General features: G+C 70.7%; 102 protein-coding genes and 1 tRNA gene (1 of these 103 only partly in view). 52 read left to right on the top strand and 51 right to left on the bottom strand.

The window, feature by feature from the left end:
• Positions 1-196, top strand: the end of a protein-coding gene (locus ABWV53_RS19245; RefSeq protein WP_353367750.1) for an NAD(P)H-dependent glycerol-3-phosphate dehydrogenase. The gene continues 818 nt to the left of window position 1, outside the view; the window shows 196 of its 1,014 coding nt (coding positions 819-1,014); its start codon lies off the left edge, out of view; its stop codon occupies positions 194-196.
• 258 nt (positions 197-454) lie between these two features.
• Here the strand turns inward: ABWV53_RS19245 and panC are convergent, their stop codons facing one another.
• The 3 genes from panC to ABWV53_RS19230 all read right to left on the bottom strand — a co-directional run bounded on the left by panC (position 455) and on the right by ABWV53_RS19230 (position 4,133).
• Positions 455-1,312: a pantoate--beta-alanine ligase gene (panC, locus tag ABWV53_RS19240; protein WP_353367749.1), complete on the bottom strand. Its 858-nt coding sequence runs from the start codon at positions 1,310-1,312 to the stop codon at positions 455-457.
• 43 nt (positions 1,313-1,355) lie between these two features.
• Complete coding sequence (panB, locus tag ABWV53_RS19235) at positions 1,356-2,249, bottom strand: 3-methyl-2-oxobutanoate hydroxymethyltransferase (protein ID WP_353367748.1); 894 nt, start codon at positions 2,247-2,249, stop codon at positions 1,356-1,358.
• Positions 2,250-2,342: 93 nt separating this feature from the next.
• Positions 2,343-4,133, bottom strand: a complete 1,791-nt coding sequence (locus ABWV53_RS19230; protein WP_353367747.1) for a diguanylate cyclase domain-containing protein — start codon at positions 4,131-4,133, stop codon at positions 2,343-2,345.
• 200 nt (positions 4,134-4,333) lie between these two features.
• On the opposite strand from ABWV53_RS19230, the gene nadC reads away from it, so the two are divergent.
• The 3 genes from nadC to ABWV53_RS19215 all read left to right on the top strand — a co-directional run bounded on the left by nadC (position 4,334) and on the right by ABWV53_RS19215 (position 8,263).
• Entirely contained in the window at positions 4,334-5,230 is an 897-nt protein-coding gene (gene nadC, locus ABWV53_RS19225; RefSeq protein WP_353367746.1) for a carboxylating nicotinate-nucleotide diphosphorylase, read from the top strand.
• The gene (nadA, locus tag ABWV53_RS19220; RefSeq protein WP_353367745.1) at positions 5,227-6,336 is read left to right on the top strand and encodes a quinolinate synthase NadA; all 1,110 of its coding nucleotides are present in this window, start codon (positions 5,227-5,229) and stop codon (positions 6,334-6,336) included. The genes nadC and nadA overlap by 4 nt, the downstream gene beginning before the upstream one ends.
• A 67-nt stretch (positions 6,337-6,403) precedes the next feature.
• Positions 6,404-8,263 carry a chorismate-binding protein gene (locus tag ABWV53_RS19215; protein WP_502903943.1) on the top strand — a complete coding sequence of 620 codons (1,860 nt, stop codon included), beginning with the start codon at positions 6,404-6,406 and terminating at the stop codon, positions 8,261-8,263.
• Here the strand turns inward: ABWV53_RS19215 and ABWV53_RS19210 are convergent.
• The 12 genes from ABWV53_RS19210 to prpR all read right to left on the bottom strand — a co-directional run bounded on the left by ABWV53_RS19210 (position 8,181) and on the right by prpR (position 18,908).
• The gene (locus ABWV53_RS19210; protein ID WP_502903941.1) at positions 8,181-8,693 is read right to left on the bottom strand and encodes a DTW domain-containing protein; all 513 of its coding nucleotides are present in this window, start codon (positions 8,691-8,693) and stop codon (positions 8,181-8,183) included. The two genes, ABWV53_RS19215 and ABWV53_RS19210, sit on opposite strands and share 83 nt — an antisense overlap.
• Positions 8,694-8,939: 246 nt before the next feature.
• A complete protein-coding gene (locus ABWV53_RS19205; protein ID WP_353367743.1) occupies positions 8,940-9,158 on the bottom strand; it encodes a DTW domain-containing protein in 219 nt (72 codons plus the stop codon).
• Positions 9,159-9,234: 76 nt separating this feature from the next.
• Complete coding sequence (locus tag ABWV53_RS19200; RefSeq protein ID WP_353367742.1) at positions 9,235-9,594, bottom strand: 5-carboxymethyl-2-hydroxymuconate Delta-isomerase; 360 nt, start codon at positions 9,592-9,594, stop codon at positions 9,235-9,237.
• Positions 9,595-9,653: 59 nt separating this feature from the next.
• Complete coding sequence (locus tag ABWV53_RS19195; protein WP_353367741.1) at positions 9,654-10,016, bottom strand: 6-pyruvoyl trahydropterin synthase family protein; 363 nt, start codon at positions 10,014-10,016, stop codon at positions 9,654-9,656.
• Positions 10,017-10,058: 42 nt separating this feature from the next.
• On the bottom strand, positions 10,059-10,697 hold the full coding sequence (gene queE / locus ABWV53_RS19190; RefSeq protein ID WP_353367740.1) for a 7-carboxy-7-deazaguanine synthase: 639 nt from the start codon (positions 10,695-10,697) through the stop codon (positions 10,059-10,061).
• Positions 10,694-11,944 carry an 8-amino-7-oxononanoate synthase gene (bioF, locus tag ABWV53_RS19185; RefSeq protein ID WP_353367739.1) on the bottom strand — a complete coding sequence of 417 codons (1,251 nt, stop codon included), beginning with the start codon at positions 11,942-11,944 and terminating at the stop codon, positions 10,694-10,696. The genes queE and bioF overlap by 4 nt, the downstream gene beginning before the upstream one ends.
• Entirely contained in the window at positions 11,941-12,627 is a 687-nt protein-coding gene (bioD, locus tag ABWV53_RS19180) for a dethiobiotin synthase (protein WP_353367738.1), read from the bottom strand. Before bioD ends, bioF begins: the two co-directional genes overlap by 4 nt.
• Positions 12,624-13,979, bottom strand: coding sequence for an adenosylmethionine--8-amino-7-oxononanoate transaminase (gene bioA, locus ABWV53_RS19175; protein ID WP_353367737.1), 1,356 nt, complete (start codon positions 13,977-13,979; stop codon positions 12,624-12,626). Before bioA ends, bioD begins: the two co-directional genes overlap by 4 nt.
• Before the next feature lie 20 nt (positions 13,980-13,999).
• Positions 14,000-15,604 carry an L-aspartate oxidase gene (gene nadB / locus ABWV53_RS19170; protein ID WP_353367736.1) on the bottom strand — a complete coding sequence of 535 codons (1,605 nt, stop codon included), beginning with the start codon at positions 15,602-15,604 and terminating at the stop codon, positions 14,000-14,002.
• A gap of 138 nt (positions 15,605-15,742) precedes the next feature.
• Entirely contained in the window at positions 15,743-16,540 is a 798-nt protein-coding gene (locus ABWV53_RS19165; protein WP_353367832.1) for a segregation and condensation protein A, read from the bottom strand.
• A gap of 129 nt (positions 16,541-16,669) precedes the next feature.
• Complete coding sequence (locus ABWV53_RS19160) at positions 16,670-16,873, bottom strand: DUF3460 family protein (RefSeq protein ID WP_353367735.1); 204 nt, start codon at positions 16,871-16,873, stop codon at positions 16,670-16,672.
• A gap of 73 nt (positions 16,874-16,946) precedes the next feature.
• On the bottom strand, positions 16,947-18,908 hold the full coding sequence (gene prpR, locus ABWV53_RS19155) for a propionate catabolism operon regulatory protein PrpR (RefSeq protein WP_353367734.1): 1,962 nt from the start codon (positions 18,906-18,908) through the stop codon (positions 16,947-16,949).
• Positions 18,909-19,080: 172 nt separating this feature from the next.
• Here prpR and ABWV53_RS19150 point away from each other — a divergent pair, with 172 nt between their 5' ends.
• The 6 genes from ABWV53_RS19150 to ABWV53_RS19125 all read left to right on the top strand — a co-directional run bounded on the left by ABWV53_RS19150 (position 19,081) and on the right by ABWV53_RS19125 (position 24,694).
• Positions 19,081-20,277 carry a CaiB/BaiF CoA transferase family protein gene (locus ABWV53_RS19150; protein ID WP_353367733.1) on the top strand — a complete coding sequence of 399 codons (1,197 nt, stop codon included), beginning with the start codon at positions 19,081-19,083 and terminating at the stop codon, positions 20,275-20,277.
• Between the two features lie 29 nt (positions 20,278-20,306).
• The gene (locus tag ABWV53_RS19145) at positions 20,307-21,251 is read left to right on the top strand and encodes a hydroxymethylglutaryl-CoA lyase (protein WP_353367732.1); all 945 of its coding nucleotides are present in this window, start codon (positions 20,307-20,309) and stop codon (positions 21,249-21,251) included.
• Between the two features lie 61 nt (positions 21,252-21,312).
• Positions 21,313-22,314: a tripartite tricarboxylate transporter substrate binding protein gene (locus tag ABWV53_RS19140; RefSeq protein ID WP_353367731.1), complete on the top strand. Its 1,002-nt coding sequence runs from the start codon at positions 21,313-21,315 to the stop codon at positions 22,312-22,314.
• An 82-nt stretch (positions 22,315-22,396) separates the two neighbouring features.
• On the top strand, positions 22,397-23,389 hold the full coding sequence (locus ABWV53_RS19135; protein ID WP_353367730.1) for a Bug family tripartite tricarboxylate transporter substrate binding protein: 993 nt from the start codon (positions 22,397-22,399) through the stop codon (positions 23,387-23,389).
• A gap of 71 nt (positions 23,390-23,460) precedes the next feature.
• Positions 23,461-23,958 (top strand): outer membrane protein assembly factor BamE, encoded by a 498-nt coding sequence (locus ABWV53_RS19130; protein WP_502903940.1) that lies wholly within the window; start codon positions 23,461-23,463, stop codon positions 23,956-23,958.
• Between the two features lie 94 nt (positions 23,959-24,052).
• Positions 24,053-24,694 (top strand): DUF6198 family protein, encoded by a 642-nt coding sequence (locus ABWV53_RS19125; RefSeq protein WP_353367729.1) that lies wholly within the window; start codon positions 24,053-24,055, stop codon positions 24,692-24,694.
• 51 nt (positions 24,695-24,745) lie between these two features.
• Here ABWV53_RS19125 and ABWV53_RS19120 read toward each other — a convergent pair whose 3' ends face one another.
• On the bottom strand, positions 24,746-25,000 hold the full coding sequence (locus ABWV53_RS19120) for a hypothetical protein (protein WP_353367830.1): 255 nt from the start codon (positions 24,998-25,000) through the stop codon (positions 24,746-24,748).
• 46 nt (positions 25,001-25,046) lie between these two features.
• Positions 25,047-27,137 carry a methionine--tRNA ligase gene (gene metG, locus ABWV53_RS19115; RefSeq protein WP_353367728.1) on the bottom strand — a complete coding sequence of 697 codons (2,091 nt, stop codon included), beginning with the start codon at positions 27,135-27,137 and terminating at the stop codon, positions 25,047-25,049.
• A 230-nt stretch (positions 27,138-27,367) separates the two neighbouring features.
• On the opposite strand from metG, the gene ABWV53_RS19110 reads away from it, so the two are divergent.
• Positions 27,368-28,078 (top strand): P-loop NTPase family protein, encoded by a 711-nt coding sequence (locus ABWV53_RS19110; RefSeq protein WP_353367727.1) that lies wholly within the window; start codon positions 27,368-27,370, stop codon positions 28,076-28,078.
• 52 nt (positions 28,079-28,130) lie between these two features.
• Here ABWV53_RS19110 and ABWV53_RS19105 read toward each other — a convergent pair whose 3' ends face one another.
• Entirely contained in the window at positions 28,131-28,700 is a 570-nt protein-coding gene (locus ABWV53_RS19105) for a restriction endonuclease (protein ID WP_353367829.1), read from the bottom strand.
• A 135-nt stretch (positions 28,701-28,835) separates the two neighbouring features.
• On the opposite strand from ABWV53_RS19105, the gene apbC reads away from it, so the two are divergent.
• From apbC to ABWV53_RS19010, 19 genes are all read left to right on the top strand, one after another.
• The gene (gene apbC / locus ABWV53_RS19100) at positions 28,836-29,927 is read left to right on the top strand and encodes an iron-sulfur cluster carrier protein ApbC (protein ID WP_353367726.1); all 1,092 of its coding nucleotides are present in this window, start codon (positions 28,836-28,838) and stop codon (positions 29,925-29,927) included.
• An 18-nt stretch (positions 29,928-29,945) separates the two neighbouring features.
• Positions 29,946-30,890: a LysR substrate-binding domain-containing protein gene (locus ABWV53_RS19095; RefSeq protein WP_353367725.1), complete on the top strand. Its 945-nt coding sequence runs from the start codon at positions 29,946-29,948 to the stop codon at positions 30,888-30,890.
• A 196-nt stretch (positions 30,891-31,086) separates the two neighbouring features.
• On the top strand, positions 31,087-32,757 hold the full coding sequence (locus ABWV53_RS19090) for an OFA family MFS transporter (RefSeq protein ID WP_353367724.1): 1,671 nt from the start codon (positions 31,087-31,089) through the stop codon (positions 32,755-32,757).
• Positions 32,758-32,873: 116 nt separating this feature from the next.
• Positions 32,874-35,177 carry an FdhF/YdeP family oxidoreductase gene (locus ABWV53_RS19085; protein ID WP_353367723.1) on the top strand — a complete coding sequence of 768 codons (2,304 nt, stop codon included), beginning with the start codon at positions 32,874-32,876 and terminating at the stop codon, positions 35,175-35,177.
• 326 nt (positions 35,178-35,503) lie between these two features.
• Complete coding sequence (gene fdhD, locus ABWV53_RS19080; RefSeq protein WP_353367828.1) at positions 35,504-36,325, top strand: formate dehydrogenase accessory sulfurtransferase FdhD; 822 nt, start codon at positions 35,504-35,506, stop codon at positions 36,323-36,325.
• 60 nt (positions 36,326-36,385) lie between these two features.
• A complete protein-coding gene (locus ABWV53_RS19075) occupies positions 36,386-36,976 on the top strand; it encodes a DUF3305 domain-containing protein (RefSeq protein WP_353367722.1) in 591 nt (196 codons plus the stop codon).
• Positions 36,966-37,724, top strand: a complete 759-nt coding sequence (locus ABWV53_RS19070) for a DUF3306 domain-containing protein (protein ID WP_353367721.1) — start codon at positions 36,966-36,968, stop codon at positions 37,722-37,724. The genes ABWV53_RS19075 and ABWV53_RS19070 overlap by 11 nt, the downstream gene beginning before the upstream one ends.
• A complete protein-coding gene (locus ABWV53_RS19065; protein WP_353367720.1) occupies positions 37,684-39,750 on the top strand; it encodes a 4Fe-4S binding protein in 2,067 nt (688 codons plus the stop codon). The genes ABWV53_RS19070 and ABWV53_RS19065 overlap by 41 nt, the downstream gene beginning before the upstream one ends.
• A complete protein-coding gene (locus ABWV53_RS19060) occupies positions 39,747-40,379 on the top strand; it encodes a TorD/DmsD family molecular chaperone (protein WP_353367719.1) in 633 nt (210 codons plus the stop codon). Before ABWV53_RS19065 ends, ABWV53_RS19060 begins: the two co-directional genes overlap by 4 nt.
• Positions 40,380-40,500: 121 nt before the next feature.
• A complete protein-coding gene (locus tag ABWV53_RS19055) occupies positions 40,501-40,713 on the top strand; it encodes a formate dehydrogenase (protein WP_353367718.1) in 213 nt (70 codons plus the stop codon).
• A gap of 17 nt (positions 40,714-40,730) precedes the next feature.
• On the top strand, positions 40,731-43,697 hold the full coding sequence (locus ABWV53_RS19050) for a formate dehydrogenase subunit alpha (RefSeq protein ID WP_353367717.1): 2,967 nt from the start codon (positions 40,731-40,733) through the stop codon (positions 43,695-43,697).
• 97 nt (positions 43,698-43,794) lie between these two features.
• Complete coding sequence (gene fdh3B / locus ABWV53_RS19045; RefSeq protein ID WP_353367716.1) at positions 43,795-44,415, top strand: formate dehydrogenase FDH3 subunit beta; 621 nt, start codon at positions 43,795-43,797, stop codon at positions 44,413-44,415.
• On the top strand, positions 44,412-44,645 hold the full coding sequence (locus ABWV53_RS19040; protein WP_353367715.1) for a hypothetical protein: 234 nt from the start codon (positions 44,412-44,414) through the stop codon (positions 44,643-44,645). Before fdh3B ends, ABWV53_RS19040 begins: the two co-directional genes overlap by 4 nt.
• Before the next feature lie 13 nt (positions 44,646-44,658).
• The gene (locus ABWV53_RS19035; RefSeq protein WP_353367714.1) at positions 44,659-45,885 is read left to right on the top strand and encodes a formate dehydrogenase subunit gamma; all 1,227 of its coding nucleotides are present in this window, start codon (positions 44,659-44,661) and stop codon (positions 45,883-45,885) included.
• Positions 45,882-46,271 (top strand): hypothetical protein, encoded by a 390-nt coding sequence (locus ABWV53_RS19030; RefSeq protein WP_353367713.1) that lies wholly within the window; start codon positions 45,882-45,884, stop codon positions 46,269-46,271. Before ABWV53_RS19035 ends, ABWV53_RS19030 begins: the two co-directional genes overlap by 4 nt.
• A gap of 112 nt (positions 46,272-46,383) precedes the next feature.
• Positions 46,384-47,289, top strand: coding sequence for a formate dehydrogenase accessory sulfurtransferase FdhD (locus tag ABWV53_RS19025; protein WP_353367712.1), 906 nt, complete (start codon positions 46,384-46,386; stop codon positions 47,287-47,289).
• A 135-nt stretch (positions 47,290-47,424) separates the two neighbouring features.
• The gene (locus ABWV53_RS19020) at positions 47,425-50,031 is read left to right on the top strand and encodes an ABC transporter permease (protein WP_353367711.1); all 2,607 of its coding nucleotides are present in this window, start codon (positions 47,425-47,427) and stop codon (positions 50,029-50,031) included.
• Between the two features lie 115 nt (positions 50,032-50,146).
• On the top strand, positions 50,147-50,572 hold the full coding sequence (locus ABWV53_RS19015) for a group II truncated hemoglobin (protein WP_353367710.1): 426 nt from the start codon (positions 50,147-50,149) through the stop codon (positions 50,570-50,572).
• Positions 50,573-50,767: 195 nt separating this feature from the next.
• On the top strand, positions 50,768-52,786 hold the full coding sequence (locus ABWV53_RS19010) for a bifunctional 2',3'-cyclic-nucleotide 2'-phosphodiesterase/3'-nucleotidase (RefSeq protein WP_353367827.1): 2,019 nt from the start codon (positions 50,768-50,770) through the stop codon (positions 52,784-52,786).
• Between the two features lie 109 nt (positions 52,787-52,895).
• Here the strand turns inward: ABWV53_RS19010 and ABWV53_RS19005 are convergent, their stop codons facing one another.
• The 6 genes from ABWV53_RS19005 to radC form a co-directional block, all read right to left on the bottom strand.
• The gene (locus ABWV53_RS19005; protein ID WP_353367709.1) at positions 52,896-54,281 is read right to left on the bottom strand and encodes an amidase family protein; all 1,386 of its coding nucleotides are present in this window, start codon (positions 54,279-54,281) and stop codon (positions 52,896-52,898) included.
• Between the two features lie 111 nt (positions 54,282-54,392).
• Positions 54,393-55,061 (bottom strand): Smr/MutS family protein, encoded by a 669-nt coding sequence (locus ABWV53_RS19000; RefSeq protein ID WP_353367708.1) that lies wholly within the window; start codon positions 55,059-55,061, stop codon positions 54,393-54,395.
• A 148-nt stretch (positions 55,062-55,209) separates the two neighbouring features.
• Entirely contained in the window at positions 55,210-55,590 is a 381-nt protein-coding gene (locus ABWV53_RS18995; protein WP_353367707.1) for a cupin domain-containing protein, read from the bottom strand.
• A 99-nt stretch (positions 55,591-55,689) separates the two neighbouring features.
• Positions 55,690-56,541: an AraC family transcriptional regulator gene (locus ABWV53_RS18990; protein WP_353367706.1), complete on the bottom strand. Its 852-nt coding sequence runs from the start codon at positions 56,539-56,541 to the stop codon at positions 55,690-55,692.
• Positions 56,538-57,725: an esterase-like activity of phytase family protein gene (locus tag ABWV53_RS18985; RefSeq protein WP_353367705.1), complete on the bottom strand. Its 1,188-nt coding sequence runs from the start codon at positions 57,723-57,725 to the stop codon at positions 56,538-56,540. The genes ABWV53_RS18990 and ABWV53_RS18985 overlap by 4 nt, the downstream gene beginning before the upstream one ends.
• Before the next feature lie 20 nt (positions 57,726-57,745).
• The gene (gene radC, locus ABWV53_RS18980; protein WP_353367704.1) at positions 57,746-58,444 is read right to left on the bottom strand and encodes a RadC family protein; all 699 of its coding nucleotides are present in this window, start codon (positions 58,442-58,444) and stop codon (positions 57,746-57,748) included.
• 51 nt (positions 58,445-58,495) lie between these two features.
• Here radC and ABWV53_RS18975 point away from each other — a divergent pair, with 51 nt between their 5' ends.
• The 3 genes from ABWV53_RS18975 (at position 58,496) to ABWV53_RS18965 (ending at position 61,522) form a co-directional block, all read left to right on the top strand.
• Positions 58,496-58,969 carry an FKBP-type peptidyl-prolyl cis-trans isomerase gene (locus ABWV53_RS18975; protein WP_353367703.1) on the top strand — a complete coding sequence of 158 codons (474 nt, stop codon included), beginning with the start codon at positions 58,496-58,498 and terminating at the stop codon, positions 58,967-58,969.
• Between the two features lie 4 nt (positions 58,970-58,973).
• Positions 58,974-59,975, top strand: a complete 1,002-nt coding sequence (gene ispH / locus ABWV53_RS18970) for a 4-hydroxy-3-methylbut-2-enyl diphosphate reductase (protein ID WP_353367702.1) — start codon at positions 58,974-58,976, stop codon at positions 59,973-59,975.
• 191 nt (positions 59,976-60,166) lie between these two features.
• Positions 60,167-61,522: a hemolysin family protein gene (locus ABWV53_RS18965; RefSeq protein WP_353367701.1), complete on the top strand. Its 1,356-nt coding sequence runs from the start codon at positions 60,167-60,169 to the stop codon at positions 61,520-61,522.
• A gap of 77 nt (positions 61,523-61,599) precedes the next feature.
• On the opposite strand, the gene ABWV53_RS18960 is transcribed toward ABWV53_RS18965, so the two are convergent.
• Entirely contained in the window at positions 61,600-62,289 is a 690-nt protein-coding gene (locus tag ABWV53_RS18960) for a CBS domain-containing protein (RefSeq protein ID WP_353367700.1), read from the bottom strand.
• Positions 62,290-62,490: 201 nt separating this feature from the next.
• Between ABWV53_RS18960 and ABWV53_RS18955 the strand changes: the two genes are divergently transcribed.
• The 5 genes from ABWV53_RS18955 (at position 62,491) to ABWV53_RS18935 (ending at position 66,370) form a co-directional block, all read left to right on the top strand.
• A complete protein-coding gene (locus tag ABWV53_RS18955; RefSeq protein WP_353367699.1) occupies positions 62,491-63,432 on the top strand; it encodes a threonine/serine dehydratase in 942 nt (313 codons plus the stop codon).
• Positions 63,433-63,550: 118 nt separating this feature from the next.
• Complete coding sequence (serS, locus tag ABWV53_RS18950) at positions 63,551-64,867, top strand: serine--tRNA ligase (protein ID WP_353367698.1); 1,317 nt, start codon at positions 63,551-63,553, stop codon at positions 64,865-64,867.
• 59 nt (positions 64,868-64,926) lie between these two features.
• The gene (locus tag ABWV53_RS18945) at positions 64,927-65,487 is read left to right on the top strand and encodes a class I SAM-dependent methyltransferase (RefSeq protein WP_353367697.1); all 561 of its coding nucleotides are present in this window, start codon (positions 64,927-64,929) and stop codon (positions 65,485-65,487) included.
• Between the two features lie 165 nt (positions 65,488-65,652).
• Positions 65,653-66,069 (top strand): VOC family protein, encoded by a 417-nt coding sequence (locus tag ABWV53_RS18940; RefSeq protein ID WP_353367696.1) that lies wholly within the window; start codon positions 65,653-65,655, stop codon positions 66,067-66,069.
• A gap of 211 nt (positions 66,070-66,280) precedes the next feature.
• Positions 66,281-66,370, top strand: a tRNA-Ser gene (locus tag ABWV53_RS18935).
• 169 nt (positions 66,371-66,539) lie between these two features.
• On the opposite strand, the gene ABWV53_RS18930 is transcribed toward ABWV53_RS18935, so the two are convergent.
• On the bottom strand, positions 66,540-67,865 hold the full coding sequence (locus ABWV53_RS18930) for a M16 family metallopeptidase (protein WP_353367695.1): 1,326 nt from the start codon (positions 67,863-67,865) through the stop codon (positions 66,540-66,542).
• 186 nt (positions 67,866-68,051) lie between these two features.
• Between ABWV53_RS18930 and ABWV53_RS18925 the strand changes: the two genes are divergently transcribed.
• Positions 68,052-68,417 (top strand): barstar family protein, encoded by a 366-nt coding sequence (locus tag ABWV53_RS18925; RefSeq protein WP_353367694.1) that lies wholly within the window; start codon positions 68,052-68,054, stop codon positions 68,415-68,417.
• A gap of 71 nt (positions 68,418-68,488) precedes the next feature.
• Here the strand turns inward: ABWV53_RS18925 and ABWV53_RS18920 are convergent, their stop codons facing one another.
• From ABWV53_RS18920 to ABWV53_RS18910, 3 genes are read right to left on the bottom strand one after another with little or no spacing between them, the layout of a single operon-like run.
• A complete protein-coding gene (locus ABWV53_RS18920) occupies positions 68,489-71,323 on the bottom strand; it encodes an Hsp70 family protein (RefSeq protein ID WP_353367693.1) in 2,835 nt (944 codons plus the stop codon).
• Positions 71,323-73,143 (bottom strand): Hsp70 family protein, encoded by a 1,821-nt coding sequence (locus tag ABWV53_RS18915; RefSeq protein ID WP_353367692.1) that lies wholly within the window; start codon positions 73,141-73,143, stop codon positions 71,323-71,325. Before ABWV53_RS18915 ends, ABWV53_RS18920 begins: the two co-directional genes overlap by 1 nt.
• Positions 73,140-73,742 carry a DUF2760 domain-containing protein gene (locus ABWV53_RS18910; protein WP_353367691.1) on the bottom strand — a complete coding sequence of 201 codons (603 nt, stop codon included), beginning with the start codon at positions 73,740-73,742 and terminating at the stop codon, positions 73,140-73,142. Before ABWV53_RS18910 ends, ABWV53_RS18915 begins: the two co-directional genes overlap by 4 nt.
• 164 nt (positions 73,743-73,906) lie before the next feature.
• On the opposite strand from ABWV53_RS18910, the gene ABWV53_RS18905 reads away from it, so the two are divergent.
• The gene (locus tag ABWV53_RS18905) at positions 73,907-74,332 is read left to right on the top strand and encodes a hypothetical protein (protein ID WP_353367690.1); all 426 of its coding nucleotides are present in this window, start codon (positions 73,907-73,909) and stop codon (positions 74,330-74,332) included.
• Positions 74,333-74,413: 81 nt separating this feature from the next.
• Here ABWV53_RS18905 and ABWV53_RS18900 read toward each other — a convergent pair whose 3' ends face one another.
• Together ABWV53_RS18900 and ABWV53_RS18895 are read right to left on the bottom strand one after the other, a co-directional pair.
• Complete coding sequence (locus ABWV53_RS18900) at positions 74,414-75,667, bottom strand: arsenic transporter (RefSeq protein ID WP_353367689.1); 1,254 nt, start codon at positions 75,665-75,667, stop codon at positions 74,414-74,416.
• Positions 75,607-76,383, bottom strand: coding sequence for a CHASE3 domain-containing protein (locus ABWV53_RS18895; protein WP_353367688.1), 777 nt, complete (start codon positions 76,381-76,383; stop codon positions 75,607-75,609). The genes ABWV53_RS18900 and ABWV53_RS18895 overlap by 61 nt, the downstream gene beginning before the upstream one ends.
• A 316-nt stretch (positions 76,384-76,699) precedes the next feature.
• On the opposite strand from ABWV53_RS18895, the gene ABWV53_RS18890 reads away from it, so the two are divergent.
• Positions 76,700-76,879, top strand: a complete 180-nt coding sequence (locus tag ABWV53_RS18890) for a CsbD family protein (RefSeq protein WP_353367687.1) — start codon at positions 76,700-76,702, stop codon at positions 76,877-76,879.
• Between the two features lie 202 nt (positions 76,880-77,081).
• Here ABWV53_RS18890 and ABWV53_RS18885 read toward each other — a convergent pair whose 3' ends face one another.
• Positions 77,082-77,684 (bottom strand): cysteine hydrolase family protein, encoded by a 603-nt coding sequence (locus ABWV53_RS18885; RefSeq protein ID WP_353367686.1) that lies wholly within the window; start codon positions 77,682-77,684, stop codon positions 77,082-77,084.
• 229 nt (positions 77,685-77,913) lie between these two features.
• Here ABWV53_RS18885 and ABWV53_RS18880 point away from each other — a divergent pair, with 229 nt between their 5' ends.
• The gene (locus ABWV53_RS18880; protein WP_353367685.1) at positions 77,914-78,099 is read left to right on the top strand and encodes a DUF3606 domain-containing protein; all 186 of its coding nucleotides are present in this window, start codon (positions 77,914-77,916) and stop codon (positions 78,097-78,099) included.
• On the top strand, positions 78,096-78,479 hold the full coding sequence (locus tag ABWV53_RS18875) for a hypothetical protein (RefSeq protein ID WP_353367684.1): 384 nt from the start codon (positions 78,096-78,098) through the stop codon (positions 78,477-78,479). The genes ABWV53_RS18880 and ABWV53_RS18875 overlap by 4 nt, the downstream gene beginning before the upstream one ends.
• A 290-nt stretch (positions 78,480-78,769) precedes the next feature.
• Here the strand turns inward: ABWV53_RS18875 and ABWV53_RS18870 are convergent, their stop codons facing one another.
• From ABWV53_RS18870 to ABWV53_RS18840, 7 genes are all read right to left on the bottom strand, one after another.
• Entirely contained in the window at positions 78,770-81,181 is a 2,412-nt protein-coding gene (locus tag ABWV53_RS18870) for a catalase (protein ID WP_353367683.1), read from the bottom strand.
• A gap of 104 nt (positions 81,182-81,285) precedes the next feature.
• On the bottom strand, positions 81,286-82,347 hold the full coding sequence (locus tag ABWV53_RS18865; RefSeq protein ID WP_353367682.1) for an SdiA-regulated domain-containing protein: 1,062 nt from the start codon (positions 82,345-82,347) through the stop codon (positions 81,286-81,288).
• A 156-nt stretch (positions 82,348-82,503) separates the two neighbouring features.
• Complete coding sequence (locus ABWV53_RS18860) at positions 82,504-84,864, bottom strand: CHASE2 domain-containing protein (RefSeq protein WP_353367681.1); 2,361 nt, start codon at positions 84,862-84,864, stop codon at positions 82,504-82,506.
• A 34-nt stretch (positions 84,865-84,898) separates the two neighbouring features.
• Positions 84,899-86,734: a FecR domain-containing protein gene (locus ABWV53_RS18855; protein WP_353367680.1), complete on the bottom strand. Its 1,836-nt coding sequence runs from the start codon at positions 86,732-86,734 to the stop codon at positions 84,899-84,901.
• On the bottom strand, positions 86,731-87,486 hold the full coding sequence (locus ABWV53_RS18850; RefSeq protein ID WP_353367679.1) for a response regulator transcription factor: 756 nt from the start codon (positions 87,484-87,486) through the stop codon (positions 86,731-86,733). The genes ABWV53_RS18855 and ABWV53_RS18850 overlap by 4 nt, the downstream gene beginning before the upstream one ends.
• Positions 87,487-87,769: 283 nt before the next feature.
• Positions 87,770-89,080 (bottom strand): tryptophan--tRNA ligase, encoded by a 1,311-nt coding sequence (locus ABWV53_RS18845; RefSeq protein ID WP_353367678.1) that lies wholly within the window; start codon positions 89,078-89,080, stop codon positions 87,770-87,772.
• 78 nt (positions 89,081-89,158) lie between these two features.
• The gene (locus ABWV53_RS18840) at positions 89,159-89,827 is read right to left on the bottom strand and encodes a site-2 protease family protein (protein ID WP_353367677.1); all 669 of its coding nucleotides are present in this window, start codon (positions 89,825-89,827) and stop codon (positions 89,159-89,161) included.
• Between the two features lie 171 nt (positions 89,828-89,998).
• Here ABWV53_RS18840 and ABWV53_RS18835 point away from each other — a divergent pair, with 171 nt between their 5' ends.
• The gene (locus ABWV53_RS18835) at positions 89,999-91,201 is read left to right on the top strand and encodes a methyl-accepting chemotaxis protein (RefSeq protein WP_353367676.1); all 1,203 of its coding nucleotides are present in this window, start codon (positions 89,999-90,001) and stop codon (positions 91,199-91,201) included.
• 49 nt (positions 91,202-91,250) lie between these two features.
• Here ABWV53_RS18835 and ABWV53_RS18830 read toward each other — a convergent pair whose 3' ends face one another.
• Together ABWV53_RS18830 and ABWV53_RS18825 are read right to left on the bottom strand one after the other, a co-directional pair.
• Positions 91,251-91,886: an L-threonylcarbamoyladenylate synthase gene (locus ABWV53_RS18830; protein ID WP_353367675.1), complete on the bottom strand. Its 636-nt coding sequence runs from the start codon at positions 91,884-91,886 to the stop codon at positions 91,251-91,253.
• An 11-nt stretch (positions 91,887-91,897) separates the two neighbouring features.
• Positions 91,898-92,761, bottom strand: coding sequence for a 3',5'-nucleoside bisphosphate phosphatase (locus ABWV53_RS18825; protein ID WP_353367674.1), 864 nt, complete (start codon positions 92,759-92,761; stop codon positions 91,898-91,900).
• A gap of 262 nt (positions 92,762-93,023) precedes the next feature.
• Between ABWV53_RS18825 and ABWV53_RS18820 the strand changes: the two genes are divergently transcribed.
• A complete protein-coding gene (locus tag ABWV53_RS18820) occupies positions 93,024-94,895 on the top strand; it encodes a methyl-accepting chemotaxis protein (RefSeq protein WP_353367673.1) in 1,872 nt (623 codons plus the stop codon).
• 126 nt (positions 94,896-95,021) lie between these two features.
• Here the strand turns inward: ABWV53_RS18820 and recJ are convergent, their stop codons facing one another.
• Both recJ and ABWV53_RS18810 read right to left on the bottom strand, forming a co-directional pair.
• Positions 95,022-96,737, bottom strand: a complete 1,716-nt coding sequence (gene recJ, locus ABWV53_RS18815; RefSeq protein ID WP_353367672.1) for a single-stranded-DNA-specific exonuclease RecJ — start codon at positions 96,735-96,737, stop codon at positions 95,022-95,024.
• Complete coding sequence (locus tag ABWV53_RS18810; RefSeq protein WP_353367671.1) at positions 96,734-97,696, bottom strand: phosphoglycerate mutase; 963 nt, start codon at positions 97,694-97,696, stop codon at positions 96,734-96,736. Before ABWV53_RS18810 ends, recJ begins: the two co-directional genes overlap by 4 nt.
• A gap of 80 nt (positions 97,697-97,776) precedes the next feature.
• On the opposite strand from ABWV53_RS18810, the gene ABWV53_RS18805 reads away from it, so the two are divergent.
• Together ABWV53_RS18805 and lolD are read left to right on the top strand one after the other, a co-directional pair.
• Entirely contained in the window at positions 97,777-99,030 is a 1,254-nt protein-coding gene (locus tag ABWV53_RS18805; protein ID WP_353367670.1) for a lipoprotein-releasing ABC transporter permease subunit, read from the top strand.
• A complete protein-coding gene (gene lolD / locus ABWV53_RS18800) occupies positions 99,023-99,709 on the top strand; it encodes a lipoprotein-releasing ABC transporter ATP-binding protein LolD (protein WP_353367669.1) in 687 nt (228 codons plus the stop codon). Before ABWV53_RS18805 ends, lolD begins: the two co-directional genes overlap by 8 nt.
• A 93-nt stretch (positions 99,710-99,802) precedes the next feature.
• Here the strand turns inward: lolD and ABWV53_RS18795 are convergent, their stop codons facing one another.
• Positions 99,803-100,081, bottom strand: a complete 279-nt coding sequence (locus tag ABWV53_RS18795; RefSeq protein WP_353367668.1) for a DUF3606 domain-containing protein — start codon at positions 100,079-100,081, stop codon at positions 99,803-99,805.
• 250 nt (positions 100,082-100,331) lie between these two features.
• Here ABWV53_RS18795 and ABWV53_RS18790 point away from each other — a divergent pair, with 250 nt between their 5' ends.
• Positions 100,332-100,796, top strand: a complete 465-nt coding sequence (locus ABWV53_RS18790) for a midcut-by-XrtH protein (RefSeq protein ID WP_353367667.1) — start codon at positions 100,332-100,334, stop codon at positions 100,794-100,796.
• A 226-nt stretch (positions 100,797-101,022) separates the two neighbouring features.
• Here the strand turns inward: ABWV53_RS18790 and ABWV53_RS18785 are convergent, their stop codons facing one another.
• The 7 genes from ABWV53_RS18785 to ABWV53_RS18755 form a co-directional block, all read right to left on the bottom strand.
• Positions 101,023-101,376 (bottom strand): DUF3325 domain-containing protein, encoded by a 354-nt coding sequence (locus tag ABWV53_RS18785; protein ID WP_353367666.1) that lies wholly within the window; start codon positions 101,374-101,376, stop codon positions 101,023-101,025.
• Positions 101,373-103,094, bottom strand: a complete 1,722-nt coding sequence (locus ABWV53_RS18780) for a PepSY-associated TM helix domain-containing protein (RefSeq protein ID WP_353367665.1) — start codon at positions 103,092-103,094, stop codon at positions 101,373-101,375. Before ABWV53_RS18780 ends, ABWV53_RS18785 begins: the two co-directional genes overlap by 4 nt.
• The gene (locus ABWV53_RS18775; protein ID WP_502903938.1) at positions 103,091-103,468 is read right to left on the bottom strand and encodes a DUF3649 domain-containing protein; all 378 of its coding nucleotides are present in this window, start codon (positions 103,466-103,468) and stop codon (positions 103,091-103,093) included. Before ABWV53_RS18775 ends, ABWV53_RS18780 begins: the two co-directional genes overlap by 4 nt.
• Positions 103,469-103,767: 299 nt before the next feature.
• Positions 103,768-104,829: a VWA domain-containing protein gene (locus ABWV53_RS18770; protein ID WP_353367664.1), complete on the bottom strand. Its 1,062-nt coding sequence runs from the start codon at positions 104,827-104,829 to the stop codon at positions 103,768-103,770.
• Positions 104,830-104,874: 45 nt separating this feature from the next.
• Complete coding sequence (locus tag ABWV53_RS18765; protein WP_353367663.1) at positions 104,875-105,936, bottom strand: DUF58 domain-containing protein; 1,062 nt, start codon at positions 105,934-105,936, stop codon at positions 104,875-104,877.
• Entirely contained in the window at positions 105,929-106,987 is a 1,059-nt protein-coding gene (locus ABWV53_RS18760; protein WP_353367662.1) for an AAA family ATPase, read from the bottom strand. The genes ABWV53_RS18765 and ABWV53_RS18760 overlap by 8 nt, the downstream gene beginning before the upstream one ends.
• A gap of 28 nt (positions 106,988-107,015) precedes the next feature.
• Positions 107,016-107,936, bottom strand: a complete 921-nt coding sequence (locus tag ABWV53_RS18755) for a S1C family serine protease (protein ID WP_353367661.1) — start codon at positions 107,934-107,936, stop codon at positions 107,016-107,018.
• A 145-nt stretch (positions 107,937-108,081) separates the two neighbouring features.
• On the opposite strand from ABWV53_RS18755, the gene ABWV53_RS18750 reads away from it, so the two are divergent.
• The 4 genes from ABWV53_RS18750 to ABWV53_RS18735 all read left to right on the top strand — a co-directional run.
• Entirely contained in the window at positions 108,082-108,957 is an 876-nt protein-coding gene (locus tag ABWV53_RS18750; protein ID WP_353367660.1) for a TatD family hydrolase, read from the top strand.
• Positions 108,958-109,063: 106 nt separating this feature from the next.
• Positions 109,064-109,639 carry a DNA-deoxyinosine glycosylase gene (locus ABWV53_RS18745; RefSeq protein ID WP_353367659.1) on the top strand — a complete coding sequence of 192 codons (576 nt, stop codon included), beginning with the start codon at positions 109,064-109,066 and terminating at the stop codon, positions 109,637-109,639.
• Positions 109,636-110,448 (top strand): class I SAM-dependent methyltransferase, encoded by an 813-nt coding sequence (locus ABWV53_RS18740; RefSeq protein ID WP_502903937.1) that lies wholly within the window; start codon positions 109,636-109,638, stop codon positions 110,446-110,448. Before ABWV53_RS18745 ends, ABWV53_RS18740 begins: the two co-directional genes overlap by 4 nt.
• A 41-nt stretch (positions 110,449-110,489) precedes the next feature.
• The coding region (locus ABWV53_RS18735) for a GspE/PulE/PilB domain-containing protein (RefSeq protein WP_502903936.1) at positions 110,490-111,132 on the top strand (643 nt) is incomplete at its 3' end.

Here is a 111,132-nt window from a genome sequence, read left to right as displayed (position 1 = left end):
CGATGAAGTCGTCGCTTCATTGGGCCATGTGGCCGAAGGCGTCTACAGCGCCCGCACCGTGGCGCAGCGCGCAGCGGCACTCGGGGTCGACATGCCGATCACGCAGGCCGTGGTCGCCCTGCTGGACGCAAAAATGCGGCCTGCCGAAGCGGTGGCCGCATTGATGGGAAGAGATCCGGCCGTCGAGCAGCCTTGAGATTTCTCTCCGGATGAGCTGTGCCGTGTTCAGAGCACGCCGAACAGCATGAGCAGCAGCACGACGGACAGTGGGACACCGAGAAGCCAGGCGATGATGGGCATGAGTTACTCCTGATTGAGTGGTTGAGGGATGACTCAACGTTATCGATCCCTCCTGCCCCGGACTGTGCGACGCGGTGCGGGGGTGCTGTAGGCGCGGGCCTATGCGCCCCGTGGGTCGCGCCACCGCCGAGCAGCCCTCCGCGTGCACCTACCTTCAGAACTCCAGGTTGTCGATCAGCCGCGTGCTGCCCAGCCGCGCCGCGCCCAGCGCCACCAGCGGGCCCTCCAGCGCGGCCGCATCGCCCGGCGCCTGCAGGTCGGCGCGCCGGCGCACGGTGAGGTAGTCGGGCTGCCAGCCAAGGTCGCCCAGGTCCTTCAGCGCCCGGGCTTCCAGCGCGGGCAGCGGGTCGGCGCCGGCCGCCCGCACGGCCTGCGCGAGCTGCCCCAGGGCCTGCGACAGCTGCACGGCGCGCTGCCGGTCTTCGGCGCTGAGGTAGCCATTGCGCGAACTCAGGGCCAGGCCGTCGTCCGCGCGGGCCGTGTCGCCCGCCACCACGCCGATGGGCAGGGCGAACTGCTGGACCATGCGCCGGATCACCATGAGCTGCTGGTAGTCCTTCTTGCCGAACACCGCCGTGCCGCCGCCCGCGCCGCTGCCGAAGAACACGGCCGAGAACAGCTTCATCACCACCGTGCACACGCCGGTGAAGAAGCCGGGCCGGAAATGTCCTTCCAGCAGGTCGGCCAGCGCCGGGTCGGGCGCCACCTTGAAGGTCTGCGGCTCGGGGTACAGGTCGGCCTCGCGCGGGGCGAACAGCACGTCGCAGCCGGCGGCCGTCAGCTGCGCGCAGTCGCTGTCCCAGGTGCGCGGATAGCTGTCGAAGTCTTCGTGCGGCAAGAACTGCAGCCGGTTCACGAAGATGCTCGCCACGGTCACGTCGCCCAGCGGCATGGCCTGGCGCACCAGCGCGATGTGGCCGGCGTGCAGGTTGCCCATGGTCGGCACGAAGGCGGGGCGGCCGCGCCCGGCCAGGGCGGCGCGCAGCTCGGGAATGGTGTGGGCGATGATCATGTCGGAGCGCGGGAGAAGGAACGGGGAAGGAAAGGGGCGGCCATCACCAGGCGTGCAGGGCGTCGTCCGGAAAGCGCCCCTGCTTGACCGCCTGCACGTAGGCCTCGATGGCGCCGCGCACGCTGCCCGCCTGGGCCATGAAGTCGTGCACGAACTTCGGGTTCTTGCCCAGGTTCACGCCCAGCATGTCGTGCAGCACCAGCACCTGGCCGGCCGTGCCGCTGCCCGCGCCGATGCCGATGGTGTGGCAGTGCGGCAGCGCCTCGGTCACCTCGCGGGCCAACAGGGCGGGCACCATCTCCAGCACCAGCATGGCGGCGCCGGCGTCCTGCAGCTCGGTGGCCTGGCTGCGCAGTGCGCGGGCCGCCTCGTCGCTGCGGCCCTGCACGCGGTAGCCGCCCAGGGCGTGCACCGTCTGCGGCGTCAGGCCCAGGTGGGCGCAGACCGGCACGCCGCGCTCGACCAAAAAGCGCACGATGGGCGCCGTCCAGCCGCCGCCCTCGAGCTTGACCATGTGCGCGCCCGCCTGCATCAGCGCGCAGGCGCTGCGCATGGCCTGCTCGGGGCCTTCCGAATAGCTGCCGTAGGGCAGGTCGGCGATCAGCCAGGCCGTGCCCTGCACGCGGTGCAGGCCGCGCGCCACGCTGGCCGTGTGGTAGGCCATGGTGTCGAGCGACACGCCCACGGTGCTGGGCAGGCCCTGGCAGACCATGCCGAGCGAGTCGCCCACCAGGATGCATTCCACGCCGGCGGCATCGGCCACGGCGGCGAAGGTGGCGTCGTAGGCCGTCAGCATGGCGATCTTCTCGCCGGCCTCGCGCATCTGCGCCAGGCGCGGCAGGCTGACGGGGCGCCGCTGCGGCAGCGGCGAGGCGGGCGGCAGCGTGCCGTAGGGCGTGGCGGTGGCGGCGGCAGGCGTGGGCGAAGGCGTGGTCATGCAGGCGTTCCTCGGTGCGCGAATGAGCCGCGAGTCTATGCGAGCCGTGCGTGGCCGGGCAGCGGCACCCCTGCGGCCCGCCGCCCATCGTCGTCAGCCCGGGTCGCCGGCGGCCGGGGCACCGCGCTCGCCGTATCGGCGCAGCCGGTGCTTGCCGGCCTGCTTGCCCTGGTACATCGCCTGGTCGGCCTGGGCGACCAGCGCGTCGGCCGTCGCGGCGTCCAGCGGCGCGAGCGCATACCCCACGGTCAGGCCCACGCGCAAGCGGTGCCGGGGCAGCGCGAAGGGCGCGTCGAAGGCCCGCACCAGGGCGTCGCCCAGCGCCCGGGCGTGCTCGGGCCGCTCCAGGCCGCTGGCCAGCACGATGAATTCGTCGCCACCCAGGCGCGCCACGCGGTGCGATGGCCCCGCCACCTCGCCCAGGCGCCGGGCCACGGCCACCAGCAGCTCGTCGCCCACGTCGTGGCCCCGGCGGTCGTTCACGGCCTTGAAGCCGTCCAGGTCCATCAGGTAGACAGCCACCAGGCGGTGGGGAGCGCACTGCGGCAGCGCCGCCTGCAGGTCCAGCAGCAGGCTGCGCCGGTTGGGCAGGCCGGTGAGCGCGTCGGTGTGCGCCAGCGACCGCATGGTGTCGCGCTCCACCAGTGCGGCATGCGTGGCCAGGCGCAGCGCCTGCGAGCGCAGCCCCAGCACGCGCAGGAAGATCAGCATGTCCAGCGTGGCGCCGAACTGGAAGGAATGCAGCGTCCAGAAGTTGGCCGGCACCCAGCCCTGCACCAGGCAGGCCAGCGTGAGCGCAGCGGCGCCGTAGACCGTCCAGCCCACCAGCAGCACGCCGCCCACCGCGTCGCCCTGCCGCATGCGGCGGAACGCGCGCGGCAGGCTGGCCAGCGTGGGGACCATGCCGAAGAGGCTCATGAGCGCAGTGGCGAACCGCACGCTGAGCAGCCCCAGCACGTGGGCGAGGGCGGCGGCGGCCATCAGCGCGGCGCCCGCCCGCATGGCGCGGGCGTAGCGGCCGTGCGGGTCGTCCGGCGCGAGGATGTGGCCCAGGAAGAGGAACGAACCTACCAGCGCCACCAGCCCGGCGAGGATGGCGAAATGCATCTCCATCCACGCATTGCCGGGCCAGACGAACTGCGCCCCGATGCCGAAGAACTGCAGCGAAAACCCTGCGCTGCCCATCACCACCAGGGCGTAGTAGGCAAAGAGCTTCTCGCGCAGGCCGATCCACTGCAGCAGGCTGTAGAGCACCAGGCACAGCGCCAGCCCGTTGAGCAGGCCCTGCAGCATCTGCTCGCGCAGCGCCAGCCGGGCCTGCACGGGCAGCTCGCCCACCGTGATGGGCAGGATCAGCGGGCCGGCGGTGCGCACCCGCACCAGCAGGTCGTGGCGCCCTGCGCCCGCCAGGGCCAGGCGCAGGGCCGGCGTGCGGCTGGCGCGCGACTGCAGGGTCTGCGGCCGCAGGTAGCCCATCGCGGCATGCTGCAGCACCCGGCCGTCCTGCAGCAGGTAGATGTCCACCTCCTGCAGCGAGCTGTAGCCGATCGACAGCACCCAGGCCTCGGCCGGCGGCTGCTCCACGGTCACGGGCAGGTGCAGCCAGACGGCCTCCCGGCGCACGCCGAGCGAGCCGCCCCGGTGCGGCGGCGGCTGGAAGGCGTCCCGGCGCGCCCACACCTCCTCGGCGGTCAGCGTGAGCGAGGCGTCGCCCAGAAGCCCCATCCACGGCCAGGCGTCGAGTGGCTCGGCACTGGCGCGCAGCGGCATCGGGGGTGCGACCGGCGCCGCCGGTGCGGCCAGCGCGCCCAGGCAGGCCGCCAGCAGGGCCAGGGCCAGGCCCAGTTGCCGCCAGCGGCGGGCGATGCCGTGCAGCCGCTTCACGCGCCGGGCCGGTGCGGCGCACGGCTGCCCCCTGGCCCCGGGCGGGCGGGCGGCATCGGGCGGGGAGGACGAAGCGGGCAGGCACTCACGGCGGGCGAGTGTAGAAGATCGCGGCCGCCGGGCCCGTCGCTGCCTGGACGCAGCGCCCACGGAACGCACCGGGCCCTGCGGCGCCCGCATTGCCGCTATGCTCGCCGCCCATGACGAATCCGATCCAGCCAGCCACCGGCGCCGCCGCCGCCAGCGCCGACGTGCAAGCCACCGCCCAGGCCGACGTGGCCCGTGCCCTCGCCGAAGACGTGGGCGCGGGCGACCTCACCGCCGCCCTGATCGACCCCGCCCGGCGCGTGCGCGCCCGCGTGCTGGCCCGCGAGGAGGCCGTGATCTGCGGCGCGCCCTGGGCCGAGGCCGCCCTGCGCGCGCTCGACCCGGGCGTGCGCCTGGCCTGGCAGGTGGCCGAGGGCCAGCGCTGCGCGGCCGACCAGGTGGTGCTGGAGATCGAGGGCCAGGCGCGGGCGCTGCTGAGCGCCGAGCGCACGGCGCTCAACTTCCTGCAGCTGCTCTCGGCCGTGGCCACCAAGACGCGGCGCTACGTGGACGCCGTGGCCGGCACCCGCGCCCAGATCGTCGATACGCGCAAGACCGTGCCGGGCCTGCGCATGGCGCAGAAATACGCCGTGCGAATGGGCGGGGGCACCAACCACCGCATCGGCCTGCACGACGCCGTGCTCATCAAGGAAAACCACATCGCCGCCGCCGGCGGCGTCACGGCCGTGCTGCGGGCCGCGCAGGCCGCTGCCGCTGGCGCGAAGTTCATCGAGATCGAATGCGAGACCCTGGCGCAGCTCGATGAAGCCCTGCAGGCCGGCGCCCGCATGGTGCTGCTGGACAACATGCCGCTTGCCCTGCTGAACGAGGCCGTGCGGCTGAACGCCGCGCACCCGGCCGGCCCGGCGGTGCTGGAGATTTCCGGCGGCGTGACGCTGGAGGGACTGCGCGCGCTGGCCGAGACCGGCGTGGACCGCATCTCCATCGGCACGCTGACCAAGGACGTGAAGGCCATCGATTTTTCGATGCGCGTGCAGGAGCTGGCATGACCACCGTGATCGACGTCGAATACGAGCAGCCCGCAGGCGCCGCCGCCTGTTCCACCCGCCATGCCTGGGCGCGCGTGCCGCCCGAGCCCTCCCTGCCCGAGCGCGCCGCGCTGAAGGACCGCATCCGCCGCCTGCTCAAGGAGCGCAACGCGGTGATGGTGTCGCACTACTACGTGCACCCGGACCTGCAGGACCTGGCCGAGGACACCGGCGGGCTGGTCAGCGATTCGCTGGAGATGGCGCGCTTCGGCCGCGACCATCCGGCGCAGACGCTGGTGGTCTCCGGCGTGCGCTTCATGGGCGAGACGGCCAAGATCCTGTCGCCCGAGAAGACCGTGCTCATGCCCGACCTGGACGCCACCTGCTCGCTCGACCTGGGGTGCCCCATCGACGCCTTCAGCGCCTTCTGCGACCAGCACCCGGACCGCACCGTGGTCGTCTATGCCAACACCAGCGCGGCCGTGAAGGCGCGGGCCGACTGGCTGGTCACCTCCAGCTGCGCGCTGGAGATCGTCGGCGCGCTGCACGCCGCCGGCCACAAGATCCTCTGGGCGCCCGACCGGCACCTGGGCGGCTACATCCAGCAGCAGACCGGCGCCGACATGCTGTTCTGGAACGGCGCCTGCATCGTGCACGACGAGTTCAAGGCACAGGAGCTGCTGGACCTCAAGCGCCGGCACCCGGCCGCCAAGGTGCTGGTGCACCCCGAAAGCCCGGCCGACGTGGTGGCCCTGGCCGACGCGGTGGGCTCCACCAGCGCCATCCTGAAGGCCGCCCGCGAGCTGGATGCGAGCGAATTCATCGTCGCCACCGACAGCGGCATGCTGCACAAGCTGCGCACGCTCAACCCGGGCAAGACCTTCCACGAAGCGCCCACCGCCGGCAACAGTGCCACCTGCAAGAGCTGCGCGCACTGCCCCTGGATGGCGATGAACGGCCTGGCCGACGTGGCGCGGGTGCTGGAGACCGGCGCCAACGCGGTGCAGGTGAGCCCGGATTTGATCCCCCGCGCCCGCCAGCCCATCGACCGCATGCTGGCCTTCACCGCCGCGCGGAAAAGCGGGCAGCCGGCCGGCGCGCTGGTGCCGCACATCGGTGCCGCCTGACCGATTGCTATGAAAATGGTAGCTGGATGCGCTTGATGGACAAGCGCTGGAGCCTGATTTGACCGTGATGGCGCTGCTGGACTTCGCCGACCCGCGGGCGCCGGCCGGAGCGCCCCGCCTGCGCCACGCCTTCACCGCCCCGCCGCGTGCCACGCTGGTGGCGCAGACCCTGGCCGACGTGCCCGCCGTGGTGCGCCAGGTCGATGCCGCGGCACGCGCCGGCGCCTGGTGCGTCGGCGGGCTGTGCTACGAGGCGGCGGCCGCATTCGACGCCGCGCTGCGCACCCACCCGGCGCCAGCCGGCCAGCCGCTGGCCTGGTTCGCCGTGTTCGATGCGCCCACGCCCTGGCCGGCCGAGGCGCCCCCGGTGGCGCACGAACCCACCGTGCACTGGCCTGCCGGGCCGGACCGCGCCAGCTTCGATGCCGCGCTCGCCGCCCTCCACCGGGGCATCGCGGCGGGCGAGTACTACCAGGTCAACTACACCGGCGTGCTGGCGGGCCGCGTGCAGCCGGCGGCCGGGGTGGATGCCGTCGGCACCGCCCATGCGCTCTTCGCCGCGCTGCAGCGCGCCCAGCCGGGCGGCTATGCGCTCTGCCTGGACATGGGTGGCGAGCAGGTGTTGTCGGTCTCGCCCGAGCTGTTCTTCGACTGGCAGGACGGGGGCGAGGACGCAGGGAAGGGCGCGGGCGGTGCCCTGCTCGCCCGCCCCATGAAGGGCACGGCCCCGCGTGGGGCCACGCCGGCCGAGGACGCGGCCCGCGTCGCCGCCCTGCGCGCCAGCCCCAAGGAGCGGGCCGAGAACGTCATGATCGTGGACCTGCTGCGCAACGACCTGTCGCGCATCGCCACGCCGCACAGCGTGCGCGTGCCGGCCCTCTTCGCCACCCAGGCCCTGCCCGCCGTGTGGCAGATGACGTCCGACGTCGAGGCGCGCACGCCCGCCGGCACCACGCTGGAGCGGGTGTTCGCCGCGCTCTTTCCCTGCGGCTCGATCACCGGGGCGCCCAAGGTGCGCGCCATGCAGGCCATCCACGCGCTGGAGCCCGGCCCCCGCGGCTGGTATTGCGGCGCGCTGGGCGTGGTGCGGCCGCGTCCGGGCGGCGGGCTGGCCGCCACCTTCAACGTGCCCATCCGCACGGTGGAGCTGCGCGGAACCGAAGCCCGCTGCGGCATCGGCAGCGGCATCACCCACGATGCGCAGGCCGACGCCGAATGGCAGGAATGGCACCACAAGCGCGCCTTCCTCGTGCGCGCCAGCGAGCCCTTTGACATCCTGGAGACGCTGGCGCTGGTCGATGGCGCCTTCCGCCACCGCGCCGACCACCTGGCGCGCATGGCCGCCTCCGCCGCGCACTTCAACGTGCCATGGGCACCGGAGCGCATCGACGCCTGCCTGCGGGCCCTGGCCGGCGCCCACCCGCAAGGCGCCTGGCGCGTGCGCCTGCTGCTGCGCGCTGATGGCACGCCGCGCGCCGAGGCCTTCGCCCTGGCCGCGCCCGCCCCGGGCGCGGTGCGGCTCGCGCTGGCCGACCGGCCGTTCGCCGACGCGCACGGCGAATTCGTGCGCCACAAGACCACGCGGCGGACGCACTACGCGGCCTTCGCTCCCGCGCCCGGCTCGGGCGTGTTCGATACGCTGCTCTACAACCCGGCGGGCGAGATCACCGAAACTACCTTCGGCAACATCGCCGCGCAGCTGCCGGACGGCCGCTGGATCACGCCGCCGCTCGCCTGCGGCCTGCTGCCCGGCGTGGGCCGGGCCGTCGCCCTGCGCGAGGGGCGGTTGACCGAGGCCGTGCTGCGCCTGCAGGACCTGCCGCAGGTGCGCGCCTGGGCCTTCGTCAACAGTCTGCGGGGCTGGCTGCCGGCGGAACTGGGCCCTGCTGACGCCCCGCCTCCCGCTGCGCCACCTGCCGCGCCATGAAGGCCGCGAACGCCGCCCGCACCGGCGCGTAGCGGTCGCAGTGGCCGCCTTCCAGCTGGGCCAGCGCGGCGCAGGTGGCTTCCAGGGTCGACAGCTGGTGCGGCGCATGGGCCCGGCGCAGGCCGCCGTAGCCCGACGCGGGCAGGCCGGGCGCCAGCGGCAGCCGGGGCAGCGCCTGCAGCAGCGGGTTGGCGTAGAGCATCTTGCGGCTCTTGCGCCAGGTGCCGTCCAGCACGACCAGGCGCAGCGCGGCGGCGTCGCCGGCCAGCCATTCGGGTGGCAGTGGAGGGGGCGCCAGCAACGGCAGGGCGGGGTCGGGCGGCGAGGGCGGGTAGAGCAGCACCGTGTGCGGGCCCGCGCCAGCCGGGGCGCCTGACCACGGGTCGGTCAGCCAGGCCCGCAGGGCGTGGGGGTCGAACGCCTCGCCCACTTCCAGCCGGCTGCGCGGCAGGCACAGGTGAAGCAGGCGGGCCGTGCCCTCAGAACGTGTTGACGATCTCGCAGGGGATCGCGTTGGAGCGCAATCGGGATGAGTGGATGCTCCGGATGCGCCGCATGGACTCATGTCCATGCAAGCAGCCGGGGCGTCCAATCGCCCGATTTCGCTCCAACCCGAAGGGCAGCGGTGTGGGCGGGCGGTCTGCGGCGTTGCGGCGCTTGTGAATAGCCACGCTATTCACTGCGCACCGCGCCTTGCAGCCCACCCGCCCACACCGCTGCGCGACCCCTGGGAGATCGTCAACACGTTCTTAGCATGGTGCACCTCCAGCGGGTGCTGCAGGATCAGCACCTCGGCCCGGTGGGCGACCGGCGCGGCCAGATCGCAGAGGCAGCCCGCGCGGGGCCGCAGGCAGGCCGGGCAGCGCGGGCGGCCGGGCGCGTCGGCTGGGTTCAATTTGCTATGAAAATAATAGCTGTATGCGCTGGATCCATGAGCGCTGGAGCCTGATTTGGCTCTGATCCTGGGTGGGTCAGAGCCGTTCCTTCACATACGAGGGGCGGTCCATGTCCACCATCTCCACGCTCAACTGCACCATCACGCCCTCGGGGCGGGGCGTCAGGCGGCGCAGCACGTCGGCGATGCGGCCCGTCAGGTCCTTCTTGGCCTCGGGCGTGCGGCCGGAGAGCAGGCGCAGCTGGGCGTGGACGAAGGCGCGGCCAGCCGGCGCGCTGCCGATCTCGAAGCTGCCGGTGCGCACGAAGCGGGTCTTGAGATCGGCCTCGTCCAGGATCTCGGGGCTGGCGGTGACGGCGGCGTTCAGCGCCGTGAGCGCTTCGGCCTCAGGAAAGCCGGGCAGGTTGGCGCTGTATTCGATGGTCAGGTGGGGCATGGTGGACTCGGGAAGAAAGGAAAAGGCAAGCAACGAAAGAGGGAGGCGGCGGCCGCTCGTCAAAGATCGAGCACGCAACCGTCGCCCACGCCTTCGCGCCACACGCGCACGCGGCTGGCGGCCGGGCGCAGGTCGGCCAGGGCGTTGGCGATGAAGACGCAGAGGTTTTCCAGCGTGGCCGGCCCCAGGCCCGGTACTTCGTCGAGCAGGTGGTGGTCGAGCTGTTCGCGCAGCGCCTGGCAGCGCGCCCGCAGATGGCCCAGGTCGATCACCATGCCGGTGTGCGGATCGCGCGGGCCGGTGACCGAAACCTCGGCATGGTAGGTGTGGCCGTGGATGCGGCGGCTGCCGGCAGCCTCCACCTCGCGCTGCAGGGTGTGGGCAGCGTCGAAGAAGAAGCGTTGGTGGACGGTGAATGGCATGGGCGGGTGACCAGGGGACCGGAAGGAAACTGGGGGAGCGGGCTATTGGATACCCGTGAGCTTGTGGGTCTGCAGGCTCAGGCGCCACGCCGGGCGCTCCATGCAGGCAGCGATGCACAGGGCGGTGTGGGCGGCCTGGTCAGGTCCGTCCATCGGCTGCAGGAAGCGGTGGGTGAACCGGGTGTGCGTCTCCAGCGCCTCCAGGTCATAGACGGGCTGCGGCCAGACCAGCTTGAGTTCCTGGCCCTCACGCTGGACCCACTTCGAACCGGACTTGGGGCTGATGCAGAGCCAGTCGATGCCCGGCGGTGCCGGCACGGTGCCGTTGCTTTCCACGGCGATGCGGAAGTGCCGCGCATGCAGCGCGTCGATCAGCGGGGCATCGACCTGCAGCAGCGGCTCGCCGCCGGTCAGCACCACCAGGCGGTGCGCCGCGTCGTGCACGGGCCATTGCGCGGCGATCAGGTCGGCCAGTGCGTCGGCGCTGTCGTACTTGCCGCCCAGCGTGCCGTCGGTGCCGACGAAGTCGGTGTCGCAGAACTGGCAGATGGCCTGGGCGCGGTCCTGCTCGCGGCCCGTCCAGAGGTTGCAGCCGGCGAAGCGGCAGAACACCGCGGGCATGCCGGCCTGGCCGCCTTCGCCCTGCAGCGTGTAGAAGATTTCCTTGACGCCGTAGGTCATGCAAAGGCTTTCGGTGCGTGGGTGTGGGTGGCGGGCGCGAGCTCGGCCAGCGCGCCGATGAGCCGGTCGATGTCGGCGGGCGTGTGCGCGGCGGAGAGGGCGATGCGCAGCCGGGCCGTGCCTTCGGGCACAGTGGGCGGGCGGATGGCCGGCACCCAGATGCCGCGCTCGCGCAGTCCTTCCATTACGGCCAGGGCTTCGGCGTTGGCGCCGATCAGCAGCGGCTGGATGGCGGTGCGCGAGGCGCCCAGGCGCCAGTGCGTGCCGCGCAGCACGCGGGCCAGGCCCTCCTGCAGCTGGGCGATGCGCTCCTGCAGCCGGGCGCGCAGCGCGCCGCCGCGCTCGATCTGGTCCAGCCCGGCCTGCATGGCGCGGGCCAGCAGGGCCGGGGCGGCGGTGGCGAAGATGTAGCTGCGGGTCTTCTGCAGCAGCCATTCGATCAGCACCTCGCTGCCGGCGACGAAGCCGCCCGCGCCGCCGGCCGCCTTGCCGAGCGACGCCATGTAGAGCACGCGCGGCGATGCCTGGCGGCCGGCCAGGCCCGCTTCGGCCAGCACGCCGCGCCCCTGCGGCCCGAGGATGCCGAAGCCGTGCGAGTCGTCCAGCAGCAGCAGGGCGTCGAACCGCTCGCACAGCGCCAGCAGCGCCGCCACGTCGGCCACGTCGCCGTCCATGCTGAACACCGCATCGGTCACCACGAGCTTGCGGCGGGCGGTGCTGGCGGCCAGCAGGCCTTCCAGCGCGGCCAGGTCGGCATGGGCAAAGCGATGCACGTCGGCCCGCGACAGGCGTGCGCCGTCGATCAGGCAGGCATGGTTGAGCGCGTCGGAGAAGACGGCGTCGCCCGCGCCGATGAGCGCCGGCACGATGCCGGCGTTGGTGGCGTAGCCGGAATAGAAGTAGAGCGCGCGCGGCAGCTGGGTGAAGTGGGCCAGGTCGGCCTCCAGCGCCGCATTGGCCGCGCTGTGGCCGCTGACCAGGGGCGATGCGCCCGAGCCCACGCCGTATTCGCGCACCGCGTCGCAGGCGGCCAGGGCCAGCGCGGTGTGGCCGGCCAGGCCCAGGTAGTCGTTGCTGCAGAAGGCCAGCATGGGCTGGCCGTCCACATCCAGGTGCGCGCCGCCTAGCGGGCGCACGGCGCGGCGCTGGCGGCGCAGGTGGGCGGCGTCGAGCGCGGCGATGCGCTCGGGCAATTCGTCCAGCCAGGAGCGGCGGGCCTGCTCCGGGATCGGCGAGCGGGAGTTCATGGTCTCGTCCATTCGGTGGGCAATCGGTAGTGCGCGGCCATGGCGCGGGCATCCGGCACGGCCTGGTGGGGCAGGTCGGCCAGCAGGGGCGCGTCCAGGTGCCGGGCGAGCCAGTCGATGTTGTCCTCGGGCGCCAGCATGTGCGGGTCGATGCGGCTCGCCACCCAGCCGGCGAGCACGAGGCCGCGCGCGCGGATGGATTCGGCCGTCAGCGCCGCATGGCTCAGGCAGCCCAGCCGCAGCCCCACCACCAGCACCACGGGCAGGCCCAGGGCCTGTGCCAGGTCGGCGCCGGTGGCGGTGGCCGACAGCGGCACGTGCCAGCCGCCTGCGCCTTCCACCACCACCGCGTCCGCCCGCTCCGCCAGCTGGCGGAAGGCCTGCGCGATGGCGGCGATGTCGATGGCCGTGCCCGCACGCTGCGCCGCAATGTGCGGCGAGAGCGGGTCGGGCAGCAGCACCGGGTTGTCCAGCGCCGGTGGCACGGCAATGGTGGAGGCAGCGCGCAGCGCCACCGCGTCTTCATTCGTGAGCACGCCGCCGATGGGCTCGGCCCCCGCCGCGACGGGCTTCATGCCCACCACGCGGGCGTGGTGGCGGGCCAGCGTATGCAGCAGCGCGGCGCTGGCGAGGCTCTTGCCCACGCCGGTGTCGGTGCCGGTGACGAAACAGGCGAAGGTCATGGCAGCGCGCCTTCCAGCGATGCGGGTGCGGCGGCGTCTTCCTCCTCGGCCAGCGTGGCATCGAGCGCGGCCAGCGCCTGCGTGGCCAGGTGCCGCACCTCGGCCTCGCCCAGGACATAGGGCGGCATGGCGTAGAGCGTCTTGCCGATGGGCCGCAGCAGCAGGCCGCGCGCCATGGCGTGGCGGTGGTAGCGGCGGGCGAAGTCAGGCAGGGCGGTGTGCACGTCCCACGCCCAGATCATGCCCAGCCGGCGCGCATGGCGCACCCGCGGGTGGGCGGCAAGCGGCGCGCAGGCCGCGTCGATGGCGGCGGCCAGGCCCGCGTTGGCGGCCAGTGCGCCGGTCTCGTCGAACAGGTCGAGCGTGGCCAGCGCGGCGCGGCAGGCCAGCGGGTTGCCGGTGTAGGAATGCGAGTGCAGGAAGCCCCGGGCCACGTCGTCGTCGTAGAAGGCCGCGTAGACGGCGTCGGTGGTCAGCACCGCCGACAGCGGCAGCGTGCCGCCGGTCAGGCCCTTGGAGAGGCAGATGAAGTCGGGCCGGATGCCGGCCTGCTGGTGCGCGAACATCGTGCCGGTGCGGCCGAAGCCCACGGCGATCTCGTCGGCCACCAGGTGAACTTCGTAGCGGTCGCACAGGGCGCGCACCCGGCGCAGGTAGTCGGCGTCGTGCATCGCCATGCCGGCGGCGCACTGCACCAGCGGCTCCAGGATCAGCGCGGCGGTGCCGGTGTGGTGCTCGGCCAGCCAGTCGCCCAGCGCGTCGGCGGCGCGGCGGGCCACGTCCTGCGCGCTCTCGCCGGGGCGGGCGCCGCGCGCATCGGGGCTGGGCACCACGTCGCCCAGGCGCACCAGCGGGGCGTAGGCCTCGCGAAAGAGCGGGATGTCGGTGACGGCGAGCGCGCCCACGGTTTCGCCGTGGTAGCCGCCGGCCAGGCCGACGAAGCGGCACTTCTCCGGCCGGCCGTGGTTGCGCCAGTAGTGGGCGCTCATCTTCAGCGCGATCTCGGTGGCGGCGGCGCCGTCGCTGCCGTAGAAGGCGTGGCCCAGGCCGGTGAGCGCGGCCAGGCGTTCGGACAGCTCCACCACCGGCGCGTGGGTGAAGCCCGCGAGCATCACGTGGTCCAGCCGCGCCAGCTGGTCGGCCAGCGCCGCCTGGATGCGCGGGTGGCCGTGGCCGAACAGGTTGACCCACCAGGAGCTGATGCCGTCCAGGTAGCGCCGGCCATCGGCGCCGTACAGCCAGGGCCCCTGCGCCCGGGCGATGGCCACGGGCGGCTCGGCTTCATGGCGCTTCATCTGCGTGCAGGGGTGCCAGACGCTGGCGAGGCTGCGGGCGGCGAGGGTGTCGGTCATGGATGTCGTCCGCCAGGCCGTCAGCGCGCGCCCGGCACCAGGATGGTGGGCGCGGCCGGCGCGGCGGGCTCGGGCCAGTCGCGGCTGTAGTGCAGGCCCCGGCTTTCGTGGCGCATCTGGGCCGAGCGCACGATCAGCTCGGCCACCTGCACCAGGTTGCGCAGCTCCAGCAGGTCGCGCGAGACGTGGAAGTTTGCGTAGAACTCGGCGATCTCGGCCTGCAGCAGCGTGATGCGGTGGGCGGCGCGCTCCAGCCGCTTGTTGGTGCGCACGATGCCCACGTAGTCCCACATGAAGCGGCGCAGCTCGTCCCAGTTGTGCGAGATGACCACGCATTCGTCGGCGTCGGTCACGCGGCTGTCGTCCCAGGCGGGCAGCGCGGGCAGGGCCTGCGGCGGCGCCGAGGCGATGTGCCGGGCGGCGGCGCGGGCGAACACCATGCATTCGACCAGCGAGTTGCTGGCCAGCCGGTTGGCGCCGTGCAGGCCGGTGCACGCCGTCTCGCCGATGGCGTAGAGGCCGGGCAGGTCGGTGCGGCCGGCCAGGTCGGTCAGCACGCCGCCGCAGGTGTAGTGGGCGGCGGGCACCACGGGAATGGGCTCCTTCATGATGTCGATGCCCAGCTCGGCGCAGCGCGCCAGGATGTTGGGGAAGTGCTCCCGCAGGAAGGCCGGGCTCTGGTGCGAGATGTCCAGGTGCACGCAGTCGATGCCGTGCGTCTTCATCTCGAAGTCGATGGCGCGGGCCACGATGTCGCGCGGGGCGAGCTCGGCGCGCTCGTCGTGGCGCGGCATGAAGCGCGTGCCGCCGGCCGCGGGCGGCAGCTTCAGCTGTCCGCCTTCGCCGCGCACGGCCTCGCTGATCAGGAACGACTTGGCGTGCGGGTGGTAGAGGCACGTGGGGTGGAACTGGATGAATTCCAGGTTCGCCACCCGGCAGCCGGCGCGCCAGGCGGCGGCGATGCCGTCGCCCGTGGCCGTGTCGGGGTTGGTGGTGTAGAGGTACACCTTGCCCGCGCCGCCCGTCGCCAGGAGGGTGTGCGGCGCGCGGAAGGTGAGCACCTCGTCGGCGGCCTCGTCCAGCACGTAGGCGCCCAGGCTGCGGTCGGCGGTGCCGGCCGTTTGCAGGCCCAGCTTGCCGGCCGTGATGACGTCCACCAGCGTGTGCTGCTCGAAGAGGGTGATGCCCGGCGTGGCGCGCACGGTCTCGATCAGCGTGCGCTGCACGGCGGCGCCGGTGGCGTCTGTCGCATGCACGATGCGGCGCGCGCCGTGGCCGCCCTCGCGCGTCAGGTGCAGCCCGCCGCCGGCTTCATCGAGCGAGAAGGGCACGCCCAGCTGCTGCAGCCAGCGGATGGCGTCGGGCGCGTTCTCCACCACGAAGCGCGTGGCCGCCAGGTCGCAGAGGCCCGCGCCCGCCACCAGGGTGTCCTGCACGTGGTCGTCCACGCTGTCGCCCTCGGCCAGCACGGCGGCGATGCCGCCCTGCGCCCAGCCGCTGGCGCCGTCGTGCAGCTGGCGCTTGGTGACCACCGCCACGCGGTGCGTGGGTGCTAGGTGCAGCGCGGCGCAAAGGCCCGCGAGGCCGCTGCCGATGATGAGGACGTCGAAGTCGTGTGACTGCATGGATGCTTTCCGTGGCCTGCGATGGGGGCGGGGCCCGATGCCAGGGCCGCCGTGGAACGGGCTTTGCCAGGCCGCCGGTGGCGTCCCCCTGCCGCGTAGCGAGAGAAGGGGAAGGCGCCGGAGGCGGCTCAAGGGGTGCTATGTGGGTCGATAGGCGAGGCGGACATAGATGGGCGCGAAGGCTTCGGCCTGCGTGATCTCGATCAGCGTTTCCTTGGCCAGTTCCAGCAGCGCGATGAAGGTGACGACCAGCACGGTGCTGCCCTGCTCCGGGTCGAACAGGTCTTCGAACTCGATGAAGCGGCGGCCCTGCAGGGCTTTGAGCACATGGCTCATGTATTCCCGCACCGAGAGTTCCTCGCGCGTGATGCGGTGGTGCTGCACCAGCCGGGCGCGGCGGATGATGTCGCGCCACGCCTCCTGCAGATCGACCACGTGCACGTCGGGAAAGCGCGGCACCAGGCTTTGCTCGATATAGACCTGCGCCTTGAGGAAGTCGCGGCCATATTGCGGCAGCTGGCCCAGGCGGGCGGCGGCGAGCTTCATCTGCTCGTATTCGAGCAGCCGGCGCACCAGCTCGGCGCGGGGGTCTTCCGCCTCGGCGCCGTCTTCCTGCTTCTTGGGCGGCAGCAGCATGCGCGACTTGATCTCGATCAGCATGGCCGCCATCAGCAGGTATTCGGCCGCCAGCTCCAGGTTGCGGCTGCGGATCTCGTCCACGTAGGCGAGGTACTGCCGCGTCACGCCCACCATGGGGATGTCGAGGATGTTGAAGTTCTGCTTGCGGATCAGGTAGAGCAGCAGGTCGAGCGGCCCCTCGAACGCTTCGAGGAACACTTCCAGCGCGTCGGGCGGGATGTAGAGGTCCTGCGGCAGCGCGAAGAGCGGCTCGCCGTAGAGGCGCGCCAGGGCCACTTGGTCGACCACCTCCGGCATGCCGCCGGCCGTGGCCAGGCCGGTGCCGGAGTCGTCTTCGTCGTGCGAGCGGGAGTTGGCCATTGCTATTGATTTGATAGCAGCTTGCGCTTGTAAATCAAGCGCTGGCGGCCCATTTGACTATGGATTTCAGGATCGCGTCTGGTACACGTAGGGCTGCTGCGCCATCCGCGCCTCGTCGTATTCCTCCCAGGCGCGGTGGTCGACCTGCTTGTCCCAGAGCAGGGCCCGGCCCTGGCGCTGCTGCACGTCCAGCTCGGGCTTGTCCTTCTTGAGCTGGTTGATGAACTGCGTGGTATCGGACTGGTAGTCGGGGCGGCGGAAAAAGGACATGGCGGATAGGGGGTGCGCTGTGGGAGCCGGCGATTTTAGCGGGCTGCGGGCCGCCGCCGCTGCCGCGCCGCCGTCAGGGCGGCGGCGCGTCCTGGGCGTCGGGGTCGAGGTTCAGCTCCCGCAGCCAGCGCCACAGGGTGGATCGGCTCACGCCCAGCCGCCGGGCGGCACCTGCGCGCTGGCCGCCGGCCTCGCGCAGGGCCTGGCGGATGCGCTCGGGCTGGGGCAGCGGGCTGCCGTCCGCCGCGATGCGGCCGGCGGTGCCGGCGAACAGCTCGGGGCAGTCGTGCGCCAGCGCGGCATGGTCCACCGCTTCGGGGCGGTCGTACTGCAGCAGGAAGACGGCGATGCGCTCGGCGATGTTCTCCAGCTCGCGCACGTTGCCGGGCCAGTCGTAGGCCACCAGCCGGGGCAGCAGCGGCGCCAGCGCCCGCTCGGCGTCGATCTGCGCGCCCTGGCGCGCCAGGCAGCGCGCCACCAGCGGGCCGGCCAGGGCGGCGATGTCTTCCCGGCGCTCGCGCAGCGGCGCGATGGCCAGGCGCAGCGTGTTGATGCGGTAGTAGAGGTCCTGCCGGAAGCGCTGCTGCGCGATCAGCTCGGCCAGCGGCTGGTGCGTGGCGGCGATCACCCGCACGTCGATGGGCACCGGGGCGGTGGCGCCCAGGCGCATCACCTCGCGCTCCTGCAGCACGCGCAGCAGCCGGGTCTGCAGCGGCAGCGGCATGTCGCCGATCTCGTCCAGGAACAGCGTGCCGGTGTGCGCCGCCTCGAAGAGGCCGCGCTTGCCGCCGCGCCGTGAGCCGGTGAAGGCCCCTTCCTCGTAGCCGAAGAGCTCGCTCTCCAGCAGCGATTCGGGAAACGACGCGCAGTTGACCGCCACGAACGGCCGCCCCGCCCGGCGGCTGTCGTTGTGGATGCCCTGGGCGAAGAGTTCCTTGCCCACGCCGCTCTCGCCGGTGATGAGCACGCCCAGGTCGGTGCGGGCGAAGCGCCGGGCGCTGGCGATGGCCCGCTGCAGCGCGGGGCTGGTGCCCACCAGGCTGCCGAAACCGTGGCGCGCGGCGTGCTGCTGGCGGCGCTGCAGCATGCGTAGGCTGGTGTCGGCGGCCTGGATGGCGCCGGCGTCGTACAGCGTGAGCGCCGCGCCCACGATCTCGCCGTGCTCGCGGATGGGGGTGCGGTGCGCCACCCAGTCGCGCTGGGCGAAGCGCTGGGCCACGGCCCGCTCCTGCAGGCCGCTTTGCAGCGTGGCGCGCAGCGACAGCGCGGGCTCCAGCGCGTCCAGCGCCTGGCCCTGCAGCCGCACGCCCGGCCCGCCCAGCAGCTGCTGCATGGGCGGGTTGACGGCGATGATGCGGTCCTGCTGGTCCACGGCCACCACGGCCTCCTGCAGGTTGTGCAGCACGCTGTGCAGCTGCTCGTAGCGGCCCGCCTCCAGCCGGGCGACGCGGGCCAGTTCCAGCGCGTCGTCGAAACCCTTGCGGATGCTGGCGAGCGAATAGGCCAGCAGGCCCGTCAGGCCCGCCTGCTCGGCCAGCTCCACCACCAGGCTGGAGCCGACGATCACCTCGAAGCCGGCGCGGCGCAGCGCTTCGAAGCGCTGGCGTGCGTCGTCGGGCGTCTGGTAGGCGTGCTGGCTGATCTCGATGTTGAGCAGGTCCTTCACGGCCTCCAGCTCGGGAATGGTCTGGCCGTACATCACCACCCCCACGCGCCCGGCGATGCGCCGTGCCTGGATCAGCGCCTGCAGCAGATCGAACCCGCCCAGCTGGATGGTGGCGACCGGCGCCTGCAGGCCCGCCCGCAGGATGCTGGCGTTCGAGCCGGCGCTGACGAAGGCGTCCACGCTGCCGCGCTCCAGCCGGTCCTGGGCGATGGCCAGCGCGCCGCCGAAGGTGCCGTCCACCACCTCGATCTGGGCGCGGCCCGCGTATTCGGCCACCACCGGCATGGCGAACTCGCGGATCTGCCGGTAGCTGAGAAAGCACAGGCGCGGCAGGCCGGCGCTGCCGAAGGTGGAGGCGGATGCGGCCATGGATGTGTCGCTGGTTCGATGGTTGTGTCTCATGAGTGTTGCATGAAACGCAAGAGCGCCGCGCCAAAGATCGGTTCCTGAATGAAATCAACGGCTTGCGAGCGGTCCGCGCGCTGGCACGGCCCCTGCGATACCACGGCACTGTCGACGAACGAACCTGGAGATCACCCCCTTGGCACTCGAACACATCACCGTGCTGGACCTGACCCACATGCTGTCCGGCCCCTACGGCACCATGCTGCTGGCCGACCTGGGCGCCCGCACCATCAAGGTGGAGCCGCCCGGAACCGGCGAGGGCACGCGCCGCCTGCTGGAGAACGACCCCGACTATTCGCGTGGCGGCATGGGCGCGTACTACCTCACGCTCAACCGCAACAAGGAAAGCGTCTGCGTGGACCTGAAGAGCCCCGCCGGCCGGGAGGTCTTCTTGGACCTGGTGCGCCAGGCCGACGTGGTGTTCGACAACTTCAGCGTCGGCGTGACCGAGCGCCTGGGCATCGACTACGCGGCGCTCTCGCAGGTGAATCCGCGCATCGTGACCTGCTCGGTCACCGGCTTCGGCCAGACCGGCCCGCACACGCAGCGGCCGGCGTTCGACCAGGTGGTGCAGGCGATGGGCGGCGGCATGTCCATCACCGGCACCCCCGAGACCGGGCCCACGCGCAGCGGCATCCCGATCGGCGACCTGGGCGGCGGGCTGTTCGGCGCGCTGGGCGTGCTGGCCGCGCTGGTCGAGCGCGACCGCACGGGCCGGGGCCAGCATGTGGACATCTCCATGCTGGACGCGCAGATCTCGCTGCTCAACTACATGGCCACCATGCACTTCATGTCGGGCCACGTGCCCGAGGGCATCGGCAACGGCCACTTCGTGCACGTGCCCTACAACAGCTATCCCACGGCGGACGGCCACATCATCATCGCCTGCATCGGCGACGGCTTCTTCGACCGCTTCGTGGACTTCATCGGCCTCGATGCCCTGCGCAAGCCCGAGTACCGCCAGCAGCCGGTGCGCTTCTCCGCCAAGGCCGAGATCGACGCCATCGTCGCGGACGAGCTGCGCAAGCAGCCTACCGCGCACTGGCTGGAGCGGCTGCGGGAGGCGCGCATCCCCTGCGGCCCGGTGAACGACTTCGCCCAGGCGCTGAGCGACCCGCAGGTGCTGGCGCGCGACATGGTGGTGACCGTGCCGCTGCCGGACGGCGAGCCGCTGCGCATGCCCGGCAACCCGGTCAAGCTGTCGTCCGCGCCGCAGCGCAGCTTTGGCGCGCCACCCCGGCTGGGCGAGCAGACCGCCGCCGTGCTGGGCGGCTGGCTGGGCTACCCGGCCGAGCGGCTGGCCCGGCTGCGCGAAGACGGCGCCATCGCCTGATGCCCGGAGCGAACGCCATGCCGCAAGCCATGACCGACCACCGCATCCACATCACCGACGTGGCGCCCCGCGACGGGCTGCAGAACCAGCAGGTGCCCGTGTCCACCGAATCCAAGCTGGCGCTGATCGGCGTGCTCGAAGCCGCCGGCGTGCGCAGCGTGGAGGCCACGAGCTTCGTGTCGCCCCGGGCCGTGCCGCAGATGGCCGACGCGGGCGAGCTGGTGCCCGCCGTCGCGGCGCGCTGGCCTCGGCTGCGCACCTCGGTGCTGGTGCCCAACCTGAAGGGGCTGGAACGCGCCCATGCCGCCGGGGCGCGGGAAATCGCCGTGGTGCTCTCGGCCACCGAGACCATGAACGCCCGCAACATCAACATGGGGCTTGCGCAGGCCACCGAGGTGAGCGAGCAGACCCTGGCCGCCGCCCACGCCCTGGGCCTGCGCACGCGGGCCTACGTGGCGGTGGCGTTCGACTGCCCGTTCGAGGGCCAAACGCCGCTGCCTGAAGTGCTGCGCCTGGCCGCACGCATGCACTCCGCCGGCGCGGGCGAGGTGGTGATCGCCGACACCATTGGCTCGGCATCGCCCGGCCAGGTCAAGGAGCGCTTCGCCGCGCTGCGCGAGGTGGTGCCCATCGATCGCCTCGCCGTGCACCTGCACGACACGCGCGGCATGGGCGCGGCCAACGCCTGGGCGGCGCTGGAGGCCGGCGTGCGGCGCTTCGACGCCAGCGTGGGCGGCATCGGCGGCTGCCCTTTCGCGCCCGGTGCCGCCGGCAACCTCGCCACCGAGGACCTGGTGCTGCTGGCGGAACGCAGCGGCCTCGCCACCGGCGTGTCGCTGGACGGGCTGCTGGACGCCATCGACTTCGCGCAGACGCTGCTGCAGCGGCCGCTGGGCGGCCGGTCCATCGCGTGGCTGCGGCGCGAGCAGGCAAAAAAACGCACTGCGCAGGCGGCCGAGCCCACCCCCGCCTGACGGCCCGCCGGCCGCAGAGCCCCCCGGTCAGACACATCACAACATTCAGGAGACAAGACCCATGCACCAAGACCCTCACCCATCCTCCGGCCAAAAGGCCATCACCCGCCGCCTGGCCCTGGCCGGCCTGGGCGCCTGGGGCGCCACCGCCCTGGGCGCCGCCCACCCGCAGGACAAGCCCTATCCGGCCAAGCCGGTCACCATCGTCGTGCCGTACTCGGCCGGCGGCGGCACCGACATCGTCGGCCGCCTCATGGCGCAGCGGCTGTCCGAGCTGTGGGGCCAGTCGGTGGTGGTGGACAACCGCACCGGCGCCAACGGCGTGATCGGCTCCGCCCACGTGGCCAAGGCCGCGCCGGACGGCTACACCCTGCTGCTGGTGGTGGGCTCGCACGCCATCAACCCCGTGTTGATGAAAAGCATGCCCTACGACACCATGAAGGCGTTCACGCCGGTGACCAACATCGCCACCTCGCCCATGGTGCTGGTGGTGGCGGCCGACGGCCCCTACAAGCGCCTGCCCGAACTGGTGCAGGCGGCGAAGGCGCAGGAGATTGCGGTGGGCTATTCGGAAGGGCAGACGCGGCTGACGGGCGAGCTGATCCGCCAGTCCGGCCAGCTCAAGACCACCGGCGTGCCCTACAAGGGCGGCGCGCCCATCATGGTGGACATCATCGGCGGCCACCTGCCGGCCGGCGTGACCAGCGTGCTCACGGCCCTGCCGCACATCCATTCGGGCAAGCTGCGGGTGGTGGGCGTGGCCGCGCCGCAGCGCATGGCCCTGTTCCCCGACGCCATGACCTTCGACGAAGCCGGCCTGCGGGGCGTGCAATCGCTCAACTGGTACGGCCTGTTCGGCCCGGCCGGCATGCCGCAGGCGGTGGTCGAGCGCCTGCATGCCGACCTGCGCAAGGTGGCGGCCGACCCGGCCGTGGCCCGGCAGATGCAGGACCAGGGCGCGGACATCGTGCTCACCCCGCCCGCCGAGTTCCGCCGCTTCATCGAGGGCGAAACCCAGAAGTGGGCCCAGGTGGCCGAGCGCGGCGGCATCCGCGCCGAATGAAACGGCGGCCCGGGCGACGCGCCGCAGAGCGCGCGCCCGCTGCGGGCCGGCCCCGCATTCCAGAACGACAAGGAGACGAGACATGACCCCCTTCCAACCGTTGCGGCGCCACCTGACCGCGAGCCTCTCGGCGTTCTGCCTCGCGCTCGCCGCGGGCGGCGCCTCGGCCCAGGCCGACTACCCCAGCAAGCCCATCCGGCTCATCGTGCCCTTCGCCCCGGGCGGCGTGACCGACACCGGCGCCCGGGTGGTGGCCGAGCGCCTGGGCGCCCGCCTGGGCCAGCAGGTGGTGGTGGACAACCGGCCGGGCGCCTCCGGCAACATCGGCACGCAGATGGGCGCCACCGCCGCGCCCGACGGCTACACCCTGGTGGTGGGCTTCGACGGCACCATGGTCATCAACCCGCACGTGTTCGCCAAGGTGCCGTTCGACACGCTCAAGGACTTCGCGCCCGTCAGCAAGATCGGCGACGCGGCGCTGGTCATCGTGACGCACCCGTCGGTGCCGGCGAAGGACTTCGCGTCGCTGGTGGCGCATTCCAAAACGCAGGCTGGCGGTGTCTCGTACGGCAGCGCGGGCACCGGCAGCACGCCGCACCTGGCGGGCGAGCTGCTGCGTGTGCGTACCGGGGCGAACTTCGTGCACGTGCCTTACAAGGGCGGCGGCCACGCGCTGGCCGACGTGGTGGGCGGATCGCTGCCCATGCTGTACACGGCGGTGGCGGGCGCCTATCCGTTCATCCAGCGCGGGCAGGTGCAGGCCATCGCGGTGTCGAGCGCCCAGCGGCTGCCCTCGCTGCCCAACGTGCCGACGGTGGCGGAATCGGGCGTGCCGGGCTTCGAGGTGAATTCGTGGATCGGCATCCTGGCGCCGGCGAAGACCCCGCCGGCCATCGTCGATCGGCTGCAGCGCGAGCTGCACGCCGTGGTGCACTCGCCCGACATCAAGGAGCGGCTGGCGTCCCTGGGCATTCTCGCGTCGGGCAACACGCCGGCGGAGTTCCGCGCCGAGATGGAGGCCGACCTGCGCAAGTACGGCGAGGTCGTCAAGGCCGCGAACACCCGCTCCGACTGACCGCCGGCTCCTCTATAGTGGTTCCCGGCCGCCCAGGGGGGGCGGCACGCATCGGGACAAGGAGAGACGGCATGGCAATGGGACGGTGGGGCGCTGCGGTGGTGGCCGCGCTGGCGGTGGCGAGCCTGGGCGGCTGCGACCTGCAGCGCATCAGCGAATTGCAGGTCGGCACCTCGACCGAGGCCGACGTGCGCTCGCGCTTCGGCGAGCCCGAGCGGGTCTGGGACGAGCCGGGCGGCGCCCGCACCTTCGAATACAACCGCCAGCCGGCCGGTGCGGTCAACTACATGATTACCATCGGCCCCGATGGTCGGCTGAGCGCGCTGCGCCAGGTGCTGACGCCGGCTGAATTCGCGCAGATCACGCCCGGCATGACGGTAAACGAGGTGCGCCGGCGCCTCGGCAAGCCCATGAAGACGATGAGCTTCGCGCTCAAGGGCGAAACGGAATGGGACTGGCGCTGGAACGACGGCGGCACGCGGCCGATGATCTTCACCGCCGTGTTCGGCGGCGACGGGCGGGTGCTGCGCACTGCCAGCGTGGAGGAAATCCCCCAGGGCGGCCGCTGAGCGCCGCGCGCCGGCTGGCGCGGGGCTTGCATGCGCCGGGCCCGCCCTGCCGCCAGCGGCCAGAGGGCGCATTCCTCCTTCTTCGCACCCCACCATGCCTACCGACTCCACGCCCCCGGCGGCGCCCGCGCACCCCGCAGAATCGCTGCGCCACGGCTACTACGAAGACGCCCAGGCGCTCTTCGCCGGCACGCTGTTCGTCGCCATGGCGCTGATGCTGTTCGGCCAGGCCGGGCTGCTCATCGGCAGCACGGCCGGGGTGGCCTTCCTGCTGCACTACCTGACCGACATCTCCTTCGGCAAGCTCTTCTTCGCCATCAACCTGCCGTTCTACTGGTTCGCCTGGACGCGCATGGGTCGGGAATTCACCGTCAAGACCTTCCTCTCGGTCGCGCTGCTGTCGGCGCTGACCGAGATGTTCCCCCATGTCATGCACGTGGACTACCTCAACCCGCTGTTCGCCGCCGTGCTGGGCGGGCTGCTGCTGGGCACCGGTTGCCTGTTCCTGGCACGGCACCGCTCCAGTCTGGGCGGCGCCACCATCCTCTCGCTGTACCTGCAGCAGAGCCGGGGCATCCGGGCCGGCAAGGTGCAGATGGCGATCGACTGCGTGGTGGTGCTGCTGGCGCTCTTCGTGGTGCCGCCCGACCGGGTGGCCTATTCGGTGCTGGCGGTGCTGGTGATGAGCGGATTTCTCTGGATCAGCCACCGCCCCGGGCGCTACGTCGGGCATTGAACGTCGCCGCAGGCACGCGGGTGCGCGGGCACGGAGGGCGCGGCGGGCGGCTCAGGAGCCCGCCGGCCGGATCGATTCACGCACCTGGATGCCGCTCTGGTCATCCCCGCCGCCCATCGCCGCGTCGGCCGCCATGCCCACGCCCTTGCCGACAATCTTCGCCGTACCCACAGCGGCATCGGCCGCCAGTCCGACGGCGCTGGCCGTGACGCTCACAGCCGCGCCGGCCACGGCGACCACCGTGCAGCCGGAGCCCAGCCCGGCCAGGGCCGCCGCCAGGGCGATGCAGGGCAGGCGCTGGCGCATGCGGCGCGGGCCGGGTTGGGAGCGCATGGGGCAGCAGCCCAGGCGGTCAGCGCACGCGCATGCCGGGCGTGGCGCCGGGCAGCGGCTCCAGCACGTAGATGCCCGGCTGGGCCTTCTCGTCGCCGTGGCTGGCGGCCAGCACCATGCCTTCGCTCACGCCGAACTTCATCTTGCGCGGCGCCAGGTTGGCGACCATCACCGTGTGCTTGCCGATCAGGTCGGCCGGCTGGTAGGCGCTGGCGATGCCGCTGAAGACGTTGCGTGTCTTGCCTTCGCCCACGTCCAGCGTCAGGCGCAGAAGCTTGGTGGAGCCTTCGACCGGCTCGCAGTTCACGATCCGCGCGATGCGCAGGTCGATCTTGGCGAAGTCGTCGATGCCGATGGTGGGCGCGAGCGCCTCGCCGCCGGGTTCTGCTATGGTTTCAGTAGCTGCAGGCGCAGGCGTGGCGGGCGCTGGAGGCTCGAAAAGGGCTTCGAGCTGCTCCGGCGTGACCCGCTGCATCAGGTGCTGGTAGGGGGCGATGGCCTGCACGTCGCCGGCGACGCTCCACTGCTGCATGCTCTGGCCGACGAATTTCTCCACCGCCAGCGACAGGCCCGGCAGCACCGGCGCCAGGTAGCGCGTCAGCGCCGCGAAGGCGTTCACCAGCACCGAGCAGACCTGATGCAGCGCCAGGTTGTTGGCCGGGTCCTTGGCCAGGTCCCAGGGCTTGTTCTGGTCCACGTAGGCGTTGACCCGGTCGGCCAGCAGCATGATCTCGCGGGTGGCGCGGCCGTATTCGCGCGCCTCGTACATCTGCGCGATGGCATCGCCCGCGCCCCGCACGTCGGCCAGCAGGGCGCTGCCTGCGGCGCCGAAGTCGCTGGTCAGGCGGCCCTCGAAGCGCTTGGTGAGAAAGCCCGCCGCCCGGCTGGCGATGTTGACGTACTTGCCGATCAGGTCGCTGTTCACGCGCAGCATGAAGTCCTCGGCGTTGAAGTCGATGTCTTCGTTGCGGGCGCTGAGCTTGGCCGCCAGGTAGTAGCGCAGCCACTCGGCGTTCATGTCCAGCTTCAGGTACTTGAGCGGGTCCAGGCCCGTGCCCCGGCTCTTGCTCATCTTCTCGCCGTTGTTCACGGTGAGGAAGCCGTGCACGAAGACGTTGTCGGGCGTCTTGCGGCCGCTGAAATGCAGCATGGCGGGCCAGAACAGCGTATGGAAGGTGACGATGTCCTTGCCGATGAAGTGGTACTGCTCCAGCAGCGGGTTGGCCATGTAGGCGTCGTAGTTCTCGCCGCGCTTTTCCAGCAGGTTCTTCAGCGACGCCAGGTAGCCCACGGGCGCGTCCAGCCACACGTAGAAGTATTTGCCCGGCGCGTCCGGGATCTCGATGCCGAAGTAGGGAGCGTCGCGGCTGATGTCCCAGTCGCCCAGGCCCTCGCTCTGCGTGCCGTCCGGGTTGGTGCGCACGGAGAACCATTCGCGGATCTTGTTGGCCACCTCGGGCTGCAGCCTGCCGTCCTGCGTCCACTTTCCCAGGAACTCCACGCAGCGCGGGTCGGAGAGCTTGAAGAAGAAATGCTCCGAGCTCTTGAGCTCCGGCCTGGCGCCCGAGAGGGCCGAAAACGGCTCGATCAGGTCGGTGGGCGCATAGACGGAGCCGCAGACCTCGCAGTTGTCGCCGTACTGGTCCTTGGCATGGCACTTGGGGCACTCGCCCTTGATGTAGCGGTCGGGCAGGAACATGTTCTTCTCGGGGTCGAAGAACTGCTCGATGGTGCGCACCTCGATCAGGCTGCCGTCGGCGCGGTCGCGCAGGTCGCGGTAGATCTGGCGGGCCAGTTCGTGGTTCTCGGGCGCGTCGGTGCTGTGCCAGTTGTCGAAGCTGATGTGAAAGCCGTCCAGGTACTGCCTGCGGCCGGCGGCGATGCCGGCGACGAACTGCTGGGGCGTCACGCCGGCCTTTTCGGCGGCGATCATGATCGGCGCGCCGTGCGTGTCGTCGGCGCCCACGAAGTTGACCGGATGCCCGCGCATGCGCTGGAACCGCACCCAGATGTCGGCCTGGATGTATTCCATGATGTGGCCGATGTGGAAGTTGCCGTTGGCGTAGGGCAGGGCGGTGGTGACGAAGAGGTGGCGTGCGGGGGACGTCATGGGCAGTGCGGCTTTTTTCGGGCGGAACGGGAGATTTTAGGCGCTGCACTCCCCACCGGCCGGCGAACCCGCTGCGGCCCGCCCCGATGCGGGCGCGGTACATTCTGCGGCCCTGCGGGCGGACGGCATCGTGCGCGCCCGCAGGGCCTGCACCGGGCGCGGGGCGTGTGCCCCGAGCCCGGCGCAGGTCTTGCTTCTTTTCGCTTTTCAGCCTGACTCCAAGGAAACCCATGGCATCCATCAACTTCATCGGCGGCGAAAAGGGCGGCGTCGGCAAGTCCGTCGTCGCCCGGCTGCTGGCCCAGTACTTCATCGACCACGGGCGCGCCTTCACGGGCTTCGACACCGACCGTTCGCACACCTCGTTCCAGCGCTTCTATGGCGATTACGCCGCGCCGGTGGTGGTGGACACCTACGAGGGGCTCGATGCCATCGCCGGCGTGTACGAGTCGCTGCCCGAGGCCGGGCCGGCACCGCACGTGATCGTCGATCTGGCCGCGCAGACGGCCGCTCCGCTCGCGCGCTGGGTCCAGGACTCCGACCTGGTGGCGCTGATGGATGGCATGGGCGTGGCGGTGAATTTCTGGCACGTCACGGACGGGGGCAAGGACTCGGTGGACCTGCTGGGCCGCCTGATCGATACCTACGGCGCCGGCCCCGGCTACATCGTGGTCCGCAACCAGGGCCGCGGCAGCGACTTCGCCCAGCTGGACGCCTCCGACGCGCTGCGCCGGCTGCGCGACGCGGGCGGCCATGTGATCGACTTGGCACCCCTGCACGAGGCGAGCATGCGCAAGATCGACCGGCAGAACGCCAGCTTCTGGGCGGCCGCTCACGGCACGACCGGCCCGGATGCGCTGGGCCTGCTGGAGCGCCAGCGCGTGAAGACCTGGCTCAGGCGCGCCTACGCGGAGCTGGACGCCCTGCCGCTGGGCGCGTAGGGCCTGGGGCCAGCCCCGCCCGGCGGAGTCTGGCGCGCTGGGCGGCCGCCCTTCAGCGGGCGGGGTGCCGAAGCAGCAGCACGGCCAGCGCGTCCGCTTCCATCAGCACCAGGCCGTTGTCGCGGGCGAAGTCGCGGGCGTTGTCGCTCACCTGGCCCTGCAGCGCCACGTAGATGCCGGCCGTGGCCTGATGCGCCCGCACGGCGGCCTGCAGCTCGCGCAGCGGCTCGGCGCCATGGGTGGCGGCCTTCCAGCGGCGCGCCATCACCAGCAGCGTCTGGCCGCCGCGTGCCAGGCGCAGGTCGGCCGGCTGGCCGTTCAAGCGCTGCACCGTGTGGCCTTCGGCCTGCCAGGCGCGTTCCAGCGCGGCGGAGAAGTCACGCCAGGACATGCCGGCCGCCGCCGACCGCACGGCCGCGACCTTCGCCGCGCTGGGCGCCTTCCATTGCCGCCACGCCGCCATGCTGCCCACGACGAGCAGCGGCAGCACGCCCACCGCCGCAAAGGGCGCCAGGTGGGCCGGCAGCAGCGCGCCGCACAGCAGCGCGATGGCGGCCGCCGCCACGAAGCTGATCCACCACGGCGAGCGCAGCAGGATCGCGAACAGGGAATTGGGAGCCATCTTGAATTTCACGGGGCGGTCTCTGGGAAAGCGGGGAGGAAGGCGGGCGCGGCCATGCGAGGCGCGATTGTCCCGCAGGCCGGCAGGGGCGCGGGCGTTCGATAGACTACCCGACCCACAGGAGTGAAGAACAGCATGGCAGTCACAGAACAGGGCCTCTTGGCGGCGCTCGCGCAGGTGCGCGACCCCCATACCGGCAAGGATTTCGTCTCCACCCGCGCCTTGCGCAACGTGCAGATCAGCGGCGCGGACGTCGCCTTCGACGTGGAGCTGGGCTATCCGGCCAGGAGCCTGGTGCCCGAGCTGCGGCGCCAGTTCGTGGCCGCCGCCCGTGCCGTGCCGGGGGTGGAGAACGTCTCGGTGCAGATCGCGAGCAAGGTCACGGCCCATGCCGTGCAGCGCGGCGTGCAGCTGCTGCCCCAGGTGAAGAACATCATCGCCGTGGCCTCGGGCAAGGGCGGCGTGGGCAAGAGCACCACCGCCGCCAACCTGGCGCTGGCACTGGCCGCCGAGGGCGCCAGCGTGGGCGTGCTCGACGCCGACATCTACGGCCCCAGCCAGCCCATGATGCTGGGCATCAGCCGCCGCCCGGAAAGCGACGACGGCAAGACCATGGAGCCGCTGGAAAACCACGGCGTGCAGGTGATGTCCATCGGCTTCCTGATCGACCAGGACGAGGCCATGATCTGGCGCGGCCCCATGGCCACCCAGGCGCTGGAGCAGCTGCTGCGCCAGACCAACTGGAAGGACCTCGATTACCTCATCATCGACATGCCGCCCGGCACCGGCGACATCCAGCTCACGCTCAGCCAGCGCGTGCCCATGACCGGCGCGGTCATCGTCACTACCCCGCAGGACATCGCCCTGCTGGACGCCAAGAAAGGCATCAAGATGTTCGAGAAGGTAGGCGTGCCCATCCTCGGCATCGTCGAGAACATGGCCGCCCACGTGTGCAGCCAGTGCGGCCATGTCGAGCACATCTTCGGCGCTGACGGCGGCAGGAAGATGGCGGCGGAATACGGCATGGACTACCTGGGCGCGCTGCCGCTGGACATGTCCATCCGCCTGCAGGCCGACAGCGGCAAGCCCACGGTGGTGGCCGACCCGGACGGCGAGGTCGCGCAGATCTACAAGAAGGTGGCGCGCGACGTGGCGGTCAAGATCGCCCAGCAGGCCAAGGATTTCTCTTCCAAGTTCCCGACGATTTCCATCAGTAAGGACACCTGAGATAAGGCCCCAAGTTCCATGAACCTGCTGGCCGCCATGCGCTATCTCGTCGCCCTCGACGAGCATCGCCACTTCGGCCGGGCGGCGCAGGCCTGCCACATCACGCAGCCGGCGCTGTCGAACGCGCTGCGGGCGCTGGAGGAAGAATTCGGCGTGGTGATCGTGCAGCGGGGCCGGGCGTTCGAAGGCCTGACGCACGAGGGCGACGCGGTGGTGGCCGCCGCCCGGCGCATGCTGCACGACACCGAGGTGCTGCGGCGCGAGCTGCGCAGCACCGAGGAGTCGCCCCGGGGCCGCCTGCGCATGGCGGCCACGCCCACGGCCATTCCGCTGCTGTCGCGCTTTGCCGTGCAGCTGCGCACGCGGCACCCGGGCATCCAGCCGGTGGTGCTGTCCATGAGTTCGGTCGAACTGGAGCGCGGGCTGGAAGACCTCTCGGTCGACCTGGCGCTGGGCTACAGCGAGCGCATGCAGGCCCAGCGGGCGCAGCTGCGGTCGTGGCCGCAGTGCACCGAACGCTACTACCTGGTGCGCCGCGCCGCCAGGCCGGCGCCGCAGCGCCTGCGCATCGGCGACGCCATCGCCTGGAGCAAGGCCGGCCGCCTGCCGCTGTGCCTGCTCACGCCGGACATGTTCAACCGCTCCATCGTCGACGACGCGCTGCGCGAGGCCGGCGCGTCGCCCGTGCCCGCGATCGAGACCAACTCCGTGCTGACGCTGGTGCTGAGCGTGCTGTCGGGCGAGGTCTGCAGCGTGCTGCCCGGCGCCATGGTGGCGGCGTCGCGCCACGAGCGGTCCCTGGAGGCGCTGCCGCTGGTGTCGCCCGACATCCGCACGCCCATCGGGTTCATGACGCAGCGGATGCCGCGGATGTCCCGCGCGCTGGAAGCCGCGGTGGCCTTGCTGGAGCAGCCGGCCTGGGCCGAGGAAGTGGCGGCCTCCAGCGGCTCCATCGACGGCTGACTCACCAGGCCGGTGGCCGCAACCGCCACCTGTGTTCGGCCGTGCATACATTCGGGTTTTGAATCGGCCCATGCGCTGATTCCATTTGACGCCCCGACGGATACATCCAGACACTCCGTGCCGACTTGACTGCCGTCAAGCATTTGGCAACAGGGCTGCGCGCAGGCGCGCCCACCACCAGGAGAGGGAGCATTCGATGGCTGCTGCATCGGCAACGGTAGGCAAGGAATCCGGGACGGCCCCCGGTTTTCTGGACAAGGAACGCATCATCGCGGGCCCGGGCTTCAATCGCTGGCTGGTGCCGCCCGCGGCCCTGGCCATCCACCTGTGCATCGGCATGGCCTACGGCTTCTCGGTGTTCTGGCTGCCGCTGTCCAAGGCGCTGTCCACTGCAGGGACGGGTGCGGCCTGCCCCAAGGACATGAGCTTCTTCGCGGAGCTGTTCGCCACAGGCTGCGACTGGCGCGTGGCCACGCTGGGCTGGATGTACACGCTGTTCTTCGTCTTCCTGGGCTGCTCGGCCGCCGTCTGGGGCGGCTGGCTGGAGCGCGCCGGCCCGCGCAAGGCCGGCGTGGTGTCGGCCGTGTGCTGGTGCGGCGGCATGCTGCTGTCGGCGCTGGGCATCCACCTGCACCAGTTCTGGCTGATGATCCTGGGCTCGGGCGTGATCGGCGGCATCGGCCTCGGGCTGGGCTACATCTCGCCGGTGTCCACGCTCATCAAGTGGTTTCCTGACCGGCGCGGCATGGCGACCGGCATGGCCATCATGGGCTTCGGCGGCGGCGCGATGATCGGCTCGCCCCTGGCGGTGGACCTGATGAAGCACTTCGCCACGCCGACCGACGTGGGCGTGATGCAGACCTTCGTGGTCATGGCGCTGGTCTACTTCGTGTTCATGATGGCTGGCGCCCTGGGCTACCGCGTGCCCGCCACGGGCTGGAAGCCGGCCGGCTGGACGCCGCCGCCCCCGTCGGCCAACACCATGATCACGCAGCGCCACGTGCACGTGAAGCGGGTCTGGGGCATTCCGCAGTTCTGGCTGGTGTGGGTGGTGCTGTGCATGAACGTCAGCGCCGGCATCGGCGTGATCGGCATGGCGTCGCCCATGCTGCAGGAAGTGTTCGGCGGCGGCCTCATCGGCGTGCCGCAAAAATTCGGTGAGCTCGACAAGGCGCAGCTGGCCGCCATCGCGGCGGTGGCGGGGGGCTTCACCGCGCTGCTGTCGCTCTTCAACATCGGCGGGCGATTCTTCTGGGCGAGCCTCTCGGACAAGCTCGGTCGCAAGATGACCTACGTGATCTTCTTCGTGCTGGGCGGGCTCATGTACGCCAGCATTCCCAGCTCGGCCAGCGCCGGTCACAAGCTGCTGTTCGTGGGCGCGTTCTGCGTCATCCTGTCGATGTACGGCGGCGGCTTCGCCACGGTGCCGGCCTACCTGGCCGACCTGTTCGGCACGCAGTTCGTCGGCGCCATCCACGGCCGCCTGCTCACGGCCTGGGCTACCGCCGGCATCCTCGGGCCGGTGGTGGTGAACTACATGCGCGAATACCAGCTGGGCCTGGGCCTGCCGCGCGAGCAGGTCTACAACCAGACCATGTACATCCTGGTGGGCATGCTGGTGATCGGCCTCGTCGCCAACCTGCTGGTGCGGCCGCTGGCCGACAAATGGTTCATGAGCGACGAAGAGCTGGCCCATGAAAAGCGGCTGGCGCACGAGAAGAGCGTGGCGGCGGAAGTGGGCAGCGGCACGGGCGCGGGCGGAGCGACCAGCCCGGCGCTGGTGGCATTCGCCTGGCTGGCGGTGGGCATTCCGCTCTGCTGGGGTATCTACAAGACACTGGGCAGCGCCGCCAAGTTCTTCCAGTAACCCGCCGTGCCGCCCGGACAGGAACGGCGCCGACACGCCCGCGGCGCCCGCCCCCCTACGATGGGACCGGACAGGGCTGCCGCAGGGCGCCGTCCCCATGCGGCCAGGAGACCAGGATGAAGCAGGAAAAGATCGAGTTCTACAAGGGCCCCGCGGGTGGCTGGGGGGCGCTCAACAGCGTGAAGAATGCGCTGTTGCGCCAGGACATCCCGGTCAAGGGCGCCAGGACGCTGCTGTCGGCCAACCAGCCCGACGGCTTCGACTGCCCGGGCTGCGCCTGGCCCGACCGCAACCACGCCTCCACGTTCGAATTCTGCGAGAACGGCGTGAAGGCCGTGGCCGCCGAGGCGACGGCCCGCCGCGCCGGCCCGGAGCTGTTCGACCGATACACCGTTGCCGAACTCGCACAGCAAAGCGACTTCTGGCTGGAAGACCAGGGCCGCCTCACCCACCCCATGGCGTACGACGCGGCCAGCGACCGCTACCGGCCCATCGCCTGGGACGACGCCTTCGCGCTGATCGCGCGCCACCTGCGCGCGCTGCCCGACCCGAACCAGGCGATCTTCTACACGTCGGGCCGCGCCAGCAACGAAGCAGCCTTCCTCTACCAGCTGTTCGTGCGGCAGTACGGCACCAACAACTTTCCCGACTGCTCCAACATGTGCCACGAGCCCAGCGGCAGCGGCATGCGCCCGCAGATCGGCGTGGGCAAGGGCACGGTGACGCTGCAGGACTTCGAGCATGCGGACGCCATCTTCATCTTCGGCCAGAACCCCGGCACCAACCACCCGCGCATGCTGGGCGAGCTGCGCGAGGCGCACAAGCGGGGCGCCCGCATCGTGAGCTTCAACCCGCTGCGCGAGCGCGGGCTGGAGCGCTTCGCCGACCCGCAGGACAAGCTGGAGATGGCGACGCTGGGCTCCACGCCCATCAGCACGCACTACTTCCAGCTGCGCGTGGGCGGCGATCTGCCGGCGGTCAAGGGCATCATGAAGCACGTGCTGGAACAGGAAGACCTGCGCGGCGGCGTGCTCGACCACGGCTTCATCGACGAGCACACCACCGGCTTCGAAGCCATGGCGGACAACCTGCGGCGCGAGTCGTGGGCACTGCTGGAGGAAGAGTCGGGCCTCACCGAGGCGCAGATGCGCTCGGCGGGCGACATCTGCATCGGCGCGGGCAGCGTGATCGCCTGCTGGGGCATGGGCGTCACCCAGCACAAGCACGCGGTGGAAACCATCCAGGCCATCGTCAGCCTGCTGCTCATGCGCGGCAACATCGGCCGCGCAGGTGCAGGCGCCTGCCCGGTGCGCGGCCACAGCAACGTGCAGGGCGACCGCACCATGGGCATCTGGGAAAAGCCGCCCACCGCGCTGCTGGACAGGCTGCGCGACGTGTTCGGCTTCGAGCCGCCGCGCCAGGACGGCGTGGACACGGTGGAGGCGATCCGCCTGATGCGGGAAGGCCACGGCAAGGTGTTCTTCGCCCTGGGCGGCAACTTCGCCGCCGCGACACCCGACACCTATGAAACCTGGAAGGCGCTGCGCCGCTGCGACCTGACGGTGCACGTGACCACCAAGCTCAACCGCAGCCACGTGGTGCACGGGCGCGAGGCGCTGATCCTGCCCTGCCTGGGACGCACCGAGATCGACATGCAGGCCGCCGGCCCGCAAGGCGTGACGGTGGAGGATTCGATGAGCATGGTGCACATCTCCATGGGCATCAACCCGCCGGCGTCGGAGCACCTGCTGTCCGAGCCCGCCATCGTGGCGCGCCTGGCCGCGGCCACCCTGGCGGGCCGCAGCGCCGTGCGCTGGCACTGGCTGGTGGAAGACTATGCGCGCATCCGCGATCTGATCGAGCAGGTGTTTCCGGACTTCAAGGACTTCAACCGGCGCGTCGCCCGGCCGGGCGGCTTTCGCCTGCGCAACACGGCCAGCGAGCGGGTTTGGGCCACGGCCTCCGGCAAGGCCAGCTTCCATGCGCCGGTCGTGCGGCAGGACACGCCCTCCCACCAGGCCCGCGCCCGGCTGAAGGACTCCATCGTCTTCACGTTGCTCACCACCCGCTCGCACGACCAGTACAACACCACCATCTACGGCATGGACGACCGCTACCGCGGCGTCTACGGGCAACGCCGCGTGGTGTTCATCCACGAAGCCGACATCCGCGCCTTGGGAATGAAGGACGGCGACTGGGTGGACATCGAGACCGTCTGGGCCGACGGGCAGGAACGCCGTGCCGACGGCTTCAAGCTGGTGGCCTACGACATTCCGCGCGGCAACCTGGCCGCCTACTACCCGGAGACCAATCCGCTGGTGCCGCTCTCGGCCGTGGCCGACGCGGCCGGCACGCCGACGTCCAAATCCATCCCGGTGCTGCTGCTGCCGCATCGGGGCGTGCAGGCCATGGCCGCATGACGGTGCCTACCGCTCCGCTGGGCGACGGCACGGGCGAGCCGCTGCACCTGCGGATCCTGCGGCGCCTGGCCGAGGACGATGCCGGAGCGGGTGTGTCGCTGCCCAGGCTGGGCAAGTCGCTGGGGCAGGGCGCGAGCGTGCTGATGCGCGAGCTGAGCCGGATGGGCGATGCGGTCATCGGCGGCAGCGCCGGCCCGGGCTGGGCGCGGCTGGAGCAGGGCGATGGCCGGTGGACGGCGCACCTGACCGCCGCCGGCCGCGCCTGGCTCGGCACGCACACACAGCGCGAGGCCGAGGTGGGCTGCCCGCCGCTGGCCACGCACCGGGTGCGCGTGTTCGGCGAGCCCGGCGCGCCGGCCGACGGCGTGGAGCGCGGCGACACCCTGGCGGCGGAGATCCCCGTCGCGCTGGTGTTCAACGGCATCTCCCACGCGGTGATGATGGCCACGCCCGAGCGGCTGGAAGATTTCGCGCTCGGGTTCGCGCTGAGCGAAGGCATTCTGGACGGCCCGGCCGATTGCCGCGGTATCACGCAGCAGGCGGTCGATGGCGCCGTGGCGCACCTGCCCGCAGGCGTGCCCGGCATCGAGGTGCATCTGGAGATATCGACCCGCTGCTTCGAGCGGCTGCGGCACCGCCGGCGCAGCATCGCGGGGCGCACCGGCTGCGGCGTGTGCGGCGTGGAGAGCTTCGCCGCGCTCGACCTGGAACCGGCGCGGCTGCCGGCCCATGACTGGCTGGCCCGCATCGATCTGCCGCTGGTGCTGCGGGCGGTTGCCGGCCTGCACGCCCTGCAGCCGCACAACGCGCAGGCCGGCGCCCTGCATGCGGCGGGCTGGGCGGGCCTCGATGGCGAGCTGCAGCTCGCCTGCGAAGACGTCGGACGGCACAACGCGCTCGACAAGCTGATCGGCGCCCTGGCGGGAGCGGGTCGCCTGGGCGAGCCGGGCTTCGTGGTGCTGACCAGCCGGGGCAGCCACGAACTGGTGCGCAAGTGCGCCCGGGTGGGCATCTCCGCGCTGGCGACCATCTCGGCGCCCACCGCCACCGGCGTGCAGGTGGCGGAGCTGGCGGGTTTGCGGCTCTGGGGCCTGGTGCGGGCGCCGCGCGGCGTGCTGTACGCGGCGGGCGGCTCGCTGGCGGCATGAGGCCGGGCCGTCGCGCCCGAGGACGGCGCCGGGAATCGTCCACGCGGGTACAGTGCCCGCATGTCTGACCGACCCACACTCGACGTCGCCGTCATCATGCGGCGTGAACACCTGGACAACCGCTGGCAGCCCTGGCGCTGGGAGCTGGTGGACGTGGTGCCCGCACAGCCCGCCTTCGGCAGCGGCGCGCGCCTGCTGCGCGAAGACGAGAAGGAGCAGCGCTGGCTGTTCCCCGGGTTCCAGGCGGCACTCTTTCGCGACGACGCCGAGGGCTACCACCTGAACCTCACCTCGCCCGCGCCCTGCTGGTTCGTGCACTGGCGGCTCGACGAGGCGCCCGGCGAGGATGGCCACGAGCTGGCCCGCCCGGTCGACGTGAGCCTGAGCTATCACGACGCGGGCCGCTGGCTCGATGCGCAGGAGAACGTGGACCAGGTGCCCGCCCCCGACGAAGTGCGGGCCTGGGCGCAGGCGTTCGTGGACGAGCACTACGTGGCCGAACCCAAGCGCCGCCGCCGGCCCGACAGCTTCAAGCCGCTGACCGACCGCTTCGGCAACCCCGCATCGGTATCGACCGACAAGGACCGGCGCGGCGGCGGCGGTGCCCGCAGGCCGCCGGGCGGCGAGACGGGAGACGGCCATGGCGGATGAAGGCGGCTTTCTCGGGCGCTGGTCGCGGCGCAAGCAACTGACGCGGGAGGGCGCGGCGCTGCCCGATGCGGTGCCCGCGCCACCGCCAACGGCCTTGCGGCCCGACGCCGCCGCGCCGCTGGACATCGCCGCCGTGCCTGCCGATCCCGCCGGCGGCCCGGCCCCGGCCGCACAGCCGCCTGCCGTCCCCACGCTGCAGGACGTGGCGGCGCTGGACCGGCAATCCGACTTCTCGCCCTTCGTGGCCCGCACGCTGTCGCCCGAAGTGCGCAACGCCGCCATGCGCAAGCTGTTCACCGACCCGCACTTCAACGTGATGGACGGGCTCGACATCTACATCGATGACTATTCGCTGCCCGACCCGTTGCCCGCCGGCATGCTGAACCAGCTGGCCAGCGCGCGCAGCATGGGGCTGGTGAGCGACGGCCCGGCCAGCGGCACGGCCGAGGCCGGGCCGGACCACGCCGCCACCGGGGCCGAGTCGTCCACGGCCGGCGAACCGCAGGACATGCCCGACCGCGGCGCCGGGGATGTAGGGGAACTCCCCGTGCCGCAAGGCGTGGATGTGGCACAGTCCCGCGTATGCAACGCCATTCCTAGCCAGCCTGCGCCGGCGGCCGCGCCGCCTTCCAGCGCGGCCGCTGCCGAGGCGCATGCCAGCCAATCACCCGATGTCCAAGACGCTGATATGCGACTGCAACCGGACCATGCCGCTCGACTCCCGGGCGCTGGGCGCGGTGCTTCATGAAGAGCTGACGCTCCATTCCACCCTGTGCCGGCGTGAAGCCGGCGCGTTCCAGCAGGCCGTGCGCAGCGGCGACGAGGTCGTCGTCGCCTGCACGCAGGAGCGGCGCCTCTTCGGCGAACTGGCCGAGCAGACCGAAGGCGCCGTGTCGCCGGTGCGCTTCGTCAACATCCGCGAGACCGGCGGCTGGAGCCAGGACGCGCGCGACGCCAGCCCCAAGCTCGCCGCCCTGCTGGCGGCGGCCCGGCTGCCCGAGCCCGAGCCGGTGCCCACGGTCACCTTCCGCAGCGCGGGCCGGCTGCTGGTGATCGGCCCGGTGCATGCCGCCGAGCGGGCGGCCGCGCTGGTGGGCGACGTGCTCGACGTGACCGTGTTCACGCAAGGCCCCGGTGCGGCCGGCGGCGCGCAGGAGCGGCGCTACCCCGTGCTGGGCGGGCGGCTGCTGTCGCTCAAGGGCTGGCTCGGCGCGTTCGACGTGGAATGGGTGGCCGACAACCCGATCGATCTCGACCTCTGCACACGCTGCAATGCCTGCCTGTCCGCCTGCCCCGAGAACGCCATCGGGCTCGACTACCAGATCGACCTGGCCGCCTGCACCGGGCACCGTGCCTGCGTGAAGGCCTGCCAGGTGGCCGGCGCGATCCAGTTCGACCGGGTCTCGGCGGCGCCGCGCACCGAGCGGTTCGACCTGGTGCTCGACTTGCGCCCCGGCGAGGCCATGCCCACCTTCGCGCAGCATGCGCCGCCCCAGGGCTATTTCCGCTGGGGCGGGCAGGACGCCGCCGTGCTGCTGCGCCTTCGCGATCTGGTGGGTGAATTCGAGAAGCCCAGGTTCTTCACCTACCGGCAGAAGCTCTGCGCCCACAGCCGCAACCAGGAAGTCGGCTGCAGCGCCTGCATCGACATCTGCTCGGCCGAGGCCGTGCGCAGCGACAAGTCGCGCCAGCAGATCCAGGTCAATCCGCACCTGTGCGTGGGCTGCGGCGCCTGCACCACGGTGTGCCCCACCGGCGCGCTGTCGTATGCCTACCCGGCCGCTCCCGACCAGGGCGCGAAGATCCGCACGCTGCTGGGCACCTACGCCGCCGCTGGCGGCGGCCGGGCGACGCTGCTGCTGCACAGCCAGGAGCGTGGCCAGCAACTGGTGGAGGAACTCGGCCGCGCCGCGCGGCTGGGCACCGCGCACGGCGTGCCGGCCCAGGTCATTCCGATGGCGCTCTGGCACACCGCCAGCCTGGGGCTGGACGTCTGGCTCAGCGCCGTCGCGCAGGGCGCGGCGCAGGTCGTGGTGCTGGTCACGGCCGAAGAGGCGCCGCAGTACCTGGACGGGCTGCAGGCGCAGATGGACGTGGCGCAGGCGATCCTGCAGGGCCTGGGTTATGCCGGCAGGCACCTGCAGCTGGTGCGGGCCACGAGCGTCGCCGATCTCGATGCCGCGTTGAAGGTGCTGGCGGCGGCGCGCACGCAGGGCCCCGCGGTGCCGGCGCGCTTTGCCGTGGCGGCCGACAAGCGCAGCACGCTCGAGCTCGCCATCGACCACTTGGTGGCCCAGGCGCCCGCGCCCGCCGCGCTGCCGCCCGCCATCGCGCTGCCGGCGGCCAGCCCGTTCGGCGACGTGGTGGTGGACGCATCGCGCTGCACCCTGTGCCTGAGCTGCGTGAGCGCCTGCCCGGCCAGCGCGCTGCAGGACAACCCCAACGCCCCGCAGCTGCGCTTCGTCGAAAAGAACTGCGTGCAGTGCGGCCTGTGCGCCACCACCTGCCCGGAAGACGCCATCCAGCTGGTGCCGCGCCTGTCGCTCGCGCCTGAGCGCGCCCAGCCGCGCGTGCTGAACGAAACCCAGCCCTGGGGCTGCGTGCGCTGCGGCAAGCCGTTCGGCACCCTCAAGGCCATCGAGGCCATGCTGACGCGCCTGTCGGGCCACCCCATGTTCCAGGGCGAGGCGCTGGAGCGGCTCAAGATGTGCGGCGACTGCCGCGTGATCGACCTCTATTCCGCGCAGAACGAATCGAAAGTGACCCAGCTGTGAGCGCCACTGCCACCCTTTCCGCACCGCCCACCGCCTCCGCGCTCGACGAGGAAACCGCCCGGGCGGAAATCTACGGACTGCTGGCGCAGCTCTATTACGCGCCGCCCAGCCCTGAACTGCTGGGCGCCATGCGCGTGGCGCCGACCGAGGCGCCCGCGCAGGGCGCTTTCCTGCAGGAGCCCTGGCAGCAGCTGGTGGGCGCGGCCCGCGCCCTGAGCGACGCGGAGGTGGCGCAGGAATACGAACGGCTTTTCGGCGGTGTCGGCAAGCCCGAGGTGTATCTCTATGCCTCCCATTACCTCAGCGGCTTTCTCAACGAAAAGCCCCTGGCGAGGCTGCGCGCCCACCTGTCCCGCCTGGGGCTGGGCCGGGGCGACGACATGCCCGAAACGGAAGACCACGTGGCCTACGTCAGCGAAGTGATGCGCTATCTCATCGCGGGAGAGGACGGCGGCGTGTGCCATCTGGAGTCGCAGCGCCAGTTCTTCGCCGACCACCTGCAGCCCTGGGTGAAGCAACTCTGCGACACCCTCGGCGGCCACCCCCAGGCGCGCTTTTATGCGTCGCTCGCCGGGTTCACCGCCGCCTTCGTGGCGGTGGAGACCCAGGGCTTCGACATGCTGGAGTGAGTTGTCAGCCGGTGCCGCCAAAGCGCACCAAGACGGTCAAGAGTCGTTGCGACGCTGCAGTCGATGCCCTAGACTGTATGCAAGTGTTTTCATAACTACGCCAGCCATCCTGGAGACATCCATGCAGGAACGCCAGCCTTCCTCCTCGCGCCGCCGCTTCTTCGGCGGCGCCGCCACCGTCGGCGCAGCGGCCGCTGCCGTCAGCGTGCTGCCCCAGGTCGCCCTCGACGCGGCGCCCGCGCCCGAGCTGGAGCCCCGTCCCGCGCCCGAGCGCGGCGGCGGCTACCACCTCTCCGACCACGTCAAGCACTACTACAAGACCACCCGGCTTTGAAGAAAGCGGGTCGCCCCATGTTGCTCACCAAGAAAAATTCTGGCGCGGCCCACGCTGCGCACGCGCCCGCGTTCGTGCACAGCCTGCGCCGCGGCCTGTCTCAAGCACTGCCCACCATGGACCGTCGCGCCTTCCTGCGGCGTTCCGGCCTGGGCGTCGGGGTGGGGCTGGCCGCCTCGCAGCTCACCCTGGTGCGCCGCGCCGATGCGGCCGAGGGCGCCAAGGTGGGCATCGGCGACACGGCCGTGACGGTGCGCCGCACGGTCTGCTCGCACTGCTCCGTCGGCTGCGCGGTCGATGCCGTGGTCGAGAACGGCGTGTGGGTGCGGCAGGAGCCGGTGTTCGACTCGCCCATCAACCTGGGCGCGCATTGCGCCAAGGGGGCGGCGCTGCGCGAGCACGGCCATGGCGAATACCGCCTGCGCTACCCGATGAAGCTGGTGAACGGCAAGTACGAGCGCATCAGCTGGGACACGGCGCTGGACGAGATCACCGCCCGCATGCAGGAGCTGCGCAAGGCCAGCGGCCCCGACAGCGTCTATTTCGTGGGCTCTTCCAAGCACAACAACGAGCAGGCCTATCTGTTGCGCAAGTTCGTCAGCTTCTGGGGCAGCAACAACTGCGACCACCAGGCGCGCATCTGCCATTCCACCACCGTGGCAGGCGTCGCCAACACATGGGGCTACGGCGCCATGACCAATTCGTACAACGACATGCAGAACAGCAAGGTCGCCCTGTACATCGGCTCCAACGCTGCCGAGGCGCACCCCGTCAGCATGCTGCACCTGCTGCACGCCAAGGAAACCGGCTGCAAGGTGATCGTGGTGGACCCGCGCTTCACCCGCACGGCGGCCAAGGCCGACGAATACGTACGCATCCGCTCGGGCACCGACATCCCGTTCCTCTTCGGCGTGCTCTACCACATCTTCAAGAACGGCTGGGAAGACAAGAAGTACATCCAGGACCGCGTCTACGGCATGGACAAGGTGCGTGACGAGATCATGGCCAAGTGGACGCCCGACAAGGTGGAAGAGGCCTGCGGCGTGAAGGAAGCGCAGGTGCTCAAGGTCGCCACCTGGCTGAACGAGAACCGGCCGGGCACGGTGGTCTGGTGCATGGGCCAGACCCAGCACACCATCGGCAACGCCATCGTGCGGGCCTCGTGCATCCTGCAGCTGGCTCTCGGCAACGTGGGCAAGTCCGGCGGCGGCACCAACATCTTCCGCGGCCACGACAACGTGCAGGGCGCGACCGACGTCGGCCCCAACCCCGATTCGCTGCCCGGCTACTACGGCCTGGCGGAAGGCGCGTGGAAGCATTTCGCCCAGGCCTGGGGCGTCGATTTCGAGTGGATCAAGAGCCGCTACCCGTCCGCCGGCATGATGAGCAAGAACGGCATCACCGTGTCGCGCTGGATCGACGGCGTGCTGGAAAAGAACGAACTGATCGACCAGGATTCCAACCTGCGCGGCGTGTTCTTCTGGGGCCATGCGCCCAACTCGCAGACGCGCGGGCTGGAGATGAAGCGCGCCATGGACAAGCTCGACCTGCTGGTCGTGGTGGACCCGTACCCCTCGGCCACCGCCGCCATGGCCGCCATGCCGGGCAAGCCCGAGGACCTAAACCCCAACCGGGCGGTGTACCTGCTGCCCGCCGCCACGCAGTTCGAGACCAGCGGCTCCTGCACGGCCTCCAACCGTTCGCTGCAGTGGCGCGAGAAGGTGATCGAGCCGCTCTGGGAGAGCCGCACCGACCACATGATCATGTACCAGTTTGCGCAGAAGCTCGGCTTCGGTCCGGAACTGGTCAAGAACTACAAGCTGCAGAAGGTCAAGGGCATGGACGAGCCCGTGCCGGAAGACATCTTGCGCGAGATCAACCGCTGCGTCTGGACCATCGGCTACACCGGGCAGAGCCCCGAGCGCCTGAAGGCGCACATGAAGAACATGCATGTGTTCGACGTGAAGACGCTCAAGGCCAAGGGCGGCAAGGACAAGGACACCGGCTACGACCTCACCGGCGACTATTTCGGCCTGCCCTGGCCGTGCTTCGGCACGCCGGAGTTCAAGCACCCCGGCTCGCCCAACCTGTACGACACCTCCAAGCACGTGATGGACGGTGGCGGCAACTTCCGCGCCAACTTCGGCGTGGAAAAGGACGGCGTCAACCTGCTGGCCGAAGACGGCTCCTACTCGCTGGGTGCCGACATCACCACCGGCTACCCCGAGTTCGACCACGTGCTGGTCAAGAAGCTGGGCTGGTGGAACGAGCTGACCGACGCCGAGAAGAAGGCCGCTGAGGGCAAGAACTGGAAGACCGACAACTCGGGCGGCATCATCCGCGTGGTGATGAAGAACCACGGCTGCCACCCCTTCGGCAACGCCAAGGCGCGCGCAGTGGTGTGGAACTTCCCCGACCCGATTCCGCAGCACCGCGAGCCGCTCTTCGGCATTCGGCCCGACATGGCGGCCAAGTACCCCACGCACGACGACAAGAAGGCCTTCTGGCGCCTGCCCACGCTCTACAAGACCGTGCAGGACAAGAACATCGCCGACCGCGTGCACGAGAAGTATCCGCTCATCATGACGTCGGGCCGGCTGGTCGAATACGAAGGGGGCGGCGAGGAAACCCGTTCCAACCCCTGGCTGGCCGAACTGCAGCAGGAGGCCTTCGTCGAGATCCACCCCAAGATCGCCGCCGACCGGGGCATCCGCCACGGCGGCCGCGTGTGGCTCAGCACCCCCACCGGCGCGCGCATCAACGTGCAGGCGCTGGTGACCGAGCGCGTGGCGGCCGACACCGTGTTCATGCCGTTCCACTTCTCGGGCCACTGGCAGGGCAAGGACATGCTCGACTACTACCCCAAGGGCGCGGCGCCCGTCGTGCGCGGTGAAGCCGTGAACACGGCGACCACCTACGGCTACGACAGCGTGACGATGATGCAGGAAACCAAGACCACGATCTGTAACGTGGAAGCGGCCTGAGCGGGCTGCAGCGAGCCCCGGCCAGACAGAAAGAACCCGACGATGACGACTACCGCCACCGCCCGCCGCCTGCCACTCACCCCTTCGGAGGCCTGACATGGCACGCATGAAATTCATCTGCGATGCAGAACGCTGCATCGAATGCAACAGCTGCGTCACCGCCTGCAAGAACGAGCACGAAGTGCCCTGGGGCGTGAACCGCCGCCGCGTGGTCACGCTCAACGACGGCGTGCCCGGCGAGAAGTCCATCTCGGTGGCCTGCATGCACTGCAGCGACGCGCCCTGCATGGCCGTCTGCCCCGTCAACTGCTTCTACCGCACCGACGAGGGCGTGGTGCTGCACGACAAGGACGTCTGCATTGGCTGCGGCTACTGCAGCTACGCCTGCCCGTTCGGCGCGCCGCAGTTCCCGTCGCAAGGCACGTTCGGCGTGCGCGGCAAGATGGACAAATGCACCTTCTGCGCCGGTGGCCCCGAAACGCATGGCAGCCAGGCCGAATTCGAGAAGTACGGCCGCAACCGGCTGGCCGAAGGCAAGCTGCCGGCCTGCGCCGAGATGTGTTCCACCAAGGCCCTGCTGGCCGGCGACGGCGACGTGGTGGCCGACATCTTCCGCAACCGGGTGGTGCAGCGCGGCAAGGGCGCTGAAGTGTGGGGCTGGGGCACGGCCTACGGCTCCCGCCAGGCCGGCCAGCCGCCGCAAGGGGGCAAGTCATGAAGCGCCACGTTCTTTCGCTGATGTGCGCGGCCGCCGCGGTGGCGGCGCTCGCCGGTTGCGGCGAAAAGGTGCAGACCGGCCACGCCATCACCGGCGACGCGCCGGCCTATGCCGGCACCGGCAGCAACTTCACCGCGCCCGGCTGGAAGGCCGGCGACCGGACCAGCTGGGAGCAGGAAACCAAGGCCCGCATGCTGTACGGCCAGAACGAATACACCCGCATCCGGTGACGCGAGGCCTGCCATGAAACACCTTCTGATCGCGATGCTGCTGGCCGGCGGCGCGGCCTGGGCGCAGCAGGCACCGGCACCCGCGCCCGCAAGCGCGGCCTCCGCGGCCTCCGCGGCCGCCCCGGCGCAGGCCGCTGCCGTGCCCGCTACGTCTGGCGGCATCCGCAGCCAGAACATCTTCGAGGTCAAGCCCGACGCCAGCGCCGACCCCGGCTATGCCGAGCAGAGCAACGGCGAACGTGCCCGCGTGCAGCCCGGCAACAACGCGCCCATGTGGCGGCAGGTGGGGCAGGGCGTGACAGGCTACAGCAGCCTGCCCGTCACCCAGGCGCCTGAGGCCGGCAACCTGATCCAGCCCTTCGTGCAGTACCCCGGCTCGCGCTACACCAACGCGGGGGAGGCTTGGCGCGAGGTGCGCAACCGCTGGATCATTCCGTACGGCGCGGCGCTGCTGGTGATCACGCTGCTGGCGCTCGCCATCTTCTATTTCGCCAAAGGCCCCATGGGCCACGCCCCGGTCGATGGCCCGGGCCGGCGCATCGAGCGCTTCACGCCGTTCGAGCGGGCGGCCCACTGGGCCAACGCCATCGCCTTCTGCACGCTGGCCATCTCGGGCATCGTCATGGCCTTCGGCAAGTTCTTCCTGCTGCCCATCATGGGGTCCACGCTGTTCGGCTGGCTCGCCTACGTGCTCAAGAACGTTCACAACTTCATGGGGCCGCTCTTCGCCGTATCCCTGGCGGTCATCATCCTCACCTTCGTCAAGGACAACATCGCCACCATGGCCGACTGGATCTGGGTGAAGCGCGCCGGCGGCATGCTGGGCGGTGGCGACGAAGAAGTGCCCTCGCACCGCTTCAATGCGGGCGAGAAGGGCATGTTCTGGTGGGGCATCACCATTCCGGGCATCTTCGTGGTGCTGTCGGGCCTGGTGCTGGATAAGCTCATTCCCGGCTGGGGTGTGCTGCGCGGCGAGATGCAGGTCGCGCACATGGTGCACGCCACGCTGGCCGTCTGGATGATGGCGCTGCTGCTGGGCCATATCTACATGGGCACCATCGGCATGCGCGGCGCGTACAAGGCCATGAAGACGGGCTACGTCAGCGAGGAATGGGCCCAGGAACACCACGCCCTCTGGGCCAAAGACATTCGCGACGGCAAGATCCCTGCCCAGCGCAGCGCCGAGCGCCCGCCGCTGCCGGCCGCCGGCACGGCCACCGTCGCCAGGAGCACGACATGACCCACCGACACCTCCTCACCTCCGGCGCCCTGGCGCTGCTGCTGGCCACGCTGGCCGGCGGCGCGGCCGCCAAGCTGCCGCCCCTGACCCCCGAAGCCCAGGCCAAGGCCGGCGAAACCGCTGCCAAGACGGCCTGGAGCGCCAAGGCCGACGCCTATAAGCTCTGCCTGGCGCAGGACAAGGTGGCCGCCCATTACCGCCGCACGGCCGCCAACCCGGCGCCCGTGCCCGCCACCAACGTGCCTTGCGCCGACCCGGGGCCGTTCGCCTACACGCCGCCCGAGGCCAAGCCGCTGGAGGCCGCTGGCGCGCATTCGCCACCGGGCAACGCCAGCAGCCCGCACAACACTGCCGTGCCCGACGCGGCCGACGGCAAGAAGCCCTGAGACGGGCCTCGCTGCCGGCCCTGTGCGCTTTCAGGGGCCGTGCCCGGCGCTCCAACCCACCCCCCCACCGACCGGCCGCGTGCCGGTCTTTTTCTGGGTTAGTCTGGTGTTCATGACACGGCAAGAAGACACCTTCCACGGGCCAGCCGCCCCCCCTCCGCGCCTGCCGCGACTGCCGCGCCTTACGCAGGCGCGGGCGCCGCTCACGCACGCCGTCGAGGTGCTGAACGAGCGCGGCGAGCGCGAGTCGCTGCCCATTCCCGCCGAGCGCCCGCTGACCGTGTATGTGGACCGGCGCGAGATCGTCACGCTGATGACGTTGGGCGCGCACCCCGAGTGGCTGGTGCTGGGCTATCTGCGCAACCAGCGGCTCGTGGATTCGGTGGACGAGATCGAATCCATCACCGTGGACTGGGACGTCAACGCCGCCGCCGTGGCCACGCGCGGCGGCATCGCCCGCATCGAAGAGCGCACCGCCCGCAAGGTGGTCACCACCGGCTGCGGGCAGGGCAGCGTGTTCGGCGGGCTGATGGACGAGGTGCACCACATCTCCCTGGGGCCGGCACGGCTGGCACAGGGCGAGCTCTACGGCCTGGTCAATGCCATTCGCCTGCAGGAGTCGACGTACAAGTCGGCCGGCTCGGTGCATGGCTGCGCGCTGTTCCAGGGCGCGCAGATGCTGGTGTTCGTGGAGGACGTGGGCCGCCACAACGCCGTCGACACCATCGCCGGCTGGATGTGGATGCAGCCCGGCGGCCCGCTGCCCGGCGGCGACAAGGTGTTCTACACCACCGGCCGGCTGACCAGCGAGATGGTCATCAAGTCTGCGCAGATGGGCGTGCCCATCGTCGTGTCGCGCAGCGGCATGACCCAGATGGGCCACGAGGTGGCGCGGCAATTGGGCCTGTGCGCCATCGGCCGGGCGACGAACCGCCGCTTCGTCTGCTACAGCGGGGCAGAGCGCATCGTCTGGCAGCCGGAGCTGGCGGCGCCCGAGCCGGTGCGGCCAGCGGAATAGGCCCCGGGCAACGCACCAGGGGGCCATGAAGGCCCAGGGCGGAGGGGTGACCTGGCCGGCACTGCCGGGCCGGTGACGGGCGCCGGGATTCCCCCAAAACGCTGCCACCCCGGCAATTGCGCTAACGTCGCCGCCATGCAAATTTCATTCATTCGCGTGGGTTGGCGCACCTTGTGGCGCGACCTGCGCGCAGGCGAGCTGCGCCTGCTCATCGTGGCCGTCACGCTGGCCGTGGCGGCGCTCACCTCCGTCGGCTTCTTCGCCGACCGGCTGCAGGGCGGCCTGCAGCGCGACGCCCTGCAGCTGCTGGGCGGCGACGCCGTCGTGGTGAGCGACAACCCCACGCCCGCCGCCTTCGCCGATCGCGCCCGGGCGCTGGGCCTCGCCACCGCCACCACGCTGGGCTTTCCCACCATGGGCCGGGCCGACGACTCCCAGGGCGGGGCCAGCCGCCTTGTGGCGCTCAAGAGCGTGGAGGCGGGCTACCCGCTGCGCGGCCAGGTCAGCACGGCGCCGGCGCCCGGCCAGCCCGGCCAGGCCACGCAGGGCGTTCCCGCGCCGGGCGAGGCCTGGGTGGACGCGCCCGTGCTCGAATCGCTCGGCCTGGCCATGGGCGACAAGCTCTGGCTGGGCGACGTCGCGCTGCGCATCGGCCGCGTCATCACGCTGGAGCCGGACCGCGGCGGCGGCTTCATGAGCTTCGCGCCCCGCGTGATGGTGAATGCGGCCGACCTGCCCGCCAGCGGCCTGGTGCAGCCCGCCAGCCGCCTGACCTACCGGCTGGCCGTGGCGGGCGAGCCTGCCGCCGTGCGGCAGTTCACCACCTGGGCCGAGGCCGAGGTGCACCGTCCCGGCGTGCACGGCGTGCGGCTCGAATCGCTGGAGAGCGGCCGCCCGGAGATGCGCCAGACCCTGGAGCGGGCGCAGAACTTCCTCAGCCTCGTCGCCCTGCTGGCCGCGCTGCTGTCGGCCGTGGCCGTGGCGCTGGCGGCGCGCGGCTTCGCCAACGACCATCTGGATGCCGCCGCGCTCTTGCGCGTGCTGGGCCAGAGCCAGCGCTCCATCGCCGGCAGCTACATCGTCGAATTCGCCCTGATCGGCCTCGTCGCCAGCAGCCTCGGCGTGGCGCTGGGCTTCGCCGTGCACTACGTGTTCGTGCTGCTGCTGGCGGGCCTGGTCGAAACGGCGTTGCCCGCCGCCAGCCTCTGGCCGGTGGTGTTCGGGCTGGGCATGGGGCTGACCCTGCTGTTCGCCTTCGGGCTGCCGCCGGTGCTGCAGCTGGCGCGGGTGCCGCCGCTGCGCGTCATCCGGCGCGACCTGGGCGGGCTCAAGCCCGCGTCGCTGGTCGTGCTGGCCGTGGGGGTGGCCGGCTTCGCCGCGCTGTTGCTGGCCGTGAGCAGCGACCTCAAGCTGGGCCTGATCGCCGTGGGTGGTTTCGCGGGCGCGGTGGCGCTGTTCGCGGGCCTGGCCTGGGGCGCGGTGGCGCTGCTGCGCCGCAGCGTCAATGAAGCCACCGCGCCGCGCTGGCTGGTGCTGGCCACGCGGCAGATCTCCGCCCGGCCGGTGTACGCGGTGGTGCAGGTCAGCAGCCTGGCCGTGGGCCTGCTGGCGCTGGTGCTGCTGGTGCTGCTGCGCACCGACCTCATCGGCAGCTGGCAGCGCGCCACGCCGGCCGATGCGCCCAACCGCTTCGTCATCAACGTCATGCCCGACCAGGCGGATGCGTTCCAGCAGGCGCTGCGCGACGGTGGGGTGCGGCAGTACGACTGGTATCCGATGATCCGGGGCCGCCTGGTGGCCATCAATGGCCGTGAGGTGGCGGTGGACGACTACGCCGACGACCGCGCCAAGCGGCTGGTGGACCGCGAGTTCAACCTCTCCAACGCCGCCGAGGCGCCCGCGCACAACACCATCGTCGCCGGGCGCTGGACGGCCGGCGTCCAGGGGGAGGTCAGCGTGGAGGACGGCATCGCCAAGACCCTGGGCCTCAAGCTCGGCGACACCCTGCGCTTCGACGTGGGCGGCATGCCCAGCGAGGCGCGCATCACCAGCCTGCGCGAGGTGGACTGGGGTTCGCTGCGCGCCAACTTCTTCGTGATGTACACGGCCGCCAGCATGCCGCCCGAGATGCCGGTTACCTACCTGGCGGCCTTCCGCGCGCCGGACGTGTGGCCGCCGCGCGCATCCGCCGCCGCGCATGCGCTGCCTCCGGGTCAGGCCGCCCCCGCGGGCGCGCCGCCCGGCGGTGGCGGCGCCAGCTTCGACAACGCACTGGTGCGCGCCTTCCCCAACATCACCAACGTGGACATGAGCGCCACGCTGGCCCAGGTGCAGAACGTGCTGCGGCAGGTGGTGCGGGCGGTTGAGTTCCTCTTCGGCTTCACGCTGGCCGCCGGGCTGGTGGTGCTGTTCGCCGCCGTCACCGCCACCCGGGAGGAACGCGCCCGCGAATACGCCATCATGCGGGCCGTCGGCGCGCAGGCGCGGCTGCTGCGCCAGGTGCAGCGGGCGGAGCTGGCGGGCGTGGGCCTGCTGGCCGGCTTCCTGGCCAGCAGCGTGGCCGTCGCCGTGGGCTGGGCGCTGGCGCGGTTCGTGTTCGACTTCACCTGGACGGCGCAGCCGTGGGTGCCGCTGGCCGGGGCGGGCGCGGGCGCCGTGCTGGCGCTGGCGGCGGGCTGGTGGGGCATGCGGGACATCCTGCGCCGGCCGGTCATGCAGACGCTGCGCCGCGCGGCCGAGTGACGGCCGGTGATGGCGTTTGCTATTAAAATGGTAGCTGATTGCGCAATGAATACAAGCGCCAGAACCTGTTTTGATCATTGAAACTGCGCCGCTAACCGGGCGGCGCCGGAACGACATGACTGCACCCGACACCCCCGCCGATGCCACCGCAGCGCCCCACGCCGCGACGCCGTTCGAATGGATCGGCGGCGAACCCGCCGTGCACTCGCTGGTCGACCGCTTCTACGACCTGATGGACCTGGAGCCGGCCTACGCCGCGTTGCGCGCCGCGCACGGCAGCACGCTGGCCGATGCCCGCGACAAGCTCTTCTGGTTCCTCTGCGGCTGGCTGGGCGGGCCCGACCACTACCAGAGCCGCTTCGGCCACCCGCGGCTGCGCATGCGCCACATGCCGTTCTCCATCGGCGTGAAGGAGCGCGACGAATGGGTGGCCTGCATGGACCAGGCCATGCAGGAAACGGCCGTGCCCGAGGCGCTGCGCACGCGGCTGAAAGAGAGCTTCATGGGCACGGCCGACTGGATGCGCAACCGGGGCGGCTGACCGCCGCGGGCCTCCGGGGCAGGGGCTGCATGCCGCTGTCACGCGGCCGTCAAACCGCTGTCAACTCCGCTGCCGACACTCGGTGCCTTCCGCCCTCCACGAATGCATCGCATGTCCAGAACGCTCCGCACCGACCGACCCCATCCATCCGCCACCCCGCGCCCGTCGCGGCCCGGCGCCGCCCGCGTGGCCGCGATGGCCGCCATCGGCTGCATCGCCGCCGCCGCGCTGGCAGCCTGCGGCGGCAGTGGCGACGACAACGGCGGCGACGTGGCCGCCCGCCCCGCCAGCGCCACCCTGGCCGTGCTGGAGACGACCGACCTGCACTTCAACGTGCGCAGCTACGACTACTTCAAGCTGGCGGAAGACAAGACCTACGGCTTCGAGCGCACGGCCGCGCTGGTGCGCCAGGCGCGCGCCGAATTCGCCAACACGTTGCTGGTGGACAACGGCGACACCATCCAGGGCACGGCGCTGGCCGACTACGAGGCCGTGGTCAAGCCCATCGCCTGCACCCAGCAGCTGTCGATGTATAAGGCCATGGGCGCGCTGGGCTTTGACGCCGGCACCCTGGGCAACCACGAATTCAACTACGGCCTGCCTTTCCTGAACCAGGTGCTGGGCGGCGGGCTGGACGTCGACGGTGTCGATCCTTCAGCCAAGTGCGCCGGCAACGGCTACCCCATCGCGCTGGCCAACGTGTACAGCAGCAAGACGAAGAAGCCGCTGGTGCAGCCGTATGCGCTGCTCGAGCGCGCGATCAACGCCAGGGACGCGGACGGCAAGGACGTGAAGCTGCCCATCAAGATCGGCGTCATCGGCTTCACCACGCCCGGCATCCTGAATTGGGACAAGCGCTACCTGGAAGGCAAGATCACAACCGAAGGCGCCGTGGAGTCCGCGCAGAAATACGTGCCCGAGCTGCGGGCCAAGGGCGCCGACATCGTCGTCGCGCTGCTGCACGGCGGGCTCGATGCCTCGGCCTACTCGCCCACCATGGAGAACCCGGGCCTGTACCTGTCGAAGGTGTCCGGCATCGACGCCATGGTGATGGGCCACCAGCACAGCGTGTTCCCCGACACCGCCGCCACGCCGGCCTACACGCAGGCCGGGGTGGACAACAAGGCCGGCACCATCAACGGCGTACCGGCCGTCATGGCCAGCTCATGGGGCAAGTCGCTGGGCGTGATCCGCATGGCGCTGAAGTGGGACGGCCGCGCCTGGAGCGTGGACAAGACCGCGACGAAGAGCGAGCTGCGCAACATCCAGGGCAAGAACGCCGCCGGCGCCAATGTGTTCGTGGAGCCCGACGCCAGCATCGCGCCGCTCATCGAGACGCAGCACCAGGCCGCCATCGACTACGTGAAGACGCCCATCGGCACCACCGACTTCCGCATGAGCACGCTGTTCGCCGACGTGGGCGACCCGGGCGCAATCCAGATCGTCAACCAGGCGCAGCAGGCGTACGTGGCCAACTACATCCAGGCCAATCTGCCGCAGTACAGGAGCCTGCCGGTGCTGTCGGTGAGCGCGCCGTTCAAGTCGGGCTTCCAGGGCGGCGCGGACTACACCGACGTGGCCGTGGGCGCGCTCGCCATCAACAACGCGGCCGACCTGTACCTCTACCCCAACACGGTGTATGCGGTGAAGGTGAACGGCGCCGACATCAAGGGCTGGCTGGAGGCCGCCGCCAAGCGCTTCAACCAGATCGACCCGAAGAAGACGGCGGAGCAGCAGTTGATCAGCACCTTTCCGGGCTACAACTTCGACATGTTCACCACGGCTGACGTGCAGTACGAGATCGACGTGACCCAGCCGGTGGGCAGCCGCATCCGGAACCTGCAGTACAAGGGCGCCACCATCAACCCGGCGCAGGATTTCGTCATCGCCACCAACAACTACCGCGCCACCAGCGGCAAGAGCTTCATCGACAAGCTCGACGGCTCGGGCACCATCTGGGCATCGCCCGACGCGAACCGCGACGTGGTGATCGACTACATCCGCAAGAACCCCGCCGTCACCCGCACAGGCAACGGCGCCGCGCGCAGCTGGCGCTTCACCCGCGTCGCGACCGCCGGGCCGGTGGTGTTCAGTTCGGGCGCCAGCGCGCTGGGCGTGGCTCAGGCCGCGGGCCTGGCGGGTGTGTCCGTGCTGGCGGCCGATGACGGCACGGGCAAGGGCACGTCCAAGTACGCGATCGACCTGGCGAAGTGATCGCCTGGCCCGGTGGTGCCCGCGGCCGGCACCGGGGCAGCGAAACGGCGCGCAGGGCCTTGGGGCCTTGCGCGCCGTTTGCTTTGGGGCTGCGGCCTGTGGTCGTCCGTCAGGCCGCGGCTGCGCCCCGCAAAGCCTCCAGATGCCGCACCAGCGCCAGCGGCGTGCGGTCTTCGTACATCGGCCCGATCACCTGCATGCCGATGGGCAGGCCGTCGCTGCCGTGCCCGATGGGCGCCACGGTGGCAGGCAGCCCGGGCAGGGTGGCCACGCTTTGCCAGAACGACTGGGCGCCCAGCAGCTCGGGCCGGCCATCGATCTGCACCGTCGCGGTGGCCCAGTCCATCGCCGGAATGTGCGGATAGGCGGTGCAGCCGAAGGCGGGCAGCAGCAGGGCGTCGAAGCCTTCTTCGAAGAAGCGCCGCCACTGCGCCTGCAGCCTGGCGCGGTGGTCCAGCAGCTGCAGCCATTCGTGCGCCGGCATGCTGGGCGCGCCTGCGGGGGTGCCGCGCGTGAGGTAGGTCATCAGCAGCCGGTGGTAGGTGGTGTGGCTCGCCGCCAGGTCGGGCAGCAGTTCGCTGGTGCCGCGCACCACCGTGCAGCCGCTGGCCTGCAGGTCGTCGGCCACCGCATGCAGGCGGGTCCGGATGTCGCTCGCCACCGCCACGCCGGGGGCGCTGTCGATCAGCAGGCAGCGCGCCTGCTGCACCGGCCGTGCGGGCGGCAGCCTCACTTGCACGGCGCGGGCCTGGGCGCCGATGGGGCCGGCCAGCAGGTCCAGCGCCAGTTCCAGGTCGTGCGTGCTGCGTGCCAGCGGGCCGATCACCGCCAGCTCGTTCTGGGCGCCGGGCGGAAAGCCCGGAAAGTCGTGCCCCGCCCCCGGCAGCAGCCCATGCGTGGGCTTGTGCCCATACACGCCGCAGAAATGCGCCGGCACGCGGATGGAGCCGCCGATGTCGGAGCCCAGCTCCAGCGCCACGAAGCCCGCCGCCAGCGATGCGGCCGCCCCGCCCGAAGACCCGCCCGGCGTGCGCGAGAGGTCGTGCGGGTTGCCAGTGCGGCCGTGGATGGGGTTGGCGCTCTGCCAGTCGCCCAGCGCCACGGGCACGTTGGTCTTGCCCAGCAGCACGGCGCCGGCCGCCTTCAGGCGCTGCACGGCCACCGCATCGGCCTGGGCGACGAAGCCGCGCGCATGCTCGAAGCCCCAGGTGGTGGGCAGGCCGGCCACGTTGAACGATTCCTTGACGGTGATGGGCACGCCCAGCAGCGGGCGGCGCTCGCCAAGCGCCAGCGCCGCGTCGGCCGCGCTGGCCTGCGCGCGGGCACGGGCGAAGTCGCGCACCACCACGGCGTTGATGGCGCCGTCCCGCGCCTCGATGCGGGCGATGGCGGCATCGCACAAGGCAAGGGCCGTGGTGTCGCCCCGGGCGAGGGCCGCGGCCTGGTCGCTGGCGGTGCCGTCCAGCAGGGGATCGAGCAGCAGTGCATTGGTCATGGGGTGTAGTGGTGTGCGGGGGGCGTCCACCGGTTGGCGGTTTGCATGTCAAAAATGATAGCTGCATGCCCTTGACTTGATTGGACTGCAGCCGAACTGGATACGGAAATGTCAGCCGTCCGTGCGCCGCCGCCCCGGCTGCAGCAGCACCACCAGCGCCCCGGCGCCGCCTTCGGCCGGGCGGGCCTGCACGAAGGCCAGCACCTCCTTCTTCTGCACCAGCCAGCGCTGCACCCGGCCCTTGAGCACCGGCGTCTTGCCGGGCGATCCCAGCCCCTTGCCATGCACCACCCGCACGCAGCGCAGCCCGGTGCGGTGCGCCACGCGCACGAATTCGCCCAGCGCCTCGCGGGCCTCGTCGGTGCGCAGGCCGTGCAGGTCCAGCTGGCGCTGGATGCTCCAGTGCCCGGCGCGCAGCCGCTCGGTCACGTCCTGGCCGATGCCGGGGCGGCGAAAGCTCAGCTGGTCGTCCACGTCCAGCAGGGTGGTCACGTCGAACTCGTCGCTGATGGATTCGAGCAGCACCCGCTCCTCGTCCAGCGCCCGCTGCACCGGCAGCGGCTCGGGCGGCTCGGGCGTGTGCCAGCGGCGCTCTTGCGTGCCCCGCAGCGCCTGCACCGGGCCGACCGCGTCCTGGAACAGCATGCGTTCGGCCCGGGTGCGCCGGGCGGCCTCCTGCTGCTGGCGCAGGCGCTCGGCCTCGCGCGCGGCGGCCTCGGCCAGCGCCTGGCGCAGTGGCTGCAGATCCTTCAGGGAGCGGGCTTTGAGCGGGGCGGTCATGGAGATGACGGTTGTACCCGAACCGTGCCGGGGGCGGCCGGCAGAAGCCGAGTAACCGGAGGGGCTGCGCGGCTGCAGGGTTGCGGCCCGCGGGGCAGGGTCGCCGGGGCGGGGGTCGGGGCAGGACCTCCTGCCGCAGGCCGGAGCGCTACACCCAGAGGTCGTTCGGCGCCGTGCGCTCTCCGCCACGGTCGCCCGTGTTGACCACGCCGCGCGGCTCCACCAGCATGAGCCTGACATCGCCCTCCGCACATGGCCGGTGTGGCGTGCCGCGCGGCACTACGAACATTTCTCCGGCTTGCAACTGCACAGGGCCTTGCGGCAGGTCGATGCGCAAGCGGCCCTGCACGACGATGAAGGCTTCATCGGTATCGGCGTGCTGGTGCCAGACGAAGTCTCCTTCGATGCGGGCGAGCTTGAACTGGTAGTCGTTCATCTCTGCCACCACGCGGGGCTGCCACTGCGCGTCGATGAGGGAGAACTTGTGTGCGAGGTTGATGGCGGTGGGGCGGGGTCCGGTCGGTTGCATGGGGGCCTTGCTGGCGTCGAGTGAAACAAGCGCTCAGCTTCGGGGATGCCGGCGCTGGCGTCTTGCACGATCGTGCAGAGGCGCTGCGGCCGGGTTCGTTCAGCCTGGGGCGGCGGGTTGGAACACACCGGCCAGGGACTGCATGCGAGCCCAGCGCGCCGGCGGCATGCCGAAGGCCTGGGTGAAGTGCCGCGTCATGTGGCTCTGGTCGAAGAAGCCGGTGGCCAGGGCGGCCTCCGCGGCCGGGGTGCCCTGGACGATCAGGGCCCGCACCCGGTCCAGCCGCCGCAACACGCCGTAGCGATAGGGGCTGGTGCCGTAGAGCGCCCGGAAGTCGCGCGAGAGGCGCCAGCGGTCCTGCCCGCTGGCCCGCTCCAGGTCGGCCAGGGTGAGCGTCTCGGTCGTATCAAGGTGGTCGTGCAGGTATTGGCGGGCGCGCTCGGCGGCCTGCCAGTCGCACAGCCGTCGCCGGCCGCGGGTGGGTGCGTGCGCCACGGCGCTGAGCGCCCGGGCCAGGTCGAACAGCGCGTCTTCTTCCTGCAGCGGCGCGAGCGGGCCGTCCAGGCCGTGCAGCAAAGTGTCCAGCGGGGCCGCCAGGCGCGGGTCTGCGGTGATTCCGCCCGCAACGAAAGGCAGCGGCCGACCTCCCAGCATGGGCTGCAGCAGCGCGGGCGGCACGTACACCATGCGGTAGCGAAAGCCCTCGCCGGTGCCGGCGTGCCCGTCGTGCAACTCGTCCGGATGCAGCACGATGCTCTGGCCGGGCAGGCTGTGGCGGTGTTCACGGCCGTAACGAAAGCTCTGCACGCCCGCCAGCGTGCGGCCGATGGCGTAGGTGTCGTGCCGGTGCGGCGCATAGCCGTGGCTCCGGAAGTAGGCCTCGATACGGGGCAGGCCGGTTTGGGTGGCGGCATGCCTCACCCAGTCCTGCGGTTGCGGCAGCGCAGTCATGGTGGGGCCTGTGTCGCGCTGCGGGCCGGCAGATAATCGGCCGCGATGAACTGCGTCACCTGCGCTGGGTTGAAGTTGTCGTCGCTCACGAACACGATCACCCGGCCGCCGCCGGGCAGCGGCGGGCCCCAGGCCATGCCCTCCAGGTTGTCGAGGGTGCCGGCGCCCAGCGTGGCCAGGTCGGCCACCAGGGTCTTGGGTGCGGGCGTGTGGTTGCCGGGGCGCAGGGTCGGCAGGGCCAGGGTGTCGGTGCCCGCGCGCGTGTCGATGCGGTAGAGCCGCGCATCGAAGCCCGCGCCCGCGCTGTAGCTGCGCTCCAGCACCAGCAGGTGGTAGGGGCCGTCGTGCAGGATCTCGCTCACCCCGCTCAGCTGCGGCCCCACGGGGACGCGCCGGGCGTGGGCGACCGGGTCCGGCACATAGGCGATCTGGCGCAGCGGCCGGCCCGTGGCCAAGTCCAGCGCGGTGATGCGCAGCGGGCCGCCCGGCGCCGCCACGGTCGGGGCGGGGCCGTCCTGCAGGCAGGCCATTTCCATCGCCAGCCACGCGGTGGCGCCATCCGGCGAGAGCGCCAGTCCTTCCAGCGTGGCGTTAGCGCGCGGGCCCTGCCCTTGCGACCGGCGGGGCGTAAAGGCGTCCGGCAGGGGAATGTCGCGCACGGCGCTGCCGTCCAGCCGGCTTTCGCGCAGTTGCGGGCCGAAGCCGCGCGCGAAGTCGCCCTCGCTGGTCCAGAGGAACCGATCGCCGCCGGGCAGCCAGCGCACCGCCTCGGCGTCGGGCACGTCGATGCCCGGCACCGGCCGGCGGGCCGACGGGAACACCGCGCCGCTGGCATGGCGCAGGGCCACCATGCCTTCGATGCGCGGCACCTGCAACCCCTGCGGGCCGTAGCGCAGGGTGGCGGTGTAGATGCGCGCCGGCTGCAGCGCCGAGCGGTCGTCGCTGATCAGCAGCCATCGGTCATGGGCCGGGTCGTAGTCGATGCCGGAGATGCCGCCGAAGGTGCTGCCCAGCATTTCGATGCCGGGGGCGATCTCGGCGGTGCCGATGAGGCGCAGCGCGGGCCGGTGTGGTGGCGGCGCCGTGGCGGTGCCGGCGGGGGAGGGCGCCAGGGGCGCGCAGGCCGTCAGCGTCAGCGTCAGCGCCAGCAGCACGGCGCACGCTGGCCCCCGGGCGGGCCGCATCGGGGTGCGGCAGCCGCAGGTCACATCAGCCCTTCCTCGGCCATCGACAGGGCCGCCCCGGGCGCGACGATGACGTGGTCGAGCACGCGCACGTCGACGAGGGCCAGCGTCGTCTTGAGCGTGCGGGTCAGCGCCTCGTCGGCCCGGCTGGGCTGCACGCTGCCACTCGGATGGTTGTGCGCCAGCACCACGGCGGCGGCATGGTGGTGCAGCGCGCGCAGCACCACCTCGCGCGGGTAGACGGAGGTCTGCGTGAGCGTGCCGCGAAAGAGCTCTTCGAGCGCGATGAGCCGGTTCTGGCTGTCGAGGAACAGCACGGCGAACACCTCGTGCGCCTTGGCCGCCAGGTGCAGCTGCAGGTACTGCTTGACGGCGCCGGGCGAGCCGAACACCTCGCGCTCGCGCAACTGCTGGGCGAGCGCCCGGCGCGCCAGCTCCAGCACCGCCACCAGTTCGGCGCGCTTGGCGGGGCCCAGGCCCTTGATGCGGCGCAGGTCGTCGGCGCTGGCGTGCAGCAGGCCGGCGATGCCGCCGAAGCCGCCCGAGCCCGCCGGCCCCGGTGGGGAGAGCAGCTCCTCGGCCATCTGCAGCACGCCCTTGCCCTGGATGCCGGTGCGCAGCAGGATGGCCAGCAGCTCGGCGTCCGCCAGGGCCGCGGGGCCGCGCGCCAGCAGTTTCTCGCGGGGCTGCGAGTCGATGGGCAGGTCTTTGATGGCCATGGGGGATTGCCCGGTTTCCTACAATGGCGGCAGTTTATCGAGACCTGCCCCATGACCTTCGCCGCCTCCCCGTCCACCGCCGCGCCCACCGTGCAGGCAGGATCTTTCCTTACCCTGCACTACCGCCTGGCCGGGCCGGCGGGGGACGTGATCAACACCTTCGGCGGCAAGCCGGCCACGCTGTCGCTGGGCGCCGGCGAGCTGTCGCCCGCCATGGAGCAACGCCTGGTCGGCCTGCCCGAAGGCACGCGCAGCACCTTCGAGCTGCCCGCCGGCGAAGCCTTCGGCGAGCGCAACCCCGACATGCAGCAGTGGGTGGCCGCCAAGCTGATGGCCGAGCTGGGCGACCCGGACGAGCGCTATGCCGTCGGCGACGTGGTGCAGTTCCCCACGCCCGACGGGCTGGGCAGCTATGCCGGCGTGGTGCTCGCGGTGCGTGAAGACGGCGCCGTGCGCTTCGACTTCAACCACCCGCTCGCAGGCCAGCCGGTGACCTTCGAGGTCGAACTGATCGGGGTGCTCTGACGCCATGGCCGAGCAGCAGATCCAGGAAATCATCCTCGCCGAGCCGCGCGGCTTTTGCGCCGGCGTGGACCGCGCCATCGAGATCGTCGAGCGCGCCCTGCAGAAGTTCGGCGCGCCGATCTACGTGCGCCACGAGATCGTGCACAACACCTACGTGGTCAACGACCTCAAGGCCAAGGGCGCGATCTTCATCGAGGAGCTCTCGGACGTGCCCCCCGGCGCGACGCTGGTCTTCAGCGCCCACGGGGTGAGCCGCGCGGTGCAGGAAGAAGCCAAGGCACGCGGCTTCTCGATCTTCGACGCGACCTGCCCCCTGGTGACCAAGGTCCACGTCGAGGTCGCCAAGCTGGCCCGGGAAGGCTACGAATTCATCATGATCGGCCACAAGGGCCACCCCGAGGTCGAGGGCACCATGGGCCAGCTGGACCACGGCATCCACCTCGTGGAAGACGTCGAAGGCGTGCAGCGCGTGCAGCCGGCGCAGACCGAGAAGCTGGCCGTGGTCACCCAGACCACGCTGAGCGTGGACGATGCCGCCGAGATCACCGCCGCCGTCCGCGCCCGCTTCCCGCAGGTGCGCGAGCCCAAGCAGCAGGACATCTGCTATGCCACGCAGAACCGGCAGGACGCCGTGAAGGTGCTGAGCGGGCAGGTGGAGCTGGTCATCGTGGTGGGCAGCCCGACCAGCTCCAACAGCAACCGGCTGCGCGAGCTGGCGGCCCGCCTGGGCACGGCCGCCTACATGGTGGACAGCGCGGCCGAGTTGCAGACCGAGTGGTTCGCTGGCGTCACGCGCGTGGGCCTCACGGCCGGTGCCTCGGCGCCGGAGATCCTGGTGCGCGAGGTGATCGACCGCATCCGCGCGCTGGGGGCGGTGTCGGTGCGCAAGATGGACGGCATCGAGGAATCGATCAAGTTCCCGCTGCCCAAGGGCCTGAAGATCGACGCGGCGACGGGGCTGGAGATCCGGGAGCGCACGCCGGAGACCGGGTCTGCGGCGCATTGATGGCTCATTTGCTGTAAAAATAATAGCTGCATGCGTCCATGCAGCAAGCGCTGCGGCATGTTTTGACTGATATTTGCGGAGGGCGGGGCGCCGTCCGACCCCCTGCACCCGCAGACGGATGACCCTGCGGGGCGTCGGATTTCTTACAATTTGCGCTTGTCTGACTCCGAGGAAGCCCGCGCTTCCCGCTTATGGAAATCGCAATACTGTTCGCCCTCATCCTCCTGAATGGCCTTTTCGCCATGTCGGAGCTGGCTCTGGTCTCGGCCCGCAAGACCCGGCTGCAAAAGCTGATCGATGAGGGCGATAGCGGCGCACTGGCCGCCGTGAAGCTGGGGGAAGACCCCACCCGTTTCCTCTCCACCATCCAGATCGGCATCACGTCGATCGGCGTGCTCAACGGTATCGTCGGCGAGGCCGCGCTGGCCGCGCCACTGGGCGAATGGCTGCGCACGCTCGGCCTGTCCGAAAAGGCCGCGGGCTACACGGCCACCGGCGCGGTGGTGGTGGTGATCACCTACTTCTCCATCGTCGTGGGCGAACTGGTGCCCAAGCGCCTGGGCCAGAGCTACCCCGAGACGCTGGCCCGCCTGGTGGCCCGCCCCATCAACTGGCTGGCCCTGGCGACCAAGCCGTTCGTGCGCCTGCTGTCCGTCTCCACCCAGGCGCTGCTGCGCCTGTTGGGCGTGAAGGAAAACAGTGCCAGCGCCGTGACCGAGGCCGAGATCCACGCCGTGCTGGCCGAGGGCACGAGTGCCGGCGTGATCGAGTCGCACGAGCACCAGATGGTGCGCAACGTCTTCCGCCTGGACGACCGCCAGATCGGCTCGCTGATGGTGCCCCGCGCCGACGTGATCTACCTGGACGTGGACGAGCCCTTCGAGGAGAACCTGCGCCGCATCGAGGAATCGGACCACGCCCGCTTCCCCGTGGTGCGCGGCGGCATGGAGAACATCCTGGGCGTGCTGAACGCACGCCAGTGGCTGTCGCGCACCCTGCGCGAAGGCCAGGGCGTGCTGGTGGGCGATGCGCAGACGCACGGCCGCGACCTGGCCCGCCAGACGCTGCAGACGGCGCTCTACGTGCCGGAGACTATCACCGGCATGGAGCTGCTCGACAACTTCCGCCAGTCCGACCTGCACATGGCGTTCGTGATCGACGAGTACGGCGAGGTGCAGGGCATCGTCACGCTGCAGGACCTTATCGAGGCCATCACCGGCGAATTCCACGCCCGCGATCCGGAAACCTCCTGGGCCGTGCAGCGCGAGGACGGCAGCTGGCTGCTGGATGGCCACATTCCGGTGCCCGAGCTGAAGGACCGCCTGGACTTGGATTCGGTGCCCGAGGAAGAGCGTGGCCGCTATCACACGCTGAGCGGCATGGTGATGCTGCTGACCGGCAAGCTGCCCAAGGTGACCGACACCGTGCAGTGGGAAGGCTGGCAGTTCGAAGTGGTCGACATGGATGGCAAGACCATCGACAAGGTGTTGGCCAGCCCGCTGCCGACGGTGGAAATCGCCGAGAACTCGCTGGCGCTGACCGACTGACCGGCTGACCGGCTGACCGGCTGGCCGCAGCGGCGAGGCCTGGGCGCCCGGTCCATGCGCCGGCTGCCCGGCGGTGTTCAGCTCCAGAGATCGAGCGGCGGATCGGCCGCCACGGCGCGCAGGATGTCGGTGCGCGAGATGAAGCCGCTGAGGTGGCCGTACTCGTCGGTCACCGGCAGGCCGGGCAGGCCCGTCTCCAGCAGCACGCCCGCCACGCGGCGCAAGTCGGTCTCAGGCGACACGGTCGGCACCGGGCTTACCATCACCTCGCGCACGGGGCGCCGGGCCAGGGCGATGGCATCCTTCACCGCGCCGGGCTCCGGCAGCAGATCGAGCGGGGCCATGTCGGCCCGCAGCAGAAGGCCCACCACCTGACCCTGGTCGTTGAGCACCGGCGCCTGTGCCACGTGCTGCTCCGCCATCGTCTGCCAGGCATCGTTGACCCGCACATCGGGCGGCACGGTGTGCGCATCCGCGCTCATCACGTCCTTCACGCGAGACAGCGGCTGGCGGGGCTCCTGCGGGCCCTGCTCCGTCTGCACGTACGCGGCCACGGCCTGCGCCAGCATGCCGATGGGCGGCGCGCCCGGGGCGGGCGGCGATGCGGCGGCCGGTGGCGGCGGCACAGGCATTTCCGGCACGGGCTCGTCCACCTCACGGGTGCGCAGCGCCTGCGGGCGCTGCACCCGGCGCACGGGCGCCACCTGGCCCAGCTTGTCCGGGCCACCCCGATACATCTGGCCCGTGGTCCCGAAGACATAGAACATGGCATACCTCCCGGTTGGCGAACACAAGGCGTTCGCCACTGCAAGCGCCTTCACCATGTTATCGGCCGGCAGCGTCGGCACTGCAGGACGGCTGTGTATCCGCTTGTGCGCCACGTCCGCACGCTGGCGGTGGTCTTCTAAACTGCCGGGTTGCCCGCCGCCCGGTACCGAGGGCGGCAACCGAATCCGAAAGACGACCGAATGATTGACCGACCCACCATCGACGACGCCCGACGGCGGCTGGCCGAACACCCCGACTTCCTGCGCACCACGCCGCTCTGGCGGCTCAGCGGCGCGGCACTGGGCGTGCCCTGCAAGGAGGTGTGGCTGAAGCTGGAGCACCTGCAGACTGGCGGCAGCTTCAAGGCGCGCGGCATGATGAACCGGCTGGCGTCGCACCGACTGCCCGAGAGCGGCGTGATCATCGCTTCGGGCGGCAATGCCGGCATCGCCACCGCCGCTGCCGCCCAGGCGCTGGGCGTGCGCTGCGAGGTCTATGTGCCGCAGGTGTCGCCCGAGGCCAAGCGCGCCCGCCTGCGCGAGCTGGGCGCCGAGGTCATGGTGCATGGCGCCGCCTATTCCGAGGCGCTGCAGGCCTGCCTGGAGCGGCAGCAGGCCAGCGGCGCGCTGCTGACCCACGCCTACGACCAGCCCGAGGTGGTGGCCGGCGCGGGCACCCTGGCGCTGGAGATCGAGGAGCAGGGCGGCGGCCTGCCCGACACGCTGCTGGTCAGTGTGGGCGGGGGCGGACTCATCGGCGGCGTGGCCGCCTGGGTGGACAGCCGGGCCCGCGTGGTGGCGCTGGAGCCCGAACGCGCCCCCACGCTGCACAGCGCGCGCGCGGCCGGCCGACCGGTCGACGTGGAGGTGGGCGGCGTGGCGGCCGATTCGCTGGGCGCGCGCCGCATCGGCGACATCGCGTGGCAGGTGGCTCAGCAGCACGTGCACGACGCCCTGCTACTGACGGACGACTCCATCCGCGCGGCGCAGCGCTGGCTGTGGCGCGAGCTCAAGCTGGCCGTGGAGCCGGCTGCCGCGCTGGGCCTGGCCGCGCTGCAAAGCGGCGCCTATCGGCCGCGCGCGGACGAAACCGTGGCGCTGATCCTGTGCGGGGCCAACTGCGATCCGGCTTCCGTGGCCTGACGCGGGCCGTGGCCGCATCCTCCGGCCGCCGCCGTGATCGTCTGCGGCGGGAAGCAGCCGGCCCCGCCGAACCGGCCCCGGCGGGCACGGCGGCGGCGCGCCCCTAAAATCGCGGGCTATGCTCGACATCCTCCTTCTCCGCAAAGACCTCGACTCCGCCATCGCGCGGCTGGAAACCCGCAAGCAACCCCAGGCGTTTCTGAACGTGCCGGCCTTCCAGTCCCTGGAGACCGAGCGCAAGACGCTGCAGACGCGCACCGAGGAACTGCAGTCGCAGCGCAACCAGCTGTCCAAGCAGGTCGGCATGCTGATCAGCCGCGGCGACAAGGACGGCGCCGAAGCCGCCAAGGCCCAGGTGGGGGCGCTGAAGGTGGAGCTGGATCAGTCCGCCACCCGCCTGGAGCAGATCCAGGCCGAATTGCAGGCCATGCTGGTCGCCGTGCCCAACCTGCCGCACGCCAGCGTGCCGGTCGGCCAGGACGAGCATGGCAACGTCGAGGTGCGCCGCTGGGGCACGCCCGCCACCTTCGACTTCGCCGTCAAGGACCATGTGGACGTCGGCACCCCGCTGGGCCTGGATTTCGACATGGGCGTGAAGCTGTCGGGCTCGCGCTTCACCGTCATGAAGGGTGGCATCGCCCGCCTGCACCGCGCGCTCGCCCAGTTCATGCTGGACGTGCAGACCACCGAGCACGGTTACACCGAGTGCTACGTGCCCTACGCCGTCAACGTCGACTCGCTCAAGGGCACGGGCCAGCTGCCCAAGTTCGAAGGCGACCTGTTCGCCGCCAAGAAAGGCGGGCAGGAGGGGGAACCCGTGCCCGACAACGCGGCGCTCTATCTCATCCCCACCAGCGAAGTGCCGCTGACCAACTTCGTGCGCGACGTGGTCGTGCCCGAGGCCGAATTGCCCGTCAAGCTGACGGCCCATACGCCGTGCTTCCGGTCCGAGGCGGGCAGCTACGGCCGCGACACCCGCGGCATGATCCGCCAGCACCAGTTCGACAAGGTCGAGATGGTGCAGATCGTGCACCCCGACAAGAGCTACGACGCGCTGGAAGAGATGACCGCGCACGCCGAGACCGTACTGCAAAAGCTCGGCCTGCCCTACCGGGTCATGCTGCTGTGCACCGGCGACATGGGCTTCGGTGCCGCCAAGACCTACGACCTGGAAGTGTGGCTGCCCGCGCAGAACACCTACCGCGAGATCAGCTCGGTCAGCAACTGCGAGGCCTTCCAGGCGCGCCGCCTGCAGGCCCGTTTCAAGAACGCGCAGGGCAAGAACGAGCTGCTGCACACCCTGAACGGCTCGGGCCTGGCCGTGGGCCGCACCCTGGTCGCCGTGCTGGAGAACTACCAGCAGGCCGATGGCAGCGTGGTGATTCCGGAAGTGCTGCGCCCTTACCTGGGCGGGTTGAGCGTGCTGGCGGCTTGAGCCGCGCCTGCGAGCCCAGGAATATTGATCGGCGCATCGCCGGGAAGGTGAAGGAAGACATGAAACTGAACGTCGGCTGCGGCAGGAACATCCTGGAGGGTTGGATCAACCTGGACAGCCAGGCACTGCCCGGCGTGAACATCGTGGCGGACCTGAACACGTGCGCCACCACGCCATTGCCTCTGGCCGATGACAGCGTGGAAGAGTTTCTGCTCTCCCACGTGATGGAGCACATCCCCAACGTGCTGCCGATGATGCAGGAGCTGTACCGTGCCGCACGGCCCGACGCCCGCATGGTGGTGCGGGTGCCGCACGGCGCCAGCGACGACGCATTCGAAGACCCGACCCACGTGCGCCAGCTGTTCCATGGCTCTTTCGGGTATTTTTCACAGCCCTACTACTGGCGCGCCGACTACGGCTACCGCGGCGACTGGATCACCGATCGCATCGAGCTCACCGTCGCGCAGCCCTTGCGGGCCTTGCCGCAGGACCAGATCTGGCAGGCCGTCCAAAGCCAGCGCAACTCGGTGGTGGAAATGGTGGCCTACCTGCGCCCGGTGAAACCTGCACGCGCGCCGCTGCGGGAACTGCAGAACCAGCCCCAGATCGTTCTGGTCTGAACCCCGGGGACGCTTCTTTTTCCATGGCTTCCTCGCTGGTTTGCAGGGGAGGGGAGCGCCTCTATAAAGCCGGAGGTTGCCGTCCGACCGGCAGGCCGAATCGCCAATGGCAATGTAATGGCAATGGTTTAATGCCACGTTGACCCGGCGAGACACGAGACACCCATGCGCAGCATCTTTCATTTGGCCTACAACGTCCGCGACCTGGACGAAGCCCGGCGCTTCTACGGGCAGGTCCTCGGCTGCGCCGAAGGCCGCAGCACCGACACCTGGGTCGACTTCGACTTCTTCGGCCATCAGATATCCCTGCACCTGGGCGAGCCCTTCGCCACGGCGCGCACGGGGCACGTGGGCAACGTCCTCGTTCCCATGCCCCACCTGGGGCTGGTGTTGGAGCTTGCGGACTGGCAAGCACTTGCAGGCCGGCTGCAAGCCGCAGGCACGGAATTCGTGCTGGAGCCGCAAGTCCGCTTCGAAGGCCAGCCCGGCGAGCAATGGACGATGTTCTTCACCGACCCTTTCGGCAATCCCATCGAGATCAAGGGCTTTCGCAGCCTCGGCGACTTGTACAAGACCGCGTGAGGCGGCGTTAGGAGAGACGGCTGGGCTGGGGAGATTGCGGCCGCAGCGGATGCTGCCCTTGGCATTCCTGCAGTACGCCGCCGCATGACTATCCCATCCGATCCGCCTTGGGTTTCTCGGCACTGCGCGAGGGCGGCAATTCCAAGAATTTGGCGTTGTGTCGGCGTTTAGGCCCGCCGAGATCCTGCTAGAATTGCAGCTTCGACACACAGGAGAGGTGGCAGAGTGGTCGAATGTACCTGACTCGAAATCAGGCGTAGTAGCAATACTACCGTGGGTTCGAATCCCACCCTCTCCGCCATAATGGAAAAAGCCTTGTAAATCAACGATTTACAGGGCTTTTTGCTTTTTGCGGTCGGTAGCAGTTCGGGTAGCGAGCATCGCTCTAACTTGTGCGAGGACCCGGTTTCGAGCGGGTGTTCGTCATCTGTGCCGCTTGCGCAACAGCGTGTTAATGACAAAGCAGCAACCTACCCCGCTGCGCATCCATCTGCAGCCAGCGCATGCGCCAGGTGCCTGGCCGCCTTGACGCTCACCCCCTTGCCGGTGATAGCCAGCGCTGGGGGCTGCATCAACATCCGCTCGAAGACTGCCTTCACCTCGTCAGGGCGGATGTCACCAATCAGGGCGATGGTTTCGTCTAGCGATGCGATGGTGCCGTGCGCGAAGAGGTCTTCTACCGCCCGTTCCATCGTGGCGAAGGGGCGTTCGCTGGACCGCACGCAGGACACGGTCAGCTGGTTCTTCGCCCGTTCGAGGTGAACGGGGTCGATGGCGGTGGCCTGGGCGCGGAGCAGCTGGCCCGTGACCCGAACCAGTTCCTCGACCTTGTCCGGGGTGGTGACCGCATGCACGATGAAGTTGAGCCAGGCGTCTCCGCGGTCGAGCGTGGCGTCGGCCGTGTAGGCCAGGCCCAGCCGCTCGCGCACGGTATCGACCAGGGGGGAGGACATGCCGCCGCCGAACAGGTGGGTGGCCAGGGCTGCGGTCAGGCGCAGGCGCTCAGGCGGGATGCCGATGGCATCGGGTACCTGCGATTCGATGGGGTAGGCGATGTTCAGAAACACCTGCGACACCTGGGAGAATCGCCGCGCGACGGCCTGGCCGACATGGGGCGCCGGCATGGGAGGCTGCGAGGCCGAGACGCCTGCAGGGGATTCGGGCATGGCCGAGAAGAGGTCTTCTGCGCGCCGCATCCAGGCATCCACATCGAAATTGCCGGCGGCCGCCACGATGGTGTTGCGGGCCACGTAGTGCCGTTGAACGTGCCGCAGCAGGTCATCGCGTGTGAAGCGCTCGATGTTCTCCACCGTGCCGATCACTGGCATGCCCATGGGATGGCCGCCCCACAGCGCACGGTCCAGCAGATCGCTGGAGCTGTCTTCCGGGTCTTCGTCGTACTCGATCGCCTCCTGCCGGATCACTTCCAGCTCGCGCTGCAATTCGGTCTCGGGGAACGTGCTGTGCAGCACGATGTCCGCCGTCATGCCGAGCAGCTGCAGCGCGTGCTGGCCCAGGCCGGTCATGAAGTAGCCGGTGCTGTCCTTGCCGGTATAGGCATTCACGTCCGCGCCCAGCCGCTCCGCATCCAGGTTGATCGCCTGCACCGAGCGGTTGGTCGTGCCCTTGAACGCCATGTGTTCCAGCACGTGGCTGATGCCGTTGGTGGCCGGTGTCTCGTCACGCGAGCCGACGCGCAGGAAGACGCCGACGCTCGCGCTCTGCACGTGGGGCATGGGCAGGGCCAGCAGGCGCACGCCGTTGGAAAGAACATGGAGGTGGAAGGCGCGGGGCATCGTGATGGCTTGGGCAGTGAGCTGCGCAGGATGGTGGGGTGACAGGTACAGTGGGGTGGCAAGGCGGGCGAACGGGCCGGACCGGCTGCCGTCTCATCCGCCCTGCCGCCGGACTGACGGTACCGCAAGTCTATGCAGGCCTCGGATCCCGATGGATCCGGTGCGGCCCACAACCCCCTATCGACGATGACCCCCACGCTTCTCACGATCAGTCTCCAAGGCCGAAGTACCAAGGCCGACGTGCTTCACGCCTTGGGCGAGGCGCTGCAGCTGGGCGGGCCTGATGGAAACCATGCCGTGCGCGAGGGTGGGCAGTCCGGCTGGGGTATGAACTGGGACGCCTTGTTCGACTGCCTGCTCAACCTGCATGCTGGCGGCATCTGGGGCACCAGCCCGGCCATCCGGTTCCCGCTGCGGCTCGTCGTGACCGACGCACGGGAGCTTGCGCAGCACAGCCCGCAGGCCTTCGCCACCCTGATCGACGTGCTGGAGCAGACCCGGGAGACTTATGCCCACACCGGCCGTGCCTTTGCATTCGTCGTTCGCGAGTAAGTGGGTGCCTGCTGACGGTGCAGTCGCCGTGGGCTGAGGGCAGCCAGCCGCGGGGCCCGTGCCGCCCCCGGTCACCCCTGCAGCAGCACCAGCCCGGGCGGCAGTCCGTCGCCCATCACCCGCTGCTGGTCCGCGGCATCCAGGACCGTCACCTCCCGCACCATCGCGATCCAGCTCGCCTTGGCCTGGCCCGCATCCAGCTGCCTGGCCACGTCATCGCGAAGGTCCTCCGGCAGGTCACGCGCCCGGTCGCCCGTGGTCTGGGCGATCTGGGCGATTGCGAAGGCCGCGGCTTCATGCCGGTGCCACTCCGGAGCGATGTCGATCATGGCGGCCAGCCAGCCTTGCGCCGTGGCGGGCGGCAGCACATGGTGCGCGCTGGCATACAGCGGCTGGCGCGCGCCCAGGCGGCCCAGTGCCCACCAGAGTTCGGCCGCAGGGCGCGGCGTTAGCCGCAGCCGCTGCAGCAGCCAGCCGCCGAACCGCGTCTTGTCGGCCAGCGCAATGCGCTCGAAAGAAGCCGCCATGCGCAGCAGTTCGTCCGGCGCCTGCATGGCCGGGCCGTCGGGGGCCGGAATGTCGGTGCCGCCGGGCGGCTGCAGGTAGTAGGCAATGACGTCGTAGACCATCTGCTGCGCCTCGGCGTCCAGGCCGCCCGCGATGCGGCGCCAGAGAGTCCACCACTCGGACCATTGCTGGCTGTCGTCGCTGTGGGCGATGCCGGGGCCGAACAGCTCCCACATCTGCTGCATACGCCAAGCGTCGAGCGGATCGCCGAAGCCGGGGCGCAGGGTGAAGCCGACGAGGTTGAACCAGGTGCGCTCGTGCTGGGCCGAGCGGCGGCGGCGTTTGGCCCCCTGCAGCAGGGCGCCGAATAGTGTGCGCAGCAACGGGGCGGGCCAGGTGGCACGGTCGCCGAGCAGGCGCTCCAGCGTGGCGCGCAGCTGGCGCACTTCCTTCGCGTCCACGCCTTGCTGCTTCTTGCCGCCGTAGACGCGGTCGATGGCGGCAAGGGCTTCAGGCAGGCGCGGGTGGGCGGCCGCGGCAGGAGCGGCGCCTGCTGCGGCACTCGCGCCGTCGCCTGCAGGCTCGGCCTGCGCCGCCGCATCGCCGCGCAGCTGGAATTCGAGTTGCCACCGCTGGGGCGGCAGGGCGTGTGCTTCAGTGCCCTCGCCGTGCGCATTCATGGCGACGCAGTGCATTTCCAGCGTGCCGACGTCGGTGATCCGGGCTTCGAGCTGCACCTCGACCTGGGCCGCACCGGCGGCACGGCCACCCGCCTGCGTGGTGGGCAGCACGGTGGCGATGGGCGGCAGGCGCTGCAGGCCCTCGTCGCTGCCCCGCAGGGTGACGACGTCCCCGGCCCGGTCGTGGCGATCGGCGGCGCTGGTGATCAGATTGAAGCGCACCGGGCGGCTCAGGCGCAGGCGGAAGCGCCGGTCCGCGAGCCGCACCGTCTCGCCTTCGGGGGTGCCGTGCGGCAGCACGCAGACACCCAGCTCGCCGCCCAGCGCGAGGTAGTAGGCGCGGGCCGCGCTGCTGCGGATGCGGGGCGCGCTGCCGGCGCGAGCCATGGCGTAGGCGACGGCGCCGCGCGCGACGGCGGCGTCGAGGCGGGGTTCACCCACCTCCAGCAGCCGGATGGGCGGAGCGCCGGCCGGCTGCCAGGCGCGCAGGGTGGCGAGCAGGCGCTCGCGCAGGGCCTGGGCATGGAAGACGCCGCCGTTGAGCAGCACGGTGTCGGGCAGGGCGCCGCCCTGGCGCCGCAGGAAGGCGGCGATGTGGCGGGTGATGGCGGCGTCGTGGGCGTAGGGCAGGCCGAATTCGACGAGGGCGCTGCGGGCGCGCACCGGCTGCGCATCCGCCGCGACCTGCGGGAAGAAGCCTTCCACCAGCAGCCGGTCCACATCGGCGCGGGTGAGAGTGGCGGAGCGCGCTCCGCCGATCAGCCGGCTGCCGCTGCCCTGGAGCGTGACGGTGGTTTCCTCGGGGCCGTCTGGGGCGAGCAGGCGCTCCTTGGCGCTGCGGCAGCGTTGGGTGAGCTGCGCGAGCTGGATGGCCGAGAGCGGGGCATGTGCGGCCAGGCCTGTTGCGGCGCCCGACAGCCGCGGCTCGATCCAGCGAGCGAGCGCCAGATCCATGTTGTCGCCGCCGAGCACGAGGTGGTCGCCCACGCCGGTGCGCGCGAGCTGTGGCTGGCCGTCTGCATCCAGCGTGACGTCGATCAGGGTGAGGTCGGTGGTGCCGCCGCCCACATCGACCACGAGCAGGCGGCCGGTGTGGGCGAGTTGATCTGCCAGATCGGCGCGGTGGGCGAAGACCCAGTCGTAGAACGCCGCCTGCGGCTCTTCGATGAGATGGACGGCCCCGAGGCCGGCCAATGCGGCGGCCTGCAGGGTGAGCTGGCGCGCCCCTTCGTCGAACGAGGCCGGCACGGTGAGCACGGTGGGCTGCTGCGCGAGCGGAGCCTGGGGGTGGGCTTGGTCCCAGGCGTGGCGCAGGTGGCGCAGGTAGCTGGCGCTGGCCTCTAGCGGGGACACCTTAGGCACGTCATCCGGTGCGCCCCAGGGCAGGATGGCAGCGGTGCGGTCCACGGCGGGGTGCGACAGCCAGCTCTTGGCGCTGGCCACGAGCCGGCCGGGGGTCTGCTGGCCGAGTTCGCGCGCGAAGGCGCCGAGGATGGTGGGCTCCTGCGACGGCCAGGGCAGGGGCAGGTCGGCCGCCGCGAGCGCGCCTTCGGCCGCATGGAAGCGCAGCGAGGGCAGCAGGGGCCGCGGCGCGACCTCGCCGGCCGCGATGCTCTGCGGGACGGGGAAGACCTGGATGTCGTCCGCGCCCAGCGGCGCGAACGCGAGCACGGTGTGGGTCGTGCCCAGGTCGATGCCGATGCGGAACGCGGCTGCCATCACGCGTCGCGGACGTCGAACTCCACCTTCCACTGCGCGCCGCCCGAGGCCTCTGCCAAAAGCTCCAGCGTGCCGATGTCGGTCACGCGCGCGCGCAGCTGCACCGGCACGACCTCGCCCACGGCGCGGCCTTCGGCGGGCAGGGTGGCTTCGATCTGCGCGAGTTCCTGCAGTTCTTCGGGCGACCAGAAATCCAGCAGGGCGCCGGGCTGATCGCCCCTCCGCACGGACGATCCGAAGAAGCGGAAGCGCACGGATTCGCCGACCACAAGGCCCAGTTGCTGCGGCGGCAGCGGTGCCTCGGAGCCTTCCTCCATGCCGAAGGGCGCGACGCACAGCGCCTGCACCGGCGGCTCCAGGCCGGGCACGGCGGGCATGCTGGATTCGATGCCCACGTAGTAGGCCTGGGCCGTGCCGCCGCGGATGCGGATGCCGCGCCCCTGGCGAACCTGGCCGTAGTAGGCGGCGCCGCGCGCGACGGCGTGGTCCATGTCGGCGCCGTGCAGCAGGCGGGCGGCGGGCGCGCCGTCGGCGGCGAGCCAGGCGTTGAGCGTGGAGAGCACGCGGCCCGCCAGCAACTCGGACTTGAACACGCCGCCGTTGAACAGCACCGCCGTGGGGTGCAGGAAGGTCGCGCCCTCGGGCTGGGCGAAGCCCGGCAGCTGCGCGGTGGCGCCGACCTGGCGGCCCAGCAGCGCGGCCAGGTGGCGGGTGACGGCGGCATCCTGCGCATAGGGCAGGCCGATCTGCGTGAGGCCGGCGCGCGGGCGCGTGACGGGGCGGGCGCTGCTTTCCACGGCCGGGAAGAAGCCTTCGAGCAGGAGGGTGGAAAGCAGTTCGCGCTGCAGTTCGGTGCGGATGGAGCCGCCGATGAGCTTCGAGCCGCGGCTGGGCACGACCAGGGGCACGCTTTGCAGGCCAGGGTCGCTCAGCAGTTGTTCCTTGGCCAGGCGGCAGGCGTAGGTGAGCGCGCGCATCTGCCAGGGGTCGAGTTGCTTGCCTTCTGCCGCCAGGCCGCGCGCGACGCCGTGGGCGAGGGCCAGGTCCATGTTGTCGCCGCCGAGCAGGATGTGCTCGCCCACGGCCACGCGGTTGAACTGCAGGTTGCCGGCGTCTTCGGTGACGGCGATGAGCGAGAAATCGCTGGTGCCGCCGCCCACGTCGACGACGAGGATCACGTCGCCCACCTGCACCTGCTTGCGCCAGTCGCCCGCGCTGCCCGCGATCCAGCTGTAGAGCGCGGCCTGGGGTTCTTCCAGCAGGGTGATGCCGAGGTAGCCGGCAGCCTGCGCGGCCTCGGCCGTGAGTTCGCGTGCGGCCGGGTCGAACGATGCGGGGATGGTGACCGTGACGGACTGCTGGTCGAACGGCGCCTCGGGATGGCGGTGGTTCCAGGCGTCGCGCAGGTGCTGCAGGTAGTGGGTGCTGGCGGCCAGCGGCGAGATGCGCTCGACCTCGGGCGGCGCGTCGGCCGGCAGGATGCCGGTGCGGCGGTCCACGCCGGCATGGCCGAGCCAGCTCTTGGCGCTGGAGACGAGGCGGATGGGGGTCAGCGCGCCGTGGCTGCGCGCCCATTCACCGGTGATGCGGGCAGGCGCGGCGTTCCAGGGCAGGGCCAGGTCGCCGGGCGCGAATTCGCTGTCGTGCGGCACGTAGAGGAAGGAGGGCAGCAGGGAATAGTCCTGCACCGCGCCGGGGCCGCTCTGCTGGGCGATGGGCAGGATCTCGGGCGCCGCGCCCTCGCTGTGCAGATCGACCCAGGACAGCGCGCTGTGCGTGGTGCCCAGGTCGATGCCGATGGCGTACTTCGCGCCGCTCACAGTTCGACCTCCGCGGGGGCGATCACGCGGGTGTCGTGCCCTGCGGTGAGGGCGGGCAGGCGCACGGCCGTGGCGCGCCAGCCCTTGTGCTGCAGCGTGCCGGTGAAGGGCGGCTGGCCGACCACGTTGCCGGTGACGCGCACGGCGGCGGCATCGAAGCCGGCCGGCAGCGTCAGGCGGCTGCCTTCGGCTTCGGTGCGCACGGGAACGAGATCGAACGTGTCCTGCAGCACCTTGCGGGCGCCGCCATGCAGCAGGCGCGCGGCGCCGCCCACGTCGGCATCGGAATAGGCGCCGATGTCTTCCTGCAGGAAGTCGACGAAGCGCGACTCGCGCTGCAGCAGGGCCAGCAGTTGCAGGGCGGCATCGACGTCGGCGGTGGCGCGCACGGGGGCGGGGGCAGGCACGGGGGCCGGGGGCGGCGGGGCCTGTACGGGTGCGGGGGCGGGTGCGGGCGGCGGCACCTCGCTGGCCAGCGGCGCACCGCTGCGCAGCGCCTGCACGCGCGCGGCCAGGCGGCCATCGCCCAGCAGGGCGAAGAAGCTGCCGATGGCCAGGGAAACGCGGGAGAGGAAGGGAAGTTCTGGGAGTTCGTTCATGGCAAAGGAGAGGCGCCGGGGCGCAACAGGCGAGTGGGCCTTGGGCGGATGCCGGGCCGTGTGGGCGCTATTGTCTTCAATGCGAGGGCCCTTCGAGAAAACCGGCGGATTGGGCAGGGCGCCCATGCGGGCATGGGGCACGCCTGCTCGCGCACAATGCGCGCATGTCCCCGCCTTGCCGCGCACGCGTCACCGCTCTCGCCACCGCAGCCATGCTGCTGGCGGCCTGCAGCCCCGATGAGGCCGATCCGGTCGGCAAGGTCGAGGCTGAGGTCGAGCAGGCCCTGCGCAACGCCGCGCCGCAAGAAGTATTCACGGGCGTGCTGGCCGGGCAAGCGGTGCGCCTGGTGGTGCGCGACTGCGAGGTGTTCCGCAGCCAGTCGACCCCGGCCGGCCCAACGACGTGGGAGCGCGTGCTGGCGCCCGAGCCCTATCCGTTCTTCACACGGTGCGAGCGCCAGTCGATGAGTGCGGAGGCCGGTGGCGTGACCGCCCGCCTCGGCCGGATGGCGCTGGGCGCAGGGGGCTGCTGTGCCAGTGGTGGCACCTACCATTCCGGCGACGGCAGGCATTGGGTGAAGATGCCGTGAGGTGCGGGGCCAGCGCGCGTTCCAGTTCCTGACTCCAGGGCTCAGGGGGCGGGAAGGCGCCCGAGGCGTCCCATGACTCCATCAACCGATCAGCAAGCGCGCCCCCACGGCAAGGACCAGCGCGGGCGGCATCACCCACATGCCCAGCCGCAGGAAGCGGCCGAAGCTGACGTCGTCCCCCTCGCGGCGAATGGCCGACAGCCACAGGATGGTCGCCAGCGAGCCCGTGATGGACAGATTGGGCCCCAGGTCCACGCCGATCAGCATGGCGTCCACCACCATCTGGGGTGGCGGCGCCTGGTGCAGCACAGTGCTGGCGACCAGGCCCGCGGGCAGGTTGTTGACGACATTGGAGCCCAGGGCCACGGCGGCGCTGGCCGCCGCCGCGGTGGCGGCCGGGTGGGCCTGCACGCCGCTGGTCAGCCAGCCGGCCAGCGTGTCGATCACGCCGGTGCGGTGCAGCGCCTCGACCACTACGAAGAGGCCTGCGACCAGCGGCAGCACGCTCCAGGAAATGTCCTTGACCACGGGCCAGGGGTTGGCACGGTCGCGCAACAGGACCACGGCCGTGGTCAGCAACCCCATGATGCAGGTCGGCAGGCCGAGATCGATCCCCCGTGCGGACACCGTCATCAGCACGACGGCGGTGACTACCAGGGCGCCCAGCGCCGTCATGCCGCCCGCATGCAGCGGTGCGACGTCGACGCGCGGCTCGCAGCGGCCGGCGATCTCGCGGCGCAAAGCGATGCGCAGGCACCAGTAGGTGCTGCCGATGGCCAGCAGCGAAGGCAGGCCGAAGCTCTTGATCCAGGGCAGCAGCGCGGGCACATGCTCGCCGTACATCACCAGGTTCGCTGGATTGGAGATGGGCAGCACGAAGCTGGCCGCATTGGCAATGAAGGCGCAGATGAACAGATAGGGCAGCGCGGGCGTGCGCGCCTTGCGGGCGGCGGCGAAGACGGCCGGGGTCAGCACCACGGCGGTGGCGTCGTTCGACAGGAAGGTGGTGATGACGGCACCGATCAGGTAGATCAGCGTGAAGAGCCGCAGCTGTGAGCCACCTGCCCAGTTGACAGCATGGCTGGCGACCCACTCGAACAAGCCTTCCCGCCGCGCCGTCTCCGACAGCAGCATCATGCCGATCAGGAAGAGATAGACATCGTTGCCCTTGGCGACGGCGGCCAGCACCTCGGGCAGGGGCATCAGCCCGAGCAGCAGGATCAGCGCGGCGCCGACGACGGCCCAGATCGCTTCGGGCAGCCTGAACGGCCGGATCAGGACACCCGCGGTGACGGCTGCGGCAATGATCCAGAGGGTGACGTCGGAGGAGGGCATGGCGTGGTCGAGGGGGCAACGGCCGCTGGTGCGGCGCCGGTTCTGAAGGTGGACTCGGGGGCGGAGGTGAGGGTACTTGCACGCGACGCCTGGAAGCGGGCGATCACCGCGAGCCCGAGGCGCGCGAGGATCGACAGCGCGGTGCTGATCAGCGTGATGGCGAGCAGCCAGCGTTCGGTGGCTTGCGCGCGTGCGTTGCGCTGATCGAGCAGCGTCGATTCTGCATTGCGCATGTCGGCCAAGATGGCGCGAACCCCGTCCATGGTGCGCCGCCCCTCGTCGCGCAACACGAGCGCCCGGGCACGCTCGAGGCCCTGCTTGCGCCGCGCCTGCACCGTGTCGCGCAGCTCCGCGAGCTTCAGGGCGACAGCGGCTTCCAGCGCATCCACGCGTTGCAACTGCGCGGGGCTGTCGCTCACCAGGCCGCGCAGGCGGGCGGTCAGCGGGTCGATCTGTTCGAGAGCGCGGTGATAGGGCGCCAGGTAGCGATCGTCGCCGGTGATGATGTAGCCGCGCTGCCCCGTTTCGGCGTCGATGGTGTGCACCAACGTGGATTCGAGCGTCGTCAGCACCTGGTAGGTGTGCTCGATGGATGCCCGCTGCGACAGCAGCAGCTGGTGGTAGCGGAACGACAGCACGCTGGCGATGGCAATGAGCGCGATGAAAGGCGCGGAGCGCAGCAGCGTGCTCAGATCAAGGGCGCCGAGGAATCGCATGGGGCAGGACTGTCGACACGGACGGTGCGATAACGGGACACTGGCGGGATCGGGCACCTGGCAGGCAAGCCCAGGGCCGGGCATCAGGCGGCCAGGCAGCTGGCTGCGTGGCACCGCGTCATTCGACGTGGGATCAGTATGGCGCGCCGCCCACCGCAGCCGTATCGCACTTCGGATTTTATGGGTGTAGTCCGCCGCTGACCGGCATGGCTGGCTTCTTCTCTCGGGCTGGGCTCGACGCCGCCACTACGATCGGTTCCGTGATGCATCGCTAAGACGGCGTGTACACACCACATCCATCGAAAGGGTCACGCATATGAATACCGATCAAGTCAAGGGCGCACTGAAGGAAGCTGCTGGCAAGGTGCAGGAAAAGACCGGCGAGCTGATCAACAGCCCGGAACAGCAAGCCAAGGGCATGGCCAAGCAAGTGGAAGGCTCGACGCAGAAGAACTACGGCGACGCCAAGGAAAACATCAAGGACGCCACGAAGTAATTCGTGCGGCGGGCACACCGCGTCCGGTTGCCTGCTTTCGTTCCCCAGCCCCGTTACTCGCGCCCGGGGCTTTTTTGTACCCAACGCACTTGGGCGAACGAGCTATGTTTCGACTGATGACTGTCCTTGCCTTCTTAGGTGTGATGGCCGCGCTGTTCATCGCCTACCGCTACGGCGTGTTTTGAAGGGTGTGAGTGGCGGCTCAGCGGTTGCGGACGCTGGGGCGTACGCTGCACTTGAAGACGTCGTGCAATTGCCCCAGCGCGCGCGACTTGCGCACTGCGGATTCTGCCGCCGTGCAGTCTTCGGGCACCCACACTTCGTAGCCGGCCATGCGTGCGTCCGTGGCCGTCAGCAACACGCACATGTCTGCCGCAAGGCCTGTGATCACCAGCTTGCGTGCGCCCATGGCGCTCAGCACATGCTGCAATGGCGTGGCGTGAAAAGCGGAGTGCTGGGGCTTCAGGACGGTGAGGTCGCACGGCTGCGGTGCCAGCAGCCGGGAGATGTCGCCGCGCCGCCCCTGAAGCGCGCAGCACGCCTGCAGGATGTCGCGAAAGTCGCTGTGCCACGTGCCATAGTTGTCATTGGCGTAGATCACCGCCACGCCCTTGCGAGCCAGCCGGTGCTTGAGTCGCGCAGTCCGTTGCGCCGCTTCCCAGGCGCCCGGGATCAGGCTGCGCGCGCCCGGAAAATTCAGCGGGTTGATGAAGTCCACCAGCAGCAGCACCTCGCGGCTCTGCGGAAGCGGTTCACGCTTCAGGGCACGCTCGGAGGCCGAGTCGGAAGAGCTGGCTTGTGTCATGGGATTGCGGGGCCGGTGCCCCGCAGGCCAGCGGTGGGCATAGCGTAAGTGGCAGGGTGTGGCATGCGAACGTGGGATCGAGAGAACCTGCCAGCAAGCGTGCTGCGGGCGTGTGCCCGGCTTTGTAGGCAGCCGCCCTATCCGTATTGCGGGCAGCCGCGCTTGTCCTACGCTGCCGCTTCCGTGCGTCGTCCTAGCATGAGGCGATATCCACTTTCAGGAGTTGCACATGCCCGATAGCACGGAAAAGACTGCAGAGGATGCTCGACTCATCAGCCTGGAGCAAGACCACGAGATACGCGACTGGACCCGCTCCTTCGGCTGTACGGAAGCCGAATTGCGTGCGGCCGTGCAGGCCGTAGGGCACTCGGCCGCACAGGTTCGGCGGTACCTGGCGCACCGGGGTGCGGCATGAGCCAGAAGGTCCCCCATCCCCCATCGTCCGACCGTGCCGCCGACGAGGGGCACTTCAACCAGTACGGCATGCGTGACGACCCTCGCGGGGTGCCGACCTCGCACCCGGAGAACCCAGGGACTGGCGCCGGAGCGCGCCGCTTTGGCCAGGGAGGAGACGCCTCTACCTACGAGAACCGCGACATGGATGCCAAGCGGACCGAGGAGCCCCAGGGCCCTATCGCGAGGGTCTCTTCGGGCGGCTCTGCGCGGGACCTGGATCTCGATTACGGCGGCGAGCGGCACAAGGACGTTCCGCTTTCGTCCCGTCAGGGCGCCGAGTTGATCGGCGAGAAGCGCCGTCTCGGCGCTGACGAGGCGTCGGACGCTCCCTCCGATTAGCCGAACGCGAGCCTCAAGCCGACAGAGGACGTGCGTCGGCTTCAGGTGCTCGGAATGCCCTTGTCAACGCTTTGGCGCCGCCGCCTCGGCCGTGCCGCTGGTGCATTCAATGCCAGTGCGGCGGTGGCACCACCAGTCCGCCAACCCGGCCGTGATCCACATTCCCAGGATGACCTGCAACAGTATGCCGATGACGGGAGGCATCGGCATCGCGGCTCATGCGGCTGGGGCTTCGCTGTGGCTTGATGCAGCCACGGCCCTGAAGCCGTGACTGTCGATGACGCCTCGCGTCACACCACAGGCGGATCCGTCTCCCGCGCGAAGTTGCGAGGCTGGCCCAGGGCCGTGAGGAACTGCTGGACGGCTTCGTCGTCGCCCACTTCCGTCACGATGAGTGCGGAATCGTCTTCCAGCATCGGAATGCCCGACTCCACCAGCAGCGTCTGCGACGCGCCGAGCACCAGGATGGGCTTGCAATGGCGGAACTGGTCGCGCACGAACTCAGCGGCGTGCCCGTCGCGCGAGAGCATGGCCACAGCCTCTTCGCCATCGGGCAGCACCAGTCCGTCGAACAGGAAGCCTGGCGAGTTCTCCAGCGATGCGTCGGCATCCACCTCGCTGCCGTCGGACAGTGCCACAGGCCCGATGTGCGGACCCACGAAGCGCCCGACCGCGCCCTGCTCCAGCAGCGCCGCCTGCACCGCGTGCAGTCCGTCTGGAGAGGCCCCGTCGGCCACCAGGATGGCGACCTTGCGGCCCTTGACCGATCCGTCTCCGGGCCGGGCCAGCAGCGAAAGCGCCGGAGACTGATCGACCTCCGGCGCCGCCGGATTGTCGATGGCCTTGGGCAAGGCGGCAGGCAAAGTGCGCATGCCGATGCCGTGCGCCACGCTGGTGGCCAGCGAATCCGACACGTTGCGCAGCATGGCGATGGTGCGCTCGCGCACCGCCGGCACGGTGACCTTGCTCAACTCGAAGCGGAAGGCCGCCGCGATGTGCGCCTGCTCATGCGGTGCCTGGCTTTCGAAGAACAGCTTGGCCTGCGTGTAGTGGTCGGCGAATTTTTCCGGCTTGGCGCGGATCTTGATCTGCTCTTCCTTGGCCTGCGCACGGGCAGGCACCGACATGAAGCCCTGCACCGCGCCCGCCTGGAACGGGCAGCCGCCGCCCAGCGAGTTGGGCTCGTACGACACCCGCCCGCGCGGAATGTTCTGGCGGTGCATGCCGTCGCGCTGGTTGTTGTGCACGGGTGCCAGCGGCGTGTTGATCGGGATCTCGTGGAAGTTGGGGCCGCCCAGGCGCGAGATCTGGGTATCGACGTAGGAGTGGATGCGGCCTGCCAGCAGCGGATCGTTGGAAAAATCGATGCCCGGCACGACATGGGCCGTGCAGAACGCCACCTGCTCCGTCTCCGCGAAGAAGTTGTCCGGATTGCGGTGCAGCGTCATGCGGCCGATCGGGCGCAGGGGCACCAGTTCTTCAGGAATGATCTTGGTGGCGTCGAGGATGTCGAAGCTGAACGACTCCGCCTGTTCCTCAGTGAACACCTGCACTGCCAGTTCGTATTCCGGGAAGGCTCCGGATTCGATGCGCTCCCACAGGTCGCGGCGGTGGAAGTCCGGGTCGGCTCCCGAGATTTTCACCGCTTCGTCCCACACCAGCGAGTGCGTGCCGGCCAAGGGCGTCCAGTGGAACTTGACGAACACCGAGGTACCTTCGGCATTGACGAAACGGAAGGTGTGCACGCCAAAGCCCTGCATGGTGGCGTAGCTGCGCGGAATGCCGCGGTCCGACATCACCCACATCAGCATGTGCGTGGATTCAGGCATGAGCGAGACGAAGTCCCAGAACGTATCGTGGGCGCTGGCAGCCTGCGGCATCTGGTGATGCGGTTCGGGCTTGACGGCATGCACGAGGTCGGGGAACTTCATCGCGTCCTGAATGAAGAACACGGGGATGTTGTTGCCCACCAGGTCCCAGTTGCCCTCGTCGGTGTAAAACTTGACGGCAAAGCCGCGGACATCCCGCGCGGTGTCCTTGGAGCCCCGTTCGCCCTGCACGGTGGAAAATCGCACGAACACCGGTGTCTTCTTACCTGCCGCCTGGAAAGGTGCGGCGATGGTGAGGTCGCTCAGGTCTTCATAGCACTCGAACGTGCCGTGCGCGCCGGAGCCCCGTGCATGCACGATGCGCTCCGGGATCCGCTCGTGATCGAAGTGTGTCAGCTTCTCGCGCAGGATGAAGTCTTCCAGCAGCACCGGCCCGCGGACGCCTTGCTTGAGGGAATTCTGGTTGTCGGCGATCTTGACGCCCTGGTTGGTGGTCAGCGTCTGGCCGGTGGAGTCCACACGCACCCGGTCCAGCACGCCCGTGTTGGCATTGAAGCCGGGTGCGGCGCCCGCTCCGGTCTTGGCGGTGGCTTCGGGTTCGGACAGCGTGCTGGCCAGCGTGTCGGGATGGTCGGGCTCCGATGTCAGGCCCGCGTTGGTGGACAAGCCGCCTTCCACGCCGTGTTCCAGGGGCTTCAAGCTGTTGTGCGGCATCGATGCGGCCAGCGCATTGGTGCTGGCCGCCTTGCGTGCGGCCGGGTCGTCCGTCGCCTGGAGCGGGATCTGCGCGGGACCGCTGTCGGTGTTGCGGGCGGCCGAGCGTGCGGCGACATCCGCTGCGTCGGACGAAGAAGTATCGGGCTGGTGGGGCATGGTCTGGCTTTCGTTGGACTGAAGCCAGAACCTACGGGCCATAGCCGCGTGGATCTGTAGGACGCGAAGCCTGTGCAGCGCGTGTTTGCGCGCCGGATGGATGGCTAGCCCCGTCCTGGCTTGGGGATGCGGCCTGCCGTGGCCGCCTCCGCGGGCGAAGGCTGCTCGCGCTGGCCGGGTCGCAGCCGGTAGAGCAGATTGGGCTCGCTCACGATGAAGATGTCGCCCTGCGGCGAGATGGCGATCCCTTCGGCTTGCGGAACGGCAGAACCTCCACCGTGCCGGCCCGGCAGGCGCAGCCGACCCAGCGGCTGGCCGGACGCATCGAGTTCGACCAGGGTCTGGGACTCGTCGCTCAGCAGCATCAGGTGGCCGGTGGCGGGGTCCACCTCGACGGAAGACAGGTCCGTTCCGACGACCGAGGCATCATCGACCCAATCGCTGAGATTGCGGATCTCCACGTTCAGGCCCTGGCCAGGCACATGGGCGGCCAGGCCGACGACGCGGTAGAGCGCGCGGGGCGAATGCTCCTTGGCGACGTACAGCGCATCCCTCTCCGGGTCGTAGCCGATGCCTTCGAAGCCTGCATTGGCGGCCAGTACGCCGGTCGCCCCGTCCGGGTGCTCATCCAGCGACAAGGCGAGCGCGGCAGCGCCCGACAGGTCCAGGTCGGCGTCGGGCGCTGCGGGCAGGGTGGCGAGCACGATGCGGTTGCGTCCTTCCTCCAGAAGTGCCACGCGGCCCCGGCCGAGATAGGCCACGCCTTCCACATCGGCGGCGTTGAGCAGGCGGTGGCGGGAGGTGACCCGTCCGTCCAGCGACAGCCGCAGCAATTGCGCCGGGCGGTTCACCACGGAAATCAGGCCTGGCGTCTCCGCCTCGAACGTCAGGCCCGACAGGTTGCGGTGCACTCCCGGCACCGCAATGGGCCCAGTCTCCAGCACGTAGGAATCGAGCCGCCGCCCGCCCGGTGCCGGCTGGACCTGGGAGGGGCTGCGGAACCATTGGCTCGCCCACGCATACAGGCGGGTGTCGACGTGGTGAAACCGAATCGCGACGAACGCCGCGTACGACAGCACCATCAGGCACAGCAAGGTGATCGACCAGCGCAGCGCGTGCAGTGCACACGCCCGCAGGACACTCGAGAAGCTAAGGCTGGGACGCATCGGCAAGGGAAGGGGCACCGGGCCGCTCGGACAAAAGACCGACGATACCAAGCACCCAGCCGCCGGCAGGTCAACGCGAGGGCCGGCATCGAACGAAAGGGCCAGGGCCGGCCGATGGGATGCCAGGCTCCGCGCCCGCCGAGCTCGGGACTGCTTCTAGCTGGTCGGCAGGGCGCTGCTGGTCCTCTTCGGAAACAGCAGGCGAAATTCCGTTCCGACGTTCACTTCGCTCCACAGATCGATACGGCCCCCGTGCCGGTGCACGACGGTGTTGGCCAGCGCCAGGCCCAGGCCGATCCCGCCGACCGTGGGATGGCTTTCATGGTGCAGGCGCTGGAAGGGCTGGAAAAGCCGTGTCTGCAGCGACGCCGGAATGCCCGGGCCACTGTCACGCACGGTCACCGACCAGAAGTGAGCTTCATCACGGACTGCGCATCGCACCGTTGCGCCCTCGGGGCTGAACTTGATGGCGTTGCCCAGCACGTTGGTGATGGCCCGGCCGACCAGCGACCGGTCGCCCAGGCAGTCCGCCTGCTCCAGCTCCGTCGACAGCTCGATCCGTACCTGCCGTTCCTGGGCGGCGGCCCAGGCGTCGTCCACCGCCTCCGCGAGCAGTGCTGCCAGATCCAGCGGTTCGAACCGGTAGGTCTGCGCCTGTGCGGACGCGAGACTGACGAAACTCTCCGCCATGCCGAGGGATGCGCGCGCATATCTTTCGACCCGGGTGAGCAACTCCGGCAGCGGCATCAGGTCGGGGTACTCGCGCTTGATCTCCAGCAGCGTGAGGATCGACGCGTTGGGTGAGCGGATGTCGTGCGAGATGAAGTGGAGGGCCTGATCGCGCTGCTGGATCGCCAGATGCAGATCCGTCAGATCCACCAGCGTCACCAGCCAGCCACGGCCGGCGGTGGACTCGGACTTGGTGAAGCCCTTGCACATCAGCAGCAGGGTGCGCCCCTGGCTGTCCAGCCCTTTCATTTGCGGTGGCAGCTGCTCTATGCAGGCTTCGTCCACCTGGATCAGCGGCTCGCCCGTGTCGACGTTCCGAAGGCTGTGCAGCAAGTGACAGATGTTCTGCCCCAAAGGATGCGGGGCCTCCAAGGTGGCTGTGTAGCGCAAGGCCGCGGCATTCGCCAGCGTGACGGTGCCCGCTCGATCGCACACGAAGATCGGCGAGGGCAACTGGTGCAGGCTTTCGCTGACGAATTCATGCAGTTCGCGCAGCTGCTGCGTGGCCATGTCGACGGCGTTGATCTGGCGGTCCAGGAAGTCGCCGGAGGGCTCGGTCACGCCCACCACGACGCCCATCCCTGCGGAACTGGTGGCGTGCAGACCTTCCTTGCGCAGCGACTGCATTTCAAGGCGCAGAAAGTGCGCCGCTGCGCTGAGGCGCCGCCAGCTCCAGAGCGGGTAGGTGAGCAGCAGGCCGATCAGACCCGCTGCCGGCGACAGCTGCCAGCCCGTGAGGGCAGGGCTGGCCAGGGCTGCCGACAGGGTGACGAGAAAGAGGCCAGTCGTCGTCAACAGCGCCGCCGAGGGCCCCAGGAGGAGCACGGCCCATAGCGCGGCCACCACGGGCAGTACGCAAAACAAGGTGTTCCACCGGGCCGTAGCGGGCTCCACGCGAATGCCTTGCAATTCACCGTTCAGCACGTGGGCGAGTGCCTCCACCCCGGCCACCCGCCGCGCCGTGGGATGCACCGGAGCTGCGAACATGTCGCCCACCCCGGTGGCCGTGGCGCCCACCAGGACGTACTTGTCCCGGAACGCATCGGCGGGCACATTGCCTTTGAGCACGTCGACGTAGGAATAAGTGGGGAAAGGCTCGGAGCCCGTCGCGAAAGGAATGATGCGCAGAAACTCTTTGTTCCACTCTGGGTCGCCGGCGGCCGTGGGGCGCGGGGGGGGCTGACAGGTGGGGAGGTCGGCGCCTTCCGCGCATCGCATCGCCACGCTGAAATGCGGCCAGGGAGCATCCGCGGAGCCGTTCAGCAGATAGAGACTGCGGGTCAGGCCGTCGGCATCCACGTTCACGCTGACGTGGCCCAGTTGGCTGGCGCTGCGGGCATAGCGCTCCAGGGGCAGGTCGGCCCGGCCCCCTTGGGGGTGTTGGTTCAAGACGACCGGAAGCACGACACGTCCCGACGCCCGGATCGCCCGGGCCAGCAATACATCGTCTCCAGCGTAATCCGCGTCGGGCTCCTGAAAGATGATGTCGATGCCGACGGCGCGGGGAGACTGCTGGGAGATTTTCGAGAGCAGTTCGGCGTGCAGCGCGCGGCGCCAGGGCCATCGCCCGATGGCTTGCAGGCTGCGGTCGTCGACGGCCACCAGCACGATGTCTGCGCCTGCTGGCGGCGCCAGCAGGCGCAGACTGGCGTCCTGGATGGGGAAATTCATCCGGTCCAGGTTGCCGGGGGCGCTGAGCCAGACCACCAGCGAGAGCAGGGCCGCGGAGAGTAGCCCCCACTCCCGGCGGCGTAGCTGGGTGCGCAGCAGCGCGCCTGTGGTCCTCATGTGGCAGGGGGTGCCAGGGGCGGAGGGCCGCGTCTCACGGGCGCGTGAGCGGCTGGCCGTCGGACGCGGTCACGGGCAGGCCCGTGCCGCTCTGGACGGCCGCGGGCACGCTGAAACTTCTGGCGCTGGAAAAGCTGCTTTGCAGGCCGGAGGGATCCATCACCTTGATGCGAACCTGATAGCGACCGGACGGCAGCTCGCTCGACGTCCAGGCGGACTGGGACAGGTGCGTATCGACCAGCGGATGAGTGAAATCTCCGTTCGCCGACACCTGGAGCTGGAACGTCTGCCCCGGCTCGCCGGCCCAGTAGAGGCGCGCTCCGCCGCCGGAGGCCTCGTCCACCTGCAGCAAGGCAGCGCTCAGCGGCGAAGGGGCTTCGCCAACCACGACCCGCTGCGCCTTGGCGTAGGGGCCGATGTCCGGCGTGCCGTCCGGCAAGGCGCGCCCGCTGGCTGCACGCCAGAAGTAAGCCCCCGGCGGGACCTGGGCGATGGTGGTCCGGCACTCCGCCAGCCGATCGGCGTGGACCAGCGATTGGGTGAAGGACGGGTCGGAGGCGAGCTGGATGCGGTAGAAGCTCGCCCCGTCGACCCCCGTGCAGCGCAGCTCGCCTTGCTTGCGCTCCACCGTGCCGCCAGGGGCGGGCGACTGGTACAGCGGCGGAGCGGGCTGGGTCTTGACGGTGATCGGTTGCACCGCTGCGCGGCCCAGGACCCCTGCATCGTCCACGCCGCGCACCGAAACGTAGTAGCGGCCATCGGGCAGCCCGGACCACCGGCCCGTCGGGGTGTCCGAGCGCTGGCTTTGCACGACCTCGGTGAATTGGGAGTCCCGCGCCAGCTGCAGCTGGTAGGCGGATGCGCCGGCCAGCGGCGGCACCGACACCGCGAGCATGTCGGAGTCTTGCCAGGTCGTAGGCAGAAGCGAGAGATCTGGCGCGGGCAGCAGCGGCCTGACCGAGCTCAGCTGGCCGTTGGCCGCCACCGCAACGCCCTGGCCCGGTTGCAGCGTCACGGCCTGCGCCTGGACCAGGGCTTGCGCCTGCGACGCCAAGGGCGTGGGGACAGCGGTGGCCGGGTTCGACGCGGTCGCTGCGCGCAGCGTGACCGAGCCCTGGTCGACGGAAGTGGTGGCCTGGCCCGATGCGGCCAGGTCCACGGTGAACTGCGTGCCTCGCACGCTGGTGGTAGCCGTCGGCGTGCGCACGTCGAAGCGGCGGGCGGGGTCGGTCTGCGGCGTCACGGACGATTCCACCCCGCCGCCCCGCAGATCCAGCACCGATTGCACGCTGCCAGCGCGGCCGCGCCGGCGCAGCTGCTGCAGCTGCACATCGGAATCGGCCCGCACTCGAATCAGGCTGCCGTCTGCCAGCCGCAGGGTGACGAAAGCGTCCGGGCCGACCTGCAGGCGCGTACCCTCCGCCAGGCGGTCTCCGGTAGCCGGCGCGGCCGGCACGGCGGAACCCGCGGCCGGCACGACGGCCACGGCACCCCGGGTGAATTCGACGGTCGCGGTGTCGGCGGGGAGCAACCGGGACGGTATGCGCAGCACGGATCCGGGCCGCAGCCGGCGCGGGTCGCGGATCTGGTTGCGCGTGCCGAGCGCCGTCCAGGCGCGCCGGTCGTCCGCATAGCGCCGCGACAGCGCTTCAAGCGTGTCGCCGGGTTGGATGATGTGCTCGATGTCCGTGACTGGCGGCAAAGTGGCGGCCGGGTCGGCTATGCCCTGGCCCTGGGGGCCACCTGCCTGGGCCGCCATGGCGGTCGTGCAGCCAGCCACCACGCAGATGGCCGCCAGCCACACCGCGCCCGGGGCGGATGCTGGCGTGTGGGATCGTTCGCTCCAGCGCTGGCGCGGACGCATGGTCATGCAGTGGGTGCTGAGCGGGCCGGAGCCGCAGATTCCGCCGGAACGTCCCCGCCGGCCTCTTCGGGCCGCGGGCTGACGGCTTCGAAGCGGTATCCCACGCCATACACGGCGGTCACGATGTAGCCGTTCGAGGGCCGCAGTTCGAGCTGCGAACGCAGTCGGGAGATGTGGGTGTCGAGCGACCGCGAGATCACGTCGGCACTTTGACCCCAGATGATCTCGCGCAGGTGGTCGCGCGACAACAGCCTGCCTGTGTTCTGGAAAAGGAACAGCGCCAGGTCGTACTCACGGTTCTTGAGCTCCACCGGACGGCCGGAAATCAACAGGGTACGCGAATCCGGGATGAACCGGTAGGGACCGAACTCCATCGTGGCGCTGGATACGGCGGGGTAGGCCCTGCGCAGCAAAGCGGTGACGCGCGCCGTCAGTTCGCCCACGCGAATGGGCTTGATCATGAAATCGTCGGCCCCACTGCCCAGGCCTTCGATGATGTCGCGCTCTTCATGCCGGCTGGTCACGAACAGGATGGGCAGGTTCGGGCCGACGTTCTCGCGCACCCACCGAACGACGTCCGGCCCGTTGGTGTCGGGCAGCTGCCAGTCGACGATCAACAGATCGAAGGTCTCCCGTCTCAGGTCCTTCATCAGCGCCGCACCGGTCAGGTGCGCGCGGAAGGCATGCCCCATTCCCTCGATGGCGCGACGAAACAGTTCCAATTGGAGCGCATCGTCCTCTAACGCTACTATGCGCATGTGTTTTCCTACAGAGATTGCTTGGAAACCAGTATAGAAAACGTTAACCCGCTAGATGGAATTGTTACCAAGATATTAACGGTTGTTCACTTTTGTGGTGCGGCGTCGGTAAGTTTCAAGCTAGTGTTTGCAACATACCAAATGTCAACTGCGCGTGCGGGTGTTCCGGACGGTCCAAGCGTTGCGGCGGCGCGACGCGGGCCGATGACGTGCCGCCCGGCTCTCAAATTCCAGGATCGCACCGCCCGGCACAAAGGCCCGAATCGCGACCGCAGGCAGAGCGTCAGCTGCTGGCGGCTTGCAGGCTGTGCAGTGCCAGCTCGACGTCTGCCTGGCTCGCTTCGGGCGCCAGGGTGACTCGTTCCGACAGCGCGTTCAGGGTGCCTATGACGTCGGGGTCCTTCTGAAGTCGCGCGATGCACTGGCCCGCGCCTTTGGGGTCCGCAAAGCCCGTGCTCTGCAGCAACGGGCGTCCGTCCGCGGACACCAGCTTGAAATAGAACCGGCCATCGGCCTCGCGGTACTGTTTGAACGTCGGCAATCCAGCGGCCCGTGCGGCCTTGGGGTGTGCGGGTAAAGACGCCTGCGTGCGCAAGCTGCGCAGGCCCACCGCGCCCCGCAATTCCCGCATGAAGGGCGTGGCCAGCGCCCGTGCGCGCTCGGCGCCGGCCAGCAGGATGTCTTCGATGCGGGCCGGATCGGCCATCAGCGCCTCGTAGCGCTCGCGCATGGGGGCGGCCACCGCGTCGATGCGCTCGAACAGCAACTGCTTGGCGTCGCCCCAGGCGATGCCTTCGGCATAGCGCTGGCGCAGAGCCCCGGTTTCCTCGGGCGTGGCGAACGCCTGGTAGATCTGGAACAGGGCGGAGCCTTCCGTGTCCTTGGGCTCGCCCGGTGCGCGGGAGTCGGTCAGGATGCCGGCGATGAGCTTGCGCAGCTGTTCGCGCGGCGTGAAGAGCGGAATCGTGTTGTCGTAGCTCTTGCTCATCTTGCGGCCATCCAGGCCCGGCAGGGTGGCAACGTGCTCGTCGATGGCCGCCTCCGGCAGCACGAAGTGTTCGCCGTAGAGATGGTTGAAGCTGGATGCCATGTCGCGCGCCATCTCGATGTGCTGCACCTGGTCGCGACCCACGGGCACCTTGTGCGCCTTGAACATCAGGATGTCCGCGCCCATCAGCACCGGGTACATAAACAGCCCGGCGGTCACGCCGTCGTCGGCCTCGCGGCCGGCGGCCAGGTTCTTGTCCTGCGAGGCCTTGTAGGCGTGGGCTCGGTTGAGCACCCCCTTGCCCGTCACGCAGGACAGCAGCCAGTTCAACTCGGGAATCTCGGGAATGTCGGACTGGCGGTAGAACACCACCCGCTCAGGGTCCAGGCCCGCCGCCAGCCAGCTCGCCGCGATCTCCAGGGTGGAGCGCTGGATGCGCACCGGGTCCTCGCACTTGATGAGTGCGTGGTAGTCGGCCAGGAAGTAGAAGCTCTCGACCCCCGGGCGCAGGCTGGCCGCCACCGAAGGGCGGATGGAGCCGACGAAATTACCCAGGTGGGGCGTGCCGGTGGTGGTGATGCCGGTCAGGAAACGCGTGGTGCTCATGGAATCTCAGCGCAGGAATGGAAGGGGCGGGCGCTGCGGCGGTGCCGCTGCAGCCGGGGCAGAAAGGAAGCTGGCCGGTCAGCGCAGCAGCGCGGTCAGGGGGCTGATGACCAGGTTGATGATGCTGTAGCCCAGCGACATCAGGGGCCGAAGCCAGATCGCGCCGACCACGCCCGCGACGACCAGTGCCAGCACGATGAAAAAGCCGTAGGGCTCGATGCGCGACACCCAGTGCGCCTGCCGCCAGGGCAGCAGGCCGACCAGGATGCGCCCGCCGTCCAGCGGCGGCAGCGGAAACAGGTTGAAGGCCCACATCACCAGGTTGACCAGAATGCCCGCACGGGCCATTTCGGTGAAGAAGCGTTCGTCCACGCCCAAGCCGACCAGCGCGACCAACACCACCGCCCAGAGGATGGCCTGGAAGAAGTTGGTGGCGGGGCCGGCCAGCGCCACCCAGATCATGTCGCGCTTGGGGTTGCGCAGGTGGCCGAAGTTCACCGGCACCGGCTTGGCGTAGCCGAAGAGGAACGCGCCGGAGGTCGCGAAGTACAGCAGCAGCGGCATCAGCACCGTGCCGATGGGGTCGATGTGCTTGAGCGGGTTGAGCGTGATGCGCCCCATCATCTGCGCGGTGGTGTCGCCGAAATGGCGGGCCGCGTAGCCATGCGCCGCCTCGTGAATGGTGATCGCGAAGAGCACCGGCAGCGCGTAGATGAGAACGGTTTGGATGAGGTTCGAGAAGTCCACGCAGGCATTGTCTCAGAGCGCGCGTTCCGCTTTCCGCTGCGAGGCAGGGGAACCCCTCGTACCGCAGTGCAGCAACTCTGCCTACGATGTTGACTTGTTTCCAAATGAAACTACGCTGGGTGTCCAGGGCGGTGGCCCCGCTCACCCGCGGTCTTCGAGGACGGACTTGCTATGGCTTGGGGTGGTTTGAGAATCGGCACGCGTCTGGTGCTGGCATTCGGCACGTTGGTTTTGCTGGTCGCCGTGCTGGTGGCTGTGGGCCTTGGCGACATCGCTGGGGCGCGGGCGGCGCACGAGGCGGCGCTGCAATCCGTCGCCGCGCTGCCGGATCCGGCGCAGCGGGCACCGCTAGAGCGCGCGATCTCGGCGGCGCAGCAGGAACTGTCGGGCATGCGCGCCTGGCTGCTGGGCCTGGGGCTGGCCGTCTGCGTGGCGGCCGGAGTGGCCTTCGTGCTGCTGCGCCGTGGCATCGTGGCGCCGCTGGAGCAGGCCATCCTGATCGCCGAGACGGTGGCGGCGGGCGACCTGAGCCAGGAATTCAGTTCCGACCTGCAAGGCGACTTTGGCCGGCTGCTGAGTGCGCTGGGCACCATGGAGGACACGCTCACCGACCTCGTCGCCGGCATCAAGCAGTCCAGCGATGCGATCGCCTCCAGCGCGGGCGAGATCAACGCCGGCAACGGCGACCTGGCACGCCGCACCGGCGAGCAGGTGGCCTCGCTCGCCGACACCGCCGCCAGCATGGACCAGCTCACCGCCACCGTGCGCCAGAACGCCGAGCGCGCCCGCTCGGCCAGCGGCCTGGCGGTGACGGCATCGTCCACCGCGGAACGCGGCGGCCAGGCGGTGGGCCAGGTGGTGCAGACCATGCAGGCCATCAGCGGCAGCTCGCGCAAGATCGTGGACATCATCCAGGTGATCGAGGGCATTGCCTTCCAGACGAACATCCTCGCGCTCAACGCGGCGGTGGAGGCGGCGCGGGCGGGCGAGCAGGGCCGTGGGTTCGCCGTGGTGGCGACGGAGGTGCGCAACCTCGCGCAGCGCAGCGCCGTGGCGGCCCGCGAGATCAAGGGCCTCATCGATACCTCGGTGGACCAGGTGCAGAGCGGCACCCAGCTGGTGGACGCCGCAGGCCGCACCATGCACGACATCGTCGAGTCGGTGGGCCAGGTCAGCACGCTGCTCGGCGAGATCTCCCAGGCCCTGCAGGCGCAAAGCGACGGCATCGCCCACGTGAACCAGTCGGTCGCCGAGATGGACGGAGCCACGCAGGACAACGCGGCGCTGGTGCACCAGGCCCAGCGGGCGGCCGAGGCGCTCGACAGCCGCGCGGCGGAGCTGCAGCGCGCCGTGGGCGCATTCAAGCTCGACTGACGGCCGGCGACGCAAGCGAGCCCAGCGGTCCGCGGCGAGGGCCCGGCGGCTACAGCCCCAGCGCGCTCAGGCTGCCCCGGCCTTCGCGCACCACCTGCGCCTCGTCGCCGTCGCCCATGGGCGTCAGGTCGATCACCGTGGTGGGCTCCTGCGGGCAGGCGCCGGCATCGACGATGCCGTCAAGCAGCTTCTCGTAGCGCGCCCGGATCTCCTGCGGGTCGTTGAGCGGCTCCGTTTCACCCGCCGGGATCAGGGTGGTCGCCAGCAGCGGCGCCCCGTGCAGCTCCAGCAGCAGCTGCAGGCCCTTGCGGTCCGGCACGCGCAGGCCGATGGTCTTGCGCGATGGATGGCTGACCCGGCGCGGCACTTCCTTGGTCGCCTCCAGGATGAAGGTGTAGGGCCCTGGCGTGCCGAGCTTGAGAAGGCGGTACTGCCGGTTGTCCACCCGGGCGTAGTTGGCCAGCTCCGACAGGTCGCGGCACAGCAGGGTGAGGTGGTGCTTCTCGTCCACCTGGCGAATGCGGCGCAGGCGGGTCACGGCGTCCTTGTCGTCCAGGTGGCAGACCAGGGCGTAGCTGGAGTCCGTCGGCACGGCCAGGATGCCGCCCTGTTGCAGCAGCGTCGCGCCCTGCTTGATCAGGCGGGGCTGCGGATTCTCGGGGTGGACTTCGAAATACTGGGCCATGGGCTTGGCTTTCAGGCGGCCGGCCGGATCCGGTCCGCCAGCAGTTCCCAGACGGGCGTGAGCTGACCCGGCAGGCCGGGCAGCGCGCCCAGATCGGTGTGGGATTCCTCGGGGCTGTGGAAGTCGCTGCCCCGCGAGGCGGCCAGGCCGAATTCCTGCGCCATGGCCGCATAGGTGACGTATTCGGCGGGCGAATGGCTGCCGGTGACCACCTCAACCCCCCGGCCGCCGTGCTGCTTGAATTCGGAGAAGAGCGCGTATTCCTCGTTGGCGGTGAACTTGTAGCGGGCCGGATGGGCGATGACCGCCATGCCCCCGGCCTCCGTCACCCAGCGCACGGCGTCGCCCAGCGCTGCCCAGCGGTGCGGCACGTAGCCGGGCTTGCCCTCGGTGAGGTACTTGCGGAAGACCTCCGGCGTGTCGCGGCACACGCCCGTTTCCACCAGGAAGCGGGCGAAGTGGGTGCGCGAGATCAGTTCCGGATTGCCCACGTATTTCAGCGCGCCCTCGTAGGCGTCACGAATGCCGACCTGGGCCAGCTGGCGCGACATCTCCTGCGCGCGTTCCCCGCGCCCGCCGCGCGTGGCCGCCAGCCCGCTCGCCAGTTGCTCGTCGTCGGGGTCGAAGCCCAGGCCGACGATGTGCACCGTCGTGCCGGCGAAGGTCACCGAGATTTCGGTGCCGGTCAGGTAGGCCATGCCCAGCGCCCGCGCAGCCGCGGCGGCGCGGTGCTGGCCGCCGATCTCGTCATGGTCGGTCAGCGCCCACAGCTCCACGCCGTTGGCGTGCGCACGGGCCGCCAGGGCCTCGGGCGTGAGCGTGCCGTCGGAGACCACGGAGTGGCAGTGGAGGTCGGCGTTGAGAAGGATGGACACTCTTTCATTCTAGGACGCCCGCCTTTTCGCGCCGCCGGTGTGGTGAATAGCCATCAGATTCGCATGAAAACCCTGTCCGTTTCCACGCCGCGGCCTGCGATGTGGAAAACCCCCATGAACCCGCCGGCAGAAGGCGCCGAGAATGTAAGCGATTGCAAACCGCTTGGGGCCGCTGCTCTTCACCAAGGCGCCGCCGCAGGCCGCGCAACCGCCGCGCATGCCACCCCGGGCCGGGCCTGATTCGTTCCTTCTGTCCATCGCCATGTCATTCCTCCATCTCTCCGTGGGCCGCAAGCTGTGGCTGATCCTTCTGGCCCTGCTGGGCAGCATGCTGGTGCTGCTGTTCGCCCTGCTCCACTACACCGAACGGGTGGACGACCAGACCAGCGCCCGCGTGCAGGCCGCCGACGGGCGCATCGGCATGGCCTTGCGCTGGAAGGGCATGACGCAGCTGGCGGTGGAGCGGGTGATCGTGTCCGCCGTGTCCATCGACCAGGCCCTGGCGGCGCGCATGAGCGCCCTGGTCAAGACCGATATCGCGGCGATCACCGAGCTGCAGAAGTCGATCGTCGCGCAGGCCACCCTGCCCGAGGACAAGGCCCAGCTCGAACGCATCGCCGCCGAGCGCAGCGCGGTGCTGAAGATCACCGGCCAGGCGCAGGAAGGCCGCGCCGACGTCGAGGCCACGCGCCGCCAGGTGGACGAGCAACTCCTGCCCGCGGTGGCGCGCTACATCCGCTCGCAAGAGGTGTTCATCGAACAGCAGGAGGCCCAGCGCGAGGCCGCCTATGCCGAGGGCCGCCGCCAGCGTGCGCAGGCCCAGTGGGTGGGGATGGCGCTAGCCCTGGTCGTCACGCTGGTCGGCATGGCGCTGGCGCACGCGGTGGTGCGCTCCATCACGCGGCCGCTGGCGCGGGCGGTGGGGATGGCCGACGCGATCGCGCAGGGCGACCTCACCGTGGAAGCGCACGACGACCGGCGCGACGAACTCGGCCACCTCCTGCGCTCGCTCTCGGCCATGGCGGCGCGGCTGCGCGGCGTGGTGGCGCAGGTGCGCTCGGGTGTCGAATCGGTGTCCACCGCGTCGCACGAGATCGCCACCGGCAACCAGGACCTGTCGGCCCGCACCGAACAGACCGCGGCCAACCTGGAGGAAACCGCCGCCAGCATGGAAGAGCTGACCTCCACCGTCGGCCAGTCCGCCGACACCGCCCGCCAGGCAAACCAGCTGGCCAGCACCGCCGCGCAGGTGGCGGGCCGGGGCGGCGAGGTGGTCGGGCAGGTGGTGGGCAGCATGCAGCAGATCACCGACAGCTCGCGCAAGATCAGCGACATCATCGGCGTGATCGACGGCATCGCCTTCCAGACCAACATCCTGGCGCTGAACGCGGCCGTCGAAGCCGCGCGGGCCGGCGAGCAGGGACGGGGCTTCGCCGTGGTGGCGTCGGAAGTGCGCAGCCTGGCGCAGCGCTCGGCCGAGGCCGCCAAGGAGATCAAGCAGCTGATCGACACCTCGGTGCGCAACGTGGAGTCCGGCTCGCAGCAGGTGGCGCAGGCCGGGCACACGATGGAGGAGATCGTCGGCAGCGTGCAGCGCGTGGCCGACCTGATCGGCGAGATCACCGCCTCGTCCACCGAGCAGCGCGATGGCATCTCCCAGGTCAACCAGGCCATGGCCAACCTCGACCAGATGACCCAGCAGAACGCCGCACTGGTGGAGCAATCCAGCGCCGCCGCCACGGCCATGCGCGACCAGGCGCAGCGGCTGGCGGAGGTGGTGTCGGTATTCAACGTGGGTACGGCGGTGGCCGCCCCCGCGGCCGTGGCAACCCGGCCTCTGGCGGCCGCCACGGCTGCCGCCCGCGTGAGCCCGCCGCCGAAGGTGTCGGCAGCGGCGCCCGCCACGCTGCCGCCCGCCAGCGCCAGCCCCGCAGCCAAGGCCCTGCCCGCCAGCGCCGCCCCGAAGGCGCCCGCACCCGGCAAGGCGGCGGCTCCGCCGGCCGCCAGGCCCGCGCCCGCGCCATCGAAGGCGGCGGCCAGCACGCCCGCGCCCCGCCTGAGCGCGGCGCCCGCTCCGGCGCCCAAGGCGGGCCGCCAGGCGCCCGGTTCGGACGACGACTGGGAAACGTTCTGACGGTTGGGGCGAGGCCGGGGCGCAGTGCGCCGGCCTGGCGCGGCGCCCATCATGCGTTGCTATTGAAACAATAGCTAGAGGCGCTTGATTTACGGGCGCTGGAGGCCTATATCGCCCCCATTTCGATCAGAGCTGCGCGCCTTCCACCAGGAACTGCACGCGCCGCTCGCCCTTCCACTCGTTCACGTCCAGCCGGAAGGCCAGCAGCACGCGGGACGGCAACTGGTCGGTGTGGCCGAACCAGATCCCGTCGATGGGCGTGCCCTGGTGCATCAGCTTGAGCGACAGGTGGTTCTTGCCCTCGCCCACCAGCCGCTGGCTGACGACTTCCACCTCTTCGCTGAAGGTGGGCGGCGCGAAGCCCTGGCCCCAGACCTCGCGGTGCAGCGTGTCCACGATGTCGGCGCGGCAGTATTCGGGCGCCAGCGGGCCGTCGGTGTCGAGCCGGCGGGTCAGCGTGGCGGCGTCCAGCCATTCCTCGGCCACCTGCGCGAAGGCGCGCTCGAAGCTCTCGAAATGCTCCCGCGCTACCGTGCAGCCGGCCGCCATCGCATGGCCGCCGAACTTCAGCAGCACGCCCGGGTGCCGCTTGGCGACCAGGTCCAGCGCGTCGCGCAGGTGAAAGCCCGGGATCGAGCGGCCGGAGCCCTTGATCTCGTGGCCCTTGCCGGGCGCCGCGCTGGCCGCGAAGACGAAGGTGGGGCGGTGCAGCTTGTCCTTGATGCGGCTGGCGACGATGCCGACCACGCCTTCGTGGAAGTCCGGGTCGAACACGCTGATGGCGGGCGGCGGTGTGTCGGCATCGCCGAACAGGTTTTCGGCCATCACCAGGGCCTGCTCGCGCATGCCGCCCTCGATGTCCCGGCGCTCCCGGTTGATGGCGTCCAGGGTGCGGGCCAGTTCGGCCGCTCGGCCGGTGTCCTCGGTCAGCAGGCACTCGATGCCCAGCGTCATGTCGGCCAGCCGGCCGGCGGCGTTGATGCGCGGGCCCAGGGCGAAGCCGAAGTCGAAGGTGGTGGCCACCTCGGCCTTGCGGCCGGCGGCGGTGAAGAGCGCGGCGATGCCGGGCTGCATCTGGCCGGCGCGGATGCGCTTGAGGCCTTGCGCTACCAGGCGCCGGTTGTTGCTGTCGAGGCGCACCACGTCGGCGACGGTGCCCAGGGCGACGAGCGGCAGGAGCGGCTCCAGCCGGGGCTGGCTGGCGGCGTCGAACACGCCGCGCCCGCGCAGTTCGGTGCGCAGCGCCATCAGCACGTAGAACATCACGCCCACACCGGCGATGGACTTGCTCTCGAACACGCAGCCCGGCTGGTTGGGGTTGACCATGGCGTCGGCCACGGGCAGGGCGGGGCCGGGCAGGTGGTGGTCGGTGATGAGCACCGAGAGCCCCAGCGCCCGGGCCTCGGCCACGCCGTCCACGCTGGCGATGCCGTTGTCCACGGTGACCAGCAGGTCGGCGCCCCGTTCGTGCACGCGCCGGGCGATGGTGGGTGTGAGGCCATAGCCGTCGGCCACGCGGTCGGGCACCAGGTAGTCGACCTGCCGCCCACCCAACAGCCTGAGGCCGCGCACGGCCACGGCGCAGGCGGTGGCGCCGTCGCAGTCGTAGTCGGCCACCACGACGATGCGGCGGTCGGCGGCGATGGCGTCGGCCAGCAGTAGGGCGGCCTCGCGGGCGCCCAGCAGGGTCTCGGGCGGCAGCAGGCGCTTCAGGGCGTCGTCCAGCTCGTCATGCAGGCGGATGCCGCGCGCGGCATAGAGGCGCGCCAGCAGCGGGTGCACGCCGGCTTGCTCCAGCGCCCAGGCGGCGCGGGGGGGAATGTCTCTCGCTACTATTTTCATAGCTGGTCGCGCACGTCCGCAAAGCGCTGCGGGCTCAAAAGGCTCTTGATTTTCTTCCAGAAGCCGCGTGGTGCGGTGTGCCAGGCGAGGGCGCTGCGCTCGCCGCACAGCGTGAGCCGGGCGATGCCGCCCGCCGCCACGTGGTCGGCCAGGCGGGCCACGGGGCCGGCGTCGATCTCGGCCCAGGCGGCGGCCCAGGCGCGCCAGTCCTCGCGCAGGGCGGCGTCGCGCAGGGCGAGCGGCATCTCCGGTGGCGGCACCGGGGCGGGGCGGGTGTCCAGCCGGCCTGCGCCGTGCACCCAGAAGGCGTTCACCGGCGGCAGGCCGCGGGCGGCGCGCTCGTCGTTGAAGGGGTGGGTGTAGAGCAGCATCTGCATCTCGCTGTGCAGGCGGTGCAGCACGCGGGCCTGGGCGGCATCGGGCATCCAGGGGCGCACGTCGCGCTGTACCACGCGGTCGAGCGAGGCGGTGGCCAGCCCATCGAACACCGCGCCCTGCGCCCGCCAGCGCGTGGGCTGGTCATAGGCTAGCGTGATGCCGTCCTCCGCGAACCAGGGCGCAAGGATGCCCAGCAACTGGCGCGATGCGGCTTCGTCCAGCGCCAGCGCGGCCGGCTCCACCAGGGTCACGCGGTCGACCGTGACGTGCCACTGGCAGGGGCTGATGAACGCGAAAGCGGCCGCCGTGCCCGGCGCGCCGTCGTCGCCGGCCACCCGCTGGTGCCAGGCAGCCCAGGGCGTGGTGCCGCCGGCGCCCGCCGGCAGGCCCAGGTGCCGGGCCAGGGCGCGCTCGTGGGGCGGAGAAAAATCGGTGTCCTCGCCGGCATCCAGCGCGGGCGAGGGGGCCAGGCGGCCGAGCAGCCGGTCCAGGTGGGGAAGGGCCAGGCCCTGCAGGGCGTGGCGGCACCCGTCGGCGGTGCTGGCGGCGAAGGGAATCAGCAAATGGTTGGCGTCCGACATCGCCCTATTCTCGGGGATGCCACAATCGGCGCCGCCTGGTGGCCGCCAATTCCCGCGCGGCGCCGGGCCTCTTCACATTCATGCAAATCCCCTACGAACTGGCCCTGGGCTGGCGCTACACCCGGGCCGGCCGCGCCACGCGGCGCAACGGCTTCATCTCGTTCATCTCCGGCGTCTCCATGCTGGGCATCGCCCTCGGCGTGGCCGCGCTCATCATCGTGCTGAGCGTGATGAACGGTTTTCAGAAAGAGGTGCGCGACCGCATGCTGAGCGTGGTCTCGCACATCGAGATATTCGCCCCGCAGGGCGCCGCGCTGCCCGACATGGCGCGCACGCTGGCCGAGGCGCGGGCCAATCCCAACGTGGTGGGCGCCGCGCCCTTCGTGGCCGCCCAGGCGCTGCTGGCGCGGGGAGAAGACATGAAGGGCGCCCTGGTGCGCGGCATCGACCCGGCCCGCGAGGGCGAGGTCACCGACCTGGCGGCCGCCAACGTGGAGGCGCTCAAGGCCCTGGTGCCGGGTGAATTCCGCGTGGTGCTAGGCTCCGAACTCGCCCGGTCCCTGGGCGTTCGGGTGGGCGACGCGGTGACGCTGATCGCCCCGGGCGGCCAGGTCACGCCGGCGGGCGTGGTGCCCCGCCTCAAGCAGATGACGGTGGCCGGCACCTTCAATTCCGGCCACTACGAATACGACTCCGCCCTGGTGCTGCTGCACCACGCGGATGCCGAGCGCATCTTCCGCCTGGAAGGCCCCACCGGCATCCGCCTGAAGCTCAAGGACCTGCACGCCGCGCCCGAGGTGGCGCAGCAGTTGGCGCGCTCGCTCTCGGGCGACTTGCTCATCCGCGACTGGACGCAGCAGAACCGCACCTGGTTCGCCGCCGTGCAGCTGGAAAAACGCATGATGTTCATCATCCTCACGCTGATCGTGGCGGTGGCGGCGTTCAACCTCGTCTCGACCCTGGTGATGACGGTGACCGACAAGCGCGCCGACATCGCCATCCTGCGCACGCTGGGCGCCAGCCCCCAGAGCATCATGGGCATCTTCGTCGTGCAGGGCGCCATGGTGGGCGTGATCGGCACGCTGGCCGGGCTGCTGCTGGGCCTGGGCATCGCGTTCAACATTGATGTGATCGTGCCGGCGATCGAAAGCGCGCTGCACGCCAACTTCCTGCCCAAGGACATCTACCTCATCAGCAAGATGCCCAGCGAGCCGCAGTCCAGCGACATCGTGCCGATCGGCGTCATCTCGCTCATCCTGGCGTTCGTCGCCACCCTGTATCCCAGCTGGCGCGCCAGCCGCGTCAACCCCGCCGAGGCGCTGCGCTATGAGTGACACCCCTACCAACGTGGTTCTGCAGGCGCGGGGCCTGACCAAGCGCTTCACCGAAGGCCGGCTGGACGTGACCGTGCTCAAGGGCGTCGATCTGGACGTGCGGGCCGGCGAGACGCTGGCCATCGTGGGCGCGTCCGGTTCGGGCAAGAGCACGCTGCTGCACCTGCTGGGCGGGCTCGACGCGCCCACGGCCGGCACCGTGCACTTGAAGGGCCAGGCGCTGCACACGCTGTCGGCCCAGCGGCAGGGCCAACTGCGCAACCAGCACTTGGGCTTCATCTACCAGTTCCACCACCTGCTGCCCGAATTCAGCGCGCAGGACAACGTGGCCATGCCGCTGCGCATCCGCCGCCTGCCGTATGCCGACTGCCTGGACCAGGCCCTGCAGACGCTGGCCGCCGTGGGCCTGGGCGAGCGCGCCTTGCACCGCCCGGCCGAGCTGTCGGGCGGCGAGCGCCAGCGCGTGGCCATCGCCCGCGCCCTGGTGACCCGGCCGGCCTGCGTGCTGGCCGACGAGCCCACCGGCAACCTGGACCGCAGCACCGCCGACGGCGTCTTCCAGCTCATGCTGCGCCTGGCGCGCGAGCAGGGCACGGCGTTCGTGATGGTCACGCACGACGAGCAGCTGGCCGCGCGCTGCGACCGCGTGGTGCGGATGAACTCTGGAATCTTGAATTAGAAACCGCCTGCAGCGCCCGTCTATAAAGGGCGTCGCGCTATCGAAATTAGAGCAAACAGTCCATTGCCGTGGCCCGGGCAAATGCCTCGGGCTTCAGGCGCGGGCGGGTGCCGGGGCGGCCGGCATGCCGCCCGGCTTCGGGGCCAGCTGGCAGGTGATGGCCTGCAGCCCGCCCGTGCATTCCAGCCGCCGGACCACCGGGCCGCGCAGATGCAGCCGCACCCGCTCCGCCGACGGCCCCACCGTGCCCACGCTGTCGCGCAACTGGCTTTCGGTGCAGTCGAACGTCTGGGTCCAGTAACGGATCTCGTGGGGCTCGCTGACGTCGATCTGCCGCCAGTCCACATCCGGATTCAAGTCGTGCTGTGCCATGTCGGTCCTTGGATGACCCACGATGCTGGGATCAAGGTGGCCAGTGCAATGTAGGACGTTGGAACCAGAACCCCAGGTTGGGAACGCGCAACCGCGACTGAATGATCGTTAAAAACAATGGACCCGGTGGAGTCGATATCCATGCAAGGCTACAATTTGATGCAAATCCACCCCTCCATCCGTTCGTCATGACCACCTTTCGTTCACGCCTTCAAGCCGTCGGCCCTCTGCTGGTCCTTACGCTGCCTCCGTGTCGCTGGCGCAATTTGTCCCACCGACGACCACCATCGTCTATGCGCCTGCCGCCGCGGGCAGCCCCACGGCGGTGCCCACCCTGTCGGAGTGGGGCCTGATCGCGCTGGCTGCCGTGATGGTCTTCGCAGCCATCCGCGCGCTGCGCCGTGGCACGGGTGGCCGCCTGCTGTCGCTGGCGATCGTGGCCGCCGCCTCGTTGGCGGGGACGCAGTGGACCGCCCGGCCCGCGATGGCCGTGCCTGCCTTTACCCTGAGCAACGCTGCGGGAGGCACGGCCACTTGGCTCGGAGATGGCGAGATCGGCGTGCTCAATACCACCGGCGTGGCGCAGAAGATCATCTCCGTGGGGCTTACCGGGACTGGAATGCTGCGGCCCACGGAGGGCTCGCCGCGGTGCGTGGCGGGTCTGGTGGTGAATGCGGGGCAGCAGTGCTATGTGAACGTGGCGATGCCGCTGTAAATTCCGGTCGCTGGTGCAGTGCCGCCTTTCGGGGCGGTTTTTTTTGTCTGTACTGACTCGTCTTCTCCCTTGGGCGTTCGGGCTTTGCTTGTCGAAGCCTTGCCGGAGTCGGGGCGGTGCTGCCACGTGCTGGGTGGTTGCTTCCCGGGGCCGGGAATTCGCCCCGGCGTCGACAAGCTGAGCCCAAAGGCCCTCCTTCAGGAAGAGAAAGCAAAAAAAGTGGCCGTCATCCGACCACTGCCCAACCCACACACAACACCGCCAACACCGCCCCCCCTTGCAATACCCGCGTCACCCCCCCAGGCGCATAGCTCAACAACAGCACGACGCAGAGGGCCGACAGCGTCATCACCCCGAACCAGAACACCCAGCCCTGCGCGTTGCCGGCCGCCGCCAGGCAGGCCCAGAGCGACAGCAGCAGGCCACCCGTGCCCACCAGCCGCAACGCCCGGCGCAGGCCGGCGCTGGGGGTCTTGCCCCGGCCGTAGCTGTCTTCGTAGTGGCGGTCCATCGCCAGGCCCAGCGCGGAAAAGGCGGCGACACAGGACGAGAGCGCCAGCGTGAGATGGATGGCGCTCATGGCGACGAGCCCTCCGCCGCGGCGGCCGCCAGGCTGTGGCGGGCGGGCGACAGGCCAGGCTCGCCGGCGGGGTGAGGGTGGGACTGGGGCGCGGGGGCAGCGGGCTGCGCTGGCTGGCCGGCCCGTGCGGGGCGCGGCGCCGTGCCGGCGCGGGCGGCCGGCTTGCGGCGGCCCAGCCACCAGGCGCTGGCGAGCAGGGCCACTCCCAGCAGCAGGCAGGTGGCGTCGAAACCCACCAGGCTCCAGTGGCCGGCCGTGGCGGCTGCCACCAGGCCGGCGCCGCCGGTCAGCGGGTTCATCACCGGCACCAGGGCGAACAGCAGGCCGCCCAGGGCCAGTTGCACCTGCCACATGCGGCGCGCCGGCCAGGCGATGCCGGCGACCGTCGCCACGCCCCAGACGGTGAAGAACGCGGCGATCTCGGCGGCCGGCCGGTCCGGCGTGGCCACCGGGATCAGCCGGTTGGCCCAGAAGAACGAGGCCATCGCCAGCGGCAGGCCGGCGATGGCGCCCAGATTGAGCCCGTCCACCAGCCGCAGGCCGAAGCCGATGCGGCCGCCCTTGGCCAGTGCCTTGGCGTATTTCTGCCGCTCCTTCACCGCCCACATCAGCAGGCCCGTGGCCACCATCACGCAGCCGGCCAGACCTGAGAGGAAGAACAGCCAGCGCAGCACCGGCCCGGCGAAGTGCCCCACGTGCAGGCCGACGAAGACCCCGCGCGTTTCCGACGCGGGCGGCACGGCCTCGCCCCGCGTTTCCAGCAGCTGGCCGGTGGTGCCATTGAACACCACCGACGCCTGGTTGGACGACAGGCTCGCCTGCCCGTCGCGGTAGACGGTCACGGCGGCGTTCGCGTCGCCCGGGAAGGTGACCACCGCGCGCGAGGCGGCCGCGCCCTGCCAGCGCGCCTGCGCCTGCTCCACCAGCGGGCCCAGCGGCACCAGCGCGGCCGGCCGGCCGGCGGCCTTCTGCGGCGCGCTGCCGGCGGCGTTCGGGAAGGCCTCGGCGAAGAAGGTCTTCTGGTCGCCCTGGTAGGCGGTCTGCGCGGCCCAGGGCATGTACATGAACATCAGCGTGACCAGGCCCGTGTAGGTGATCATCAGGTGATAGGGCAGCGCCAGCACGGCGGTGGCGTTGTGCGCGTCCAGCCAGGAGCGCTGGCCCTTGCGGGGCCGGAAGGTGAAGAAGTCGCTGAAGATGCGCCGGTGCGTGACGATGCCGCTCACGATCGCCACCAGCATGAACATGGCGCAGAACCCCACGATCCACCGCGCCCAGAGCGCCGGCATGTAGTGCAGGTCGAAGTGCATGCGGTAGAAGAAGTCGCCGCCCCGGGTGGCGCGCGGCGCGGCCAGCCGCTCGCCGGTGGCCGGGTCCAGCGGCACGGCCAGCAGGCGCTGGCGCGGGGCGCCGGGCGGCTGCGGCCGGGTCCAGGTCACCCGCACGTCGGATTCGCGGTCGCTGGGCAGGCCGATGTTCCAGCGCGGGCTGCCGGCGGCTTCGCGCTCCAGGAAGCGCACGGCCTGGCCGGCGGCCTGGGCGGGAGCCACCTGCGACGCTGCGGGCGCGCCGTGCAGCTCGGGCTTCATCCAGTGGCTGATCTCGTCGCGGAAATAGGCCGAGGTGCCGGTGGCGAACACCATGAACAGCACCCAGCCCACCAGCAGCCCCGACCAGGTGTGCAGCCAGGCCATCGACTGGCGGAAACCTTCCTTCATGATGCTGCCCCCACGGCCGGCGCCGCGCCGCGCAGCACCAGCCAGAGCACCGCGCACAGCACCGCCGCCGGCACGGCCAGCCCGGCCCAGGCCCGCCCGGCGCTGCGGGCGGCGAACACCCACATCACCGCGCCGGCATAGATGGCGAACGACGCCAGCGTGCCGGTGATGACCGCCTCGGCCCGCGCCAGCGGCAGCCACAGCCCCAGGGCCGTCGAGCAGAGCGCGGACAGGACGTAGCCGCCCGCGATGGCGGCGAACGCGCGCGACGCGACGGCCCAGCGGTAGCGGGCGGCGTCGCCCAGGGCAAGGAACGGCCGAAGGCGCGGGCGGGGCGCGCCGTCGGCGGCGTGGCGAGGTGGGCTGGCGGTCATGGCAGGCGGGAAGCGGGGAAGGCGGCGGCAACGGAAGAGGCCGGCACCGCGCAAGCCGGTGCCGGTCTGGTCGCTGCCGCCGCTGTGGCTGGCTGTCGGGCCGGGGCGAAGGCCCCGAGGCTCAGGCTATCGGCGCATGGCGAAAGCGGGGCGCGACCAGAGAGGAAGGTCGCATTCTAAATGCAACTGGTTATCAATACGGGGTTTCTTTGCCAGATTCCGGTGTCTGCTACCAAAACCATAGCTGCATGCGTAGGTGCATCAAGCGCCGGGGGCCGAAAAGACCCGAAATGGGTGGCCTACAGCACCCGCCCGAACCACCACAGCGACAGCGCCGCCGCCAGCACCATCAGCGCCGCCCCGGCCAGGGCCAGCAGGGCGGAGATTTCGGTTTCCTTCTTCTCCACCGTCAGGCGCGAGCTGAGCGTCTCGTACACCTTCTTCAGGTCCTCGGCGGTGGCAGCGTGGAAGTATTCGCCCTGGGTGCGCTGGGCGATGGCCTTGAGCGTGGCCTCGTCCAGCCGCACCCGCATCGACCAGCCCTCGAAGCCGATGGTTTCGCCCTCCACCGTGCCCACGCCCACGGTGTACACGCGCACGCCCCGGTCGGCGGCCCACTGGGCGGCTTCCAGCGGGTCCACGCCGGTGGTGCGCTGGCCGTCGGTCAGCATGATGATGGCGGCCGAGTTGTAGGAGCCTGGTGCCACCGGCGTGAACGGCCTGCCTTGCTGCGTGCCGGCCGCGCGCCCGGCCTCGTCGATGGGCTGGGCCGGACGCGCCGGCATGGCCTGCCGGCCGCCCAGGGCGGAGATGTCGATACCCGCGTCCGGGAACAGCGTGGCCAGCGACAGCAGGATGCCGTTGCCGGTGGCCGTGCCGCGCTGCAACTGGAAGCTGTCGATGGCCTGGGTCAGGTCCTCGTGGCTCTGCGTGGGCAGCTGAGAGAGCTGCGCGCTGCCCGCGAAGGCGACGATGCCCACCCGCACGTGGCGCGGCAGGTCGGCGATGAAGGCCTTGGCGGCGTTCTGCGCGGCGGTCATCCTGTCGGGCTGCACGTCGGTCGCGCGCATGCTGCCCGACACGTCGATGGCCAGCATGACGGTCTGCTGCTGCGAGGGCAGGCTGATGACCGCGAGCGGCCGCGCCCCGGCCAGCAGCAGGGCCGCCAGCCCCAGCAGGAACAGCGCGGGCGGCACATGCCGGCGCCAGCGCGGGCCGGTGCCCAGAGCCGCCCGCACCAGGCCCAGCGCGGGGTAGTGGATGGCGGCGGCGCGGCGCCGGCGCAGCACCGCCACGTAGAGCAGCACCAGCAGCGGCAGCACCAGCAGCAGCCAGAGGAAGGTGGGCCAGAGAAAGACCATGGTGGGCGACTCCTGCGTGGCGGGTGGCTCGGGGCGGCGGGCGTGTCAGCCGGCCCGAGCGCTGGTGGGGGCGGCGGTGGGGGCGGCCTGCCGTGACCAGGCCGGGGTGGCGCGCAGGGCCCGGGGCCGGTGGCCGCGCAGCTCCATGAAGCGCACCAGCGCGTCCACCAGGTCGTCGCCGGTCGACAGCTCCAGCGTGTCCGCGCCGGCCCGTGCCAGGCTGGCGCGCAGCTGCGCCTCGCGCTCGTCGGCCAGGCGGGCGAAGCGGTCGCGCAAGCCGCGCTCGCGCGTGTCCACCTGCAGCGTCTCGCCGGTCTCGGGGTCGCGCAGCAGCACCGGGCCCACGTCGGGCAGGGCGCGCTCGAGCGGGTCCCACAGGCGCACGGCGACCACGTCGTGCCGCTGCGCCAGCTGGCCCAGCGGTTTCTCCCAGCCCGGCGTGCTGAAGAAATCGGAGACGACGAACACCGTGCCGCGCCGGCGCAGCACGCCCTGGGCGGAGCGCAGCAGGCGGTGCAGCTCGGTGGCGCCGGGCGGCGGCGCGGCGCGCCCGGCAGCGGGTGGCGGGGCGATGAGCGGGGCGGTCAACGGGGCGATGAGGGGGGCGCCCGGCGGTGCGATCAGCCGGTGCAGCAGGTGCAGCACATGCGCCCGGCTAGCGCGGGCCGGCAGCACCGTGTCGGCGGTGGCGGCCCCCCGGCCATGGTGCAGCACCGCGCCCACCCGGTTGCCGTGCCGCGTCAGCAGCCGCGCCAGCACGGCGACGAAGCCGGCCGCCACGTCGCGCTTGGTGTGGCCCGGCGGGCCGAAGTCCACCGAGGGGCTCAGGTCGACCAGGAACCACGCGGCCATCTCGCGGTCTTCGGCGAAGACGCGCACGTGCGGCTCGTCCAGCCGCGCGGTGACGTTCCAGTCGATGTGGCGCACGTCGTCGTGCGACTGGTAGGCGCGCAGGTCGGCCAGGTCGACGCCGGCGCCGCGCAGCAGCGTGCGGTGGTCGCCCTGCAGCAGGCCGTCCAGGCGGCGCAGCACGGTCCATTCCAGGCGCTGCAGCAGGCGCTCGGCCGCGCCGGGCGCGGGCAGGGCGGGCGCTGCGGCGTCAGGCACGGAGCGGCTCCAGGGGGTCGGCGGCGTTCTCGGCCCACTGGTGCGGCGGCCGGGCCGGCGCGGCCACGCGCGCCAGGATGCGGGCGATGAGCGCCTCGGCGTCCTGTCCGTCCGACAGCGCTTCGTACGACAGGGCCACGCGGTGGCGCAGCACGTCGGGCGCGAGCTCGGCCATGTCCTGCGGCAGGGCGTAGCCGCGGCCGCGCAGCAGGGCCAGCGCCTGCGCGCCTTCGGCCAGGGCGATGGTGGCGCGGGGGCTGGCGCCGGTGGCGATGCGGCCGGCCAGCTCCGGCAGGCCGTGGCGCGCCGGCTCCCGCGTGGCGGCCACCAGCCGCACGGCGTACTGCAGCAGGGCCGGGTCCACATAGACCCGCCGGCAGTCGGCCTGCAGCGCCGCCAGCTGCTGGGTGCTTGCCACCGCCGCCACGGCCACGGCGGGCTGCAGGGCCCGCTGGGCGATGACGAATTCTTCTTCCTCGCTGGGGTAGTCCACCCGCACCTTCATCATGAAGCGGTCCACCTGCGCCTCGGGCAGCTGGTAGGTGCCCTCTGTCTCGATCGGGTTCTGCGTGGCCATCACCAGGAACGGGGCGGGCAGGGGGTGCGTCTCGCCGGCGATGGTCACCTGCCGCTCCTGCATCACCTCCAGCAGCGCGCTCTGCACCTTGGCCGGCGCGCGGTTGATCTCGTCGGCCAGCAGCAGGTGGGTGAAGACGGGGCCCAGCACGGTGGCGAATTCGCCCGTGCGCTGGTGGTACATGCGCGTGCCCACCAGGTCGGCCGGCACCAGGTCGGGCGTGAACTGGATGCGCTTGAAGCCGCCCTGCACGGCGCCGGCCAGCGTTTTCACCGTCAGCGTCTTGGCCAGGCCGGGCACGCCCTCCACCAGCAGGTGGCCGCCCGCCAGCATGGCGACCATCACGCGTTCCAGGAAGCGGTCCTGCCCCACCACGACGCGCTTGACCTCGTAGAGGATCTGCTCCATCAGCGTGGCGGCGTGGGCGTGCGTCGGTGCGACGGGGGCGAATTCGGCGGCGGGAGGCTGGGTCATGGGCTGGGTCCTCGATGGGGCGCGGCGATCAGAAGGGCGGCATGCCGACGGCGGAGGCGGCGTTCTCGATGGGCACCGCGAAGCCGATGCCGATGAAGGTGCGTGCGGAAGTGGGGTTGAGGATGGCGGTGACGATGCCCACCACCTCGCCATCCATGGTGACCAGCGGCCCGCCGGAATTGCCGGGGTTGGCGGCCGCGTCGAACTGGATCAGGTTGCGCATTTCCTGGCCGCTCTCGGGCGAGTCGAACTCCCGCTCCAGCCCCGAGACCACGCCCGCCGACACCGACGGGCCGATGCCGAACGGAAAGCCCAGCGCCACCACCGGGTCGCCGGGGCGCAGGTTCTGGGTGGACCGCAGGGGCGCGGCCTGCAGGTCGTCGGGCACCTGCTGGGCCTGCAGCACCGCCAGGTCGTTCTGCGGCTGGATGCCGGTGACGCGGGCAGGCGACTCGGTGCCGTCGGCGAAGGTCACCTGCACCCGGTGCATGCCCTGCACGACGTGCAGGTTGGTGAGGATCACGCCCCGGTCCACGATGACCACGCCGCTGCCCACGCCGCGCTCCACCTCCTTGCCCTTCTTGGTGCGCGCAAAGCCCACCACGCGCACCACCGACGGCGCCACGGCGGCTGCCGCGCGGGCGGTGGGCGAGGGCAGGGTGCGGGTCTGCAGGGTGTGCAGCACGGCGGCGTCGATGTCGTCCTGCGTCAGCCGCTGGGGCGGGGCCTGCCGGCCCGCCCAGAGCGCGGCGGCCAGCAGGGCCGCGAGCACGAGCACGGCGGACCAGAGCGCGGCTTCGGTGCGGCTGCGGCGGGTGGCCGGCGCGGCCGCGGAGGGTGGCGGGCCGGCGGGTGGGGCCTCCGGGGCGGACGCCGGCGGGCCGTCCGGCGGCAGGGCGGCGCCAGCGGCAGGGCGGCGTGACGGGCTGTAGCGGGCGGGCCGGGGCATGCGGGCACCTCTCTGGCAGGCGGAACAGGGCGTGGCGGAAGGGCGGGGCGGGTGGCCCGAACCACGGTAGCACGGAACCGGAGCCCGCGCGCGCCAGGCGGAATCTCCTACGCCCCGGCCGTGGCGCTGCGGCATCATCGGCCGCATGACGATCTGGATCGACACCCATTGCCACCTGGACGAATTCGAGGCCCATGCCGGCATCGACCACCTGGACGGCGTGCGCGCCGATGCGGCCCGCGCCGGGGTCGCCCATTGCGTGCTGCCGGCGGTGGAGCGCGCCAACCTGGATGCGGTGCGCACCCTGGCCCACCGCCACGGCGACAGCTATGCGCTGGGCATCCACCCGCTCTTCACCGGCCGCGCGGGGGACGGTGACCTGGCGGTGCTGGAGCAGCAGGTGCAGGCCCACCGGGACGACCCGCGCCTGGTCGCCATCGGCGAGGTCGGGCTCGACTACTTCGTGCCGGGACTGGATGCGGACCGGCAGGAGCGGTTCTTCCGCGCCCAGCTCGGGCTGGCGCGGCAGGCGGGGCTGCCGGTCATCCTGCACACGCGCCGCTCGGTGGACAAGGTGCTCAAGGGCCTGCGCGACGTGCCCGTCGCGGGCGGCATCGCCCATGCGTTCAACGGCAGCCTGCAGCAGGCGCAGGCTTTCATCGGCCTGGGGTTCAAGCTCGGCTTCGGCGGTGCGGTGACCTACGACCGGGCACTGCAGTTGCGGCGGCTGGCGGCGCAGCTGCCGCTCGAATCGCTGGTGCTGGAGACCGACGCGCCCGACATTCCGCCGCACTGGCTCTATGTGACCGCCGCCCAGCGTGCCGCCGGCCAGCCCGCCGCGCGCAACACGCCGGGCGAGCTGCCCCGCATCGCCGAGGTCATCGCCGGGCTGCGCGGCATGCCCGTTCAGGCCCTGGCCCGGGCCACCCGCGCCAACGCCTGCGCCGCGCTGCCCCGCCTGGCGGCGCTGCTGCCGGATGCCGAGGTCGGGGCCGAGGTTGGGGCCGGGGCTGGTACCTGAGCCCGGCATCACGCCGCGAATCTGGAGTGTTTCAGGCCTCCCGCGCTTGATCCACCTTGGCATCTAGCTATAAAAATAATATCAAGCGTTCCACGCCCGCCTCCTCATGCCCATCGACCCCGCCGCGCCTTCCCCACCCGCCGCGCCCCTGCTGCGCGGCCTGCCGCCCGTGGTGCGCGGCGGCACGCGGGTGCTCATCCTCGGCAGCTTCCCCGGGGCTGCCTCGCTGCGCGCCGGCCAGTACTACGGCCATCCGCAGAACCAGTTCTGGCGCATCCTGCAGGCGCTGTGGCCGCAGCATCCGCCGCCCGGCCCCGGGGACTACGCCGGCCGCTGCGCCTGGCTGCTGGCGCGCGGGCTGGGCCTCTGGGACGTCTATGCGGCCTGCGAGCGCGAGGGCAGCCTGGACGCCGACATCCGCCACGCCCGGGTAAACGACTTCGCCGGCCTGCGCGCCGCGCTGCCCGCCCTGGCCGCCATCGCCCACAATGGGGGGGAAAGCTTTCGCCACGCCCGCGCGGTGCGGGCCAGCCTGGAGCAGGGCGGGGCAGGAGCCCCGGGCACCATCGCGTCGCTGCGGCTGCCCTCCACCAGCCCGGCCCACGCGGCGTGGAGCTTCGAGCGCAAATGCCAGGCCTGGGCCGACGCCCTGGCTCCCTATCGACAGGTATCACCATTTTGACGACCAAGACGACTTCGCCCACCGCTGCCGATGCAGCCGCCCCCGCCCCCCGCAAACGCGCCGCCTGGGCGCCCGCGCTGCCGGAGGTGAGCGTCTCCGACGACGGCGAGGTGCGCCACCTGCACCTGGGCACGCCCTGGATCCAGGGCTCCATGCGCGTGGCTGAGCCGTTCGAGATCGAGCTGGAATACGTGCAGCGGATGATGGCCTGGCTGCTCTTCATGGAGCCTGCGGGCGTGGGCAAGCGCCACGCCATGCAGCTGGGCCTGGGGGCCGGCGCCATCACCAAGTTCTGCCACAAGAAGCTGCGCATGTGCAGCACCGCCATCGAGCTCAACCCGCAGGTCGTCGCCGTGTGCCGCAGCTGGTTCAAGCTGCCGGCCGATGGCCCCAAGCTGCGCGTGGTGCTGGCCGATGCCGCCCAGGAGATCCGCAAGCCCGAGTGGCTGGGCACGGTCGATGCGCTGGCGGTGGACCTGTACGACCACGACGCCGCCGCCCCGGTGCTCGACAGCGCCGAGTTCTATGCCGACTGCCGCGCCCTCCTGACCGACGACGGCGTGATGACCGTCAACCTGTTCGGCCGCGCCTCCAGCTACGACCGCAGCCTCGCCAAGATGGTCGAAGCCTTCGGGCCCGACGCCCTCTGGGCCTTCAAGCCGACCCGCGAGGGCAACACCATCGTGCTGGCCCTGCGCACGCCCCGGGCGTTCAAGCGGGCCGAGCTGATGGACCGCGCCGAGGCCGTGCAGGCCCGCTGGGACCTGCCCGCCGCCAAATGGCTGCGCGTGTTCAAGCCGGTCGCATGACCGGGCGCCGCCACCGACACCGCGCACAGGCCCGCTGACCCATGAACCCCACCCCTGCGCCTTCTGGGCTGCCGCCTTCCGGCTCCGCGCCCGCAGCGTCCCCGTCCGCCCCGTCCGCCGGTCCGCTGGACTGGCGCCGCGTCGTGCAATGGCTGCGCGCCGACGGCGTCATCAGCGACGAAGAGGCCGACCGCACCATCGCGCGCTGCGCCCAGGCTGAGAGCCAGCAGCACCCGCTGGTGCGCCTGGCCAACGTGGCGATAGCCCGCCAGTCCGACGGCAAGCCGCTCGACGTGGAGATGCTGACGCAGTACGTCGCGGGCCGCAGCGGCCTGGCCTACCTGCGCATCGACCCGCTGAAGGTGGACGTGGGCCGCGTGGCCGACGCCATGAGCGCGAGCTATGCCGAGCGCCACAAGGTGCTGCCCGTGCAGGTGACGGCGCAGGAGGTGGTGGTGGCCACGGCCGAGCCCTTCATCGACGACTGGGTGGCCGAGGTGGAGCGGCAGTCGCGCCGCGCCGTGCGCCGGGTGGTGGCGAACCCGCTGGACATCCACCGCTACACGGCCGAGTTCTATGCGCTGGCCAAGTCGGTGCGGGCCGCGCAGAAGGCCGGTGGCAGCGCGGGCTCCAGCAGCTTCGAGCAGCTGGTGGAGCTGAACAAGAGCAACAAGCAGCTGGACG

Source organism: Acidovorax sp. FG27 (assembly GCF_040365715.1).
Lineage (GTDB): Bacteria > Pseudomonadota > Gammaproteobacteria > Burkholderiales > Burkholderiaceae_C > Paracidovorax.
Note: the sequence above shows the minus strand (reverse complement) of the source record. Positions and strands in the feature narration are given on the sequence as shown.

What these genes read in the sequence shown, in the direction of transcription:
- ABWV53_RS19130 (WP_502903940.1), top strand. Translation starts at nt 23,461, where the DNA reads ATGGCAATGGGACGGTGGGGCGCTGCGGTGGTGGCCGCGCTGGCGGTG.
- queE (WP_353367740.1), bottom strand. Translation starts at nt 10,697, where the DNA reads ATGACCTACGGCGTCAAGGAAATCTTCTACACGCTGCAGGGCGAAGGC.
- ABWV53_RS18850 (WP_353367679.1), bottom strand. Translation starts at nt 87,486, where the DNA reads ATGCGCATAGTAGCGTTAGAGGACGATGCGCTCCAATTGGAACTGTTT.
- ABWV53_RS18785 (WP_353367666.1), bottom strand. Translation starts at nt 101,376, where the DNA reads ATGAGCGCCATCCATCTCACGCTGGCGCTCTCGTCCTGTGTCGCCGCC.
- ABWV53_RS19015 (WP_353367710.1), top strand. Translation starts at nt 50,147, where the DNA reads ATGACTGCACCCGACACCCCCGCCGATGCCACCGCAGCGCCCCACGCC.
- serS (WP_353367698.1), top strand. Translation starts at nt 63,551, where the DNA reads ATGCTCGACATCCTCCTTCTCCGCAAAGACCTCGACTCCGCCATCGCG.
- ABWV53_RS18880 (WP_353367685.1), top strand. Translation starts at nt 77,914, where the DNA reads ATGCCCGATAGCACGGAAAAGACTGCAGAGGATGCTCGACTCATCAGC.
- metG (WP_353367728.1), bottom strand. Translation starts at nt 27,137, where the DNA reads ATGACGTCCCCCGCACGCCACCTCTTCGTCACCACCGCCCTGCCCTAC.
- nadB (WP_353367736.1), bottom strand. Translation starts at nt 15,604, where the DNA reads ATGCAGTCACACGACTTCGACGTCCTCATCATCGGCAGCGGCCTCGCG.
- ABWV53_RS19215 (WP_502903943.1), top strand. Translation starts at nt 6,404, where the DNA reads ATGGCGCTGCTGGACTTCGCCGACCCGCGGGCGCCGGCCGGAGCGCCC.
- ABWV53_RS18770 (WP_353367664.1), bottom strand. Translation starts at nt 104,829, where the DNA reads ATGGTCTTTCTCTGGCCCACCTTCCTCTGGCTGCTGCTGGTGCTGCCG.
- radC (WP_353367704.1), bottom strand. Translation starts at nt 58,444, where the DNA reads ATGGCCATCAAAGACCTGCCCATCGACTCGCAGCCCCGCGAGAAACTG.
- ABWV53_RS18760 (WP_353367662.1), bottom strand. Translation starts at nt 106,987, where the DNA reads ATGACCCAGCCTCCCGCCGCCGAATTCGCCCCCGTCGCACCGACGCAC.
- ABWV53_RS18750 (WP_353367660.1), top strand. Translation starts at nt 108,082, where the DNA reads ATGACGATCTGGATCGACACCCATTGCCACCTGGACGAATTCGAGGCC.
- ABWV53_RS19105 (WP_353367829.1), bottom strand. Translation starts at nt 28,700, where the DNA reads ATGGCTCCCAATTCCCTGTTCGCGATCCTGCTGCGCTCGCCGTGGTGG.
- ABWV53_RS18820 (WP_353367673.1), top strand. Translation starts at nt 93,024, where the DNA reads ATGTCATTCCTCCATCTCTCCGTGGGCCGCAAGCTGTGGCTGATCCTT.
- ABWV53_RS19145 (WP_353367732.1), top strand. Translation starts at nt 20,307, where the DNA reads ATGACCGACCACCGCATCCACATCACCGACGTGGCGCCCCGCGACGGG.
- ABWV53_RS18890 (WP_353367687.1), top strand. Translation starts at nt 76,700, where the DNA reads ATGAATACCGATCAAGTCAAGGGCGCACTGAAGGAAGCTGCTGGCAAG.
- ABWV53_RS18955 (WP_353367699.1), top strand. Translation starts at nt 62,491, where the DNA reads ATGATTGACCGACCCACCATCGACGACGCCCGACGGCGGCTGGCCGAA.
- ABWV53_RS18830 (WP_353367675.1), bottom strand. Translation starts at nt 91,886, where the DNA reads ATGGCCCAGTATTTCGAAGTCCACCCCGAGAATCCGCAGCCCCGCCTG.
- ABWV53_RS19050 (WP_353367717.1), top strand. Translation starts at nt 40,731, where the DNA reads ATGTTGCTCACCAAGAAAAATTCTGGCGCGGCCCACGCTGCGCACGCG.
- ABWV53_RS18900 (WP_353367689.1), bottom strand. Translation starts at nt 75,667, where the DNA reads ATGCCCTCCTCCGACGTCACCCTCTGGATCATTGCCGCAGCCGTCACC.
- nadC (WP_353367746.1), top strand. Translation starts at nt 4,334, where the DNA reads ATGACGAATCCGATCCAGCCAGCCACCGGCGCCGCCGCCGCCAGCGCC.
- ABWV53_RS19165 (WP_353367832.1), bottom strand. Translation starts at nt 16,540, where the DNA reads ATGCCGGAGGTGGTCGACCAAGTGGCCCTGGCGCGCCTCTACGGCGAG.
- ABWV53_RS18965 (WP_353367701.1), top strand. Translation starts at nt 60,167, where the DNA reads ATGGAAATCGCAATACTGTTCGCCCTCATCCTCCTGAATGGCCTTTTC.
- ABWV53_RS19125 (WP_353367729.1), top strand. Translation starts at nt 24,053, where the DNA reads ATGCCTACCGACTCCACGCCCCCGGCGGCGCCCGCGCACCCCGCAGAA.
- ABWV53_RS18990 (WP_353367706.1), bottom strand. Translation starts at nt 56,541, where the DNA reads ATGACTGCGCTGCCGCAACCGCAGGACTGGGTGAGGCATGCCGCCACC.
- bioA (WP_353367737.1), bottom strand. Translation starts at nt 13,979, where the DNA reads ATGACCGACACCCTCGCCGCCCGCAGCCTCGCCAGCGTCTGGCACCCC.
- ABWV53_RS18775 (WP_502903938.1), bottom strand. Translation starts at nt 103,468, where the DNA reads ATGACCGCCAGCCCACCTCGCCACGCCGCCGACGGCGCGCCCCGCCCG.
- bioF (WP_353367739.1), bottom strand. Translation starts at nt 11,944, where the DNA reads ATGAACTCCCGCTCGCCGATCCCGGAGCAGGCCCGCCGCTCCTGGCTG.
- ABWV53_RS19075 (WP_353367722.1), top strand. Translation starts at nt 36,386, where the DNA reads ATGTCTGACCGACCCACACTCGACGTCGCCGTCATCATGCGGCGTGAA.
- ABWV53_RS19040 (WP_353367715.1), top strand. Translation starts at nt 44,412, where the DNA reads ATGAAGCGCCACGTTCTTTCGCTGATGTGCGCGGCCGCCGCGGTGGCG.
- ABWV53_RS19035 (WP_353367714.1), top strand. Translation starts at nt 44,659, where the DNA reads ATGAAACACCTTCTGATCGCGATGCTGCTGGCCGGCGGCGCGGCCTGG.
- ABWV53_RS18885 (WP_353367686.1), bottom strand. Translation starts at nt 77,684, where the DNA reads ATGACACAAGCCAGCTCTTCCGACTCGGCCTCCGAGCGTGCCCTGAAG.
- ABWV53_RS18755 (WP_353367661.1), bottom strand. Translation starts at nt 107,936, where the DNA reads ATGCCCCGGCCCGCCCGCTACAGCCCGTCACGCCGCCCTGCCGCTGGC.
- ABWV53_RS19160 (WP_353367735.1), bottom strand. Translation starts at nt 16,873, where the DNA reads ATGTCCTTTTTCCGCCGCCCCGACTACCAGTCCGATACCACGCAGTTC.
- panC (WP_353367749.1), bottom strand. Translation starts at nt 1,312, where the DNA reads ATGATCATCGCCCACACCATTCCCGAGCTGCGCGCCGCCCTGGCCGGG.
- ABWV53_RS19020 (WP_353367711.1), top strand. Translation starts at nt 47,425, where the DNA reads ATGCAAATTTCATTCATTCGCGTGGGTTGGCGCACCTTGTGGCGCGAC.
- ABWV53_RS19110 (WP_353367727.1), top strand. Translation starts at nt 27,368, where the DNA reads ATGGCATCCATCAACTTCATCGGCGGCGAAAAGGGCGGCGTCGGCAAG.
- ABWV53_RS18905 (WP_353367690.1), top strand. Translation starts at nt 73,907, where the DNA reads ATGTCCCCGCCTTGCCGCGCACGCGTCACCGCTCTCGCCACCGCAGCC.
- lolD (WP_353367669.1), top strand. Translation starts at nt 99,023, where the DNA reads ATGAGTGACACCCCTACCAACGTGGTTCTGCAGGCGCGGGGCCTGACC.
- ABWV53_RS19025 (WP_353367712.1), top strand. Translation starts at nt 46,384, where the DNA reads ATGACACGGCAAGAAGACACCTTCCACGGGCCAGCCGCCCCCCCTCCG.
- apbC (WP_353367726.1), top strand. Translation starts at nt 28,836, where the DNA reads ATGGCAGTCACAGAACAGGGCCTCTTGGCGGCGCTCGCGCAGGTGCGC.
- ABWV53_RS19070 (WP_353367721.1), top strand. Translation starts at nt 36,966, where the DNA reads ATGGCGGATGAAGGCGGCTTTCTCGGGCGCTGGTCGCGGCGCAAGCAA.
- ABWV53_RS19095 (WP_353367725.1), top strand. Translation starts at nt 29,946, where the DNA reads ATGAACCTGCTGGCCGCCATGCGCTATCTCGTCGCCCTCGACGAGCAT.
- ABWV53_RS18940 (WP_353367696.1), top strand. Translation starts at nt 65,653, where the DNA reads ATGCGCAGCATCTTTCATTTGGCCTACAACGTCCGCGACCTGGACGAA.
- ABWV53_RS18975 (WP_353367703.1), top strand. Translation starts at nt 58,496, where the DNA reads ATGACCTTCGCCGCCTCCCCGTCCACCGCCGCGCCCACCGTGCAGGCA.
- ABWV53_RS19200 (WP_353367742.1), bottom strand. Translation starts at nt 9,594, where the DNA reads ATGCCCCACCTGACCATCGAATACAGCGCCAACCTGCCCGGCTTTCCT.
- ABWV53_RS18985 (WP_353367705.1), bottom strand. Translation starts at nt 57,725, where the DNA reads ATGCGGCCCGCCCGGGGGCCAGCGTGCGCCGTGCTGCTGGCGCTGACG.
- ABWV53_RS18945 (WP_353367697.1), top strand. Translation starts at nt 64,927, where the DNA reads ATGAAACTGAACGTCGGCTGCGGCAGGAACATCCTGGAGGGTTGGATC.
- ABWV53_RS18910 (WP_353367691.1), bottom strand. Translation starts at nt 73,742, where the DNA reads ATGAACGAACTCCCAGAACTTCCCTTCCTCTCCCGCGTTTCCCTGGCC.
- ABWV53_RS18875 (WP_353367684.1), top strand. Translation starts at nt 78,096, where the DNA reads ATGAGCCAGAAGGTCCCCCATCCCCCATCGTCCGACCGTGCCGCCGAC.
- ABWV53_RS18995 (WP_353367707.1), bottom strand. Translation starts at nt 55,590, where the DNA reads ATGCAACCGACCGGACCCCGCCCCACCGCCATCAACCTCGCACACAAG.
- recJ (WP_353367672.1), bottom strand. Translation starts at nt 96,737, where the DNA reads ATGAAAATAGTAGCGAGAGACATTCCCCCCCGCGCCGCCTGGGCGCTG.
- ABWV53_RS19090 (WP_353367724.1), top strand. Translation starts at nt 31,087, where the DNA reads ATGGCTGCTGCATCGGCAACGGTAGGCAAGGAATCCGGGACGGCCCCC.
- ABWV53_RS19140 (WP_353367731.1), top strand. Translation starts at nt 21,313, where the DNA reads ATGCACCAAGACCCTCACCCATCCTCCGGCCAAAAGGCCATCACCCGC.
- ABWV53_RS19135 (WP_353367730.1), top strand. Translation starts at nt 22,397, where the DNA reads ATGACCCCCTTCCAACCGTTGCGGCGCCACCTGACCGCGAGCCTCTCG.
- ABWV53_RS19005 (WP_353367709.1), bottom strand. Translation starts at nt 54,281, where the DNA reads ATGACCAATGCACTGCTGCTCGATCCCCTGCTGGACGGCACCGCCAGC.
- ABWV53_RS19010 (WP_353367827.1), top strand. Translation starts at nt 50,768, where the DNA reads ATGGCCGCCATCGGCTGCATCGCCGCCGCCGCGCTGGCAGCCTGCGGC.
- bioD (WP_353367738.1), bottom strand. Translation starts at nt 12,627, where the DNA reads ATGACCTTCGCCTGTTTCGTCACCGGCACCGACACCGGCGTGGGCAAG.
- nadA (WP_353367745.1), top strand. Translation starts at nt 5,227, where the DNA reads ATGACCACCGTGATCGACGTCGAATACGAGCAGCCCGCAGGCGCCGCC.
- ABWV53_RS19085 (WP_353367723.1), top strand. Translation starts at nt 32,874, where the DNA reads ATGAAGCAGGAAAAGATCGAGTTCTACAAGGGCCCCGCGGGTGGCTGG.
- ABWV53_RS18805 (WP_353367670.1), top strand. Translation starts at nt 97,777, where the DNA reads ATGCAAATCCCCTACGAACTGGCCCTGGGCTGGCGCTACACCCGGGCC.
- prpR (WP_353367734.1), bottom strand. Translation starts at nt 18,908, where the DNA reads ATGGCCGCATCCGCCTCCACCTTCGGCAGCGCCGGCCTGCCGCGCCTG.
- ABWV53_RS18925 (WP_353367694.1), top strand. Translation starts at nt 68,052, where the DNA reads ATGACCCCCACGCTTCTCACGATCAGTCTCCAAGGCCGAAGTACCAAG.
- ABWV53_RS18895 (WP_353367688.1), bottom strand. Translation starts at nt 76,383, where the DNA reads ATGCGATTCCTCGGCGCCCTTGATCTGAGCACGCTGCTGCGCTCCGCG.
- ABWV53_RS18855 (WP_353367680.1), bottom strand. Translation starts at nt 86,734, where the DNA reads ATGACCATGCGTCCGCGCCAGCGCTGGAGCGAACGATCCCACACGCCA.
- ispH (WP_353367702.1), top strand. Translation starts at nt 58,974, where the DNA reads ATGGCCGAGCAGCAGATCCAGGAAATCATCCTCGCCGAGCCGCGCGGC.
- ABWV53_RS18810 (WP_353367671.1), bottom strand. Translation starts at nt 97,696, where the DNA reads ATGTCGGACGCCAACCATTTGCTGATTCCCTTCGCCGCCAGCACCGCC.
- ABWV53_RS18870 (WP_353367683.1), bottom strand. Translation starts at nt 81,181, where the DNA reads ATGCCCCACCAGCCCGATACTTCTTCGTCCGACGCAGCGGATGTCGCC.
- ABWV53_RS18745 (WP_353367659.1), top strand. Translation starts at nt 109,064, where the DNA reads ATGCCCATCGACCCCGCCGCGCCTTCCCCACCCGCCGCGCCCCTGCTG.
- ABWV53_RS18865 (WP_353367682.1), bottom strand. Translation starts at nt 82,347, where the DNA reads ATGCGTCCCAGCCTTAGCTTCTCGAGTGTCCTGCGGGCGTGTGCACTG.
- ABWV53_RS18795 (WP_353367668.1), bottom strand. Translation starts at nt 100,081, where the DNA reads ATGGCACAGCACGACTTGAATCCGGATGTGGACTGGCGGCAGATCGAC.
- ABWV53_RS18960 (WP_353367700.1), bottom strand. Translation starts at nt 62,289, where the DNA reads ATGTTCTATGTCTTCGGGACCACGGGCCAGATGTATCGGGGTGGCCCG.
- ABWV53_RS19055 (WP_353367718.1), top strand. Translation starts at nt 40,501, where the DNA reads ATGCAGGAACGCCAGCCTTCCTCCTCGCGCCGCCGCTTCTTCGGCGGC.
- ABWV53_RS18845 (WP_353367678.1), bottom strand. Translation starts at nt 89,080, where the DNA reads ATGAGCACCACGCGTTTCCTGACCGGCATCACCACCACCGGCACGCCC.
- fdh3B (WP_353367716.1), top strand. Translation starts at nt 43,795, where the DNA reads ATGGCACGCATGAAATTCATCTGCGATGCAGAACGCTGCATCGAATGC.
- ABWV53_RS19030 (WP_353367713.1), top strand. Translation starts at nt 45,882, where the DNA reads ATGACCCACCGACACCTCCTCACCTCCGGCGCCCTGGCGCTGCTGCTG.
- ABWV53_RS18860 (WP_353367681.1), bottom strand. Translation starts at nt 84,864, where the DNA reads ATGAGGACCACAGGCGCGCTGCTGCGCACCCAGCTACGCCGCCGGGAG.
- ABWV53_RS18930 (WP_353367695.1), bottom strand. Translation starts at nt 67,865, where the DNA reads ATGCCCCGCGCCTTCCACCTCCATGTTCTTTCCAACGGCGTGCGCCTG.
- ABWV53_RS19195 (WP_353367741.1), bottom strand. Translation starts at nt 10,016, where the DNA reads ATGCCATTCACCGTCCACCAACGCTTCTTCTTCGACGCTGCCCACACC.
- panB (WP_353367748.1), bottom strand. Translation starts at nt 2,249, where the DNA reads ATGACCACGCCTTCGCCCACGCCTGCCGCCGCCACCGCCACGCCCTAC.
- ABWV53_RS18835 (WP_353367676.1), top strand. Translation starts at nt 89,999, where the DNA reads ATGGCTTGGGGTGGTTTGAGAATCGGCACGCGTCTGGTGCTGGCATTC.
- ABWV53_RS18780 (WP_353367665.1), bottom strand. Translation starts at nt 103,094, where the DNA reads ATGAAGGAAGGTTTCCGCCAGTCGATGGCCTGGCTGCACACCTGGTCG.
- ABWV53_RS18920 (WP_353367693.1), bottom strand. Translation starts at nt 71,323, where the DNA reads ATGGCAGCCGCGTTCCGCATCGGCATCGACCTGGGCACGACCCACACC.
- ABWV53_RS19000 (WP_353367708.1), bottom strand. Translation starts at nt 55,061, where the DNA reads ATGACCGCCCCGCTCAAAGCCCGCTCCCTGAAGGATCTGCAGCCACTG.
- ABWV53_RS19120 (WP_353367830.1), bottom strand. Translation starts at nt 25,000, where the DNA reads ATGCGCCAGCGCCTGCCCTGCATCGCCCTGGCGGCGGCCCTGGCCGGG.
- ABWV53_RS19065 (WP_353367720.1), top strand. Translation starts at nt 37,684, where the DNA reads ATGCCGCTCGACTCCCGGGCGCTGGGCGCGGTGCTTCATGAAGAGCTG.